Genomic DNA, 115,343 nt, shown 5'->3' with positions numbered 1-115,343 from the left:
GCGGACCCAATAGATCAAGATACATCTGATAGCCGACGATATCGGTTGCGCGGCCAATCAGGGCACTGGCCTCAGGACTGCGCCAGCCAACCTGACCCGGTCCAATACCAACAATCGAAAGTCTGCCCTGCGCCTTGCCGACAACATCAGGGATGATGTCGTCTTGTGACAGGGCAACGGCACAGGTCGCGCGTTTGGTTTTATGCTTGGGGACGATCAGTTTGCCATTTGGGCCGACAGTCGCAAGGGCGGCACCCTCGGCAACGCCATGGCATCCGGTTTCGGCAAAGACCACATCGGACGGCGTGACAAGACGATCTGCCTCGGCCTCAAGCGTTTGGGCATCAAAGAACCGTGCCGGAACGCCAAGGCGACTTGCAAGTTCATGGACGCAGGCTTCGTCGGCCTTGAGATCGATTGAGGTCACACAGGCAATTGACTTGGGGCTAAGGCACTGTGCGGCAAGTGTTTCCGTCACAAGATCGTACAAATCATCGATTGGACAGCCGCGCTCGCAACCGACACCCAGTGCAAGTACGGGCGGGTGATAGGTGATGGTGGTTTCGGCGTTGTTGCTGATCGCGTCCTCATTGGCACCTTCACGGGCGGTTGCCGTGATCAGAATGGTGCCGTCATCGTCCTGTGCAATCGCGCTGTTGGTCAGCCAGGCGGCTGATCCTGCTTCAATCTCAAATCGGGCGGATGCACCGGCCAAAAGGGCCGCAGTTGCGGGTTTGACGGTTTCGGGTGTGCCGAGTTTCCATCCCGCCGGCGGTTCATCAAGCGCAAGACCCAGCATCGCATCACCCGGTGTGGTGATGGCAGCTATCCCGCCAAGCCGTTCGGCCAAATCACGGGCCAGTCGATTGCCACCATGATGACCACCCAAAAGCGGGATAAAGGTCGATCCGGCCTCATCAACAGCAAGCACTGCTGCATCCTGCCATTTTCCGGCCAGAAGCGGGGCAAGTGCGCGGATCAGGATGCCCGATGCACAGACACCAATGATGACATGGTCCGATGAAAAAGTTTGTTGCAGATGCGCAATGGTATCATCAAAGGCGACATCAACATCATGGGTCGATACCCGGGTGCGTAGGCCATGAACGCTTGCCCCTTCCAGGCTTGCTGCGATCTTGCGCGCGGTCAGAAGGGAACGCTGTGTCAGGCAAATCACCGCAATCGGGGCGATCGGATTGGTCGGCAATGCCGGACTGTTTGAACTGTTCTGGGCGGTCATCGCCATGCGTCTCCGCGACGGTGGATCAGGATCATGGAAAAATACGGTGCTTTGGCATCGGCCGGAAGATCGGCCAGCGGCACCATCTTTTGCGTTTCAAGGGTCGCGCGTTCGATATAGCGCGCCCGATCAGTCAGGCCGAGTTCATTGATAACGCCACGGACTTTGGCAAAGTGACGGCCAAGCTTGATGATGGCGGCAGCATCGGTATTGGCAAGCTGTTCGCGCAGCCGATCAGCATCCAGCGGGCCGGGAATGACCTGAAGAACGTCATTTTTGGCGGCCAACGGGGCGCCAAGCTGTGCGGCGCAGGCCATCATGGAACTCACACCGGGCACGGTTTTCACCGGGTGGCCTGCGTCGGCTAGGCGGCCAAACAGATACATGAAGCTGCCATAAAAGAACGGGTCGCCTTCGCACAGCACAGCAACGCTTTTGCCCATCGCCAAATACTTGCCGATTTCAATCGCCGCAGCGTCATAGATCGGATCGGCGGGCTTTCCCATTTCAATCCGGATGGCAATCTCTATGCGGCCTTCGGGGATGTGGGGATCAACAATCTGACGGGCAAGGCTGACACCATCCTCAAGGGCGGGATAGGCAATGACATCCGCCTTTTGCAGGATGTTATAGGCCTTTAGCGTGATCAGATCGGGCTCGCCCGGTCCAATGCCAAGACCATAAGCCGTTCCGGCAACCGGAAGGCTTTCTGCGGATGGAAATTCCGCACTGCTCATGCTTTTACTCCGAGGTAATGGGTGACAGGGGCAAGGTTGCTCCAGCCTTTAAAGCTGCCGCGCGGGACCAGTCGGGAAATCGACAGGCGCGACAGGGTGCCACCTTTGTTATTATAGAAACGTAATAATTTTTCTTCGCCTTCAAGTGTCACCGTATTGGCGACCAGCCGACCATGCAGGGGCAGCATTTCCCAGCATTGTTCAAGCAAGCCATCATTGGTGATGCCGCCGCCGATAAAGATCGCATCGGGCTTGGGCAAACGATCCGCAAAGGCAAGGGCTTCTTCGATGGATTTTGGCTCGATCACAAGGGTCGGAACCCCAAGACGTATGGCATTTTTCTTGATCATTGCGCAGCGTTCAGCGTCGCGTTCAATCGCAACGGCATGACCCCCCATGCGCATCCATTCGATTGAAACCGAACCACATCCAGCGCCGATATCCCACAAAACGCCGCCGTTAAACGGGGCAAGGGATGATATGGTCTGCGCCCGGATTTCCGATTTCGTGATCATGCCGTCATGGATGAAGGCATCATCGGGAAGACCAGGGCCCTTGGGCAATGGTTTGGCGTTTGGCCCGGCTTCGAGATCAATCATGATCAGATTAAGCGGATCAATCGGTTTGATGTCCGGCATCGAAGTCGCCGTGGCTTGCCATGTCTGGGCAGTTTGAGTGGTGATGCGTTCTTCAGAACCGCCAAGGCGTTCGCAGACCGACATGCGGCTTTGATCAAATCCGGCCTCACACAACATTACCGCGACCAGTGCCGGAGTTGTGCCATCGGCACTTAGCGCAATCAGCTTGCCATGCGGGCGCAGATGGGCACGTAAAGTTTCCGGGGCGCGACCATGCAGGGTAATCACATCGCATTCCGCCAATGGCCATCCCAAACGTGATGCGGCCAGCGAAATGCTTGAAGGGGACGGGATTGCATATATCGGTTCGGGTCCGAAATATTTAATCAGCGTGTTGCCAACGCCAAAATACATTGGATCCCCGCTGGCCAGAACCACCGGGTTTTGTTCAAGGCAATCTTCGATCAACGGCAGGTTGGCTTCAAATGGTGTGATCCATTTGTTCTGGGTCGCGGTGTTTGAACCCGGCAACATGGCAATATGACGCAATCCGCCAAAAATAATGCGGGCATTCTCAAGGATTTGGCGGGCGATTGACGACAGGCCGTCATAGCCGTCCTCGCCAATGCCAATCACGGTTATGCGACCCTTAAGCGGGGCTTGTTCATTCATGACGGATCCCCTGCCTTGCGATCACGCGTGCCATCGGGTGTCGTGGCATCATCACGGGCAAGGCGTGCCAGTGCATTCACGGTCGCTGCCGTCACCGCACTGCCGCCAAATCGTCCCCGCAGCGTGATGAACGGAACATCCCCGGCATGCGTGATCAGGGCTTCCTTGCTTTCGCGTGCACCAACAAACCCGACCGGCATGCCGATGATGGCGGCTGGTTTGGCCAATCGGCCTGTCTGGATGGCTTCAAGCAGATGGAAAAGAGCCGTCGGCGCATTGCCAATGGCAATTATTGCACCTTCGATATGATCTGCCCATGCTTCAACCGCAGCAGCCGAACGGGTTGTTGTCATTTGGCTGGCAAGCCCGTGGGTATCGCTATCATTTAAAGTGCACAAAACCGGGTTTTCGGCCGGAAGTAAACGGGAAATAATGCCGTGACGGACCATTTCTGCATCACACAGGATTGGTTTTCCAGCCCGCAAAGCCACCGTGGCAGCAGCAATGACATCACCACCAAATGCGATCTGATCGGCCATTTCCACCATGCCACAGGCATGAATGATGCGTATGGCAATGGGCCGCTGATCTTCTGAAAAGCGGGCAAGGTCGGCCTCGGCTTCGATGGTGGCAAAGCTTTGGGCATAGATTTCCTGCGGATCACGCAGATAGTCAAACATTGCCGCGCCTTTCAGAGGGTCGGGATCGACCGGTTATGAACCGGTCGGCTTTTTTGCATCATCATGAGAATGGGCATGGCCGTGATCGTGGCTGTGCCCGTGGTCATGACTGTGTCCATGATCGTGATGATGACCGTGGCTATGTCCGTGGCTGTGCCCATGACTATGGCCGTCCGTCCCGATGCCCATCACATGATGATGATGGCCAACCTGCGGGGTGGCAACATCGCCTTCATAGCCAATGATCTGTTCGCGATATTTACACAGCTGACAGTTCATATTGTTGTCGCCGGTATCAATTTCGGCCAGACGTTCAGCAAAGCTTGCAAGCACCATCGGGTGATCCTTGAGATAGGCTGCCTTGATGAATTCGACATCGCCAAATTCAGCGGCGACTTCATCCGTATGGGTGTAAATCCGGTCGATCAAAATCCCAGCGAACAGGAAGTACGGGAACACGACAACCCGTTTGTATCCCAGTTTCATTGCTTCGCGCAGGCCCGCATTAACCCGCGGATGGGTAACCCCGGAATAGCTGATTTCGGTGCGTCCGAAACCAAGGCCTTCCTGAAGCATGCGCGCGACCTTATAGACATTTGAATTGGCGTCCGGGTCGTTCGTGCCACGTCCGACAACCATCAAAAGTGTGTCTTCACGCGCAACGCTGTCATTAACGGTGGCAAGGGCTTCTTCAATGCGGTCTTTGGCGGCACTCAGCAATTTTGGATCAATTGCCAGATCGCGGCCGAATTTAACGTCGATATCGGGATTTTCATGCGCGAAATTGTTCACTTCGCTTGGCAGGTCGTTTTTGACGTGACCGGCGGCAAACAGCATACCCGGAAGGGCATAAATCTTTTTATGGCCTTTGGCTTTGAGCTTTTCAAAACCGTCACGCAGGATCGGGTGGGCAAATTCGAGGAAGCCGCTTTCGACATCGTAGTCGGCAAGGTGGGTCTGTTTCATCGTTTCAACCATGGCGTTGAACTGTGAAACCGCGCGTTCGTCGCGCGAACCATGACCGCAAATCATTACTGCGCCTTTGGGGGACATAAAAGGCTGCTCCTTTGTCTCTCTCTGATGGTGTTCATCGCGACGCGCGTTTTGCGCAATCGCGGTACCCGATGCCACCCCCGTTTTCACCGATTGGCCTGCGGAATGCAAGCGGCAGGTAACAGAAGATGTATGGCAAGTCGCATCGGCGGCGAAAATACTACTTATTGTGGTTAGGAAGACCTTCGATATCGAATATGTTGTGGTTGGCTTTATATCATTTGGGTTTCATCTGACATGTTCTACGCATGGAAAGTCATTGTGGATGGTTTGGCTTTGCCCGATCAGCATGAGTATGACAAAAATAAAATTCGTATGAAATTGTTGTAACAAAGCCATTTCAAAATGGCAATTCCTGTTGCCGATATAGGGGCTTAACATTGCACGCTACGCATTCTGATTGACGGTGTCGTCCTCACGCCGCAAATTGTGGCCATGGAACCAAGCTTCACAGATTTTCTGATCCCTGCATCCGGATTCTCCGGACCACTTTTCACAATACTGGTGCTGGCACTGGTGTTGGATGGGCTATTTGGCGACTTTCCCTGGCTTTTCTCGCGCATTTCCCATCCGGTGGTCTGGATCGGAAACCTGATTATCTGGTTCGAAAAGCGCTTGAATAAGTCTGATCGCGGACACGCTGATCTGATCTTGCGCGGAACGCTGACCAGTTTGGCGGTGATTTGTGCCGCCGGTGTGGTGGGTGGCGTTGTTCAATTTATATCTCTACTCGGTGACGTGTTCTGGCTGTTTGAAGTCCTTCTGGTCGCAATCCTGATTGCACAAAAGGGACTGTATCAACATGTCAAAGCGGTTTCGGTTGCGCTGAAGAAAGAAGGCCTTATCGGCGGGCGCAAAGCGGTTTCCATGATCGTGGGGCGGGACCCCGATACGCTCGATGAAGCCGGGGTCAGCCGGGCGGCGATTGAAAGCTGTGCCGAGAATTTTTCCGATGGCGTGGTCGCCCCGCTGTTTTGGTATGTCGTTGCCGGTCCGGTTGGTATTTGCGTCTATAAGGCGATCAACACCCTTGATTCCATGATTGGTCATCGCAATGCGCGCTATTTGTATTTCGGGCGTTTTGCCGCGCGACTGGATGACGTCGTCAACTTCATCCCCGCCCGGATAGCGGGTGCTTTGATTTGTCTCGCAGCGATAATCGGGTCCAAAACCAAAGGCAAAGCGGCATGGCAAATAATGCTAAGCGATGCCAAAAAGCACAAATCCCCCAATGCCGGATGGCAGGAAGCGGCCTTTGCCGGGGCGTTGGATCTGTCACTTGCCGGTCCACGGCAATATGGCGATGAAATCGTCGATGATCCCTATATCGGTGTCGGGCGGCGTGATGCGGGTGCTGCTGACATTGATCGGGCCTTGTCGCTTTATACGACCGCCTGCCTGATTAATGCGGCCTGGCCGATTGTGCTTAAGCTTCTTTGGGTTGGGTTATGAGCACGGGATATCTGATTGCTCAGATGGCCAAGGGACCGGAGTTTCTCGACTACGTCCTTCAGAACCGATTTAATGCTGTAATTCTTGACCGGTTTTCGCAGCTTGGCTTTGATGATTGGTGGCTGACAGCGGGATGCTTGGCCCAATCGGTCTGGAACGTTAAGGCTGGCAAAGCCCCACATACTGATATCGCGGATTACGACGTTTTTTATTTCGATCCCGACACAACCTGGCAGTCTGAGGATCACGTGATCCGTCAGGGTCTTGAATTATATGCTGATTTGCTGGTCAATACTGAAATTCGCAATCAGGCACGTGTGCCGATCTGGTATCCGAAAAAATATGGTTTTGATTATGGTCTGGTTTCTTCGGCAAGTGACGGCATTGATCGGTTTGCCTATCAAACCACCGCAATCGGACTGCGCAAAGAGCGGAATGGCGACTATCGGATCTATGCCCCGTTTGGGCTTGATCTTGTCCTGCAGGGACAGGTCGTTCCCAATGATGTTTTGCCCATCCGGGGTGTCTATGAGGCCAAAGTCGCGCGTTGGCAGAAAATATGGCCGGATCTAAAGATCACGCCATGGCCGGACGCGGAGAACAACCTGCATTCCGTCCAAACGGGTGTCAGGCCTTAGTTCTTGTCTTTGTTCATCCGCGCGATGGTTGATGTGGTTGAAAAGCCATCTTCAAGATTGGCCAGAACCACTTTGCCGCCATATCCATGGACGATATCGGCACCAACCACCTTATCAATGGTGTAATCCGCGCCCTTTACCAGAATATCGGGTTTGATGGCCTCGATCAATTTGACCGGGGTATCTTCGCCAAAAATCACCACGCCGCTGACGGTTTCAAGCGATCCAAGCACGGCGGCCCGGGCGGCCTCGGACTGGATCGGGCGGCTTTCACCTTTAAGCCGTTTGACCGATGCATCGGAATTCAACCCGACAATCAGGCGGTCGCAATTTGCGTGTGCCTGCTTTAGCAGGCTGAGATGGCCGGGATGTAAAAGATCAAAGCAGCCATTGGTAAAGCCGACTTTATATCCTTTACGGCGCCAGCGTTCAGCGCGGTCCACCATGCGATCAAGCGGCATCAGTTTGGCTTCGCCAATCATCAAATCATGATGATGCAAGGCAGAAACCAGTTCATCGGGATAGACAATTGCGGTGCCGATTTTGCCAACAACAATGCCTGCGGCAACATTGGCAATCCGTGCTGCATCGGCCAGACTTGATCCGGCGGCAACTGCGGATGCAAGGCAGGCGACAACCGTGTCGCCAGCACCTGAAACGTCAAACACTTCGCGTGCTTCGGTCGGCAGGTGAATTGCCTCGCCATCCTTGGTGACCAGGGTCATGCCATCCTGGCTACGCGTCAGCAGGACATTATCGATTCCGCATTCGGTAATGATTTTTGTCGCGGCGGCAACGGCGTCTTCATCACTGTTAACCGCAATACCGGTTGCGGCCTGTGCTTCAGCGCGGTTGGGGGTGACAACGGTTGCCCCACGATAAATGCTGTAATCGCTGCCCTTTGGGTCAACAATTACCGGTTTACCGGCACTGCGGGCGGCATTAATAGCGGCAGCGACCACATCGGCATGCAAAACACCTTTGCCATAGTCCGAGAGAATGATTGCTGCGACATCCGATGCCAGTTGCCCGGCAAGGGCTGAAAGATTGCTGATTGTCTCAGGTGCGATATCTGCCGTGGTTTCATTGTCAGATCGCAACAATTGCTGTCCGCTTGCAATATAGCGGGTTTTGATTGTGGTCTGCCGGTTACGTTCGGTCTGGATATAGGGTTCAACACCCTTGTCATTGGCAACATATTCCATGACCTCACGCCCGGAAATATCATCGCCGACCAAGGATAGAAACTGGACAGACGCCCCAAGTGCTGTGGCATTGCGCGCCACATTGCCCGCACCGCCAAGCATTGCGCTTTCGCGTTCAACCCGAATGACCGGGATCGGTGCTTCGGGCGAGATGCGGGTAACAGAACCATAGACAAACCGGTCAAGCATCACATCGCCAATGCAGAGAACCTTGGCATTGGTAAGTTCTTCAACCTGTCGGGCCAAATGGCTGAGATCAATCATGGTATCTTGTCTTTGTTCTGTCGTTTACTTTGGTGGGTATCGGGACCGGTCGCTTACTTCTTGGTCAGACCAAGGGTATGTTCAAGCGCACCAACCAGCATCTGACCAAGCTGGATGTGCATTTCCTGAATGCGTGCGGTGGTGTTGCTTGGCACGATCATGATTGGATCACACAAATCAACCATATCGCCACCGGTTTTTCCGGTCCAACCGGTCGCAATCAAGCCCATCTCACGCGCCTTGGCCAAACCAAGATTGACGTTCTTGCTGTTGCCTGACGTCGAAATGCCAATCGCGACATCATCCGGGTTGCCCAGTGCTTCGATCTGGCGCGAAAACAAGTGGTCAAACCCGAAATCATTGCCAATTGCGGTTAAGGCCGAACTATCTGTGGTCAGGGCGATTGCCGGAAGGGCGCGACGGTCATTGATATAGCGCACCGTGAATTCGGTTGCGATATGCTGGGCGTCTGCTGCCGACCCGCCATTGCCAAACAACAGCAATTTATTGCCGTCATTCAAGGCATCGGTACAGATTTCAACCAGCTCGACAAATGCCTCGCGGGTGGCTTCACGGGTCTTGTTGACCAGATCAAGATGCTCGTCAAACTCGGCATCGAAAAAGGCATTGATATCCATAGCGTATCTAGTCCTGAAATGTCGTGTTAGCCGTGTTTCGCAATCAAATCGCGGAAATAATCGATGGTCGAACCTAGGCCGGTTTCAAAGGCGATAGAGACGACACCTTTGAACAGAATGCGCTTGCGTCGCAACATATCGTTCTTAACCCTATCGATCAGATGTAAAATCGGGCTGAAACTAGCAGCTTGGATGGCGGAAAGCTACGACTTATCTTTTTGTGGGATGTGTGAAAATGTCCAATTTTCGCGTTTGGTTTCAATAGCCATGAATGCTAAATACATAACCTGTTAATCGACAGGCTCTATGCTGGGACTGACAGGCTATCGGCTCCGTTTCTGGCAAAACAAAAATCTGGTCATTGCATTTATGTCTGATAACGCACTTCCATCACCTGAAGCCTTCCTCGTCGACTATGTGCGACGCCTAGAGCGGCGCAAGGACGGCGTTGGTGCGATTCATGTGCATTTTTCAAAATTGCTGGCGTTTAACCGCCGTGATCATCATATCCGCACGGCCATTGCCGCTTTTGAAGAAATCGTGCCGGAAGTCACCGGGCGTATCTTTACTCTGTCAAATCAGGATCTTATTTTCATTTTCGACGCTGCGGAAATGGATGAGGTCAATGCCGTCATTTTCCGTCTGAAATTCCTGTTTAACGATGATCCGTTAATCGGAGAAAACAAGGATGAAAGTGGCGCACCTGCCAATTTCACCGATTATTTCGATGTTGGTCAGCAATACAAAGATTTCCTGCACCTGACCCAGATGCTGGTGCGTTCAAACGCCAATCGCCCGCGTGTGGTAAGCAAGGCAGCCGAACGTCATAACGATCATCCCGAATATGGTGATGACCGGCAGCCTCTGACGCCAAAAATTCTGGGCCGCATTGATGAATCGCTTCGGCGTGCAGATTTGTCCAACCTGATGCGCAGACAGGCGATTTGTGCCGTGGTGGGTGATGCCAACCCAACGCCGGTTTTCCACGAATTATTTATATCGATCAAAGATTTGCAGGAAACGCTGCTGCCTGATGTCAATGTGCTTTCAAATCGCTGGCTGTTTCAGCATCTGACCGAAATTCTTGATCGCCGGATGTTGTCGCTTTTGACCCGGAGCAATGATGCATCGGTCACCGGATCGGTCAGTATCAATTTGAATGTATCGACCTTGCTGTCACCGGATTTCCTGACATTCGATAGTAATGTTAAGGCAGGCCAACGCGGCACCATCGTGCTTGAACTGCAAAAGATCGATATTTTTGCGGACCTTGGGGCCTTTTTCTTTGCCCGTGATTTCTGTCGTGACCGTGGTTATCGCATCTGCATTGACGGGATAAGTCATCTGTCTCTGCCCTATATCAACCGCAATAAAATCGGCGTTGATATGATCAAGATGATCTGGGATGTCGAGATGGAAAACATGGATGAAGAACACCGCGAAGCCATGCGTGCCGCCGTTGCCGAATCAGGCGATACCCGCGTGATCCTGTGCCGTTGTGATGACGAACGGGCGATCAAGTTTGGTCACTCGGTCAATATCACCATGTTCCAGGGCCGCCATGTCGAACATCTGATGAACGAGCGGACAAAAAAATAGCGCCAACTTAATTGGCACTATTTTCCATGGCGGTTAAAACAAGCGTGTGTTCCAGCCGTTTTATTCCTTGCCGTCGATCCCGGCTTTTTCAAAGGTTGCCATGCTGTTGTGGCATTCCGCAGCCGCCCGCAAAAGTGGAATGGCAAGAGCCGCACCTGATCCTTCGCCAAGGCGCATACCAAAATTGATCAGGGCTTCTTTGCCAAGTTTTTCAAGCAGACGTCCATGACCGGGTTCAGCGGAAACATGCCCGACCAGGCAATGATCAAGCGCATCGGGGCGCATGGCGGCCAGAACTGCTGCCGCCGCACAGGAAACATAGCCATCCAATAAGACAGGCACGCGGGCAAAGCGCGCGGCAATGATTGCACCGGCCATGGCGGCAATTTCGCGTCCACCAACACAGCGCAGAATATCAAGCCCGTCATGCATCTGGTTTTTATGCAAAATGATGGCATCGCCAACAACGCGGGTTTTAAGGATTAAGGTGGCGTCATCAATCCCGGTCCCGCGACCGGTCCAGTCCGCAGCATTTCCACCATAAAGCGCATGGGAAATGGCCGCAGCTGCCGTGGTGTTGCCAATGCCCATTTCGCCGGGCACAAACAGATCAAGACCCTTTTCAATTGCACTCATGCCAAAGGCCATGGCTTCGGCACAGCCTTCGTCATCCATGGCCGGTTCCTGACTGAAATCATTGGTCGGGATTTCAAGGGCGACTTCCATGACACGCAGTTCGGCATCGACCGATTTGCAAATCTGGTTGATGGCAGCACCACCATTGATGAAATTTTCGACCATCTGATGGTTCACGCTGGCCGGGAAAGCCGACACACCCTGTGCGACAACACCGTGACTGCCGGCAAAGACGGTGACGCGCGGGCGTGTCATATTCGGGCGTGAACTTCCCTGCCATCCGGCAAGCCACAAGCTGAAATCTTCCAGACGGCCAAGAGACCCGGACGGTTTGGTCAGGGTCGGTTCGCGTTTACGCACAGCGGCCTGCGCTTCGTCATCAACGGCGGGCAGGTCGGCCAGAAGGGTGCGAATTTCTTCAAGGCTCTGGGGCGGGTGCTTGGGATTGAACATGCTGGTCTCCGGCTGCGGCAAATCGATGAATGCCTGTTCCGCTTGGCTTATAGGGTGGTTAAGATTAGGTTCTAAAACCAATTGCTTGGTGCGTTTCACCTTCGGGCATTGACCTGATCATGAGGCGAATGTTGTCAGGCAATCGGGTGATGAAAGTATGACGGACCAAGAAATCAGCCTCAAACTAGGCGCATGCGCAACAGATTGCCAGTTCGAAAATCGGAATTTGATGGTGCCCGAAGATCATAATCAAAACGAAACAAATATGCAAAGTCAAGATGAACAGCGCGATGCGTCAAAGGGTTCCGCTAGTTCAACTGCAACGACCTATGCCAGCACGTCGGTAATGTCGGATTTTTGGCGTGCGATGGCGCTGCTGAGCCGGGTACCCGTTTTCGACATTGACGATTTTCGCCCGGTCATGATTGCGCGGTCGGTTTGGTGTTGGCCGCTGGTGGGCTTGTTTTTGGCAGGACTGGCCCTTGTGCCAGCCATGCTGGTCAATTATTTGACCGAAAATACCATGATCTTTGCCATCGTTGCAGTGGCATCGATGGTGCTTCTGACCGGGGCGATGCATGAAGACGGGATGGCCGATTGCGCCGATGGTTTTGGCGGTGGGGTCGAACGATCGCGTAAGCTTGACATCATGCGCGACAGTCAGATCGGGACATACGGGGTTGTTGCCTTGATCCTGTGTCTCAGTTTACGTCTGACCTTGCTGTATACTGCGGCAAATATCGGTCTGGCGGCGACTTTTTTGCTTTGTACGGCGGTTATGTCACGCGCGGCAATGCCGATTGTCATGCGCGTTTTGCCACCTGCTCGCGACAATGGGTTGGGCAAGGGGGCGGGTCAACCGGGCCTGCTGCCAATGGTCATCGGATTTGTCATTGCGATCGCAATCGTTGGGGTGTTGGCAGGGATTACAGCCACTTGGGCGGTTTTGTTGGGAACTGCAATCGCCATTTTCATCGTTGCCTTGGTTGCCAGATGGCAGATTGGCGGGCAAACGGGGGACGTACTTGGTGCGACCCAACTCAGTGCTGAACTGTTTGCCGGGATTGGATTTATCGCGGTGATGGGTGGGATCTGATGCTATGATGATCGCGCATTCAAAATTACCCTGTTGGGTGTCGGCGGCGGATCATTTCCGAGGATGGCATGATTAAACCTGAAACAACGCGTTGGTGGCTGGTGCGCCATGCACCGGTTCAGAATCCCAAACGTCTGGTTTATGGCCGAAGTGACATGCCAGTTGATTTGTCCGATGAAAAGGCCCTGCGGGCAGTTGCGCGTCATCTGCCCCGTGATGCCGTCTGGGTGACAAGCCATTTGTCGCGCACCCTTGATACAGCGTTGAAGCTTCAGGAACTCATCGACGAAGACGTCATCCCAACCCGCGAAAGCGGCTTTGCCGAACAGCATTTTGGCGCGTGGGAACTGCAACACTGGAATGATCTTCCCAAAGGTGAAACCACACAATTCTGGACGGACTTTGCCCGTCAACAACCACCAAATGGCGAAAGCTTTTCAGATGTGGTTGACCGTGTCGGTCCGCTTTTTTCCCGTTTGAACCGATATTGGGTCGGGCGCGATATTGTCGCGGTTATTCACGGCGGCACGGTGCGGGCGATTATGGCCAATGCGCTTGGTCTGTCGCTTGAAGCGGCCCTGTCATTTCACATTGATACGTTGGGTTTGACCAAGCTTGAATATATCACAGGCGTTGAGGAACCGGGTTGGCGGGTGACTGCCGTTAATCAACGCTATTAATCGTCATCACAATCGCCAACACGACAACGGCACCAACCGCGCACGGATTGATGCCGTTAGGATCAGATGAGATCGCCTTATCTGCACTTACGCAGTTTGCAGTTCCGGTTTCGCCGCGAGATCCGGCAAGGCATCTTCTGCCAGATATCGGTCAAGCATATCTGGCGTAATGTCATGTTTTTCACAGATCGCGGCGACATCCTGAAGATAGGCTTCATAATAAGGCATTGGTCGGCTGCGCGACTTATTGCGCAGTTTGGCGACATTCGGGAAGTCTTCGGCCAGCGGCGTGTTTTCAATCGCCTGAATGACATTGTCGTCAATGATCGCAGCCGTCATCCCGCGATAGGTCTTGCCACAAGCCGAAAGCATCTTGCTTGCCGTCGGGACAGAGATGCCGGGCTGTGCCAGCAATTCGTTCAATTCTTCTGCGCCGAAGTCTGAAATCGACATCAAGGTGATTAATGTCGGTAAGTCGCGGACAAGCAGCGACAAGGCATTGACGCGGATGCCGCGTGCATGGGACCAGATAATGGTCGCAATCACACCCTTTGAAGCATCCAGAGCAAAGATATCGCGAACATCGCGACGGGCCAGTGTGATGTCACTATCCGTTGCGTATTCTTCCAGAAAGTTCTGAAAAGACCGGTTGTCTGAATTCAGACGGTCCAGCAGCCCAAGCCACATCTCCTTGCGTGATGATGTGATCCAATTTGGTGTGTTCAGCTTTCGGATTTTCGGTAAGTGCGCATTAATTGCCATTGGATTTTGCAAAATTCCAGTTAACCCCAAGAGTTTCGTGTCGCAGCGTTCTGCAACCAACCGGGTGTGTTTGTTTTATTCCCGGCGACCATCGCTGACGGGCGGTTTTTCCGCTTTCCTATTCCAGCGTGATAATATGATGTTCTCTTAAACAAGGGCTGCCCTCAAGCAGGCAATTCTTACAAATACTGACCATCCGGCTAGGGTCCCTTATCTGATGGAGAATGCCCTTTGGCTTAAAGGGCAAACCTGCTAGGTTCGGCACGCCATTCGGTGATGGGAAATCGGTGCAAAGCCGATGCTGCCCCCGCAACTGTATCGGGTCGGGCGATCCAGGTGTCTGCATTGCACGACACCAGCCACCGGGAAACCGGGAAGGCGGATCGCTTTCATGCCCGCAGCCAGGAAACCAGCCGAAGGTGTCACTTCTTGATCGGGGTGGCGACGCAATCGGGCCTCGGTGGGAGGCCATGGCGAGGAACTTATGGAATGAGCCAAGCAGAACAGCCTACCGGGATACATTTGATCCTTGGGGGCGCTCGATCCGGCAAAAGCAGGTTTGCCGAAAACATCATCAATCAGGCAGGTGGCGGGATCTATATCGCGACCGGGCGTGCGTGGGATGATGAAATGGCCAACCGCATTGACCTTCACAAACAATCACGCGGCGATCTTTGGCACACAATTGAAGAACCGACCGATCTTTGCGCAGCTCTTCGCACCTGTAATGTGCAAGAAGGCAAGCCGGTATTGGTTGATTGTCTGACCTTGTGGCTGACCAACCTGATGCTTGAAGACCGCGATATCGATGCAGAAATCACAATGCTTTGTGATCTTGTGCCGGTACTGGACATTCCGGTTCTTCTGGTGTCCAACGAGGTCGGTTTTGGAATTGTGCCGGAAAATGCAATGGCGCGTGCCTTTCGCGATCATGCCGGACGACTGCATCAGCGCATTGCCGAACTGGGAAACAGGGTGACCTTGGTGGTCGCGGGCATACCGATGCAGGTCAAATAGCAACATAAATAATTGAAATTTAAGGATTTTAAAGATGGCACAAGTGGGAAAAATCCCGGCAACCGTCATTACCGGTTTTCTGGGTGCGGGTAAGACAACAATGATCCGCAATATGTTGGAAAATGCCAATGGCAAACGTATTGCCCTGATCATTAACGAATTTGGTGATCTTGGTGTTGATCGCGGGATCATTAATGGCTGCGGCATTGAAGGCTGTGCCGAAGACGACGTGGTGGAACTGGCCAATGGCTGCATTTGCTGCACGGTCGCAGATGACTTCCTGCCGACCATTCGCAGTCTAATCGACCGTGAAACGCCGCCCGACCACATCGTTATTGAAACCTCTGGACTGGCCCTGCCGAAACCGTTGGTGAAGGCGTTTAACTGGCCGGAAGTCCGGTCGCGCGTGACGGTAGATGGTGTGGTTGCGGTTCTTGATGGGGCTGCTTTGCGCGACGGGTTGTTTGCTCATGATCATCAAGCGGTACAGGCCCAGCGCGAAGCTGATGACAATCTTGATCATGAAAGCCCGCTTGAAGAACTGTTTGAAGAACAGCTTCATTGCGCCGACATCGTCATTTTGAACAAGACCGATCTTTTGACGGACGAAGAACGGATCAAGGTCGAAGCCGACATCCGTGCCGAGTTGAAAAAGCCGTCTGTCAAAATCATCGCGACCGAGCATTCGCGCGTCGAAAACGCCATTTTGCTGGGGCTTGGTGCCGCTGCAGAAGACGATCTTGATAGCCGCCCGTCCCATCATGACGATGGGCACGAACATGATCATGATGATTTCGACAGCTTTGTTGTCTCGCTTGATGCTATTGGCGATCCGGCTGCTTTGGAAAAACGTCTGGTGGATGTTGTGCGTCAATTTGACGTTCTGCGGATCAAAGGGTTCCTGGATGTACCGGGCAAACCGATGCGCCAGGTGGTTCAGGGTGTTGGCGAACGGTTCCAGCGGTATTTTGACCGTCCATGGTCGGATGGTGAAACCCGCCGGTCCGAACTGGTGGTGATTGGCCTGCATGGTTTGGACCGTGCTGCGATTGAAGCCGCAATTAAAGCGGCCTGATTGCGGGCAAAGCTCCCAAAGGGCAGAATTTCAGATACCGGATGGCATTGATCATCCGGTATCTGCGCATTTTACGACTTAAAGAAGACGGAAAACCCGATGCATTTACTGGCAGCCCAACCCGGACTGGTGACAGATGGCAGTGAGGCCGTTGACCTTGGGCAGCAACCCGGCGACGTCGTGATCTTATCTGCTGCCGAGTCCGAGCTTGCCTGTCTGGCCAAGGCGCAAGCGCGCCTGTGTGATGCATTCGGGGATGAAGTACCGTCTTTACGGTTGGCAAGTCTTCTGCAACTTGGCCACAATATGTCGGTCGATCTATACGTCGATGACGTGCTGAACGATGCCAAATTCATTATTGTCCGCATTCTTGGCGGGCGCGGATATTGGGAATATGGCATCGAACAACTGGTTGCCTTGGCCCGATCCAAAGACATCCCGTTGGTCTTGTTGCCGGGGGATGATCAACCCGATGCAGAACTTCTGTCGCTTTCGACGGTCAAGGGCCGCGAATATCAGAGTATCTGGCGCTATCTGATTGAAGGCGGCCCGCAAAATTCCGAGAATTTACTTCGTCTTATATACGAAAAGTTAAATTTAAAGGTGAGTTGGAACTGGGCGCCAGCCGCACCTTTGGTCAAGGCGGGGGGATACTGGCCGGGAAAATCACAGACCAGCTTGGATGATGTGCGTACAAATTGGGTTGAAAATCAACCGGTTATCCCGATTATCTTTTATCGTTCCTTGGTGCAGGCGGCCAATCTCGACGTGATTGATGCGCTGGTTGAAGAACTTTGTGTCAATAACTTGAATCCACTGCCAATTTTTGTCGCAAGCCTTAAGGACCCGCTGGCAGCAGCACTGGTCAGTGACTGGCTTGCTGAAACCAAGGCAGATTTGATCCTCAACACTACAGGATTTGCATTGGCCGTTCCGGGTTCGGAACGAAAATCTGGCCCGTTTGATGTTGGTGATGCGCTGGTCTTTCAGGTCGTACTGTCGGGCGGCAGCGAAGGCGCATGGCGTGATGGTGTGAATGGCCTTGCCGCACGCGATATAGCGATGAATGTAGCCCTGCCCGAAGTGGACGGGCGTATCTTGTCACGGGCGGTGTCGTTTAAGGGATCGGCGGGCAAGGATGATCTGACCCAGATTGATCTGGTAAAATATATCCCTGTCCGGGATCGCGTGGCTTTTACCGCCAAATTGGCCGCCAATTGGGTGCGTCTGTGCAAAACCGATGCCGCCACGCGCAAGGTGGCAATGGTCATGGCGAATTATCCCAACAAGGATGCACGACTGGGCAACGGGGTCGGGCTTGATACCCCGGCCGGGATGATTGAAACCCTGCGTGCCATGCAGGATGATGGCTATCGGATTGAAAATCTGCCAGATGATGGCGATGCGCTGATTGCTGCGGTCAAGGCCGGACCGACCAATGATTTCAAATCACTCTCGGATCGTGAAATCCGGGTGACTTTGCCATTGGCGGCATATCAGGCGGCATTTGATGCCCTGCCGAAATCGATCCGCGATCAGGTGATGGATGCTTGGGGCGATCCGAAAACCGATCCATTTTACCTAAGTGATTCAGAAAGTTTCGCGCTGTCGATCTTGCCAATGGGCAATGTGGTGGTCGGATTGCAGCCGGCACGTGGCTATAATATTGATCCGCTTGAAAGCTATCACTCGCCTGACTTGGTGCCGCCGCATAACTATTTCGCGTTTTATATCTGGCTACGTCATGAATTTGGTGTCGATGCGATCATTCATTTTGGCAAACACGGCAATATGGAATGGCTACCGGGCAAATCATTGGCCCTGTCCGAAGACTGTTTCCCCGAAGCCGTTTTCGGCCCGACCCCGCATTTCTACCCGTTCATCGTCAATGATCCGGGCGAAGGCACACAGGCCAAGCGCCGCGCGCAGGCCGTGATCCTTGACCATCTAACCCCGCCCCTAACGCGTGCTGAAAGCTATGGCCCGCTCAAGGATCTCGAAGCACTAGTTGACGAATATTACGAAGCCGCTGCAGTTGATCCACGGCGTCTGGTCATCTTAAAGCGCGATATTCTCGAACTTGCCATTCGCATTGGCCTTGATCGTGATTGCGGGATTGAAGCGGGCGAAGACGAAGAAAGCGCACTTGCCAAGCTTGATAACTATCTGTGTGAACTCAAAGAACTTCAGATCCGCGATGGGCTGCATATTTTTGGCAAGGCACCCGAAGGTGGTCTTTTGACCGATCTTTTGGTCGCACTTTCCCGCCTGCCACGCGGGGCGGATCATGGGCCCAAGGCATCGCTTCATCGCGCAATCGCCAAGGATATTCTCGGCAATACCGGGTTTGACCCGCTTGATTGTGCCTTTGCCGAATTTTGGCCGGGTCTAAAGCCCGCAATCCTTGACCATTATGATGTCGGGCCATGGCGGACTACGGGCGATACGGTGGAACGGATTGAATTACTCGCCAGCGACCTTGTCCGCGGGGATGTGAAGCCTGACCCGGCATGGACATCTGTTTGCGACGTTATTTCTGATATCGAAACGAATATTCGGCCGGCTGTGACCAACTGTGGCACGGCCGAGATTGATGGTATGCTGCGCGGTCTGGCCGGTAAGTTCGTAGAACCCGGCCCATCCGGGGCACCGACCCGTGGCCGCCCCGATGTTTTGCCAACCGGGCGTAATTTCTATTCGGTTGATACCCGTACCATCCCGACCCCGGCGGCCTGGCAATTGGGCTGGAAATCGGCGGAATTGCTGCTTGAACGCCATGTGCAGGATCAGGGTGAATGGCCCAGTGCCCTTGGACTTTCGGTTTGGGGCACAAGCAATATGCGCACCGGCGGTGATGACATTGCACAGGCGCTGGCCCTTATGGGGGTGCGCCCGACATGGGATAGTGCATCACGTCGGGTGACCGGGTTTGAAATTATGCCGGCATCGGTTCTGGGCCGCCCGCGTGTGGATGTGACCTTGCGCATATCGGGGTTCTTCCGCGATGCATTTCCCGGTTTGATTGATCTGTTTGACAGTGCCGTGCGGGCGGTGGCCAATCAGACGGATGAGCCTTCTGACATCAACCCGATTGCCAAACGCGTCGCGGACGAGGCCGAAAAGCTGCGTGGGCAGGGTGTCAGCGCAGAAGAAGCCGACCGACAGGCAGGTTTCCGCGTTTTTGGCTCCAAACCCGGGGCCTATGGCGCCGGGCTACAGGCCATGATTGATGAAAAACTGTGGGAAGACGAAGACGATCTTGCCGATGCCTATCTTGCATGGGGAAGCTACGCCTATGGCAATGGGGCAGAAGGCACGGCTGCTCGTGGGTTGTTTGAAACCCGGTTGTCGAAGGTCGATGCGATTGTCCATAATCAGGATAACCGAGAACATGATCTGCTTGATTCCGATGATTACTATCAGTTCGAAGGCGGAATGACGTCTGCTGTGCGCAGTCTGTCGGGCAAGCAGCCAACCGTGTATCACAGCGACCATTCACGCCCCGAAAGCCCGAAAATCAGAACACTGGAAGAAGAAATCGCCCGTGTGGTCCGGGCCCGGGTTGTGAACCCGAAATGGATCAAGGGTGTGATGCGCCATGGTTATAAGGGCGCATTTGAAATCGCTGCGACGGTGGATTACCTGTTTGCCTTTGCCGCAACGGCGCGCTGTGTGGCGGATCATCATTTTGATCTGGTTTATGATGCCTATCTTGATGATGCCGAGGTCCGCGATTTCATCGAACAGCATAATCCCGATGCGCTGCGTGATATTCAGGACCGCCTGCGCGAAGCCATTGAACGCGGATTATGGCAGCCACGCCGCAACAGCGTAGCAACGAACCTGATCGATCAGGCATAAGCCGCCCGGGTAACACACCGGATTCACAAGAAGTTTACTGTCGGAACAATAGTAGGAGTTGAAACGTTACGTTTTCGCACCATATCTCAATTAACCAACTGTTAATAAGTTGTGAGGGACGGGGCACCCCTTTCGGACACCTGCCGGGAAGCAGGTTGATCCAGATGATAGGAGGCCGCGATGGAAAACAAGACCAACGTTCGTTTGCCTGACTATTTGCAAACGCCTTTGCCTGCCCACAAAGGGCACGCAGACGCAATTGACTTCCTGATTTCTGACTGCGACATGCCAGACTGGCTGCGGGCTGATTTGCACGGACAGGGCCGTTATCGTCCTGCACGTGGGGCCATCCGCGCGGTTCTGGATCTGCGTGAACGCTTCAACGGTGTGCATCGCCCGGTCAGCTTTGATGAATTTAGCGACGGCATGACGGAACTTGCCCGTCATCTTCCCGGTCCCGACCAAACCAAAATCGAGATCGAGGCAAAGGTACGGATTTACTGGCGTTACCTTCAAGGGGTCGAATGTCAGGTCTGGCGCACGGCCATTTCTGTCGCCCATATTGCCCTTGATCATTTCCCGGTGGTTCGCGAATTCAAATCCCTGATCGAAAATGTTGTGATCAGTCGCGATTGGCTTGAACGCCGCCTTGAAGTGATTGAACGCAGCTTCCAGACCCCGGTAAATTCCCGAAACGAAGCCGTGCGCACTGCCTTGATGCGGTTGCGCAGGATGTCTCCGGGTGATCGGTTGCAACTGTTTAACAAGGCCCGGATGCGCCGACCGGAATTGCGCAACATCGATATGCGCGAACCCGATAAATGGGCCGATCTGGTGACCGGGGATCTTGGTCTGTCGCCGCATCAGGGTGCGATCTGGTAAGGTGTCAGGACAAGATTATTGCCAACCCGTTTCCATGGGTGGGGAGAAACCGCCAAAGGGCGGGGAAAAGTGCGGTCCATGGGGCTGCACTTTTCTTTTGTGGTTGCCCGGTTCGACGGGACTGGAAACCGTAAAACAGTCTTGATCCCAAGGGTGATTTCGCCGCATTGTGGGGGCGAAATTCAAAGGGATAAAACCATGACCGATAAAAGCCAGCCAGACGTCGATATCAATGCGCGCCATGACGAGAAAATGAAGAAAATCAAGGCTGCGCGCGACAAGATGATGGCCCAGAAAATCGATAAAAAAGGCCTGATCATTGTCCATACCGGCAAGGGTAAGGGCAAATCATCGTCGGCCTTTGGCATGGCCATGCGCTGTGTTGGTCATGACATGAAGGTTGGTGTGGTGCAGTTCATCAAGGGCGGCTGGGAAACCGGCGAAGCCAAATTGCTGAAAAAATTCCCTGATCTTTGTGAATTCCATGCCATGGGTGCGGGCTTTACCTGGGAAACCCAGAACCGTGCGCAGGATATCTCCCTTGCCCGGGATGCCTGGAACAAGGCATTGGAAATGATGCGTGATCCTAGTTTCTCGATGGTGATCCTGGACGAGATCAATATCGTTTTGCGCTATGACTTCCTGCCACTTGATGATGTGCTTGAAGCCTTGTCTGAAAAGCTTCCTGATCAGCATGTGGTTCTTACGGGTCGTAATGCGCCCGATACCTTGATCGAGGCGGCCGATCTGGTCACGGAAATGACCATGATCAAACACCCGTTCCGCGAACAGGGGATCAAGGCGCAAATCGGTGTCGAATTCTGATCCGGCCTCTCGTGGAAAGTGCGGCGGGGATCGCTGTTAACCTGAAAGTTTCGATGTAGAAATGAACACGCAATCTGTGCCTGCCCTGATGCTGCAAGGTACCGGCTCGGATGTCGGGAAATCCTTGCTGGTGGCCGGATTGTGCCGTGCATTTTCCCGCCGGGGTCTCCGGGTGCGCCCGTTTAAGCCACAAAATATGTCCAACAACGCCGCCGTCACCGATGATGGTGGTGAAATTGGCCGCGCACAGGCGCTTCAGGCGCGTGCTGCGGGGGTGCAAACGACGGTGCATATGAACCCGGTTTTGCTGAAACCGCAAAGCGACATTGGCGCACAGGTCGTCGTGCAGGGCAAAGTTCTGACCAGTGCCAAGGCGCGCGATTATTACCGGCTGAAACGTGATCTTTTGCCAAAGGTGATTGATAGCTTCGAGATCATGGCACGTGATGCCGATCTTGTTCTGGTCGAAGGGGCAGGATCACCGGCCGAGGTCAATCTGCGCGCCGCCGACATCGCCAATATGGGCTTTGCCGAAGCCGCCAAAGTCCCGGTCATTCTGGTTGGTGATATTGATCGTGGCGGAGTGATTGCCTCGATCGTCGGGACATATGCGCTTCTATCCGATGCAGATCGGCACTGGCTCAAAGGCTATGTGATCAACAAGTTTCGCGGTGATGTATCACTTTTTGAACCGGCAACTGACATCATCGCAGATCAGTGCGGATTAAAGAGTTACGGTATCGCAACATATTGGCATGGTGCGCATAAGCTCCCGGCCGAAGACGGCGTTGCGCTTGAAAATACCGGGAAATATCAACGTGATGCGGATCTTGATGTTGATGGGCGTGCGCCCCTTCGCATTGCGGTTCCGCATTTACCGCGCATTGCCAATTTCGATGATCTTGATCCCTTGGCGGCGGAAGACGATGTCGAACTTTTGATTATTAAACCCGGTCAGGTGATCCCGGCGGGCTGTGATCTGGTGCTGTTGCCCGGATCGAAATCAACCCTAGCCGATTTGCGGTTTTTGAAAGACCAAGGCTGGGATATTGACATTCTTGCCCATCATCGGCGTGGCGGGCATGTGATCGGCATTTGTGGTGGCTATCAGATGCTGGGCAAGATGGTGCATGACCCGGATGGCATCGAAGGTGCTCCGGGCAGTGAAGCCGGTCTTGGTTTGCTTGATGTTGAAACGGTCATGGCCGGGGACAAGACACTGCGTAAGACCGGTGGCGCCACCTGTGGTCCGCCAAACGGCGATACTGGCCCGATTGCTGCGGATATTGCGGTGTCAGGCTATGAAATCCATATGGGGCAGACAGACGGCCCGGATCGGGCGCGGAGCTGGCTGGCCCTTGATGGTATTTCAGGCGGCAGTTCAGATAACCGAACAGATGGCTCGGGCGTGAACAATGATGGCGCAATCAGCGCCGATGGTCGGGTTTTGGGCTGCTATCTGCATGGCTTGTTTGGCAGTGACGATTTCCGCCACGCCTTTTTGGCAATGATCAGTGCAAGGGAAGTCAATCGGGGCACGCATTTCGAAGCCGGAATCGACGCAGCCCTTGATGAATTGGCCGATCATCTGGAATCCTGTCTGGACCTTGACGGTATGCTTGAACTGGCCAAAACTCGCGGGATGTAATCGGTCTTTTGGATTTCCGACACACGTTCGGGTCAAAACAGTGAAAATCGTGCGTTTGGCGGTAAGAAGGTCTTTACTTCAAACCGGCTGCGTGGTTTTACAGATTTTGCAATTCCGGGTCTGAAACGACCCGTAATGAAGTGCCGTTTTCCGCGTATTTGTTTTACGATTTTCCCCGCAAACATTGCGGGTCTTTGCGAAACGTTCATCCTTGGTCGGGTATCCTCACGTCTATGCGTCAGTTACATCATTTTTGGCTCTCACCGTTTTCGCGCAAAGTGCGCCTGGTTCTGGCCGAAAAAAAGCTCGATTTTGAATTAAAGGCCGAACCTGTTTGGGAACGGCGTGATGAATTCCTGCTGATTAATCCAGCGGGTGAAGTTCCGGTTCTTGAAGAAGAAGACGGCACGGTTCTGTGTGATTCAGCCGTGATTTGCGAATATCTGGACGAAGTCTATCAGGATGCGCCCAAGCTTTTTGGGGATAACCCGAAAGAACGCGCGGAAATCCGCCGTCTTGTCGCATGGTTTGATGGCAAGTTTAACCGCGAGGCCACCGACCATTTGTTGGGTGAAAAGCTTCTGAAACGGTTCTTTGCAACCGGCACCCCTGATACCAAGGTGCTGCGCGCCGGTCGAAGCAATGCCGCCTATCATCTTGATTATATCGGTTGGCTGTTTGAACGCCGGAACTGGTTGGCAGGCGATCACTTGACCATGGCCGATCTGGCCGCCGCCGCACAGGTATCCGTGATCGACTATATGGGCGATATCAACTGGTCGAAACATCCACGCGCCAAAGACTGGTATATGCGGATTAAAAGCCGACCGGCGATGCGCGATATTCTCGCCGATCGACAGGCCAGCTTCCCGCCATCGAGCCATTATGCAGAACTTGATTTTGAATGATGCATTCATCCAGTTTTGATGAATTCTATCCCGAAGGCGGGCTGAATACCGCAAGTTACGATCTGCGGGCCGATCTTGACCGCAAGATTTTCGAAGACCCCATTCCGTTTTATACCAGATTGGCCGAAAACCTGGCTTCTGATGGCGGTTGTGTGCTTGAACTGGGCTGCGGTACGGGCCGGATCAGCAATGCGATTGCCGATCTGGGCATCCCGGTCGAAGGACTGGATTTGTCCAATGCGATGTTGGATCAAGCGCGGGCAAAGTACCCTGATCTGACATGGCATCAGGGCAATATGTGTGACTTTGATCTGGGGCGGCAATTTGATCTCGTGATCATTCCGTTTCGCGGGTTGCAGGAAGTCACCGATGCCAACGATCAACGTCGTTGCCTTGAACGGGCCTATGCCCATTTAAAACCCGGCGGGATGATTGCCCTTGATCTGATGGATCCTGATTTGCGCTATTGCCTGCCAGAAGGCGATCTTGAAAGTGTCGAATTACCGCTTTTCCCGATGCCGGAAGGTGTTGGACGGCCCGGAAGCCGTTTGCGGATTACCGCAATGGAACGCATCAATAACCCCCTGACTCAGCGGTTTGACGAACATTGGCGGTTCGAAGAAATTGATCCGGACGGTACGGTCATCCGGGTTGAGGATGGCTGGCACCAATTGCGCTGGGTACATCGCAGTGAAATGCGGTTGATGCTGGAAGTTTCCGGGTTTGTTTCGATATCGGAATTTTCTGATTTTCAGGGAAATCCGCCGAAATACGCCACCAATCAGGTCTGGATGGCAAAACGGCCGGATTAGGGTTCTGATCCCATGCCCGGCCGCGAAACCTGTCTTGGATATGTGGATTGATCAGTTTCCTGCGAACTTTGCCGCCTGTGTCAAAGTATCCTGACGTTCTTCTGTCGGAAGTGGGACCAGCCCGTTCTCGGCCAGCAAGCCATCTTCGCCAATCACCGCATCTGAAACATAGGTTGTGACAAAATCACCAAGCGATTGAACAAGTTGCTGATGGGCGTCTTTGACGTAAAGATACAGCGCACGGGATCCCGGATAACTGCCATCAAGGATGGTTTTATAATCGGGTTCAACACCGTTGATCGTAATGCCCTGAAGCTTGTCCCGGTTCCGTTCCAGATTGTTAAAGCCCATCACCCCGTAGGAGGTCGGGTCTTTTTCCAATTTGTTGATCACAAGGCGATCATTTTCACCGGCTTCGATATAGGCACCATCTTCGCGGATGGTACGGCACAAAAGACGGAAGCTGTCAGGATCTGATGATTCAAGATTGGCGATATCGGAAAATGTCGCACAGCCTTTATCAAGCAAAAGCTGCCCCATCAGATCACGCGTACCGGATGTTGGAGGCGGGCCATAAACACGGATTTTAAGATCCGGCAGGGTCGGATCAACATCCGACCATTTTTCATTCGGGTTGGGCACACTGGCACCTTTGACCGGAATGGTCCGCGCCATCGCCAGATAAAGCTGACGCGCACTAAGCTCCATGGTCGGCGCATTGCGCGATCCCAAAAGGACAATGCCGTCATAGCCAATTTTGATTTCGCTGATGTCATGCACCGAATTGGCAGCACAAATCGCGGTTTCCGATCCGGTGATGGGACGCGATGCATCTACGATGTCGGGAAATTGTTCCCCGATACCACCACAAAACAGTTTGAACCCGCCACCTGATCCGGTGCTTTCGACAACCGGTGCCGGTGCATTGGTCGATTTGGCGAAATGTTCCGCGACCTTGGTGGTCAGCGGAAAGATGGTCGATGATCCGACAATCCGGATTTGATCACGTGCCTGTGCGACAGGTGCGGCTGAAACAAGCGCAATCGATGCGGCTATGGCAGTCAAGGCAAGCGTGCGACGCATTTCGTCCCCCAAAAGCTTTCCGGTTATGATCCGGCAGATTATTCGACCGGTTCATATACAAGCAAACTGGTCACAGCGAACCCTAGTTCGATTCAGTGTGAACATCCATGTTCTCTATATTCGCTTTTGCCGCATCAGCAACAGGGGTTCCGTTTGAATTTTCTATGACAATTAACCAATCACGACGTGCCAGATCGTTTTTTCCGGCAATTCGATAAAGCTTTCCGCGCTCAAACAGGGCCTGAACATTGTTTGGTTCAAGGTGAAGCGCGTTTTCAATGTCGCTCATCGCCAGATCATAACTTTCTAGCATCCGCCAGGCTGATGCACGGTAGATCAGGACGTCTGGCTGATCCGGCGCAAGATCAAGCGCCTTGTTAAGATCATCAATGGCTTCCCAATATTCCCCGGCAAGGCCAAGCGCCATAGCCCGGTCGACCCATAATTGCGGATTGTTTGGCACCAGTTCCAGCGCACGGCTTTGATCGCGCCAGGCAAATTCAAGATTATTGGCCATCATCCAGGCCTGTCCGGCCTGAGCCAACATTCCGGCAACAACACCGGGTGCCGCTGCACTGTCTTTGGCAAGGGCATCCAGTCTGGTTGCGGCTTCTTCGTATTTGCCAAGCGATATCAGGGCCACCGCAACGCAATGACGGGCCGGTTCGCCACCACCCATATCGCGCCAGGCAATCGCACTTTCAAACCCGTCTTCGGGTTTAAGTTGGGCAAGTTTGATACAGTCTTGATATTGCTGACGTTCTTCTAGCGTGATGCCGCCATTGCTGTCGGACTGGGCATAGACATCCGGTGCGGCCCAAATGCTGACAAACCCAGCCAGAAAAAGCGTCGAGGTTGCACGCGAAAATGTCGAAAGGCCGCAAAGTCGTGACATGGTTCAAAAAAGCTCCGTTTTTGGCAAAACCGGGTGTAAACAGCATAGGGATGTGGCTTGCCAATCGCCATGCCGAAATGCTCCAAATGCTAAAAAACAATATGAAAACGGCAAGATAATGATTGTCTGGCCCACTGGGTGTTGCACCCGGATGACGTTTTCGCGATCACGTGATTGCCGCGTGTGGGTCAAAAGGTTTTGTCTGGATCGGGCGGGACCGTTACTGTGCGCGAAATAGCAATGTAATTGCCAATGAATACGACCAGATACAGGTGCCTTGATGACCAATAAGCTGTTTTGTTTCGGGATGGGATTTTCTGCGCGCCTTGTTGCCGATCAATTGCGCGACGAGGGCTGGCAGATTGCCGGAACCACCCGATCTGCTGATAAGGCCAATCAGCTTAAATCAGACGGGATCGAACCTTTCATCTTTGCCGACGATCAGCCGATTGCCGATATTAAATCCGCCCTTCAGGACGTGACCCATGTTCTGATTTCGGCCCCGCCCGGCGGGCAAGGCGATCCTGTGATCCATCATCATGGCGGCGATTTGGCCGGATTGGCCGAAGGAACATGGGTCGGTTATCTCTCGACCACAGGTGTTTACGGCGATTATCAGGGCGCGACGGTTACCGAAGAAGATGATTTGCAGCCAAGTGGCAAGCGTGGACGTCGTCGGGTTGCGGCCGAAAAGGCATGGTTTGATCTTGGCCATCGGCATGGATTATGTGTGCAAAGCTTTCGGCTGGCGGGAATTTACGGGCCGGGCCGCAATGCGATTGAAACCGTGCGGTCTGGCCGTGCACGCCGCATCGTTAAACCCGGTCAGGTCTTTTCGCGCATTCATGTGCAAGACATCGCCCAGACGGTTCTGGCATCGATCAAACAGCCCAATTGCGGGGCAGCCTATAACGTTTGTGATGATGATGCCGCCCCGCCACAGGATGTCATTGCCCATGCCTGTGGATTGCTTGGCATTGATCCCCCGCCCGAGCAGGATTTTGCCGATGCAAAGCTAAGCCCGATGGCCGCAAGCTTTTACGAAGATAACAAGCGTGTTGATAATGCGCGGATCAAACAGGAATTGGGTGTCAAGTTGCGCTACCCGGATTATCGGGCCGGTTTGATGGCGCTTTATGATGAAATACTGGCCAAATTAGCAGCCAAAGAAGAGATTGTTTAACAAAAGCGCATTGTTGACGCCGGTTGCGCGTCGTATATAACCCAAGTGCCTGCGGACAATCATATCGTCTTGGGTTTGGGCACAATATGATTGTCCACAGGATAACATTCGGATCGGGTCGGTCTCCGCAACCGGCCTTGAAGGCATCTAACGCCGATATGGCGCGCGGAAATTTCCAGCGCACCGTATCACCGGCAAGGAGAGAGCAAGCATGGATCGTCATATCGTTACCGTCTTTGGCGGCACCGGATTTGTTGGACGTCATATCGTCAAGCGTCTGCTTGAACGTGATTTTATCGTCCGCGTTCCGACCCGAAGCTTTGAGCGCGTCAAAAAACTCAAACCGATGGGCTATCTGGGTCAGGTGGTTCCGGTCTATTGCGATGTGCGCGATGAAGAATCGATCAAGGATGCGATTGGCGACTCCGAAGTCGTGATCAATCTGCTCGGTGTTCTTTATGAACGCGGCAGCAACACTTTCGTCAATGTCCATGTCAAAGCTGCCAAACGCATCGCCGAAGAAGCCAAGGCATGTGGCGTTAAGACGTTGTTGCATATGTCGGCATTGGGTGTGGATAAAAACCCGTCTTCAAATTATGCCACCTCAAAGCTGGCCGGTGAAAATGCAGTTCGCGAAGCATTTGCCGATGCCGTGATCTTCCGTCCGTCAGTGGTCTTTGGTCAGAATGACAACTTCCTGAATAAGTTCGCCACCTTGGCGCGGTTCTCGCCGGTGCTGCCGGTCATTGGCGCGCCGGGCCTGCCAAAAGTCGATCTCGGCGAAGGCAAGGTCGATATTCTTGGCGACGGTGGTCCGAAATTCCAGCCGGTCTATGTCGGCGATGTTGCAGATGCCTTCGTAGCTGCGATTAGCAACACCAAATCACCGGGTAAAACCTACGAGCTGGGTGGACCGGAAACATATTCCTTTATGGGTCTTCTGCGCGACATGCTGCGCATCACCCGTCAAAGTGCGATTCTGGTGCCGGTTCCGTTTTGGTTGGCATCGATCAAGGCGTTCTTCCTGCAATTCTTGCCGGTCCCGCCCTTGACCCCGGATCAGGTGCGTTTGTTGAAAACCGACAATGTCGTTTCCGAAGGATCGAACGGCTTTGCCGAGCTGGGCATTACACCCAACAGCCTCGAAGCCGTTGCCCCAGCTTATTTGAAACGCTTCTGCCCGCCGCGTAAATCGGGTGAATTCCGTCGTTTCGTCTAAGACAACGACATTTACACTCACGGATAAAATTTCAAAACCCCGCCAGTCATTCGGCGGGGTTTTTTGATGTGCGAAGAACGAAGTTGGCAGAATTGATACGGACTATGGCTGCGCAAGAAAGGTTCGAATATGTTCAAGGATCAAAGCGCGGCTGGGCGCTTGTGTGACCGGCTCACCGCCGGGGCGTTCGATCATGATGACCGGGATGCCAAGGTTTCTGGCCGCTTCGATTTTGGCAAACGTCGCATCCCCGCCGCTGTTCTTGCAGACAATCACATCAATCTCGCAGCGTTCTAAAAGCTCGGTCTCACCCTCGACGCTGAACGGCCCGCGGGCAAACAGCCATTCTCCATGGGTAAGATCAAACGGATCGCGCGGGGCATCGACGGTGCGAACCAAAAGCCAAGTCTTTTCAAGATTATCAAAGGCATGAAGGTTTTTCGCCCCGCTTGCGATCAACGCACGTGTGCCGTGTTTGGGGAGAATGCTGGCTGCTTCTTCAATCGATTTTACGCTGATCCAGTTGTCGCGTTCGGTCTTTTCCCAGCTTGGGCGATGATACTGAATGCAGGGCATCGCGACCGCGTGACAGGCTTGGGCAATGTTGCCCGAAATCTGCGTTGCATAGGGATGTGTCGCATCAATCACCAGATCAATCTGTTCGGTTTTGAAATGCGAAATGATGCCTTCTGGGCTACCAAAACCACCGATGCGGACGGGAACGCCATCGGGGATGCTTGGAGCACTGGTACGACCGGCAAGAGACAGTTGCAGGCGGATATCGCGGCCAAATTCATGCATCAGGTCTTCGATAATTCGGTTCGCATCCCCTGTACCGCCAAAAATAAGAATATGTTTCGGACGTGTGGCCGGCTGGGAAAGCGACATGGGCAAATTACCTTGTTTTTTGTCGACCTGTTTGGGTCTGTTGGTTCGTTATGGACTGCTGCGGGCAGTGTATCAGAAGTTCATCAGATCGGTGAGACCGGCTTGAACTGGTCAAAGTCGCCAAATCCATGGCGGGCAATGATCAAGCCATCCCGATCCGTGATCACGACTTCAATCGCATTGGCACCGTCAAGGGTCGCGCGGGCGGACTCACAGGCCTGACGGGCGATGGTGTCTGCTATGTTAACGTTCGCGGCCTGACAAAGTTCCAAAACCTGTTTGGCCGTGTTGGCAGTGCGCGTCTGATCCTGAAGGTTTTCATCCCCGCCTGACAGGGCAATTGTTTCAGCCAGCTTGTCAAAATCAACCTGTGACCGGCTGCTATGAAGGTCAAGATGACCTTGGGCAAGCTTGACCAGTTTGGCGAACCCGCCGGAAATGCTGACAAATTCAACCGGGTTCTTGCGCAGATATTTCAACATCCCGCCCACAAAATCACCCATATCAAGGATCGCTTCATCGGGCAGGCCATAAAATGTCCGAATGGCGGCCTCGGACGTTTTTCCCGTCGCACCGGCGACATGGTTTCGGCCGGTGGCGCGGGCAACATCAATGCCGCGATGAATGGAATGGATCCACGCCGAACAGCTAAACGGGATGACAATCCCCGTGGTGCCCAGAACCGAAAGTCCACCGACAATGCCAAGCCGCGGGTTCCACGTTCTGGTGGCAATTTCCTGCCCGCCGGGAATGGAAATTTCTATCTCGACATCTGGGGCAACACCAAACTTTTTCGCAAGTTCAGTAATCTGCCCGACCATCATTTCGCGGGGTTTGGGATTAATGGCCGCCTCACCCGGTGGCAATGGCAGGCCGGGTTTGGTAATGGTCCCGACCCCGTCGCCAGCATGAAATGTAATACCGTTGCCCGGTTTGGCGCGGCGGATGGTGGCAATGATTTCCGCACCATGGGTGACATCGGGATCATCACCGGCATCCTTGATCACACTGGCCCGTGCCCAACCTTCGCCCGTCTCGGCCTTTACCAGCGAAAAGGACGGTGTTTCCCCCCGTGGCAGGGTGATGGTAACCGGATCAGGAAAATCGCCAGACAAGATCGCCTGCCACGCAGCACGGGTCGCAGCGGTGGCACAGGCCCCCGTTGTCCATCCCTTGCGCAGCGGTCCGTCTGGTTTTCTTGCCATCGGTCGATTTTTTCCTGTCAATCTCGCGGCGGGTCCCGCTATTGAAGGCAGGCATATACCTTGCAGCGGGATGTCTAATTAAACATCATTATTGATGTTGTTTATTAATTAATACGATAAATTTCCGGTAATATGTTGAACGTATCGTTTGATTGCTGTTTAACATATCCTCTTGATGCGGTCCTGCACAGATGGACCGAAATTGATAGAACAGAAGTATTTTACGATGACGAAACTTGGTCTTGATTTTCCGGTATTTGAGCCGGGTTGGGTATGGCTTGTCGGTGCAGGTCCGGGCGATCCCGGTTTGCTGACGCTCCATGCAGTCAATGCCATGCAACAGGCCGATGTCGTTGTTTTTGATGCACTGGTCGATGAACGGATTTTGAACCTTTTGCGTCCCGATGCACAGCGTGTCTATGCCGGGAAACGCGGTGGACGTCCGTCTGCCAAACAAACCGATATCTCGCTTCAGCTTGTCGATCTTGCCAAGCAAGGCCTGCGGGTTTTGCGTCTTAAGGGCGGTGATCCGTTTGTCTTTGGCCGCGGCGGCGAAGAAGGCATGACCCTTGTCGATCATAATGTACCCTTCCGCGTTGTGCCGGGGATTACCGCCGGGATTGCCGGGGCGGCTTATGCCGGTATTCCGACCACACACCGTGATTGCAATGCGTCGGTGACGTTCGTGACCGGCCATGGATCAAGTGGCGAAGTGCCCGATAACATCAACTGGGCGGCACTGGCCAAAGGTGCACCGGTTCTGGTGATGTATATGGCGATGAAACATCTGCGCCGGATTTCAGCAGAACTGATGGCAAATGGCCGTGCGGGCGATGAACCGCTTGCGGTGATCAGTCAGGCAACCACGCCACAGCAGGGTATTTTGATCACGACGCTTGAAAAAGCGGCCGATGACGTTGAACGCACCGGTGTTGAACCGCCTGCGGTGTGCATTTTGGGCAAGGTGGTTGGACTGCGTGAAAAATTAAACTGGTTGTCGCCGCAAGATGACGTCAAATCAGTGCGCAATGTCCCGTTTGAACAGGTCCTTGACCTGATTTCGACCCCGTCTGATCCGCTGAAAGATTAGGGCCAGAACCTAACCACAGTTCATCTTGCGAAATTTACCAGCAATCGATTGATTTATATCGTTGTCGCCCTGCGATGTGCTTGTCACAATCGTCCGCATTGAAGTAAGCGGACGGGTGATGGACGAACAACAGATATTGATCCGCATCCTTGAAAGCGGCTGGGCACGATGTGCTGAAATCCTGCGCGATGATGGCGGGGTACTTTTGACTGCGCTGATTGCCGGTTTGGTCGGCAGTGTTACCCATTGTGTCGGCATGTGCGGGCCGTTCGTGATCAGCCAGGTCACCAGCCGGATGGAACAGCTTCCCCTTGAAAAAATGAACGAGTTTCGCCGCCTGACCGGGGCGGCATTGTTGCCCTATCAGTTCGGGCGGCTAACGACATATTGCCTGCTGGGTGCCATGGCCGGGTATTTTGCCGACGGGATCACGGCGCTGACGCAAATCTGGTGGATTGGTCCTGTGCTTTTAAGCCTGGCCGGGGTGTTTTTCCTTGTTTTTGGAATCATGGGATTGATGCCCCATCTTGGCGGACTGTTGCCGTCATCAAACGAAACGCGGTGGTGGAACCGCGTGTTCGGGGATTATATGCGCCCGCTATTTACCGCCCCGTTTGGCTGGCGGGGGTTTCTGCTTGGGATCATGTTGGGCTTTATTCCTTGTGGCCTGGTATATGGCGCACTCATCATGGCGGCGGCTTCGGGGGCGGCCTTAAGCGGGGCGGCCGTGATGGGCGTCTTTGGGCTTGGAACCGTGCCGATGCTGTTTGTCACCGGATTTGTCGGGCAATATGCCGCACAGCGGTTCCGCACCTTTATGGTGCCGGTGGGACGCGGGCTTATGATTGTAAACGGCTTGATCCTGTTTGTGTTGGCGGCCAAAACCATTGCATGAAACGCAAATCTTGCGGCGAACCAATGACTGGAAACCTGTTGTGATTTCATGGATTTATCCATTGGTGTGAGCATTCACACAACCACTGCCCTTGCATGATTGTAATGGGCATTTATAGTGCCGACACGGTTTGTAACGAAAAAAATGGCCCGGATCGGGCGACGAAAACGAGGTAGGGCGCGTGAGCAAAAAGACGCTTTTGGCAATTCTCGCAATTGCATTGGTTCTGGGCATTGGTTTGACCTACCGCCTGATGATGATGGGTACTGAAACCCAGTCGTCGGGTGCGGCGTCCATCGGCGGTCCGTTCGAACTTGTGAACCAGAACGGCGAAACCGTGACCCAGGCCGATTTCAACGGCAAATATATGATGACGTATTTCGGCTATACGTTCTGCCCGGATGTCTGCCCGACCGAATTGCAGGTCATGGGCGATGCGCTTGATCTCATGCCAGACGACATTGCCGATGAAATTACACCGGTATTTTTCACCGTCGATCCGGAACGTGACACGGTTGAGGCGATGAAGGCATATGTGCCGCATTTCCATGACCGGATGGTGGGCCTGACCGGAACGGTTGCGCAAACCTCAGCCGCGGCAAAGGCCTATCGGGTTTACTATGCCAAATCGATCCCGGAAGGGGAGCCCGATAACACGGATTCTTACCTGATGGATCATTCATCTTTCGTGTATCTGATGGATCGCAACGGTCAGTTCATTCGTCATTTCAATTATGGCACCACCCCGGAAGACATGGCCAAGGGCGTTGCAGAAGCGGTGAAAAAGAACGGTTAATCTGGGTTGTTTGCGCTAACATGATGCAAACCAGAATGCCGGGCATCGGAGACCTTGCCAGATGCAATCCACCCGACCGACCCCACCGGGCATCATTATTGCTGCCCCGTCGTCAAACAGTGGCAAGACCGTCATAACCTTGGCGTTGCTGCGGGCTTTGACGCGCAAGGGCCATGCAATTGCGGCGGCAAAAACCGGCCCGGATTACATTGATCCGGCCTTTCAGTCCGCCGCCTGTCGCGGGAGCTGTATCAACCTTGACCCCTGGGCGATGAGCCCGGCACAGATCAGATCGCTTTCAACAAATCATGGCGCGGATAAATCCTTCCTGATGTGTGAAGGGGTGATGGGCCTGTTTGACGGTGCGGCAAATGGCACCGGATCGACCGCCGATCTTGCCGCCATGACCGGATGGCCAGTGGTTCTGGTCGTTGATGTAAAGGGGCAATCGGCATCTGCTGCCGCCCTGATTTCCGGCTTTGCGTCGTTCCGCGAAGACATCAATATCGCCGGTGTTATCCTGAACCGGGTTGGAAGCGCGCGGCACACACAAATGATTATGGATGCCTGTGCGACGCATCTGCCCGATATCCCGATCATTGGTGCCGTGCGCCGGAATGATGCGCTGTTGTTGCCCGAACGGCATCTTGGTTTGGTTCAAGCCGGGGAGCATCCCGAACTTGAAACATTCTTGGATCACGCAGCAGATATCATTGCCGAGGATATCGACCTTGATGCCTTTGTCGGCCTGACCAAGGCGCAAAATGCACCGATGCCTGCACCGGCTGCGAGTACTGTCGCATCTCATGATATTGCCCCGTTGGGGCGCCATATTGCCATCGCCCGTGATGCGGCCTTTGCCTTTAGCTATGCCCATCTTCTTGAAGGCTGGCGGCGCGCAGGGGCGGAAATATCGTTCTTTTCACCCTTGGCAGATGAAACCCCGAATTCTGACTGTGATGCGATTTATCTGCCCGGGGGATATCCTGAATTGCATGCGGCTAAATTGGCCGCGGCGGGGGCCTTCAAAGCGTCCCTTCGCACAGCCGCAGAAAACGGCGTTGTGATTTATGGCGAGTGCGGGGGCTTTATGACCCTTGGCACGCATCTGACCGATGCCGATGGTTCATGCCATGAAATGCTCGGTCTTTTGCCACTGGCCACCAGTTTTGCGACGCGTAAGCTACATCTGGGATATCGCGAAGCCACACTTGCCATTGAAACGCCATTCGGTCCGGCGGGAACTGTTTTACGCGGTCATGAATTCCATTACGCCACGACCCTGACCCAAACCGGATCGTCATTTTGTCAAATGCGCAACGCGACGGGGGATGATCTTGGTCCGGCCGGGCTGGTACAAGGCCGGGTGTTTGGATCGTTCTTTCACATGGTGGCACAAGGCTGATTTGCCGGTTTGGCCGTGGGATTGCTTTGAGATTGCTATGAGATTGCTATGGGATTGGCTTGATGGGTAAAGTCCGATTACACTATACCCATCAAGATTGACCGCCCGCATGAGAGAGAGAATGACAAAGAACGATACCGTCGCACGTTCGTCGGAACGATTTTGGGAAACCAAGAAGCTTGCCGAAATGTCGCGAGATGAATGGGAATCCCTGTGTGATGGCTGCGGCAAATGCTGTTTGCACAAGCTGCAGGACGAATATGACGACTATGTCTATTTCACCTCTGTCGCGTGCCTGTTGCTTGATTGCGAAACATGCCGGTGCAAGGACTATCACAACCGCACCAAACACGTTCCCGACTGTGTTCAGCTTTCCATGGACAATGTTGATGCCCTGTCATGGATGCCCTCGACCTGTGCGTATCGATTGATATCAGAAGGCAAGGGTCTTTTTGATTGGCATCCGCTTGTGACCGGTGATCCGGAATCCGTTTTTGCCGCCGGTCAGTCGGTGCGTGGCAAGGCAATCCCCGAAGAAGAAGCCCACCCTGATCTCAGCCGCTATATCGTTAAATGGCCTGCATGACCTTGCGGTTTAAATGAACCGTAGTCTGTAAGATAACCAAAAAGACGTCGTCGGGACTCGGGACGCTTGCTGCGCCGAAGCGATGAAGGTTGCTTCGAATCTGAAAATTTTTAAGCCTTGATTCGGATTTGTGCAGGTCTGAGGCGATAAACTTTTCACACAAGAAGACCACGCCGGGTATTTCAAAATATTCGGGTTAACTGCCTGTCGGCGTTTTGAAAAGGCCGCATCGAAGTATGAATTGTACTTACGGTTGCAGATGGTCGGCATATCAGCACACATAAACAAGTCATTGAACCATCCTAATGTATATGCATATATCCTGTGATCAATTGTTCTGACAATGGATTATTGATCGTTTTTGATCGAGTTGCCGCGTTCGTACGTATGAGGCTGTTGGAACTCAAACGATAGTGAAAGTAACTTGTTTTCAGGAATGAATATTTCATAGGATTTAATTTAATATAATAAAAACAAAACTTTATTGTGTTTTTAGACAGTCTGCGTGTCTGTCAGCAAGGTGTTCTGGGTTCATGAGTTTGCGTGTCGATCAACGATGCACTCCCCCGAAAATAGCTGCTTTCAGACAACAGGAATTCAACCTTGCGACGGGTTAGTACGCAGGGTTTTGAAGATTTTACTTCCTATACAAAGGTGGTGAATTTTTTCGTTCGCTCTTCTGGAAAGCAGAGCGACAAGGGCTCAGGATTGAGCGGATCGGAAGGATGTTAGAAGTGGGTTTGGGTCTTTTTAAAAATGGTAAACGCGCGCAGGCCGAAGAACAGGTTGCAGCTGCGTTAAGCCGGTCGATGGCACGCATCGAGTTTGATGCGCAGGGTAGTATTCTGTGGGCGAACGAAAACTTTCAGAAGGTTATGGGATACGAACTTTCAGAAGTTGTCGGCAAACATCACGCGATGTTTGTCCCGCAAGAAATCGTCAATACAGCTGACTATCAGGCATTTTGGAAGAAACTGGGCACGGGCGAATTCATCAGCGGCGCGTTTCCGCGCAAACGTAAAGATGGTCGGCTTTTGTGGCTTGAATCGACCTATAATCCGGTTTTTGATGGCAACGGAAAACTGATCAAGGTCGTCAAATTCGCCAGTGACATTACCGAGCGCCGCAATGAACGCGCGCTGCTGCAAAGTGTGTTTGAAGCAATCAGTGCTTCACAGGCCGTGATCGAGTTCGACCTTGAAGGGCATATTTTGAATGCCAACGAGAACTTCCTGTCAGTCATGGGCTATGGACTGGATGAAATCAAAGGCAAGCACCATTCGATGTTTGTCGAAGGCGATTATGGCAAGTCGGTCGAATACCGCACATTCTGGCAGAACCTTAATCAGGCCAAATTCCAGGCCGGTCAGTTCAAACGCGTTGGTAAGGGCGGCAAGGAAATCTGGATCGAAGCGACCTATAACCCGGTTCTTGATGCGGTCGGAAATCCGATCAAGGTGATCAAATTTGCCACGGATATCACCGAACAGACCAAGCTTCTTTTGAACCTGAAACAAATGATCGACGGCAACTTTGCCGAGATCGAAGGCAATATTGCCGAACTGAACGAACGTACAGTCCACAGTGTTGACGTATCGGCAGGCACGATGGAATTGACCCGGTCTGTTGCCGCCAGTGCCGAACAGATGGCAGCATCGATTTCGGAAATTTCGCGCAGCATGACCCAGTCGCAATCTGAAACCGAACGGGCCTTTGATCAGACCGAAACGGCCAACGAAATGACCCAGCGCATGACCGGTGTGGTTGATGAAATGGGTAATATCGTTGAAGTCATCCGCAATATTGCAGGTCAGATCAATCTGCTGGCGCTGAATGCCACGATCGAAAGTGCGCGTGCGGGTGAAGCGGGCAAAGGTTTTGCCGTTGTCGCAAACGAGGTCAAAAATCTTGCCAATCAGGCAGCCCGTGCGACCGAAGATATCTCGCAGGAAATCACCGGTATTCAGTCGATTTCTTCAGAAGTCGCAGGCGCATTGCAGCTTATTCGCGGATCGGTCGAAACCGTTCGCAATGATGTCACCAATATCTCATCCGCCGTCGCACAACAAAACGCGGTGACCGATGATGTCAGTGCCAATATGCGCAATATGGCCCAAACCGTCGAAGATTTGTCCCATGATCTCGAAGCAATTCGTGCAACCAGCGATGTGGTTGCGTCATCGGTTCGCAAAACCCGCGAAGCCGCCGAAGTTCTTGCGCGATAATCGCAAAACAGTTTTAAAAACAACATGATACAAAGGGCGGAGCCAATGGGTTCCGCCCTTTCAACGTGCATGACAGTTTGAAGATGTTGTCATTGGTGAATTCGGAACCGCTTGCGTTATGTGAAACGAATCCGCAAGAATATCTGCCTCATTTAATATACTTGGCGATCAAAACGGTAAACGGGGCGGGACCATGACAAGCGATTACATGCGCATTGATGTTTTGGGGGTGGGCGAAGCATTCGACCCAAACCTTGAAAACTCATCCGTTGTGGTGACAGCAGATGGTTATCGTTTGCTGATTGATTGCGGTGCGACGGTTGCCGGTCAGTTGATGGGAAAGTTTCCCGACCCGGATGCGATTGATGCGATCTATTTCACCCATATGCATCCCGATCATATCTTTGGCCTTGTGCCGGTGATGTTGAACTGGCGCGATGATGGCCGCTCAAAACCCTTGCAAATCCTGTGCAGCCCGCAATTGCGGACCCATCTTGAAAAATTGATGGAGCTTGGCTTTACCGGCTTGGGATCGGCATGGCCGTTCGAGATTTCCTGGCATTCAATTGCCGAGACCGAAACGATTGGTCCGTTTGACTGCAAATTCGCCCGCTCGGACCACAGTGTTCAGAACCATGCGATCTTGCTGCGTTTCGCCAATAAGGGATTTGCCTATTCCGGCGATGGCAACGTCACGGCTGATACCGCGGCCCTGTTTACCGGTGCGGATCTTGTGTTTCAGGAAACCTATCTTCCCAAACATGATCCGCAACATGCCGCCCATTGTGATTTGGAAACCGTGATGCAATTGGCATCCGATATGCCCGGTGCGCGTTTCTGGCTCTATCACATTAAACGCGACGCCCGGGCAGAAATGGCCAAGATCATTCAGTCCAATCAACAAGTGCGCATGGCTGTACCGGGCGAAGTGATCGAAATTCGCTAGCAGGTATAAGGTTTCTAGCGTCGGATCGCCGGGGTGTCGGGAAGAAAGGCTGTGTTAGCCAGTGAAATACGGGCGCAGATGCGCAAGTACGGCATAAGGGGCGGTTAAATGCGGCAAATGACCGCTGCTGTCGATGATATGCAGATCACTGTTTTGAAGTTTTTCATGCAGATACTGCCCCACTTTGACGGGGACGGCAGGATCCCTTTTGGGCTGGATCAGAACGCATGGGGTGTAAATTTCCGGCAAAAGGGCCCGAAAATCGGACTGAAAGATAAATTTTGCCGTTTGCAGGGCGACCTTTTGCGGCATCTGAAGCAGTCCGGCGGTGAATTCCAGGACAAATGCCGGGGAAGATTCGCCGACAATCATTGGTGCAAAGCCATTGGCCCATGCTTCGAAATTGTTCTCCATTGCGGTGAACAATCCGTCAAGGTCGGCTTGAAGAAATCCGCCACCATAATCGCCATCGTCAAGATAGCGCGGCGATGCGGCAATCATGAAAATGCGCTCAAACAGTTCAGGACGTTGTGATGCGGCAATCAATGCGACCATCCCGCTGACCGAATGGCAGAGAATCTGGCAACGGCCAATCCCCTGTTCATCAAGTAAATTCAGAAGGTCGTCGGCATAGGCCGTAATCGAAGTATGGCGATGCGGTTCGAAATTCCGGCCGCCATCGGGTCCGGCCCCTGCCAGATCGTAAACACCCACATCGTAATGTTTGAGAAGGTCGGGTAACAGCAACCGCCAACTGCGGTGATCCGTCCCAAATCCGTGTGACAGGATCAGCAAGGGTGCATTCTTTTTGCCAGATGCGTTCGGAATCAGGCGCCAGTTATGGCGCAGAGAAATGGAACCGCTCTGGAAAGATGGCGTTTGCACAAATGATACCGGTCCAAAAGGAAAATGGTGCCCGGATGACCGGGCACACGATCATGATCGGTTGTAGACGCCTTAATGGACGGCGCGGGGTTCCATGTCGTGCTGACGAATTGCCGCATTGGCAACAGCATGACTTTCAAACGACGCGATATGGGTGCCATCCGCGGTAAAGACGCCAAAGACCAGTTCGTCTTTGTCTTCGTCGGTGTTGGGAACCTGCCGGATATAGGCAAAGTCATGGATGCCCAACATGGCGAAATCAACATTCGACAACAGGCCGGTATCCTTTGCGTCACGCTGGGTGACTTTTGTTTCGTAGTTGGCTGTGCGGTCTGTCATTTGAACCACTCCTTAGGTTAGGCCTTGCCGTTTTTGTCATCGGCATTGCTGTCTTCATCTTCAACCTTCATATCGATGGTACGTGATGAAACAGCTTTCTGTTTATTGGAGCCAATTGCGATTTCACGCACAACCGGTTCTGGCAAAGGTCTGTTCAAATCAACGTGCAGCAGGCCGTTATCCAGATGCGCGCCAACAACTTCAATGCCCTCGGCAAGGACGAAAGAACGTTGGAACTGCCGGGACGCAATGCCCCGGTGGATATAGACACGCTCGCTGTCGTCATCGGTATGCTTACCACGAATGATCAGCTGGTTGTCTTCTGTGGTTACAGACAAATCTTCTTCTGCAAATCCTGCAACTGCGACCGTAATGCGCAATTTGTTTTCGCTGATTTGCTCGATGTTATAGGGCGGATACCCTTCGGCTTTGGTCTTTGACACTTGATCAAGAACACGTTCAATCTGATCAAAACCCAAAAGCAACGGGCTGTTAAACATAGAAATCCTAGACATTTGCAGCACCTCCTCCGTCAGAGCGAGTGTGATAACTATTCAGACCCCGCGCAGAATGCGCATTTGGGCATCCATTTTGTCCGGCCCGCAAAATCTGGCACCGAACAGTCACATATAATGGAATAAATGTGTTTTTTGCTACGATAGTCAAGAGTTCCCTGTGTGTTTGCGCCTGTGATGTTGCTTTGATGCTGCTGTGAAAAACGTATTCACAGGCAGACAACAAGGTCGTTTGGCGCGATTGAAACGAGTCACCGCTTGGTCTGTGTAAGATCGGGCATGGCATCCAATGCATAATACGCAACCGACTGATCCTTCCCGCGCAGGGCAACTTCATGAAGAACCGCATTTTCCGGTAAGGGAATCGGGCCGTGATCAAACAGTGTTTTCGAAATCACCAAGGGCACGCCATGCCCCTTGGTCTGGGCTTCAAGTCGGGCTGCTGTGTTGATCGTATCACCAATCGCACTGATGTTTTCACGTCCGGGCGGGCCCATTTCCCCGACAATGGCCTTGCCCATATGCATGCCGATGCCAATCCGCAGCTTATGGGGCAGTTCGGATTTCAGATGTTCGTTTAATCCTTCGATCCGGCGGAGCATCTCTGCCGCCCCTTCGAATGCCTGCAAGATGGTGTTTTCGGTATCTTCGCTGTCATGCCCGTAAAGTGCCATCAGGCCATCGCCGGTAAATTGCGCGTAATAGCCTCCGGTCGCACGCAGGGCTTCGGTCATCTCGGCAAAAAACTGATTAAGGATGAACAAGACGTCATAGGGCATCTTAAGTTCGCCAAGCCGGGTCGAATCGCGCAGATCAATAAAGATCGACACGACTTGGCGCTCGCTCCCCGATAGGCCACCGGGGCGCCTGCCATCACGTGCGGTTGCGTTTGGCGGCATCAATGGCGCAATCGCAAGATCATTTTGCGGTCTGATCTGACATGCCAGACGCATGCCACGCGGGGCCTGAATGCTTTTAAGTGCAGCCGCTTCGATCTCGCCGGGGGCGGCAAGTTGATCGGTGCCCGACCCGCAATGCAAACGACAGGTCGTGCAACGACCATGCCCGCCACAGACCGACGCCATGGGTATGCCTGCATCACGAAGCGCCTCAAGGACGGTGGCCCCGGGTGGCACACGCACAAACCGCCCGTTGGGCAGGCTTAACATCGGCCCACGCTTGGCGCGATCAATGGTCTGGCGAATCTGCCGGACACCAAACGGTGCCAGTGCCAACGCAATGGTAAAGATCGAGGCTGGGATCAAGGCATTTTCATAAAAATCGATTGCCGCCTGATTAACATCGGCGGCTTCAAGAACGCCAAAGACATATTTGCGTCCGCCTTCTTCAGCACGGCGGATAATTTCTGCGGCGGCAGCACCATATCCCGCCAATGACATGGTCGGGATCAGGATGGCAAATGTGCCAAGGATGCCGCGCCATTTGGGATAGAACGGTTTGACCCGTAACCAGAAATGAATGCCGATACAGCCATGAGTCCAGACAACGATGACGGTGACCGCCTGCAAAACCCCCTGAAACGGCACGAAAACGGCAAGATCAAGCAAGACCCGCTCATAGGGGGCGCCAACGTCAAAGCCGATATCGATGATCCGGGTTGCGATGATGTGGCGAAACAGCAGGAACGGAATGCAAAGGCCCAAAATCATTTGCGCCCATTCGGATTTGCGAAGGCGCAAGGATCGGCGGGTTGTCAGACGCCCGGTTGCCAAAATGAAATGGACAACAAGTGATGAAAGCAAAAGGATTTCAAGCGGCGGAAACTGCCAGATCTCGGTGGAAAATTTATCAATGGTTTCCATGAATTCCGGCGACACGATCCCGGCTGCATGATTAAGCAGATGGGTCAGGACATAGGCAAACATGGTTAGTCCTGAATACAGACGTAAATTCTGGATCATCTTGCAGGGTGCTCGTCGCTGTTGTCGCTGGTCGTGTCCATGGCAAAATCGACATTTGCGTCGATCATGATTTTGTTGGCCGGACGTGGTCCTGTTTGAACAGGATTATACAATACCCATGATTGATAAATGGTTTTAGTTAATTTGTTTCGAATGGGCCTGACGCTGAATGTTGCAGGCACGAAAAAAGCCATCGGCTGGTGCTGATGGCTTTGATTTAACGCGGTTGCGGGTCTGGCGTCATCAGGCGGCGTTTTTAACCCGCTTTTGGGTCAGGAATTTGACAATCGATGTCGCAAAATCCGTGCTCGATATCGGATTTTCAAGCGAGTCCAGTGCGGCCTTGTGGATATCTTCCGGGATCAGGTCATAACGGGCTTCCAGCAATGCCTGCTCATAAGGGCGCATGAATTCCGGGTGCGGCTGGATGGATGCGGCATTCGCACCATATTGCAAACCGGCATAGGGGCAGAAATCCGAACTTGCCCAGACCGTTGCACCTTCCGGAAGTTCAACAACCTGATCTTGATGGAATGCATTGATGCGAATGGTTGGCGCACTGTTGGCCAGCCAGTCACTGTTGCTTGCATTGACATCATATTGATGAACGCCAACACCCCATCCTTTGTCGGATTTAACGACTTTGCCGCCAAGGGCGGTGGCAAGGATCTGGTGGCCAAAGCACACCCCGAAAACCGGCAATTCCGCCGATACGGCATCGCGCAGGAAGTGCTGCAGACGGATCATCCACGGGGCGTTTTCATAAACGCCATGTTTGGAACCGGTAATAACCCAGCCATCTGCATCGCGAATGGATTCCGGAAACGCCGCTTCGTCAAGAACCGTCCAGGTTTCAAATTCCAGACTTGGATCAACATTGCCAAGCAGCGTTTCAAACATGCCTGGATAGCTTTGGAATTCATCGCGGAGTTCTTCCGGGGCAAGCCCGGTTTCAAGGATGCCGATCTTCATGGAGAAACCTTCTAAGACTTCAAATGGCGCTGTTGCTCAGGTATGGGATTTTAGCGCTAAAAACAAGCCCGGTGCTGCGAGAATTGCCGTAATTTTTAACCGGATATGCGAAATCTCCCGGCTTTTTAGCGCGGGCGGTTGCGTGGTTTGCATCAGAAGCCATCACAAAGCTATGTGTAATGACACCCATACTATAACGGCTTGGTCGGGCCTAAGCATTCAGACGCATCATCTTTGCCGCGGCCATCCCGGCAAGCATGGCAATGACGAAAATGATGGTATCAAGCTGCCCAAAGGCCAGCGCACTTATGGCCGGTCCGGGGCAATAGCCAACCAAACCCCAGCCCGTGCCAAACAACACGCCACCGATCATAAGTTTTTTACTGATCGCGCGGTTGGTCGGAAGGCTCATTTCACCGCCACATACCGCCTCCGTCCGGGATTTTGCAAACCAGAAAATCGGCATGGCGACAATCAGACCACCCCCCATGACAAAGGCAAGGCTTGGGTCCCACCCGCCATCGGAAATCGCCCAGATATCCAGAAAACCAAGTACCTTTTGCGGATCGATCATGCCCGAAATGTAAAGCCCCGCGCCAAACAGCGTGCCGCAGATCAAGGATACAAGAATACGCATCATGCTGCTCCGATCAAATGACGGGTGACAAGAACGGTCAGGAAACCGGCCATCATGAAGCTCAGCGTCGCGACCAATGATCGCAACGAAAAGCGCGATAACCCGCAAATGCCATGACCACTGGTGCAGCCGCTGCCCAATGTCGTACCAAACCCGACAAGAAGCCCGCCCGCAATGATCACCGGCATCGGGCTTGTCACCATACTTTGCGCTTCTATTGATGTACCAAATATCAGTGCAAGCGGGCCAAGGATCAGTCCGGCAATAAAGGCCGCGCGCTCAAGCGGGGCGGAGCCACCTTTGCTTGGTGACAGAAGCCCGCCGACAATGCCGCTGATCCCGGCAATGCGCCCGTTCAGCAAAAAATAAAGTCCCGCCGCCAAACCAATAAGACCACCGCCAAGCAAGGCGGAAAGGGGGGTAAAGTTTTCCATCTGACTTTCCATGATAGAGGAATTAATATTAAAATATTCGCATTTATCAATATAATCAATGGAAATCGCGATCATTGGCGGTTTTGCTTGTTTGAACGTGGGGAGGTTTTGCAATTCGGACCGGGAATGATGGCTAGGACTCGCAGAGATGTGTGTGCTGCGCGGAGCAAGCACTATGGCTCTGCTTCGCTTCCGCACATCTGGTGACCCTTGTGACCGCATTAGGTATTTGATCCCATCATCACGACCAAAATCGCCCTTCTATCGATCATTTATGCGAATAATTCGCAAAACAATTTGCATATGGTTTTTGTCAATGCTACCCCAAGCAAGCCTAATCAAAAGTGTGGTTTAGGGGGAATTTGAACCATGAAGATTATCTGGCAAGAAATTGCCCGGCGCAGCATGCCCATCTTGGTGGCATGTGGTGTCACTGCGATGGGTGCGCAGGCACTGGCAGCAGACGGTGTTGTCAGCTTCACCGATCAGTCGGACCGTGAAATCACGCTCGACAAACCAGCCGAGCGTGTTGCGACCATCCCAATTCCGGCAGCATCGATGTTTGTTTCGCTTGATGGCGGAACGGATCGTTTGGCTGCGATGCATAAATTGTCAAAATCGGCCTTGCTTGAAGGCGTGCTCGGGGACTTCTTCCCGCAGTCAAAATATGTACCGAGCGACATCGTCGGCGAAGGCTTTATGCCCAACATCGAAAGCCTTCTGTCGGTGAACCCTGATCTGGTGTTCCAGTGGGCTCATCGTGGCGATGACATTATTACCCCGATCAGCAATGCCGGTCTGAAAGTTGCGACATTCCGGTATGGGACCGAAGATTTGGCGCGCGGCTGGATTCGCATCATGGGCAGTGTCATTGGCAACCCGGAAAAGGCAGAGCGCCTGATTGCCTGGCGCGATGACGTGATGGCAAAAATCAAGGCCAAAACCGATACGATTGCCGATGCGGACAAACCCCGCACGCTGTATTTCCTGCGGTTCAATTCCGAACTCAAAGTATCGGGCAAGGGCGCTTATAACAGCTTCTATATCGATCTTGCCGGTGGCCAAAATCCGGCAATCGATGGTCCGACCTGGACGGTTGTTGGCCCGGAACAGATTTTGGAATGGAACCCGGAAGTCATCCTACTGAATGGCTTTGAAACCGATCTTGACCCGCAGGATGTCTATGACAATCCGTTGCTGGTTGATGTTGCTGCGGTGAAAAACAAACGCGTCTATCGCGTGCCGCTGGGGGGCTATCGCTGGGATCCGCCCAATCAGGAAAGCCCGTTGATGTGGATGTGGTTATCCCAAATTCTGCATCCCGATCTGTTTGACTGGGATCTGCGCGCCGAAATCAAATCGGCTTACGCTTGGATTTATGGTCAGGTTCCGACGGATCAGCAGATGGATGGCATTTTGCGTGTTTCGCAGAATGGCGATGCGGCCAATTACACCCCGTTTGTCAACTAACGGGGAACACAGATGACCAGCACAGTCGCAACAGCGCAAAACCGGTTTAACGGCCAACCCGCCCTTTGGGGGGCCTTGGTGGCGGGTACGTTTCTTTTGGCATTGGGATCACTGACAATCGGGCGCTACGACGTCCCGCTTGAAAAAGTGATCGCCATTCTGGCGCATCATGTCTTACCGATTGATGCCGAATGGAAAGATGTCGAACAGCGCGTGGTTGAACTGATCCGGATACCGCGCATGTTGCAGGCTGTGCTGGTCGGTGCTTCCTTGGCACTAAGCGGTGCGGCTCTCCAGGGGGCGTTTCGCAATCCGTTGATTGGACCCCAGATCGTCGGGGTTTCATCCGGGGCCGCCCTTGGCGGCGCGACGGCCATTTTCCTGTCGCTTGGCACGGTTGCGGTTGTCGGTAGCGCATTTGTCACCGGTGTCTTGGCCATGGTCTGTGTGTATATGATTGCACGCACCGAAGGCCGCGCACCGATCCTGATGCTGGTGCTGTCCGGGGTGATTGTCAGTGCGTTTTGCACATCCATGACATCGATGGTGACGTTCTTTGCCAATCCCGAAGACAGCCTTCCGGCGATTGTCTATTGGTTGATGGGCAGTTTCGCAACCGCCAGCTATGACAAGGTTGCGATATTATTGACCGCCCTTCTGGTTGCCGGTGTGCCGCTTTTGGCCCTTCGTTTTCGCATCAACGTCTTGTCACTGGGCGACGAAGAAGCCGAGGCCTTGGGCATCAAGGTCGAACGCACCCGCTGGATTGCGTTGCTGGCGATTGCAGCCCTTGTTGCTGCATCGGTGTCGGTCAGCGGGATTGTCGGTTGGGTCGGGCTGGTTGTGCCGCATTTTGCCCGCATGCTGTTTGGCCCGGATCATCGGCTTGTGCTGCCGGCCTCCATGATCATGGGGGCGGCTTATATGATGGTGATTGATAATATCGCCCGCACCATGACGGCATCCGAAATCCCGCTGGGTGTTTTAACCGCGATTGTTGGCGCGCCGGTCTTTGGCTGGTTATTGCGTCGAACCCGTGCACGGGGGTGGTAAGCCATGATCCGTGTTGAAAAACTGGGTTTCAAACATCGCCTGCGCACCAACTGGATTTTCCGCGATCATAGTCTGACCGTGAATGCGGGCGAAGTGGTTGCGGTTATCGGCCCGAACGGTCGGGGCAAAACCACCCTGATCAAAACCATTCTGGGTTTGTACAAATCGGTTGAAGGCAGCGTTTCCTTTGACGGATCTGTCGGCTATGTGCCGCAAAATACCGAGGCATCCTTTCCCTATTCCGTGCGCGACATGGTGGTGATGGGGCGTGCGCGGCATGTCAAAACCTTTGGATCGCCCGGACGCGATGATTATCACAAGGCCGATGCGGCGCTTGAACGGTTGGGTGTCGGTCGATTTGCCGACCGCCCGGTGACCGAACTTTCCGGCGGGGAGCGTCAACTTGTCCTGATCGCCCGGGCCTTGGTGTCTGAATGTCAGATCATGGTGCTTGATGAACCGGCATCGGCCCTTGATTTCCGTAATCAGCAAACCATCCTGACCGTGCTGCGCGATTTGGCCCAAAAGGACGGCATGACCATTTTGTTCACCACCCATATGCCGCAACATGCCCAAGTCATTGCCGATCAGGTCTTGCTGATGCGCGATGTTGATCACTATGATTTTGGCCCGACCAAAACGGTTCTCAGCGAAGAAAATCTCAGCACGCTTTACGGGATTGATATCCGTTCGATTGGTTTTGACCATCAAGGCCAAAACCAGCAGGCCGTCGTGCCGGTATTTGTATAAGGACCGGGATCATGCCAGCAGATCAAGACATTTACGTTGCCTGCATCGGCCCTGATAAAATGGCCCCGTCACTGGACAATCGGGCAAGGTTTGCGCCCGTGGTGTTTGAACGGGTTGATCAATACGATCTGCCCGATCAGGACCTGTCACGCTTTGCGGTATTGTCGGTGTCAATCCATGCCGATCAACGATTCTTGTTGTCGCAAAAAGATGCAATTGCCCGTTATCTTGATCAGGGCGGCATTGTTTTGTGGAGCGGCCCGATGGCTTATCCGGTGATTGACGGTGTCGGCGAATTCACCCCGCGGCCAAAGCGTAATCTGGCCGGATTGACGGTAACCCGGCTGGCGGATCATCCGCTTTTTGACGGCATTTCCGGTCAGGACCTGACCTTCCGCAAAGGTGTGGCGGGTTTTTGGGGGCGTGGGCATAACCCGGCACCCAAAGATGCGTTGTTGCTCAATGGGCTGGATACTGACCCGGAAAATGCCCCGGTTGACTGGATATGGAACCGCCCCGATGGCGGGATTGTCATAAGCCATGCGGGCAACGATTTCCTGACCTTTGCGCAATCTGGCATCGGCACCGCAGCCGATCAGTTGGCACCGAACTTTGCCAAATGGCTGACAAACCATGTGATGACGCTGCAGGAAGAACGGGTATGACGATGGCAAAAAAGCGGCCCAAACTGATCGCCCTTGATGGCGGAACCGGCTATCACAAGGTGACCTTTGATGACCCGGAAATTGCCCGACATATTGATGAGTTGATCTATATCCGTGACTTTTCCGACGATGATCTGGTGGGGGCTGCGGGGTTGATCATTCCGTGCCGAACCCCGCCCGAAGTCATCATTCCCCATGCTGAACGCATTCTGGCGTTTCTGAACCGCGGCGGTTTGGTGGTGGCCATGGGCGATACAGGACAGGAACACTGGCTGCCCGGCGTGTCGCTTGAACCGGTCGAAACCAATTTCTGGTGGTGGCTGGAACCCGGTGCTGACTTGGGGTTGGAGATCGCCGCTCCTGACCATGATCTGTTTGCCAATCTTGGCAAAGATGATGTCAGCTGGCATTTGCATGGTCTGTTTGATGTGCCCAAAGGCGCACGGTCGCTGATTGATTATCGTGACGGTCGGTCTGTGCTGTATGAAGACACCCGAAACTATAAGGGGCGGCTGGTCGTGACATCGCTTGATCCGATGTATCATCACGGCGCCTATTTCATGCCAGCGACAACGCGGTTTTTACGCGGTTTTATCCCGTGGGTACGTCGATCCCTTGATCAGCAGATATAGTTTTCGTTCTATAAACCAGCAGCTTAACAGCAACTGCTTGAAATAACGTGATTTTATCTATCTTGCCAAACGCCGAAAACCAGTAGATATAGCACTGTCTTTGGCTGTGGTTCTGGTGTTTTCACCAAAACCCTTTTCGGATTTCAAAACATAGATGAGTAAAGACCGCCTGTCGGCAAGTCGGCGACTTGATGTTGCATTGGCCCTCGTGTCGCAGGCCGATTATGTCGCTGCTGCCGACGTTGCGCGTGCGGCCATCGCTGCCGACCCGGATTGGGACGAAGCCCACTTCACGCTTGGCGATATCTATGAACGGGCAAACGAAACCGAAAACGCGATTGAAGCCTTTCGCCAATATCTGATTCTCGATCCGCTCGATCGTATGGGGGGCGAAGTCCGCCTGACCCTTTTGGGGGCGGCCGCCATGCGCGATCGCTTGCCGCCCGATTATGTCCGTGCCTTGTTTGACGATTATGCCCCGCGCTTTGAAATCAGCCTGCGGGACCGTCTGGCCTATCGCGGCCCGGAATTGTTGCTAGAAGCCGTGCGGACCTATCTGAACGCGATGGCTGAACCGGTGGAAGTCCTTGATCTGGGCTGTGGCACCGGGCTTGTCGGTGAAGTGTTCGGTGGAAATTTTGCTGCCATTGATGGCATAGATCTGTCCCCGCGCATGATCAACCGCGCACGGGCCAAGGGGATTTATCGCACCTTGGTCGCGGGCGACATTACCGACATGCCAGATGATCTTGGCACGCAATACAGCCTGGTCGTTGCTGCTGACGTTTTAAACTATCTCGGCGATCTGGCCCCGGCATTGCGTGCGGCACAGGCCCGCATGAAGCCCGGCGGCTTGATGGTCTTTAGCTTGGAGCACGGCGATGTGTTCCCCTACGACCTCGGCCCCGGCCAACGTTTCCGCCACCACGAACAGGCCATCGATGAATGGCTGCGTGAATGCGGTTTTGACGTTCTTTCCGATGCGCTTGGTGTTTTGCGTCAGGAAAAGGGCGTCCCGGTCGAAGGCCGGATCATGGTGGTCCGTGCGACCAGCGAACTGGCCCTGCTTGGCAATGATCTGATCGTTCCGACCGACCCGGATCAGGCATCGGGACAAACGGTTCACTAAGCCTGACCCATTGGCAACGGAGTGTGCCAACGGGGTCAATCAATCCTCAATCGGGATTTTCCCGACTCTTACGCAAAATTGGGCCCGACGGCCTATGCCTTTGGCATGTCGCCACGGATGATATAGGCCAGTGCCGCAACCACCTGCTCGGGCTCGCGTGCGACACCATGGGCGGCACCGTCAACTTCTTTCAGCGCATGATCATGCTCGGTCGGATGCAGGGTAATATACGGGATGCCAAGTGCGGCTGCTTGCCCTGCATCAAAGGCAGCATTCCATTGCTTGTATTTCTCGCCAAACCGGATGACCGCAAGATCGGAACCGGCCAGCAAGGTCTTGGTGCGCATGGCGTTAAGCTGCGCCCCTTTGCGGTCATGCCAGAATTTGTTTTCTTCCGCGCCAAAAACGGCGACGCCGCAATCATCTGAGTCTTCATGCATCGTGATCGGGGCGACCAGCTCCACCGGAAGGTTCGCGGCCTTAACACCGGCAGCGATCCGTTCGCGCCAGTCGCTGTGAATTTCACCCGACAAATAGACCGTCCAAACCTTGCTCATAGTGTTCTCCCTGTATGATCATTGTGCCGGGCTGATCTGCCCGGTTGCGTCTTGATGTGGCAGGTTACTGCATCATCGCTGTTGGGTCCAACCAAGCCCGGACCGGTTTGGTTCAAATTTTCTCAATCTAATTTTCTGAGGCAGTCATTGGAAATCTGCAATCTGGTGTCAACGGGCATCTTAAAACGGCTGCCATTTACGGCGGTAAACCGATGCCGACATGCCGACATTCTTGCGAAAGGCAGACCGGAAACTTGAGGGTTCGGTATAGCCAACTTCTCCTGCAATTTCGTCAATGGCAAGGTTGGTGGTTTCAAGCATCTGTTTGGCTTCTTCGACCCGCAAGGTTTGTACATATTCGGCGGGTGAATGGCCCGTTGCGCGGCGGAAACGCCGCAGGAAACCACGTGCTGACATTCCGCTTCGTTCAACCAGCCCAGATACCGGGAATGTCTTCATATAATGCTGCGAAAGCCATGCTTGGGCATCGGCAATGATTTTGTCCTCATACTGTCGCCCGGCAGCAAGGGATGCGTAATTCAACTGCCCGTCATTATGGGTATTGAGCAACCAGACCTTTGCAATGCGGCGCGCGGTATCGGCATCGACCAGCCGGGCAATCAGATAAAGCACCAGATCGACCCAAGACGATGACCCGCCCGCAGTAACCACGTTATGGCCTTCACCCGTTGGGCATAAAATGCGTTCCCTGCGAACAGTGATTTTTGGGAACTGTGTTGCAAGTAAATCGGCAACGCCCCAGTGGGTGGTCGCTTCCCTGCCATCAAGAACACCCCCTGTCGCGAGTAACATCGTGCCTGAACACACCGACGTGGTCATGACGCCCTTGGCATGCGCATCGCCAATCCATTTGGAAAGTGCGATCAAATCGTCCGGCAACGGACCGCCAAAGTCGATGTGAATATCGGGAACAATGATCAGATCGGGCAACTTGCCAGCATCAAGTGCGGCGTCCGGCGTGACCTTGCGTCCATTAATGTCGAGATAAGGTGCGCCGGTCATCGTGCACAGAAGCGGTTGAAACTTGTTTGGTTCTGATGGTGGTGCACCGTGCAGCATTTCCCAGTCGCGCCCGACAGATGACAGGATATCAAGGATCGAAAATATCGCCGCGGTGCCAGCAGATGGACTGCCAATAATCACCGTTCTAATAGAATTTTTCATAAAAATACTCAATATTGCGTCCGATAATCACCGATTTGTTCTTTTTCAATTCTACCGGAGCATGTTTTTCAGGTCTATACCCCCTCGTGAAACCGACGCAGAAAATTGCGTCGCATCAGGTTGAGGAAAGCAAAATGACCGTTCAGGAAAAGATACAAAAATTTGATGACCAAAAGGCCGAAGCCTTCGCCAACCGCTACGTTGGCGCATTGTCAGAAGCTGCGATGATTTTGATGTCATCAATGGGCCATCGGACCCGCCTTTTTGATGTGCTGGCAAACAATCCCGGCGTGACGTCGCAAGAGCTTGCTGATCTTACCAGTTGCCGGGAACGCTATGTGCGCGAATGGCTTGGCGTCATGGTAACGTCGCGTGTGGTTGACTATGACCCGCGCGGGAAATGTTATTCGCTCCCGGCTGAACATGCAGCCTTTTTGACCCGCGCCGCATCCCCCAACAATATGGCGGTCACCAGCCAGTTTATCGGCGTTGCCGCCTCGGTCGAGGATGAAATGCTGGTCAGGTTTGAATCGGGCGAAGGGCTTCACTACGATCATTTCAATCGTTTCCATGAAGTTATGGCCGAAGATAGCAGTCAGCTGGTCGTGGCTAATCTGGAAAATGGTATTCTACCGGTTGTGCCTGGTTTGCGCGAAAAGCTAGTACTCGGTATCAATGTGGCGGATGTTGCCTGTGGTGCAGGTCGCGCCATGATGAAATTGGCTGAAACCTTCCCCAATAGCACCTTTACCGGGTTTGATCTGTGTGCGGGGGCCTTTGCCCCAACCATGGCTGAAGCAAAGGAAAAGGGGCTCGATAATCTCTTTTTCGTTGCGCAGGATCTTGGAACTGTCGAGAGCATCGGTTCATTTGAACTGATTACGGCATTTGATGCGGTTCATGATCAGAAAGCCCCACTAGCCTTTCTTGAAATGATCAAAGCATCGCTTTCTGCAGATGGTGTTTACCTGATGCAGGATATCGGTGGTTCGCGCGATCTGGAAAACAACATCGAAAACCCCTTCGCACCCCTGCTGTTTACGATTTCCAGCATGCATTGCACGCCGATTTCAATCGGTCAGGGAGGGCCGGGGCTAGGTGCGATGTGGGGCGTTGAAACAGCTCAGGAATATCTGGCCAAGTCAGGTTTCGAAACCGTTGAAACCCATCGGCTCGAACATGATCCAATCAATGCCTATTTCGTTGCACGGGCCTGAATCGGAGACGTGAAAAGTCTGTTTTAACAGCACTTTTTGCGCTTCGTACGGTGTCTGCGGTGTGTCTCTTTTCCCCAAACCTCCTACCCCACGGGGCAACCGCAGCACCGGATTTTATGCCAGACGCACGATAAGTATCCTTCAAAAGGACCAACGTTATGAAATCCGCAATGCAGGACGACGTCCTGATTATTGGTGCGGGCTTGTCCGGTCTTGCCTGTGCCAAGGCATTGGCCAAGCGCGGAATTTCCGCCCGCATTTTCGAATCAAACCAACGTGTGGCAGAACCCTGGCGGGCACGCCACCCTGCTCTTCGGCTGAACATCCATCGCCATTTCGCCAAGCTGCCGGATCTTAATCCGCCAAAATCCGATGGCGTGTTTCTCAGGCGGGACACCGTTGTCAGATATCTTGAGGACTATGCAGCATCAATTGATGTGCCGATCGAATATGGAACGTCTGTAACCGCAATAAAGCGCAATCCAAACGGATGGCAGGTTCAATGTGCTGAGAAGACATACATAGCCAAGAATGTCGTTGTTGCCACCGGACGGGATCGTGTGCCGTTTATCCCCCAATGGCCGGGAATGGAAAGTTTTGAAGGTGAACTGATCCACGCCTGCGATCTGGGTGATGTGGCACGTTTTGATGGCATGCGTGTGCTAGTGGTGGGTGCGGGAAATTCGGGCGCGGATGTTTTGAACCATCTTGCCCGGCACAATCCGGCAGACGTTCTGGTTTCTGTGCGCCATGGCCCAGCAATCTTGCCTGCCCGTGTGTTTGGCTTTCCCCTTCACCGTCTGGCGCGCCTTTTCGCCATGCTGCCAGCGGCATTACTTGATCCGGCGTTTCGTCTGACTCAGCGGCTGTTTCTGGGAAATCTTGATGCACTTGGCCTGCCATCGCACCCGGATGGGGGCGGCACACGGCTTATTAAAGATGGGGTGGCATTCGCAATTGATGACGGATTTGTCGCAGCGCTGAAATCGGGATGGTTCAAAGCAATCCCCAATGTCCGATCATTCTGGGAGGGGCGTGCCTTTCTTGAGAACGGCCAATATATCCGCCCGGATGTCATGATTGTAGCGACGGGCTATCGAACCGGACTTTCCAGAATTTTGGCCCATTTGGGATGTGTTACCCCAGATGGGCAGCCCCATTACCCGTCGGGTGAGGCGGATCTTCACAATCCGGGGCTGTGGTTTACCGGTTTTCGCCCGATTTTCACCGGCTATTTCGACGCGGCAGCAAAAACCGGCGAGAGCATCGCGCGATCAATCCATCAGGAACTGTTTCGCAGATGCCAAAACGCAAAACTAAGCCCGGATGATATGCCTGCGAAAGGCATGGACAAGGCTGCGGAATAATCGGGTAAATTTCGGCGTGGGGTGATGTGGGGGAACAGATTGGTGCGCGTTTGTTTCAGAACAGCTGTGTCGAGCAACATTGCGGGGCTTAATTATACATCTCCGAAACGACAAAACCCGTCGCCAAAGGCAACGGGTTTTGAATGGTGGAGCCGATCAGGATCGAACTGACGACCTCTACAATGCCATAAAACAGAAAGCCCAGCAAAACAGCGGGTTTAAGGCAAAAACTGGCGGAAAGCCCGTTCCAATAAAATCAACAACTTATGGACCGTCCGAAATCGTTTTGTGTGCATGTTCACGAAACGGGATGTCGTTATGTTCTGCGTGGAGGGTTTTGCCATGACCTCCAAGCGGATGAATTTTGAAGGTGGCCGGATTTCGATTGAACGGGTTGCCGGTGCGATCACTGAATACGTTCTGTCGATCCACCTGACACAACAGGAACTGGCAGAATTGCTTGGCGCAGTTGTCAATGTTCGGTCACTTACGACGCAGGCGCAACGGGCACAAAAACGGATAACTCAAAAAGAAGAAAAAGCCCGGAAAGAAGCAACAGACCGGCAAATCTCTGAGTCTCTTGAGCTTGGACGCGCCCTTGTTCGTGATCATGATCGGCATCATGCGCGTGGAATGCCTTACGGCGAAATCCTCAGACAGCTAGTTCGTGATTATGGCGTGTCACAGCAACGTGCTGTTTCACTGATCACTTTTGCCAGAAAGCAGGATCGGCAGGGGCGTGATAGCCAAATTATCAGTCTTTCCAAGGCAGGAACCAGTAAGGCGGAAATTGCCCGCAAGGTTGGTTGTTCCAAGTCGACTGTAACGAACGTAATTGCTGTTCATGAGCGCCGCCAGTTGCAGCTTGGAGGTGCCAAATGATCCGCGCCAATGCTGCTTATTCGCTCCATCAGGTGACCGGAGCCGGGTCAAGAGGCTTCTCGGGAGACCGCGCTTTAGCGCGGCGGAAGCCTCTTGACGCGGTTGCGGTTGCCATAGCGTCCCGCATGGGTGGCAGGAAAGAACACGAAGCGCAGCGCAGTGTTCCTTCTCCTGCAACCCTGCCCGTTGGCGAAACGCGGGGGTTTGGGGGCAAGGCCCCCATCGGTTCAGTAGTCGCTTTCTGGTGCACCGATTGCGTAATCGGCTTGTGGGGGGCTCGTTCGGCCACGTGCCCCAGTATCGGGCAAACGCAACGGAACGGTAAATTGAACACGGTTGGCAGCGGTTGCAGTTGTTTCCGAGCTGGTGCTTCCATCAGCTTTCAAGAAGGACACGACTTTAATACCAGCGCCTTTTGTCGTGTTGCTAGTGTCGGCTGCGTTAACGGCCACGTCGAAGCTAACAGGCATGATCAGATCATAGCGATTTTGAGCTTCGTTGAACTCCCCAATGAAGAAGTGGTCGTGATTTTGGTCAGGAGTTTTAGAGATCGGAGGGTTAGCGTTTGCGCCAGTACTGCTTCGCTCGGCAGAAAACTCGGCAACCGCATCAACTATTTCCGTAAGTGTCTCTTTCACGAAATCTTTCAACGTAAGCATTTGGGTGCCTTTGCCATTCGGCTGCAACACAGCCAGTTGATACTCGCGCAAAGTGTATCGGTTACGAACAGCCGCGCCCAGAGAAATGTCAGGGGGGCGGTTTTTGTATCACGCCCCCCTCTGGTGACAGGGGAACTAAAATGAAGCTGATTTACGCAGGTTTTGACGGGCTTGACGTGACGTTCAAGGGTTGCATCCCGCTCAGTGCGGTTGAGGTGCTTGAGGGCGGTAAAGAGGCCGCACAGGAGCTTAAGCAACGGCAGTATGTCGAGATAGGCGACTTCAAGGGGCATGTCGGCCCGACTGGTCTTCGCGATGGCGGGTATTCCTTTATCGTGGATACGGGCGACCTCGGCTTTACATGGTTCATGTCCAAGTCGCAGCGTAAGGAAAACTGGGGTATCCGCGTTTCCTGCAAAAGCGCGACGTTGGCCGCATTCGGTTTCGAACAGGCCGTTGCCCGGATGTATGACGAACTGGATGCGATTGGCGCAACGGTTTTGGAGGAATCGATTTCCCGTGTCGATTTTGCGATGGATTGGCGGGTATCCGGTGATTTCCGTATCGATCCAGATCGCTTTTCAATGCACGGCACAACGACGCTGGGCCAAAGCGGCGATGAATGGAACCAAGCATGGCGCGGGCAGCGTTGCACGGGCTTTACCATTGGGAAAATGCCGGGACGCCAGATTTGCATCTATGACAAGCGCCTTGAGGTGGTGAAGAAGCAAAAGGGCCACTGGTGGTCGATTTGGGACATTGATCGTGATGAGCTTGATGAGGCCGGTGATCAGATTTGGCGTCTCGAAATCCGGGCGGGCAAAAAGCATCTAAAGGAACATTGGGGCATTACGCGCTGGCCCGATTTGCGCAAGGCACTGGGCGATATCTTCAAGGATGCCTTGGTGCAGGTCCGTTACAAATCCCGTGCATGGGAAAAGAACGAAAACGTCTCCCGGATTGATGATGATGAATTCTGGTGTGCTGCAAAAGACTGCATTACCCGCGATTTGTCCGATTGGTCGAGCAACGCCACACCGGGCGTTATCAAGCAGGTCATGGAAGATCAGCAACGCCAGACAATCACAGCCCAGCTTGTCGGCCTGTCGGCAAATCTGGCGGTTCTGTCTGGCATGGATCACGACAAGATCGCTGTCGATCTGCCCGCCCAGATTGCGACCTTGATCACCGATCATGTGCGGGGGCCAAAGGCCAAAGATTTCAGACAAAAAATGCGAAAGGTCACGCGACGATACGAAATCATCGACCGCGATGGTGTTGTGCGTGGTGGCCCTTCCGATACGCGATATGGGCGATGCCCGAACAAGGTTCCCGAAGTGGTTTCGGGAGTTCCCGCCAGTGCATAGGCACTCGGGATCAAACTGCCGGGGAATGTCCCCGGGAAACTCCCATGCCATACGTATACGTTACGTAGGGAATGGGAAATGAGAAAGGAAACCAGAATGGTTAAACAAGTTCGTGACCTGCCGGAAAATGATGCCATCGCAACGATGGGTGTAAAGCTACGTAATGCGCGTGATGAACTCGGTATTTCCCGTGCCAAAGTACAGGATGAAACCGGCATTCCAGCCAAGACGCTTGAGCATTACGAAGCAGGAGCATCGGAGCCGACGCTTACCCGTTTGAAGGCGCTTTGTGATTTGTACAAATTGCCTTTCGGTGAAATGGCGGGAACAGAGGAAGGCCCCAAAAAGATTGCCGTGGAAACTCCCAAGGAAGGGGAAACTGTTCCCGAGGAAGTTCCCGGGGGAATGGTCGTGGTCGAGGCGATGCTTGATGAGTTGACCGCGTTTCGGGCTGTCGGGTTCGATGGTGCCCAGCGTCGTGCAATGGCTCTGGTTGATGAATTGACCACGGCAATGAAGCGCCTTGAAAGCGATGAGTTGGAAGCGTTGGCCGAAGCGCGGGGCCTGTTTGAAGGTGATCGTCCTACCGCAGACGGCATTTTCGGCCTGTTTGTTGAGGATATCGACGAAGCGCAGCGTTTCTGTGGTCTGGTTGAGGAGCGCATTGTTGATACAGCAATTCTCGGTGCTGACCTCTATACCATCGACCGTGAGGCATTGGTCACAGTTGCAGACGATATCAAAGACGAATTCGATATCGAAGAACCGCGTTTTCTCGGCTGGTCTGACTGCTGGGGCGACTATGCCGAGTTTGTGCCCTTGATCCGCGACCCGCTTCGCAAGTTGGCCCTAATGGGAAAGGGAATGGATTTGGCCAATCTGGACCAGTTTCCACGTCGCGAACTGGAAGCCGCGGCTTAATCGACAGCGGCGCGGGTTGATCAATGCCCGCGCCATTTACCCAAAGACAGGAGCCAGAAAACCATGAATGCACCTATGAGCAAAACCGCGATCAAGAAACAGGAACACCGCCAGAAAACTGCTTTCGGTGTGGCTGGAATGATGTTTTGTGACGTTATCGACCATGATCAGATTGTTGTGGCCAGGGCAATCTTGCGAGCCGCGCAGGAGCTTGCGGAATATGCGGATATCGACCCGATAGACTTTCTGACCGATGCGATAACGGCCCGTGCAGTGGACTATGCAAAGCGAGGTTTTATCAATGCTGATCACGTGGAAGCCGCGACAATGCCTCTAAACTTTTTTGCTGATCAATACCTTTCTGCGCAATCAGTTTCTTGAGTGTGAAGGGGCACTGTGCTGTTCTTCCTGTCATCTTAATTGATGGTTTGAGCAAAAAATACTAAATGGTCTTGACGAACCATCAAATAGGGGTAAATATAATTGTACTTATTTGAGGGTTGTTATGACGAATTTGGAAAATGAAACCGGATATGATGGCGGCTTTATCTTGTCTTTGGGTGAACTGATCCGGCGCACGCGCGAAAAGCGCGGTATGTCGAGAACAGGGTTAGCCAAGATGACCGGGATCAGCCCAAATTCCATGGTCAAATATGAGATGGCGGGACAGCCACAGGGGAAATATCCCTCGTTGTTGAATGCAGCAAAAATCTCAATGGCACTCTCAATTGATCCTCGCTGGATGTTCGAGATGTTGTTTCGTGCCGGTGAGATTAAAGCCGATAGTGATTTTGCATCACTGACGTTCAATAGTTTTGTTTGGCATTTCAAGGATATGGAGATGGAAGGAAAGATTGCACATGTCACGTCTAACGGTGCGTTAGCAGATCACTACTTTGAACAGATGTTTGAAAAGTTGGAAAACTTGGAAAAGGAAGTCGCGAAACTCACGCAAGAACTTGAAAAGAAAAACGGCCCGGATAGGTGATCCGAGCCGCTTCTAACTTGAGAACCATTCGAGCTGTTGACGCAGCTTGAACCAATCCGAAAGGAAAAGCTCATGAATGATTTGAACACTGATGATCCTACCGTCTCCAGAGTGACAGCGCAAGCACTTGATAGGCTGTTGACCTTGCATGAGGTCGCAGACCGTCTTGGTGTTTGCTACGAAACGGCACGGCAATTGGTAAATCGGGGCGAGATGACATGCATTCGCCGCCCCGGTTGCACCATCCGTGTGCCTGCATCGTCACTGTCCGAATATCTGGAGCGTTACACATGCCCCGCAAGGAAGAACCACCCCGCCTCGTCAAGCTCACAAACCGTGAAAACTGGTACATTCGCTTTCGGGGCGAAGCAAAGTCTACGGGCACAACAGATCGCACGGAAGCTGAGCAATGTTTGATAGAGGTTATCAACAAGCTCGAAGCTCCAGCCAGCAATGCAACCGTGTCGGAGCTGCTAGAAAAGCGGTTGGCGGATATTCAGGCCAAGGGACGCGCACGGGCAGAAAATACGCCTTACTATCACAAGCCCCTGCACGAACACTTCGGGAAACTGTTGCCGGAGCAGATCACATCCAGTCGCGTTTATGCCTATTGGAAGAAAAGGGAACACCGTCCCGGCGGTTTACGGGCGGAGCTCATCGAGCTCCGCACCACCTTGAGCCACGCCTTGAGAAAAGGCTGGATCGAATCGGTGCCGGAAATCGATATGCCCCGCAAGTCTTCACCCCGCGAGAAATGGCTAAAGCAGGAGGAAGCCTATCGGTTGCTGGAGGCCGCAGGGCCGCAGCATTTGAAGGTTTTCATACTGGTTGCGATGTCAACCGCTGCCCGGAAATCAGCTATCCTGCAGCTCACATGGGATCGGGTAAATCTGGAGCGTCCGCATATCGACTTTCAGGACCCGGACAGGGAAATTACCGGGAAGCGGCGGGCGGTTGTGCCGATCAGTCCTACTACGGCAAAGATGCTTCTGGAAGTAAAGCGATCTGCCCAGACGCCCTATGTGGTCGAGTACAATGGAAGGCCATTGAAGGATATCAAGAAATCCTTCCGGCAAGCCTGCGAGAATGCGGGGCTCGATCCGGTATCACCGCACGTTCTGAAACACTCGGTAATTTCGTGGCTGGCAATGGCCGGACATTCAATCGATCAGATTTCGGATATGACTGCGACAACACGGGAAACCGTGTCGCGGGTGTATCGGAAATGGTCGCCGAATTATCTGTCTTCGCTGGCCGAAACACTGGCTCCGAGTGCGGATATCGTGAGCATGTTCACGAAACAGGTAAATTGAGCATACCCGGAAACAACAAAACCCGTCGCAGAAAGCAACGGGTTTTGAATGGTGGAGCCGATCAGGATCGAACTGACGACCTCTACAATGCCATTGTAGCGCTCTCCCAACTGAGCTACGGCCCCACTTTGTCCGCGTCGCAGTGATACCGAAGTAAACCCTGCGGCGCGGCGCATATTTAGAAGGTTCACCAAATCTTGGCAAGACCTAATTTCTAAAAAATCTTAGGTGTCGTCGTCGTCGGATTCGACATGCTCATAGACTTCACCAAGATCATCGTCGTCTTCGCCAAGATCAGAAGCATCTTCAAGAATGTCTTCACCGATATCCGTGTCGACATCATCGTCAAGATCGTTGACGTCATCGATGTCTTCATCTGCTTCCGGTGCTGGTTTGGCAACCGCGGATTTTTTAACCTTTGTGACGCCATCTGGTGTGGCGCATTTCGGGCAAACAACCGGGGTCCGGTTCAAATCATAGTATTTTGTATCACAGGCGAGGCAGTGACGTTTCTTACCGCGTGCTGACATTACGGCAAACCCTCTTAATTACCGTTATCATCCAAGACAAAGACTGTTCGTCGCAACGTGCTGCAAAGCAGCGCATAAGCAAGTTTTCTGAAAGGCCCAATTGCCATCTTGTTGCGGCCTTGTCAAAAGGAAATTGATCGTTTTTCCCTCTGACGTGCCGAAGAGGTAAATGTGCCCCATAAATGTCGATATGCCTAAGCCAAAAATCGGGTTCGATACTGGTGCGTGACAATCGCTTGTGCTAGAGCTTTCCACCGGCGATTAATTGCCTCGTGAGCGCCTGAAAGGACGGCTGCACCGCGATGGTTTTCAAATCCGCTTCTGATCAAGATAAACAGTTACTGACAGGGATGGCTCAATGAGTTCTTCGCAGACCAAACGTCCGCTTGCCGCGTCCAGATCAGGACCACTTTCGGGCGATATCCGGGTTCCGGGTGACAAATCAATTTCCCATCGTTCCCTGATGTTTGGTGGCCTGGCCATTGGCACAACCAAAGTAACCGGCCTGCTCGAAGGCGAAGACGTTCTGGCAACTGCGGACGCCATGCGCAAGCTTGGTGCAACCGTGACCCGCGAAGACGATGGCACATGGTATGTGACCGGCGTTGGTGTGGGGGCTTTGCGCGAACCCGATAGTGTCATTGATATGGGTAATGCGGGTACCGGCATTCGTTTGATGGCCGGTATCGTTGCCACCCATCCGATTACGACGTTCTTTACCGGCGATGCATCGCTGTGCAAACGCCCGATGGGCCGTGTTGCCGATCCGCTGGCGGAATTCGGGGCGAAATTCATCACCCGTGACCGGGGCCGTCCGCCGATGGCTGTGATTGGCACCGACGAAGCCAAACCGGTGACCTACACCCTGCCGATGGCCTCCGCTCAGGTGAAATCGGCTGTGATGCTGGCCGGTCTGAACACCACCGGCACAACCACGGTGATTGAACCAAAACCATCGCGCGATCATACCGAACGCATGTTGCGTCACTTTGGGGTCGCTGTGGATGTGAAGATCAATGACGATGGCGGCCGCACGGTCAGTCTGACCGGACCTGCGGAAATGACCGCAGCCGACATTGTGGTGCCGACCGATCCAAGTTCGGCGGCCTTCCCGTTGGTCGCAGCTCTGATCAATCGGGACTCAAACATGACCATCCGCGATGTTTGCCTGAACCCGCTGCGCACCGGCTTGATCACCACCCTGATTGAAATGGGCGGGGACATCACGATTACCAATGAACGCGAAGAAGCCGGTGAAACCATTGGCGATCTCATTGTCACGGGCAAAAACCGCCTCAAGGGCATTGTGGTGCCAGCCGACCGCGCACCGTCCATGATTGATGAATACCCGGTTCTGGCGGTGGCAGCGGCCTATGCGGATGGCGAAACCCGTATGTGCGATCTTGAAGAACTGCGGGTCAAGGAATCCGATCGTCTGGCTGCGGTGGCGGCCGGCCTTGCCGCCAATGGTGTTATTCACCGGATCGAAGGCGATGATTTGATTGTAACCGGCGGTGTCGTTCCGGGCGGCGGGATGGTTGAAACCCATCTGGATCACCGGATCGCAATGTCGTTCCTGATCCTTGGTCTGGGTGCTGAAAAACCCGTCGCGGTCGATGATGCCAACCCGATTGCGACAAGCTTCCCGAACTTTGAAAAATTGATGGGCGATATGGGCGCTGTTTTTGCGCTACATTCGTGATTCGTCCGACCCAATATATAAAGCAATACACAGCCGATATATAAACAGGGAGCGAAGCAAATGATCATCGCCATTGATGGGCCGGCAGCGTCCGGCAAGGGGACTTTGGCGCGTCGAGTCGCAGACGCAATGGGGTATGCCTACCTTGATACCGGCCTTTTATATCGTGCCACGGGTGCGAAAGTTTTGGCCCAAAGTGCCGATCCCGCCGACGAAGCAGTTGCAGTAAAGGCGGCTGAAAATCTTGGTGCCGATGACTTGTCGGGCGAAGAGCTTCGCAGCGAAGAAGTCGGCACTGCTGCCTCAAAAGTTGCAGCGATTCCAAAGGTTCGCGCCGTATTGCTTGATTTTCAGCGCAACCTTGCAAGCAACCCTCCGGGGGGCAAGCGCGGGGCTGTTCTCGATGGTCGTGATATTGGAACGGTCGTTTGTCCCGAAGCTCCGATCAAGTTTTATTTGACTGCAAGTGTAGAAGAACGTGCAAACCGTCGGTTCAAACAGTTGCAGGAAAAAAATCCCGCTGCTATATACGAGCGCGTTCTCAAAGAGCTTGAAGAACGGGATGCCCGAGACAGTGCCCGCGATGTCGCACCGCTCATGATGGCAAAAGACGCAATCCACATAGATACGGACCGTCTGAATGCCAATGCAGTGTTCGATGCCGTTATGGCGCATATCCATACTCATATGAGTGCGGATGACTGATCAAAGGGCGTTTTAACCGTCAGGCGAAGAACGATCCCGAGGTGCCGGTCTTACGACCTGTCCCTAAGGTGAACGACTTGTGCGTTCACCTTTTCGCGTATGGAAGGTTCGCCTTTTATATGTGTCCGGGTTTGGATTGCGCCTGACACGATCGCCGCGATTTTGCGGCTAAGACCACCGGATACAACCGGTTGGCCAGAATATTAGTGACGATACTCGAAAGGAAGTCTGGTTTATGACCACCGCTGAACAAGCACTATTCTCGACCGGCGAAGATTTTGCCGCTCTGTTGGCTGAAACCCTTGGTTCTGAAGACGAAGGTTTTGTTGGCCGCGTAATGACCGGTTCGGTCGTTAAGAAAACTGACGACGATGCAATCGTTGATGTCGGCCTCAAATCCGAAGGCCGCGTACCCCTTAAAGAATTTGGCGCAGGCGAAGTAAACATTGGCGATACCGTTGATGTTTATGTCGACCGCTATGAAAACAAAGACGGCTTGATCGTTCTGTCGCGTGAAAAAGCGCGTCGCGAAGAAGCTTGGGTTGAACTTGAAAAACAGTTCTCCGAAGGCAAACGCGTTGACGGTACCATCTTTGGTCGTGTTAAAGGCGGCTTTACCGTTGACCTGTCGGGCGCCGTGGCATTCTTGCCGGGCAGCCAGGTTGACATCCGTCCGGTACGTGACGTTACCCCGCTGATGAACAACCCGCAGCCGTTCCAGATCCTGAAAATGGATCGTTCGCGCGGTAACATCGTGGTTTCGCGTCGTGCAGTTCTCGAAGAGACCCGTGCAGAACAGCGTGCTGAGCTGATCCAGAACCTTCAGGAAGGTCAGATCCTTGACGGCGTTGTCAAAAACATCACCGATTACGGCGCATTCGTCGATCTTGGTGGCGTTGATGGCCTGTTGCACGTTACCGACATTGCTTGGAAACGTATCAACCATCCGTCCGAAGCTCTGCAGATCGGCCAGACTGTTAAAGTCCAGGTTATCCGTTTCAACAGCGAAACCCAGCGTATCTCGCTTGGCATGAAGCAGCTTGAAGCAGATCCGTGGGAAGGTGTCGAAGCCAAATACCCGGTCGGTTCGAAATTCGAAGGTCGTGTCACCAACATCACCGATTACGGCGCATTCGTCGAACTCGAAGCTGGTGTCGAAGGCCTGGTCCACGTTTCCGAAATGTCCTGGACCAAGAAAAACATCCACCCGGGCAAAATCGTTTCGACCTCGCAGGAAGTCGAAGTCATGGTGCTCGACGTCGATGCACAGAAACGCCGCATCTCGCTTGGTCTCAAGCAGTGCACCTCGAACCCATGGGATGCCTTCGTTGCAGCTCATCCGGTTGAGTCCGAGATCGAAGGCGAAGTCAAGAACATCACCGAATTCGGTCTGTTCATTGGCCTTCTGGGCGGTATCGACGGTATGGCTCACCTCTCGGACCTGTCATGGGACCGCGCTGGTGAAGAAGTCATCAAAGAATACAAAAAAGGCGACATCGTCAAAGCCAAGGTTCTTGACGTTGACGTTGAAAAAGAACGCATCTCGCTCGGCATCAAACAGCTTTCGGGTGATCCGTTCAAAGAAGCCGTTACCGGTATCAAACGTGGCGAAGCAGTCACCTGTGAGATCACCGAAGTCAATGATGGCGGCATCGAAGTTTCTGTTGGCGACACCGAGCTGAAAGGCTTCATCCGTAAAGTTGAACTGGCGCGTGAGCGTTCAGAACAGCGTCCGGAACGCTTTGCAGTTGGTGAAAAAATCGACGCACGTGTTACTGCGATCGATGCCAAAACCCGCAAAGTCAGCCTCTCGGTCAAAGCTCTTGAAGTTGCTGACGAGAAAAAAGCTATGGCGGATTACGGTTCGGCAGACAGCGGTGCATCGCTCGGCGACATTCTCGGCGAAGCTCTGCGCAAGAAACAGGAAACCGGCGAATAAGCCAGTTTTCCACGAAGACCGATCTGTTCGCAGATCAAAAAGACGGGTCGCGCAATTTGCGCGGCCCGTTTTCTTTTGTCTGATGGGTAATGTCTCTGTGGCGCTCAATCTGACAGGCGGCGTCGCGACACTGCCACCGCCATGGCCAGTGATTGCGCGGTGGTGCAAGGTTGGTCATCGTTACCCAACCAGTTACCATGCCACCCACAGGCACTGTGATGGGCACAGCGCCAGTCATCTCTCTGCCAAGCCCCTTATCGCCAAGATTGATCCCTTACACCCCATGGGCAATACATCCGTGAAGCCGTCCGAGGTGGACCAATAGAGTCTCTGGATGGGCCTTTGGCATCGGCGTTTCTCGCCGGGCGGGGTTGGCTATGTCGTGGAATTCACAGTTAAAAATTTTATACCGTCCGTGATTCGGGGTGCGAATCGGTGGTGTGGTGCGATTTATCGTTAAAATTCGCGAAAATTTTGATTTTAAACGCTTTTTCTTCTTGCCTTCTGTGCCCAGAAAAACCATTTGAAAAGACAGGTTTAGGGGTAAGCTCCTTTCTAAGTATCTGATTGAACAATTATAACCGGGACACCATTGATGGCGCTTGATGCCGATATCCTGCTTGATCGACGTCGATTAAAGAAATCCGTCTTTCGCTGGCGTGTGCTCGCCGTGATTGCTGTTGTTGCCGTGATTGTCATTGGCTTGGCGAGAACCGGCGTTCAGGACAGTGTTCTTGGTGTGAGCGGTCCCAAAATTGTCGAGATCAATATCGAAGGTGTGATCACCGAAGATCCCTATCTTCTCGATGCGCTTGATGCGATTGAAAAGGACAGCGACGTTGTCGGCGTGATTGTCCATATCAACAGCCCGGGCGGCACCATGGTCGGTGGCGAAACGCTGTATGAGGCATTGATGCGGATCGGCGAAACCCGACCCATCGTTGCCGAAATGGGCACCGTTGCTGCATCCGGCGGATATATGACCGCGATTGCTGCAGACCATATCATTGCGCGTCGCGGCACGATCACGGGGTCTATCGGCGTCATTTTCCAGTCGATGAATTTTTCCGGAACGTTGGAAAAGCTTGGCGTAGAGCCGCTTACGGTTAAAAGCGGCCCGCTTAAAGCGGCACCAAATCCGTTCGAACCGGTTGATGACGCTGCAAAATCGGCCATGCAAGGCCTGATTTCAGACATGTTTGATGTGTTTGTTGGCATGGTTGCAGAACGCCGGGAAATGCCGGTTGCGACGGTGGAAACCCTGGCCGATGGTCGGGTCTATACCGGACAGCAGGCTCTGGCCAATGGCTTGATTGATGAATTAGGAGGCCGTCGTGAAGCCTTACGCTGGCTTGAAGATGAAGCTGGTGTCACGCCGGAAGCGGAAGTCGTGCCGCTTGAAATCGAATACCCGGAAGACGATTTGATGAGCGCACTTCTTGAGGGGAACCTTGGAAAAATGCTGTCATCTGAGGGGCTTAAACTTGACGGTTTGCTGGTGGTCTGGCAACCTGAGTGAGAGTTACCCTCTGGTATAATCGAATCCGCGGTTGAGTGAGACTGTCAGCACCAACAGGATGGGGCCTGGAAATGACGAAATCTGAATTGATTGCCCGGCTCGCTGAAATGAATCCGCATCTTTATCAGCGAGACGTCGAACGTATTGTGGCAACGATCTTTGACGAAATCACCGACGCGCTTGCCCGCGGAGACCGGGTCGAGCTTCGCGGATTCGGTGCATTTTCCGTCAAGCAGCGAGATGCCCGTGTTGGCCGCAACCCGCGTACAGGTGACGCGGTCCCGGTCGGTGAGAAAAAGGTTCCCTATTTCAAAACCGGCAAGCAGCTCCGCGAACGTTTGAACTAATTCCCGCGTGATGGACAGATAACCAGCGACAGGGCTTTGGCCGTGTTGTTGTGTCAGGTCACCCATGGTGCAGAAATCTGTGCCGCTGGTGGCATGGCTTTTATCTGACTCTTGCCCCATACTGTCGCTCTGAATATCAAACGTGACCTGTTGCCTGATTTTGCTGCGGTGGATTTCCAACGCAGCTGATCTGGCACAAGGAGCTAAGAATGCGCTTCCTTTACTGGATTATCTCAATACCGCTTGCGGTTCTAATCGCTGTATTTGCCGTGTCGAACCGAACCGCGGTGACGCTTTCATTATGGCCATTGCCCTATGAGGTTGATCTGCCGCTGTTCCTGCCGATCATGGTTGCTTTATTGATCGGGCTCGGTGTTGGTTTTGCCTATGAATGGCTGGTCCATGGCAAACATCGCCGTGCCGTGCGCCGCATGGATAGCGAACTTAAACGCATCAAAACCGACGACGAAACGCCAAAAACCGATCAAAAGGCACTTGGCCACAGCTAACGCATATCAAGGGCTCCTTTCAGGGGCCCTTTTGCTGTTTGGGGCCGGAATGTCGGGCGCGCAGCGCAATATTGTCGGCATAAGCGGCTATTTGGCGTTGGCCTTTGGGGATAAATCGGCTAATCCATGTCCGGTCCGCGCAGGAACATGTGGGCCATGACCCCAATGCCAGCCCGCCGGAGGACATCATGACCCAGACACTTTCCCCCAAAGACCGCATCTTTTGTGCGATCGATACCACGGATCTTGATCACGCGATCGATCTGGCATCGCGCCTGTCTGGTGTGATTGGCGGGGCAAAGCTTGGCAAGGAGTTCTTTGCGGCCCACGGACCACAAGGTGTCCGGGCGGTTGCCAAAACCGGCATGCCGATCTTTTTGGATGTCAAATATCACGATATTCCCAATACCGTTGCCGGGGCCATTCGTGCGGTGACGCCGCTGGGGCTTAAACTCGTCAATGTCCATGCCGCTGGCGGGATCGAGATGATGAAACGTGCCGGTGAAGCCGCCCGCGAAGCGGCGGATAAGGCCGGGGTCGCAACCCCGTGGGTGATTGCGGTAACCATCCTGACCAGCATGGATCAGGGCGATCTTGACGATGTCGGCCTTAAAGGTCCGATTGAAGACCGGGTTGTCAAACTGGCCGAACTGACCAAAAAAGCGGGCCTTGATGGTGTTGTCTGTTCGGCACAGGAAATCACCCCGGTGCGCAAGGCACTTGGCCCGGACTTCAAACTGATCACGCCGGGTATTCGCCCGGCCTGGGCATCAAGTGATGATCAAAAACGCATCGTCACCCCGGCAGACGCCGTCACCATGGGCAGTGACATTCTGGTGATTGGCCGCCCGATCACCAAGGCCGATGACCCGATCGTTGCCGCAAAACGGATCGTTGCCGAGCTCGCCTGATCAAAGGCAATGACCGCGAACTGCATCTCACTGTGACAAGGCCCGATCATCATCGGGCCTTTTTAGTGTCTGGTTAGGTGTTCGGAGCCGTGATCAGCAGACATGCTGCCATGCGGAAATCGCGGTGGTGAGGACGGTATTTTTATCTCAGAATTGAATCGTTTCAAATCTTCGGGCATTATGCTTTTCTCGCAGTGCACAATTTTGACCTGCCCCTGACGGCCGCTTATCTGGATATTCCGACATGACCACTGTTGCCACCCGCCCGGGATTGCTCGGGAACTTTCCGATTCTGGCTTTGGCGCTTGCATCCTTTGGCATCGGTACAACCGAATTTGTCATTATGGGGCTTCTGCCCGATGTCGCACGTGATCTTGGGGTCAGCATTCCGGATGCCGGTTTGCTGGTGACGGGCTATGCGCTTGGCGTGACATTTGGCGCACCTTTTCTGGCCATTGCGACGGCACGGATGGACCGCAGGCGCGCATTGTTGTTGCTGATTGCGATCTTCATCCTTGGCAACTTCCTGTGCGCGATTGCCCCGGATTACTGGTTATTGATGGCGGCCCGTGTGGTCACGGCCTTTTGCCATGGCGCGTTTTTTGGTCTGGGTGCGGTTGTCGCATCCAACCTTGTCCCGCCCCATAAACGGGTTCAGGCAATTGCCTTGATGTTTTCCGGCCTCACTCTTGCCAATGTGCTCGGCGTGCCGTTTGGCACGGCCCTTGGGCAGGAACTTGGCTGGCGTTCGACCTTCTGGGCGGTTGTCGGCATTGGTGTTGTCGCGGCCATCACGCTTTATCTCGCCCTTCCGCGCAAGATCGCCGCATCAACCGGAAGCCTGTGGCGGGAGGCAAAATCACTCGGCAAGGTTCAGGTTCTGTTTGCCATGCTGATTTCTGTTCTGGCATCCGCCAGCATGTTCAGCGTCTTTACCTATATCACCCCGATGTTGACCGACATTACCGGCATCACCCCGCGACAGGTGACCTATGTCTTGTTGTTGTTCGGGGTTGGTTTGACCTTGGGCAACTATATCGGTGGACGTTTGGGCGATTGGCGTTTGATGCCGGCCATCATCATTTCTTTTGTCATGTTGATCGTGATCCTTGCCCTGTTTACCGAAACAGTGACCGCCCTTGTTCCGGCCGTGATTACCGTGATGCTGTGGGGTGTTGTTGCCTTTGCACTGGTTTCCCCGCTTCAGATGCGGGTCGTGAACGAGGCATCAGAAGCACCCAATCTGGCATCAACCCTTAATCAGGGGGCGTTCAATCTGGGCAATGCCGGTGGGGCGTGGTTTGGCGGTCTTGCGATCACGCACGGTGTTTCCTATCAGCATATCCCCTGGCTTGGTGCCGGGATTGCCGTGCTCGCGCTTTTGTTCACGGTCTGGAGCCATTTGCTCGATCGCGGCGATGAGGTTTTGGCGCAAGGCGGTGCCAGCGCCTGATTGGCCGAAATTCAAAGTCCTGAAAAACAAAACCCGTCAGCTTTACGCATGACGGGTTTTTCTTTGTCTCAATTGCGGCGGGTCTAACCGATCCAGTGCCGCATCTGATCCCAGCTTTGGCTCAGGATCGGGCCATATTGATCAATGATCAGCTTGATCGAAATCCCGATAGAGGTCACTACCAAAAGCGGGCGGACCAAGCGTGCGCCAACCTTCATCACCAGATGCGATCCGATCTGCGCCCCGACCAGGGCACCAACCGCCATCACCGCCCCGACGACCCAGACAACCTCGCCACCGGCAATAAACATTACAAGGGATGCAAAGTTTGACGTGAAGTTCAAAACTTTGGTGTGGGCGGTGGCCTTGGTCATGTTGAACCCAAGCAAGGCGACAAAGGCGATGGAAAAGAACGATCCCGTCCCCGGACCAAAGAACCCGTCATAAAAGCCGATGCCAAACCCTGCGGTAAAGGCAAAGGCACCCTTGCTGATCATTTGATGCGCATCGATATCGCCAACCTTGGGCGAAAACAGGAAATAAAGCGCAATCAGGATCAAAAGACCCGGCAGGATCGTCATCAGGATGCTGGCATCCAACATCTGAACCAGAACCGTGCCAAGTGCCGATCCGGCAAATGTCAGAACAATCGCCAGAACCATATCGCGCGGATCGACATGACCTTTGCGAATGAAATTCAGCGATGCGGTAAAGCTGCCAAAACTGCCCTGCAATTTATTGGTGGCCAGGGCCTGTGCCGGGGTAACCCCTGCCCAAAGCAGGGCCGGGATCGTGATCAATCCACCACCACCGGCAATCGCATCAACACATGCTGCAACGGCCGCAACGGCAAACAGGATCGCAAGAAGATCAAAACCAAATTCCATGGGGCGACTTTCAGAAAATCACGAAACCGCAAAGGTGGGCGCAAAGCCGGTTTCAAACATTATTGGCAGGCGGATCGGGTGGGCCGTGCCTGCAGGTTAAAGGGCGCGGCAATCATATGGTTTTGTCACGCGCCGTCCAGTCGAAGATGACGATGCGATAAACCTCATGTTACCGTGTCAAACGGGTGGCGTGATTCTGGGGGGAATTGATGAAGAATATACTGGCGGCGGTCGGCTTGATTTTATGGGCAATCCCCGGCGTGATTGCGCATGAAATCAAAACCTGCAAATGCGATGAAGACTGCTATACCGACGAAATATCGCATTTGGTTTGCGAACGCGATAAAGCCCGTTTCTCGGCAAATGGTCTGCCCGATCCATCCCATCCGGTGATGACCGGCATCACCGCAAGCAACCAGCAATTCCCCGCTGCCCATGATTTCGATTTTGAAATAATCCTTAATCCCCGTTTGGCATCAAATCCGACGCCGACCCAGGCCGGTCCGGTCGGGGTTGCCGTAAATGGCGTTCCGATTTTTGATCCGTCAACACAGGGGCCCGCCAATCAGCAAACCGGCAAACGACCCAGCGCGTTTGAAGCAGGCGAACTTGACGCCTGTGGCGGCCATGCCGGGCGGGGGGATGATTACCACTATCATATCGCACCGAAATGCCTGATCGATGATCTCGGCAATCAATGGGTCGATATTGATAAGAAGCCCGTTGGCTATGCCATGGACGGTTTCCCGATTCTCGCCCTTGGCTGGTTTGATGCCGCGAACTCGGTTGAACAGCTTCTGGATGCCTGCCGCGGCATGAAAGACGATCACGGATCGTATTTCTATAATGTCGAAACCAAACCAAACTGGAATGTATTGAACTGCCTGTCGGGGACGCCGCGTGGCTTTGCCAAGGACCGTTGGACCGCGCGGAAGGATCGTACGGGTATGGATATTGTCGGCCTTCCGATTCCCTTTGAAATCCAGACGACCCGCACACAACAATTTGGCGGCGATATTTGCCATGTCATGACCGGCACTTTGCGCGGTGAACAAGTGCTGCAGACCAATGGCACAGCAAGGCGGATTGGTGCAGAAAACGGGGCGCTGTTTCATTGCAATCAGGCCTGTTATGGCCTGTTCTTTGAGGCAGACCGCAAATCAAACATTCGCGGACGGGCGATCTATTACGATTACATCACCGATGGCTGCCCTGCCGGGTTTGATGTTGCGGGGATGTCGACCTTTTCCCCCTATGAAGGTCCGGCGCAATCGCGCAAAGGTCCGGCATCCACCGGCAAAGGCGGGCCCGGTGGCGGGCAGGGCCCAGGGCCGGACGGTGGACAAGGTCCGGGACCGGGGAATGGCCCGCCCCCCGGACCAAATGGTCCCCCGCCACGCAATTGAAATTGATCCTTATTTTGCGCATCAATCTGGTCTAGAACTTGGAACGATTTATTTAACAAGAGTAGCCAGATATGCCCGAATTGCCAGAGGTCGAAACAGTTACCCGTGGTCTGACCCCCGTAATGGAAGGCCATATTGTCGACCATGTGGTGCAGCGTCGCCCGAATTTGCGGTTTCCGTTTCCCGAAGGATTCGTTGATCGCATGGCGGGGCGCAAAATCAACCAACTGACGCGCCGGGCGAAATACATTCTGGGCTACCTTGATGACGGGCAGGTTTTGCTGATCCATCTGGGCATGTCCGGGCGCATGACCATTCATAATGATCCGTCTGTTGATGTGCCCGCCCCCTTGAAACATGACCATGTTGATTTCGTCATGCAGGGCGGTGCGGTGGTGCGGTTTAATGATCCGCGGCGTTTTGGCGTGATCACCCTGATTGCGAGCGATGAAGTTGCCAGCCACAAAATGCTGGCCGGGATCGGGCCGGAGCCGCTTGGCAACGGTTTCAATGCGGCGGTGCTGGCAGAAGGTTTGGCCAAACGCGCAAGCCCGATCAAAACCGTGCTGCTGGATCAGAAACTGGTCGCCGGTCTTGGCAACATATATGTATGCGAAGCATTGTTCCGGTCAAACATCGCCCCGACTCGTCTGGCAAAGGATTTAAAACCCGGCGAGATTGATCGTTTGTACCGCGAAATTCGCCTTGTTCTTGAAGATGCCATCGCGGCAGGTGGATCAAGCCTGAAGGATCATCGTCAGACCAATGGCGAGCTTGGCTATTTTCAGCATAATTTCCGCGTTTATGGCCGTGAAGGCGAAATCTGCAGTGCTGACAGCTGTGACAGCACGATTGAACGCATCGTGCAGGCAGGACGGTCGACATTCTTCTGCCCGACCTGTCAGAAATAAGACCGGCTCCGGGTGCCACACGGTTGGGTCGCATCCGGTTGGATGTGGCGCGCCGAATCGATGCTTAATCCACGATGAGGCATCCCAATCCACACGGTTGGTTGCGGCCTGTCCATAAAATCGGTAAAACAGTATCAAAATATGGTTTCAAGCAAATTGGCCGGGAAATGACCGGGCCAATGGCGAAAAAGGATCTCAAGGCATGTCATACGAAAACATCATCGCCGAGAAAAAAGGCAATGTCGGGCTTATCACGCTAAACCGTCCCAAGGCGCTTAATGCGCTGTGTGATGCACTGATCAAGGATGTCGGTGCGGTCCTTGATGATTTCGAATCCGATGAAGATATCCGCGCGATTGTCATTACCGGATCGGAACGGGCCTTTGCCGCTGGCGCCGATATCAAGGAAATGGCCGATTACGACTATATGGATGTCTATAAGGGCGACTTCATCACCAAAGGCTGGACCCGTGTGGCAAGCTGCCGCAAGCCAACCATTGCCGCGGTTGCCGGATTCGCATTGGGCGGTGGCTGTGAAATGGCAATGATGTGCGACATCATGATTGCCGCCGATACCGCAAAGTTCGGTCAGCCGGAAATCACCATCGGAACCATCCCGGGTGCCGGCGGTACGCAGCGCCTGACCCGTGCGGTTGGCAAGGCAAAAGCCATGGAAATGTGCCTGACCGGGCGGATGATGGATGCCGAAGAAGCCGAACGCGCCGGATTGGTTGCGCGAATCGTCCCGGCCGACTCGCTGATGGAAGAAGCCATGAAACTGGCTGAAAAGATCGCGTCCTTCTCTGGTCCGGTATCGATGAAGGTAAAAGAATCGGTCAATAAGGCCTATGAAATGACCCTGACCGAAGGCCTGATGTTCGAACGCCGCGAGTTTCATTCGACCTTTGCACTCGAAGACCGCGCCGAGGGCATGAAAGCCTTTGCTGAAAAGAGAAAAGCCGATTTCAAGCACCGCTGATTGCGCGGTGATCAGGATAAGTTGCCCCCTGATTCCGGTGCCGCATATCTGTGTTGCAGGGAAAATGAGTCCCTAGCCGCCGGAAATGGAGGATTTAAGCGGTATCGGGGGTTGACGAGGGTTTCGCTCGGCGCTATAAGCCGCGCTCCGAATTACGTAACATTTGTTTGAAGAGACAGGTTCGCAATGGCTCACCATAAATCGGCCAAGAAGCGCATTCGCCGCAACGCCGCACGTGCAGAAGTAAACGGCGCACGCATCGGCAGCATTCGTACCTTCGTTAAGAAGGTCGAGGCAGCGCTGACTGTTGGCGATAAAGATGCTGCTCTGGCTGCGATGAAAATCGCTGAGCCGGAAATGGCGCGTGGCGCACAGCTCGGCGTTCTGCATAAGAACACCGTTGCTCGCAAAGTTTCGCGTCTTACCGCTCGTATCAAGTCGCTCTAATTTATCCCTTACGGGATGGCGAGTCGAAGGCCGCACCTTTGGTGCGGCCTTTTCGCTGCCCGGATTCCGGAGAATCACCTTTTGTTCCTTGATTCCGCAGGTGCAAGAAACCGCAGAAAACAAGGACCGTTTTGGTGCCGTAATCCTTTTAACGTTCTGTTAAAGATCGCCTTGCCTGATGCGGGTCGCATCAGTACAGTGTTTGGTCTTCGCTAGGTCGCGCAAAGCGATCAGTGACGAAGAACCAAAAAAACAAAAGGCGCGAGTACGCTTCCAAGATTTTGCGGAAGACCAGCGTGTTGATTGCGAATGTGATCAACGCGGGACAGTACTATTTTGTCTTTTGCAGTCTTGTTGGTGTGGAAATTGGGATAGTGGGGAAAGGTTCTAACAGTGCAGCACGCCGTAAGGGGAACGCAATCGGCACTCGGGCAATCCAGTGGGGGAATGTCGGGTGACCAGCAGGCAGCACTTGATGATCATGTGGTAGCAATCTGGCAAATCGTACGTGAAAAGCTGCGCGCCGAATTTGGCGCGACGGCATATCGTTATTGGCTTGAACCTGTTGCCTTGATCGGTGTCGAAGCCGGTGTGGCCCGTCTGGGCGCGCCAACACGCGCCATGCGTGATTGGGTAACGCAGCACTATCTCGACCGTATTCAGGCGTTCTGGCACGCCGAAGATGCCAATGTGCATTTCGTCGAAATCAACATTGTTTCCGTTTCCAACAGCAATACCCCGGTCAGCAGCCAGGATGACACCGCATCTCCGGCACGTGGGAATGGCGGATCGGCCGCGACCCGGACCAAATCTGCACCACATACCCATCAGAATACTCATCAGAATACCCATCAGACGTCCGGGCACGCCCCGGCCCCGTCACAAGGAACGGGCCGCAACGCCATTGCCAGCATGTCTGATGATGGTATCTCGGCGGCCCTTGATCCGCGCTACACGTTTGATAATTTCGTCATCGGCAAGCCGAACGAATTTGCTTATGCCGCGGCCCGCCGTCTGGCCGAAGCCGAATCGGTGCCGTTCAACCCGCTGTTCCTCTATGGCGGTGTTGGCCTTGGTAAAACCCACCTGATGCATTCGATTGCCTGGCATATCCGCCGGACGCAGCCGCACCGCACGGTGATTTACCTGTCGGCTGAAAAATTCATGTACCGCTTCATTCGTGCATTGCGCGACAAGAACACGGTCGATTTCAAAGACCAGTTCCGCTCGGTCGATGTGTTGATGGTCGATGATGTCCAGTTCATTTCGGGCAAGGATTCGACCCAGGAAGAATTCTTCCACACCTTCAACGCACTGGTCGATCAGGGCCGTCAGATCATTGTATCGGCGGACAAGTCGCCATCCGATCTTGAAGACATCGAAGAACGTCTGCGGTCGCGTTTGGGATCCGGCCTTGTTGCCGACATCCACGCAACGACCTATGAACTGCGTCTTGGCATTCTTGAATCCAAGGCCGAACGTCAGCGGGTTGAACTGCCGCAACGTGTCATGGAATTCCTTGCCCATAAAATCACGGCCAATGTCCGTGAGCTTGAAGGGGCGCTGAACCGCGTGATTGCGCATTCGCAGCTGGTCGGTCGCGAGATCAGCCTTGAGATGGTTCAGGACATCTTGCATGACGTTCTGCGCGCATCAGAACGTCGGGTGTCGATCGAGGAAATCCAGAAACGCGTGGCCGAGCATTTCAATATCAAGGTCTCGGACATGCATTCTGCCCGTCGGGCACGTGCGGTTGCCCGTCCGCGTCAGGTGGCAATGTATCTGTCCAAACAGCTGACCACCCATTCCCTGCCGGAAATCGGTCGGAAATACGGGGGGCGTGACCATACGACAGTCATGCATGCTGTGCGCAAGATCGAAGAACTCCACAGCACGGATCCGTCGCTTTCCGAAGATATCGATCTTCTGCGCCGGATGCTCGAAAGCTGATCAGGTTTTGCCAAGCCCCGGTGTGAAAGCACCGGGACTCCGGTGGTTTGTCGGGCTGGATTTGAGATCGGAAACCGGGCGGATTCTCCCCTGATTTACATAAACAAAACTGCGAGTTACGCAGTATTTGGCGCTTTGCGCGTTTGGGGCGCATTTCGCCCGGGCGACTCGTTTTATTTGCTTGGGTTTAGGCCGTAAAAATCCTTCGATTTCACGACATGCATGTTATAATGCCTCATCCGCGCCCGTAAGGGTGGGGTTCAGGTGAGAAAACTGATTAAAAATCAATTTGTTAAACGACTACTGACAGACGGATAGGACGGGTATGAAGCTGACCATCGAACGCGCGGCTCTGTTGAAATCGCTGACCCATGTTCAAAGCGTTGTCGAACGACGCAATACCATTCCGATTCTCTCCAATATTTTGCTGCGGGCGGAAAACGATCAGCTGTCGCTGACTGCAACGGATATGGATCTCGAAGTGGTTGAAACAACAACCGCCGAAGTCGCCGAAGCAGGTGCAACCACCACCCCGGCACATACCCTGTATGAGATCGTCCGCAAGCTGCCGGAAGGCTCGCAGGTGCAGATCGCCCTTGAACCGGGGGCAGGTCGCCTGACGCTTGCTGCGGGCCGGTCGAAATTCAACCTTGCGGTTCTGCCGGTGGATGATTTCCCGGTCATGTCGGGTGGTGATCTTCCGGTAAGCTTTGGTCTTGCTGCTGCGGAATTGCGCGGCCTGATTGATCGCGCTGAATTTGCGATCTCGACCGAAGAAACCCGGTACTACCTTAACGGCATTTATTTCCACGCAACCGACGCCGAAGGTACGAAAATCCTGCGCGCTGTCGCGACAGACGGTCACCGTCTGGCCCGCGTCGAAGCCCCGCTGCCAGATGGTGCGGAAAACATGCCGGGCGTGATCGTTCCGCGCAAAACCATCGGCGAGCTGCGCAAACTGATTGATGAAACCGGCGAAGCGGTTGATATCGCGCTGTCAGATACCAAAATCCGCTTTGGTTTTGGCAAGGCAATCCTGACATCCAAACTGATCGATGGCACCTTCCCGGATTACGAACGGGTTATCCCGTCAGGCAATGACAAGACCCTTGATATCGAATGCAAGGGCTTTGCCGATGCGGTGGATCGTGTTTCTGCGATCTCGATTGAAAAATCCCGCGCGGTGAAAGTTGTTCTGTCGGGCACGACCCTGACCCTTTCGGCATCGAGCCCGGAACACGGGACCGCGTCCGAAGAACTTGAAATCAATTATGATGCCGAAGATATCGAAATTGGCTTTAACTCGCGCTACCTGCTCGACATTGCCAAGCAGGTCAAGGGCGATACGCTCAATCTTCTGATGTCTGATGGATCGTCACCGACCATTCTGCGCGATACTGACGACCTTTCGGCATTGTACGTTCTGATGCCGATGCGTGTTTGACGGTAAGCACGATACGCTGTGGCTGTTCTTGCCAAAAACCTCATGCCAAAAGACGGTGCGTCGATGACAAGCCGTCTTGCAGTTTCCCGTATCCAGCTCAGTGAATTTCGCTGTTACGAAAGCTTGCGGCTGTCGTTAAACAGCGCGCCGGTCGTCCTGACCGGGCCAAACGGGGCAGGGAAAACCAACCTGCTCGAAGCGGTATCGCTTTTGGCGCCCGGTGGGGGGCTTCGCCGGGCAAAGCTTGGTGAAATTGCCCGAAACTTTCCGCCACGTGCGGATGGTATGACGCGCCCCTGGGCGGTGTCGGCGGATGTTGAAACACCTGAGGGGGCGTTTCAACTTGGCTCCGGGCTTGATCCTGCTGCCCTTGAACAGGGGCGTGAACGCCGTGCTGTTCGCATCGACGGGCAGGCACAGCGCGGGCAGGCCGCTTTGGGGCGGGTGTGTGCCGCTGTGTGGTTAACACCGCAAATGGACCGCCTGTTTCTCGACGGGCCATCGGCACGCAGACGTTTTCTGGATCGTCTGGTCTATGGCCTTGATCCGGACCACAGCAGCCGGGTTGCGGCCTATGAACACAGCCTGCGCAGTCGGGTAAAGCTGCTGAAAGAAGGCAAGGGCGACGATAAATGGCTGGCCTCGATCGAAGATTCGATGGTCCGCCACGGCATTGCTGTTGCCGTCGCACGGGCTGAACTTCTTGCCCGCCTCAGCCGGGCCGGGACCATGGCGATCGGGCCGTTTCCCGCAGCACGTCTGGCACTGGCGGGGGATCTTGAAAGCTGGCTGGAAACCTGTCCGGCGGTCGAGGTCGAAGACAAAATGCGGGCTGCATTGCGCGACGGACGGTCACGCGATGCGACCTATGGCGGGGCGGTGGTCGGCCCGCAACGCAGTGATTTGCTGGTGTGGCATGATGCAAAGGGCCAATCAGCCGATCAATGTTCCACCGGGGAACAAAAGGCGTTGTTGCTGTCGATTATTATGGCCAATACCCGCTTGCAGACAAAGGCACGCGGGGCTGGCCCGCTGCTGTTACTTGACGAGGTGGTTGCGCATCTGGATGCAGAACGCCGCAAACACCTGTTTGACGAAATCGTGGCGCTTGGCGTCCAAGCCTGGATGACAGGTACGGACCGGGCGCTGTTTGAAGGTTTGGACGGTCGTGCGCAATTTTTCCGCGTGGAAGATGCCACACTGACCCTAGAAACCACTCCGTGAATGCCGAGGTTGTGACGCTATGACCAACGAAACAGAAACTCCGAACACAGAAGAAATCGTGCAGGAGTACGGTGCAGAATCGATCAAGGTTCTCAAAGGCCTTGAAGCGGTCCGTAAACGCCCGGGCATGTATATCGGTGATACCGATGACGGAACCGGTTTGCACCACATGATCTACGAAGTCGTCGATAACGCGATTGACGAAGCATTGGCAGGTCACTGCGATACCGTCTGGGTTCAGCTCAATGGTGACGGGTCGGCAACCATCCGTGATAACGGCCGTGGCATCCCGACCGACATGCACAAGGAAGAAGGCGTTTCCGCGGCCGAGGTCATCATGACCCAGCTCCATGCCGGCGGTAAGTTTGACCAGAATTCCTATAAGGTTTCCGGTGGTTTGCACGGGGTGGGTGTTTCGGTTGTGAACGCGCTCTCGACCCTTTTGAAATTGCGCGTTTGGCGCAATGGCAAAGAACATTATATGGAATTTTCCGGTGGGGACGCGACCAAGCCGCTTGAAGTCGTTGGCGATGCGCCACTGACGGCAGATGGCAAACCGCTGAGCGGGACCGAAGTCACCTTTTATCCCGATGGTGGCATCTTCACCATGACCGAGTTTGATCTGCCAACCCTTGAACATCGTTTGCGCGAACTGGCCTTTTTGAACTCTGGCGTGATCCTGACTTTGCGCGATGAACGCCATAGTGAACCGGTCGAATCCATCCTGCATTACGAAGGCGGTATCCGCGCCTTTGTCGAATATCTTGACCGCAACAAAATCCGTCAGATTGAAGAAGCCATTGTCATTGAAGGCGAAAAAGACGGCATCACCGTTGAAGTCGCCCTGCAGTGGAATGACAGCTATCACGAACAGACTCTTTGTTTTACCAACAACATCCCGCAGCGTGACGGCGGGGCGCATATGGCCGGTTTCCGTGCCGCATTGACCCGTCAGATCAATTCCTATGCCCAGTCCAGCGGCATTGCGAAAAAGGAAAAGGTTGCACTTTCCGGCGATGATGCCCGTGAAGGTCTGTCTTGTGTGATTTCGGTCAAGGTTCCGGACCCGAAATTCTCGTCCCAGACCAAAGACAAACTTGTTTCATCCGAAGTCCGCCCGGTTGTTGAAAACATCGTCAATGACAAGCTGGCACAGTGGCTTGAAGAACATCCGCAGGATGCCCGCAAGGTTGTCGGCAAAGTGGTCGAAGCCGCATCAGCGCGTGAAGCGGCCCGTAAGGCCCGTGAATTGACCCGCCGCAAAGGTGTGCTTGATATCTCGTCCCTGCCGGGGAAACTGGCTGACTGTCAGGAACGCGATGCGTCCAAAGCCGAACTGTTCATCGTGGAGGGTGATTCCGCAGGTGGATCGGCAAAACAGGGGCGTGAACGTGGCTTCCAGGCGATTTTGCCGCTGCGCGGTAAAATCCTTAACGTTGAACGCGCGCGTTTCGACAAGATGCTTTCAAGTCAGGAAATCGGCACCCTGATCACGGCGATGGGCACCGGGATTGGCCGCGATGACTTCAACATCGAAAAAGCCCGCTACCACAAAATCATCATCATGACCGATGCTGACGTCGATGGTGCGCATATCCGGACCCTGCTTTTGACCTTCTTCTATCGTCAGATGCCCGAACTGATCGAACGCGGCTATCTCTATATCGCACAGCCACCGCTTTATCGTGCGAAACGCGGCAACTCGGTCCAGTATCTCAAAGACGACCGCGAGATGGAACAATACCTGACCGCGCAGGGGACCGAGGACGCTGTCCTGACCCTTGGCGGCGGGCAGCAGGTTGCCGGTCCCGATCTGGTGCGTATTGTCGAACTTGCACGTAAGGCCAAAGGTTTCTTGGAACCGCTTTCCATCAAACTGCCGATCTCGGTGCTGGAGCAAGCAACCCTGGCTGGTGCACTTAACCCGGCTTTGCTCGATGATGACACCAAACGCCTCGAAGCCGCCCAGACGCTTGCCAAACATCTTGATACGCTCGAAGAAGATTACGATCGCGGCTGGCAGGGTGAAGCCCCGTTGGACGAAATCGTTCTGTGGCGCATGCTGCGCGGTGTTGAACAGCGCCACGTGATTGATGGCAATATCCTGCGCTCGGCCGAGGCACGCGCCATCGCCAACATCCTTGGCGAGCTGCGTGAACTCTTTGAAAATGGTGCGGAATTCGTTGCCAAGGACAAAAGCTGGAAAATCAACGGCCCGGTCGATCTGGTCAATGCGGTCATGGAATTTGGCCGCCGCGGCATCTCGGTCCAGCGCTATAAAGGTCTGGGTGAAATGAACCCGGATCAGCTGTGGGAAACCACGCTCGATCCGAATGTTCGATCGCTTCTGCAGGTCCGCGTTAACCATGCCGATGAAGCCGAAGAAGTCTTCTCGACCCTGATGGGTGACGTGGTTGAACCGCGTCGCGACTTCATTCAGTCCAACGCGCTGAAGGTTGCCAATCTTGATGTCTGATCATTCACAACTTGTGAATTGATCCATGAAACTAAGAACGGGCCTGCGTCACGCGGGCCCGTTTTTGTGTGTCTATTGTGATGTGTCTGGCTTACCCAACCACATTAAATTCCGGGTCATAGGGATAGCCGGTGATGACCAGAATGTCATTTTGGCGGTATCCCCCGCACCGGGTTTGTCCTCTGCGATGGTCAACATCGGTTCCATGCGGATCACCACGCCCGGTGTCTCGCAAATCGATCATTCTTTCCTGAAGTACGTCGTGCAAAAGGCATAACTGATTAAGTATTGACAGTGGTCTACGCCTTGATTATACGCTTAATCATATCAATTAAGCGCTTAATCAACGTAAGCTGGAGAATGCTGGTGACCACAAGGCAAAGTCGCATCAAACGCGTTACCCAAAGCGACGTTGCCGCAATGGCGGGCGTATCAACTGCGGTTGTGTCTGCTGTTACGTCATCAAAGCCCGGGAAAACCATCCGCGTTGGCAAGGATGCCGAAAAGCGTGTTCGCGCCGCGATGGAAACCTTGGGATATGCCCCGAACGTTGTTGCGCAATCATTGGCAGGCGGAAAGCGCAACATTATTGGTGTTTTCACCTATGAAGCCATTTTTCCGTCTGACAGCGAGAACTTCTTCTATCCATTCTTGCTTGGCATCGAACGCGGTGCCATGACGCTTGGGCAGGATTTGCTGCTTTTCACCTCAAGCTCGCTTGAACAAGGGCCGCGCAGCATCTTCCCCAATGGCGCAAACCGGATGGGGGTTGCCGATGGGGCGATCTTGCTGGGGGAAGAACCTGATAAAAGAGAACTCAAACAGCTTTATGACACCGGTTTTCCCTTTGTCACCATTGGCCGACGCGATCCCGAAGACGCGGATGTCAATTGGGTTGCCGCCGATTACGTAACCGCTGTTGCTGATGTGGTTAAACGCTGCACCGAACTTGGCCATCGCAAACTGAAATTTGTTGGTGCCACGAATGTTCGCGAACAAAATGCAGACCGTGAAACCGGCTTCTTGCAACAACAGGAAAGCGGTTTGGAACTGTCAGTCGAACGTCTTGCAGCAGAAGAAATTGACGCAAACTGGCTTACCCGGTGCCTTAACGATGGCAATACCGTCGTTTTGACCGAAACGTTCAAGCACGCTGTTGCTCTGGAACGTCAGGTCCTTGCCCGGCACGGCACTGTGCCTGAAACCATTTCCATCGTTGCCCTTGCGGCACCGCTGAGCAGGTCGGCCGATGTTGAACGCTGGACACGCATCTCTGTCCCACGTGAAGAAATGGGCGAACTTGCCGTCCGTAATCTGATTGCACAAATCAGCAGCCCAGATAACGCCGCCATCAAAGCCACGCTTCCGTGTGGTCTCGTCCCAGGTAGTACGCTTAAAAACAACTAATTCCAATGATAATCGGGAGGAAATAGGATATGTCTGACTTGATGATTAAGCGCTTAATTTACTCGGCAGCGATGTGTGGGTCGCTGTTTGCGGCAACAACCGCCAGCGCACAGGAATTGCGTTTCACCGTATGGACCGGCAGCGACGCGCATCTCAATATGCTCAACGAAATTGCCGATGGTTTTATCGAAACACATCCGGATGTTTCTGTGCGGTTTGATACGATCCCGTTTGGCGATTACGTTCAGAAAATCACGTTGCAGATGGCCGGTGGGAACGCACCGGATCTGGGGTGGTTGCTTGAAAATTCGGCCCCTGCCTTTGTCGAAGCGGGCGCACTTGCCGACGTGTCTGAAACGCTCAAATCGACCCCGGATTACGACTATGGCGATTTCTCGCAACCTGCCATGGGGCTTTGGGAAAAAGGCGACGCTACTTATGGCATCCCGTTCTCGACATCCCCGTTCTTGGTTTATTTCAACAAATCACTCTATGACGCAGCAGGCCTTGAAACACCGGATCAGCGGGTAAAAGACGGCACATGGACCTGGGATCAGCTTAAAGCCGATGCAAAGTCTCTGCGCGATGCCAATTCAGGCGTTTGGGGTTTTGAAACCTTTGATGGTCAGGGCTATGGCAGCCGGGTCTGGCATACGCTTGTTCCGATCATTCGGGCATATGGCGGCACCGCCTGGGAAGGCGATAGTTGCCGACTTGATAGCCCGCTTGCCGTTGACGGCGTAAAACTGTTCCATGACATGGTTTATGCCGACGGTTCTGTGGTGCCACCCGGTGAACAGGGTGATTTCTTTTCGGGGAAAGCGGCCCTTACCGTTACCCAGATTTCGCGGGTATCCAAACTGGCCGAAGCAACCTTTGACTGGGGGATTGCCCCGCTGCCATCCGGCCCTGCTGGTGACGCAGCAACCGTTGGCCAAGCTGCCGTCGTTGCGTTTGCACAAGGGAAAAACAAGGAAATTGCCGCTGAATTCCTTGCCCATATGACGAACAAGGAGAACGTTGCGAAAATGGCGGCCTTCTTCCCGCCTGCCCGCAAATCGGTTCTTGAGGCAAAAGAGTTTCTGTCAAGCAACCCTGCTGTCGCACCTGAAAAAATGGCGTTTGTTGCAGACGGCATTGAAAACGGATCGGTCCTGCCAAGCCATCAACGCTTCCCGCAAATCGAAGCAGAAGCCCGTCCAAACTTTGACGCACTTTGGTCAGCGGATGCAGATGTCGACGCAATCATGAAGAAGCTTTGCAGCAGCATTCAGCCTCTTCTTTAACAGCCGCACCATCTCGCTAGACTGCTATCGCCACCGGAGAATCGGTGGCGATAGCAAACTGCACCCAAAATTTCCCTGCAAAGGAAGCGAACATGTCCGCTGTCCGCAAGAGGCCATCGCTCTCGTTAAAGGCACGAGAAGCAATATCCGGGTGGCTCTTCGTTAGCCCGATCCTGACGGGGTTTCTGATCTTTTTTGTCGGTCCTTTGATCGCTGTTTTCTATTACAGCACGACCGAGTGGAACCTGCTGAGCCAGCAATCACGCTTTGTCGGCATGGAAAACTATGTCGATGCCCTGACCCGGAACGAGACATTCTGGGATGTTTTGGTCAATTCATTGGTGTTTGCCGCCGGTCTGGTGCCGCTGAATATGGCGCTCGCTCTTGGTCTGGCAATCGCATTGTCAAAATCAAAACCAGGGGCCGTCTTTTTCCGCACCGTTTTCTTTGCCCCTGTCATTACCTCTGCGGTTGCATGGGCGATCATCTGGACATTTCTTCTGCAACACGAAAGTGGGGCGGTTAATCAGGGACTGTCGATCTTTGGCATTGACGGGCCAAACTGGCTGCATGAGCCCGACTGGGCCATGGCCTCGGTCATTGTCACCCGGGTTTTCAAAACCGTCGGGCTGAACATGATCCTTTATATCGCCGCCCTTCAATCCATCCCGCGCGATTACGAAGAAGCCGCAAGGCTCGAAGGTGCAAACAGCTGGGATGTTTTCCGCCGCGTAACCTGGCCTCTTTTGGCGCCAACCACCTTGGTCATCATGGTGATCACTGTTGTCGGGTCGCTGAAAGTCTTTGATCACATCTATCTGATGACCGGCGGCGGGCCACAGAACGGAACGATGGTTCTTGCATTTTACATCTACGAGCAGGGCTTCAAGTTCTTCAATACCGGCTATGCCGCAGCACTTGCGGTTGTCCTGTTCGTTCTGATTTTGGCTCTCACAGTCTTGCAAATGTTTCTGAAGGCGGTCCGCAAATGAACTATCGAACGCAACAGAAAATCACGCGCATATGCTGGATCCTTGGATTATGTGCCCTTGCCATTCCATTTGTTTTTCCATTTCTGTGGATGCTTTCGGGTGCGCTTAAGGGGCAGGCTGATGTGTTTGCGTCATCATCTCTGATCCCGGCCAAAATACACTGGTCGAATTTCGTCGAGATTTTTGAATATCAGCCCTTCGCCAGACAGTATTTCAATTCGCTTTATATCGCGATTGTCGTCACAGGCCTGACACTGTTCATCTCTTCCTTGGCCGGATATGCGTTGGCACGTCTTCGTTTTGGCGGCAGTGCGCTGGTGCTGCTGATGCTGATTTCGGCTCTGATGATGCCAGAAGAAGTCACCATCATTCCCAATTTCTTCCTGATGAAGGAACTCGGGCTGATGAACACGCACATGCCGCTTATCTTGCTGCCACTTTTCGGGTCTCAGGGTGTGATGGCAGCGTTCCTAATGCGGCAGTTCTTCCTGGCACTGCCCAAGGAACTTGAAGAAGCCGGGCGAATGGATGGGCTTTCACGGTTTGGCGTCTATTTCAAGATCGCCCTGCCGCTGTCCAGACCGGCTTTGTCGGCCGTCGGGATTATCACCTTCCTGTTTTCGTGGAACCTGTTTCTCGAACCACTTGTTTTCGTCAATGACATCGAGCTGTTCACCCTGCCGTTGGCTCTTGCCAATTTCACCGACAGCTACGGGCTGCCGCTGTGGCATTTACAGCTCGCCGCGACCGCGCTCGCCGTCATTCCCATGCTTATTGTCTACATTTTGGCCCAGCGTCAGATCGTTGAAAGTTTCGCCATGTCTGGCGTGAAAGGATAAAAAAATGAAAGAACTTGGTTCTGATCTTGTCATCATCGGAGGTGGCCTTGGCGGGGTCGCAGCAGCATTGTCTGCGCTTAAACTCGGTCGGTCCGTAATCCTGACCGAAGAGTTCAAATGGCTCGGCGGGCAGCTCACAACCCAGGCAGTCCCGCCAGATGAAAACCCGTGGATCGAAAGCGACGGCTCCACCGCAAGTTACCGGGAACTGCGTGCGCATATTCGCGATTACTATCGTCGCAATTACCCGCTTACCGAATCAGCAAAGGCCGATGAGAACCTTAATCCCGGCAGCGGCAATGTATCACCAATCTGTGCCGAACCCCGCGCCGGGGTTGCCGCGATTGATGCGATGCTGGCCCCGTGGTTTGCCACCGGCCGTTTGACGGTTTTGACGAACACAAAACCAATCGCGGTGGAAACCGACGGCGACAGCTTTGCCTCGGTCACGGTCAATTCTGCGGAATATGGCGAAATGGTTCTGACCGGCTCATACTTCGTCGATGCGACAGAACTGGGCGATCTTCTCGAACTTGGCAATGTCGAACATGTCATTGGTGCGGAAAGTCGGGCACAGACGGGGGAGCCCGCAGCGCTTGATGGCGAAGCAGATCCGAATGATCAACAGGCGGTAAGCTGGTGCTTCGCCATGAGCTATCATCCCGATGAAGATCACACGATCGAGCGGCCTGAGAATTACGATTACTGGCGCAATTACAAGCTCGACTTCTGGCCGGACAATCAGCTTTCCTTCATCGGTCCGAACCCGGTCACACTTGAACCCGATAACCGTCCGCTTTTTGTCGGCGACAGTGATCAGGAATTTGCTGCTGATAACTGGCACTATCGTCGGATCTTCTATCGCCGCAACCATGTCGGGAACGGTTATCCGTCCGATGTCTGCCTCGTGAACTGGCCGCAAATCGATTACTGCGACGGACCAATTGTGGGTGTTTCTGCGCAAGAAGCCCAAAAGCATCTTGAAGGCGCCCGCCAATTGTCCTTGTCCATGCTCTATTGGATGCAGACAGAAGCACCACGTCATGATGGCGGGTATGGCTATCGCGGATTGAAACCCGCAGGCAATGTCATGGGAACGCTCGATGGGCTGACGATCGCGCCCTATATCCGCGAAAGTCGCCGCATCAAGGCGCTTTTCACCATCACGGAAAACCATGTCGGTATTGATGCCCGCGAAGGCTTGGTCGGGGCGGAACAGTTCCATGATTCAGTCGGTGTTGGCAGCTATCGCATTGATTTGCATCCCTCAACCGCACCGCGCAATTATGTCGATATCGCAAACTGGCCGTTCCAGATCCCGCTTGGAAGCCTGATTCCAAAGCGTGTTAAAAACCTTTTGCCGGCATGTAAAAACATCGGCACCACCCACATCACCAACGGGTGTTACCGACTGCACCCGGTCGAATGGAATATCGGCGAAAGTGTTGGTGCCCTTGCCGCCTATTGTCTTGATCACGACATCAGCCCGCGGGCTGTCCGAGAAACCGCAGACAAGCTCGAAGGTTTCCAGCATCTGCTTTCGAGCCGCTTTGACGTCCCGCTGTCTTGGCCAAAGCATATCCGCGAAACACCAAGGCTCGAACTTTTCGGGCGTGTGGGGTAAACTATGGCGAAACTCGAACTGAAAGATGTCAGGAAATCCTATGGCCCGGTTGAGGTCATCAAGGGCATTGACCTGACCATCGAGGATGGGGAGTTCTGCGTCTTTGTCGGACCTTCAGGCTGTGGCAAGTCGACCTTGCTGCGCATGATCGCCGGTCTTGAAGATATTTCAGACGGAACATTCGAGATTGATGGCACCCGGATGAACGATATCGCCCCCGCCAAACGCGGTATCGCCATGGTGTTTCAGTCCTATGCCCTGTATCCGCACCTTTCGGTGCGCGACAACATCGCCTTTGGCCTGAAAGTGCGCAAAACACCGGCGGCCGAAATTGACACCCTCGTCAATGACGCAATCGCCATGCTGCAGCTTGATACGTTGGCAGACCGATACCCGCGTGAGCTTTCTGGCGGACAACGACAACGCGTGGCCATTGGCCGCGCGATTGTCGGTCAGCCTGAAACATTCCTGTTTGATGAACCGCTATCCAACCTTGATGCGGAACTTCGGGTGCATATGCGCACCCAGATTTCCGAATTGCATGACCGGTTAGAGCGGACAATGATCTATGTCACCCACGATCAGGTCGAAGCCATGACCCTTGCCGACAAGATCGTGCTGCTACGCGGTGGGAAAATCGAACAGGTTGGCTCCCCACGTGATTTGTATGAACGGCCGCAAAACCTGTTTGCCGCTCAGTTCATCGGTGCGCCAAAGATGAACATTTTCGATCTGGAAAATGAATTCGCTTCACTCCGAAACAGCCTGAAACTGCCTTTAAGCGCACACCATTGCGGGATCCGGCCCGACAGCTTCGAAATCGTTCCGGATGGTAAAGGCATCCTTACCGCAACGGTCAAATTGGTCGAATATCTGGGGAATTCCTGCCTCGTTCACGCCCATGTCGAGGGCCGGGACCCTATTATCATCGAACAACCGGTTAACACAGCCGCCAAAACCGGGCAGCGGATTTCACTAAACGCAAGCCCAGGTCTGGTCCATGCTTTCGGACCGGACGGAAATCGCATTGAATAGCCGATCAAGCACGGCACTTGTGTGAAGGCTTTCATCCAGATTTGGGCATACGTGACGCACCGCATAAAACGAAAACGGGCCTGCATCACGCGGGCCCGTTTTCGTGTGTCTATTGTCCTGTGTGGCTTACCCGACCACATTAAATTCCGGGCCATACGGGTATCCGGTGATGTTTTCATTGCCATCTTCGGTGATGACCAGAATGTCATGTTCGCGGTACCCCCCGGCACCGGGTTTGCCATCCGCGATGGTCAGCATCGGTTCCATGCTGATCACCATGCCCGGTTCAAGAACCGTGTCGATATCTTCACGCAGCTCAAGCCCTGCTTCGCGCCCGTAATAGTGCGACAGAACGCCAAAGCTGTGGCCATAGCCGAATGTGCGGTATTGCAGCAAATCGCGCTCGGCAAAGAAATCATTTATCTTGTGCGTGATCCCGGCACAGGACGCACCGGGTCCGAGCAGCGACATGCCATATTCATGGGCTGCCACATTGGCGTTCCAGATTTGAAGGCTGGCATCATCAACGGTGCCGACAAAAAGCGTGCGTTCAAGGGCCGTGTAATAGCCCGATATCATCGGAAAAGTGTTGAGCGACAGGATATCGCCGCGCTGTAATGTGCGCGCGGTGACCGGGTTATGCGCCCCGTCGGTATTGATCCCTGACTGGAACCACACCCAGGTATCGCGGTATTCCGCATCGGGGAACCGCTTGGCGATTTCACGTTCCATTGCATCGCGCCCGGCCATGGCAACATCAATTTCGCGCACCCCTTCTTTGATGGCGTCTTTAATCGCATAGCCACCAATATCGGCAACCTCCGCACCGGCACGGATCAGCGCAATTTCCGCCGGTGATTTATGCATCCGCTGGCGCATGGTTGCAGGCGCTATATCTTCGCTGCGCGCCGGTGTCAGGAATTCATCAAACAGCGCCTTTTGCGCCAACGTGATGTGATCGCCTTCAAAGCCGATCACCTTGCCCGGCCCGGTCACCGATAAAATCGCCCGCCAGTAATTGTTTCGCTGCCAGTCGGTATAGGTAATGTTGTCGCCATGACAACGGCGCCAAGGCTGTGCCGCGTCAATGCCTGCACTGATCGTCACACTTTGCGATTTTGTGACCACAAGCGCATAGGGGCGACCAAAGGCGCAATAGAGAAAGCCGGAATAATAGGCAATATTGTGCATTGATGTGAAAATACAGGCTTCAACGCCAAGCTTATCCATCGTGCTGCACAATCTTGCAAGACGCGCGTCATACTCCGCATCTGCGAACGGCAGGTTGCGGTGTCCTTGGTGAAAACGGTAAAAATCCGGGCGATCCATACGCAAAATCCCTCTTTTGGGCGTTGCCGCAAGGGGTGGGTGACCTCCCCCTGTCTTGGTAACGACAAAGCAAGATCCCGGCGTTCAGGATATGAATGATGATGAAGATCGGGCGCGCATTTGCACTGGCGACGCCATCGCCAACCCGTTTTCCCATCTTTGGCGAGATGGGCCGATTTGACAAGAAAATTCTAATGGGATCAGTCAGCTCTTGGTTTGCCGGGCTCTCGCCAAATTGGTTTGCCGAAATTATGCTGTAAAACCCCGCGTTAAAGTATTTTCTTAACGGCTTGGCGGTTTACTGTTGGGGAACACCATATAAAACACGATAAAACACGGGCAATTAACGGATATCTGGCGTGGCAGACGAAGACGAAGAGCAAAGCGGCGGACAATCAGCTGCCCAGTCAGCAATGCGGCGCATTGCCGACAAAGAACTGCGATCCATTCGCCGGCGCATTCGCAGGCGACGGTCGCTTCTGATCGGCTTTGGCCTGGCTATTGTCGCACTTGCCGTCTTTGGCATCAGCTATTCGATCCAGTCCAATCTTGATCTCAGCCGCAACATGATCCGAAGCCCGGAAGTCCGCATTCTGGGCTATGACGGGGCCCTGCTTGAAACGATTGGCGGGCGCTATAGTCAGGATGTGTCGCTGACGACCTTGCCCGAACGGGTGCAAAACGTATTTGTTGCCGCCGCCGATCCCGGTTTCTATGATCATATGGGGGTATCGGGGGCCGATTTCGCCCGCATCTTTAGCAACAGTGCCGGATCCGGTTCGACGATCACGATGAAGGTCGCGCGCAGCTTCTTTAAAAACAAGGCCAATGGCCCCGGCCGCCATTTGCAGGAATTCCTTGTCGCCCTGTGGCTGGAATGGAGCTTTAACAAGAAAACCATTCTGCGAAGCTACCTTGAACGGTCTTACTTGGGGCGCGGGATTTTCGGCATCACGGCAGCAGCCCGCATCTGGTATGGCGGCCCGTATGAACGCATGACCCTGCATCAAACCGCCGTTCTTGCCGCCGCGATCAGCGATCCTGAAAAGTTCGATCCGCTCTATTACCCAAGCGAAACCGCGGCTGAAGCAAACGAAATTCTTGCCAGACTGGGGCGCTATAAATTCATCGAAGCAGACCGTGTTTCCGCCCTGACCCTGGTCAGTCCGAAACTTGATGTGCAATATGAAGAAAACGTGCTCTCGGGCTATGTTGTCGACATGGTGCTCGAAGAAGTGGCCGACATCGTCGGTTATAGCAGCCGCGACATTGATGTCGTCACAAGCATTGATCTCAAAGTCCAGAACCTGGCCCAGGAAGTCGTCCGCGAAGTTGCCGATTTGCGCCTGAAACCGCGCGGTGCGGATGAAGTCGGCCTGATTTCAATCAGCCCCGAAGGCCGCATTCGCGCCCTGATCGGCGGCACGGATTATTCCCCGTTCCAGCGCAACCGCGTCACCGATGTCCGCCATCCGGCAGGGCGCATGATGAAAATCGCCACATACTATTATGCGCTGAATGAAAACAGCGACCCGGCCCAATGGGTGCGCGATAACCGCATGGCGGTTGGCGGATGGCGCCCGATCAACCCGGATCGCGAATATAAAGGGCAAATTTCCCTGCGCGAAGGGTTTGTCCGTGATGTAAATACCGTACCGACCAATCTGGCCGATCATTTCGGGCTGCTCAATGTCCGGCAATATGCCCGCGATATCGGGATCACAAGCCCGCTTTCGACCGATATCCGAACCGTGGTCGGCCTTGATCCGGTGACCGTAAGCGATATCGCCGCCATCCATGCCCTGCCGCAAAATTCCGGCAAGCCGGTTCAGATGACCCTGATCAACAAGGTTTCCTTTAGCGATGATAATGACGCAGAACCGATTTATCAGCGTGTGGATGCGACACAGCTCAAACGCCTGACCGACGAAGCCATTCAGGCATCTTATGTGCTTTATGCCAGTGTGACCGACCCGCAAGTTCGCCTTGATCGGCCGTTTGCCGGATATGGCACCGTGGCCGGTGGCGGAACCGATGCATGGTATGTCGGGTTCTCGTCCGATTTGATTACCGCTGTTTGGGCAGGAAATGATAAACGCCAACGCATGGACGTGCGCGGTGACGTAGAACTTGCGTCTTTGTGGCGGTTATTTATGCTGGATGCCCATGACGGATTACCGATCCGTTCGATGGTGCGTGCATCATCTCAACGGCGTCGCGATGGCGATGGTGTAACAGACCTGTGGAAACAGGGTTTGAACGAAAAAAATTGAAAAAATAGTGACTAAACGGGGAGACGGGGGACTCCCTCCTCGGTTGGGACACACATATATAAAGTACGCCAGATAAGGCGGCCCACCTGTTGCCTTGGCAAAGCCCGTTGCGGTTTTGTCAAACCGACAGGTGTGCATACCCTATGTCTGGACCAGACCGATAGGTGCATCTGTGGCCCAAAGAGAATTCAAAAGACGGACAAGCGTTCGCAAAGGTTCAACCGAAACCCGGAAAAAGAAAAAACGCGTCAGCAGTTCGGGCAAAGGCAAGGGCGGTCTTTTTGCGCGTCTGGGCGATATGATTCCGGGGCCGGAAGCGATTGCCAAATTCATCGTATTGGGCAGCATCTGGGTCACGGTTCTGGGCGGGGGCGTTATTGCCTATTATGGCTATGGCCTGCCCGATAAAGTCAGTTTTGACGTTGCCAGTGAACGCAAACCGTCAATCCGGGTCATCAGTATTGATGGCGCAACGCTTGCCTCCTATGGCAACCGCTATGGCAACCCGGTCGAGGTTCGCAACCTGCCCGAATATGTCGGACAGGCTTTTGTCTCGATCGAAGACCGTCGCTATTACGATCATTTCGGCATTGATGTCGTCGGGATCATGCGCGCGAGCTGGGCCAATCTGACCTCTGGCCGGATTGTCGAAGGTGGCAGCACCATCACCCAGCAGCTTGCCAAAAACCTGTTCCTGTCACCTGAACGCAGCTTCGGCCGCAAGATCGAAGAAATCCTTCTGGCGATCTGGCTTGAATTCAAATTCGACAAACAGCAGATATTATCGCTCTATCTCAACCGGATTTATTTCGGATCGGGCCTGTATGGCATTGATGCCGCCGCGCGTCATTATTTCGGCACCGACCCGCGCCGCTTGAACCTCTATGACGCCGCCGTTCTGGCCGGCCTGCCAAAGGCACCAAGCCGCTATAACCCGATGGTCGATCCGGTCATCTCGGCCGAACGGGCCAATCTTGTGATCGATGCGATGGTCTCCACCGGCGCACTGACCAAGGCACGCGGTGATCGTGCCAAGCAGTTCCGTGTGCGCACGGCGCGCAAGGCCCAGACAGGCCCCGGTGTGCGATATTTCTCGGACTGGGTTCTGGATCGTGTGCGCGATTATGTCGGCTATGTTGATCAGGACCTTCTGGTGCATACGACCCTTGATTCCCGTCTGCAGGAAATGGCCGAATTCAGCCTTGAACGTACATTGGAAAGCAACGGGGCGAAGGCAAAAAAAATCTCGCAAGCAGCCATGTTGGCCATGACGCCGGACGGGGCAGTACGTGCGATGGTTGGCGGACGGGATTATTTTGAAAGTCAGTATAACCGCGTGACACAGGCGCGGCGTCAACCCGGATCGGTGTTTAAACTGTTTGTCTATCTGGCCGGTCTGGATAAGGGACTGGGGTCCAATGACTGGATGCGCGACGTTGCCATTTCGATCAACGGGTGGGAGCCGCGTAACTTTGACCGCCAAAACCACGGCACCATGTCGATCCGCGATGCGGTGGCAACATCGAACAATTCCATTGCCGTTCAGATGGCAATGGAAGTCGGTCTGGACAAGGTGATCCAGAAGGCCCGCGATATGGGGGTTTCATCCACGCTCAAGGCCGAACCAAGTCTGGCCCTTGGTACCAGCGAAGTGTCGATGCTTGAACTGACCGGGGCTTACGCGATTGTCGCCAATGGCGGCTTTGCCGTCTTCCCGCATGCGGTCAGCAAGATTGTCGGGCGTGGCGGTGAAATCCTCTATGAACGCACCGATGATTTCCCCGGCCGCTTGATGAACCCGCTTCATGCCGGTGAAATGAACAATATGCTGGCCTCGGTTATTGCCAAGGGCACTGGACGCAACGCGATTATTGACCGTCCGTCTGCCGGTAAAACCGGAACCACATCCGATTACCGCGATGCCTGGTTCATCGGCTATACCGCCGAACTGGTTGCCGGTGTCTGGATGGGCAATGACGATGGCAGCCCGATGGATGAAGTCACCGGCGGGCAGCTTCCTGCAACGCTCTGGCATGATTTCATGCTCCATGCCCATCAAAACCTGCCGGTGCGCTCCTTGGGCAAAGCCGCGCTGGCCCGCTCGAAAAAAGTCGGCGAGGATGATAGCTGGCGCGACTTTACGGCGGGTTATAGTTCAGGCAATACCAAGCAGTAACCTGCATGGCGAACCACGCACCTCTGTAACACACAACAGGCATCCAATCGGGTGCCTGTTGTTTTATGGTCAATCTGTACAAACACAAAAAAGACCGGCATCGTTGCAAGTTAGGATTGTGGTCACGGCAGATATTCGTACGGGTGAGCGTCGTTTACTGGAATATGTTCTCGGGCCGATAGTTGCGGTATCGGGATGAGAGTTTAAGGGAAAGGTGATTGGTTTGTTCGGACGTTTGTTTGCTGCGCTGTTATTGATCTTCATTACTTTGCCGGGGGAGGCTCAATCTGAGGAGCGCTATGTGAATATTGAAGGAGAAGAAATGAAGTTGGGTGACTTATTTGATCATCCTGACGAGTTTGGCGGATTTTACGGGGTTTATGGAGGAGGTGTTTCCTATTTTATTCTTGGTTTAATAAATGGATTGGTCTTGGGCGAAGGAGAGGTTTCTCTAGATGATAATGGTGGGAAATATGTTATATGGTTTTCCAAAAGTGAAGTAGATTATAAAAATCTAATATCGTCTCTAGGCGGAAATGAAGATTTTAATCGTGGCAATATTGATGCTTTTGTGAGTTCAAATAGATCTTGCGCAATTGTCGGTCTTTCTGATTGGGATGGGATGGTTATAAATTTTTCGATGGTTGTTACAGACGGTAGTTATTATAATTATTACAAATGCTTGGTTATTTACTTTAAAAAATATTCTGATTTATTTGGATAAATCTGGTGGGGATGGTTTTGTTTCACCATTTCTAAAAAGGGGACAGATTTATTTTTTAGGGACAAGTAAAAAGGGGTACTAAAAAGGGGACAGATTTATTTTTGGGCGGTATACTCCCCTTTTTAAGGTTCATCCAAATGCCCCGCACCGGTCGGATCATCCTCCCCAACTTTCCCCATCACGTTGTCCAGCGTGGCCATAACCGGCAGGCGGTGTTCGCATCGGATGGTGATTTTCAACAATATCGTGATGATTTACGCACGGTGAGCAAGGCGCTTGATGTCAAGGTTTACGCATTCTGTCTGATGACCAATCACGTTCATTTGCTGCTCGACCCCGGTAACGAGGCCGCCAATCTGGCAAAGCTTATGAAGACGCTTGCCGGGCGGATGACCCGCTATCGCAATAAGCTCGAAGGTCGATCAGGCACCCTTTGGGAGGGGCGCTTCAAGTCAAGCCCGGTGCAGCTTGATGGCTACTTTCTTGAATGTTGCCGCTATATCGACCTTAATCCCGTGCGGGCTGGCATGGTATCCCATGCTGCGGATTATGCTTGGTCAAGCTATCGCTATCGTACTGCTGATAACGCAGACCAATGGCTCGCACCCTTGGCAGGGACAGAGCAATGGGGCGAGGGATCGGCTTTTCAGAAGCGCTATGCCAGCTTCGTCAATGAAGGTATTTCCGAGGAACGTTACGACCAGATCCATACTGCGATCCAACGTAACCAGTTAACCGGAAACCCGAAATTTGTTGATGAAGTTGCCGGGATTATCGGCAGACGCCTGGAGCAAAGAGGACCGGGACGACCGCGCAAAAGCAGTGAAGCTTTTGAGGATAAAAAATAAATCTGTCCCCTTTTTGTTCTGTACCGCGATCTTAGCGCACTGTTGAAAGCTCTCGTTGTAAAATGAATGATACCGAACGCGAAGCCGTCATACTCAATAGCGCATGGGAAATGATTGACGGTATGGTCAATTGGGCCATGTTCGAAAAAACCGATAGGACTGAATTGTCCAATCTATGGTTTCCGACCGGCCAACATCTGCAGTTGTTTCTTATTTTACTAGCTGACTTCCTCTCCCTGCCGCGTGCGTTTAAAGGGAAGCCTGTGCCACTTGGCCTCAGAGACCCGCCGAGCAACACCACCCCTGCCAATCTGACATTCTTGTTTCATTTGCGATATGTCTGCGCCAATCCGATCTTGGGTAAGGATACATCCGGGTTAAATTCCGCCGTTGAGGCTTTCGCAAACTGGCTTGAGTGCGAGTTTGTGGCAGAGGCTGTTAATCTTCATGACATAGATGCAGTCCTTGACCTCAAAGTATCACGCATTCAGTACATAAAAATGTGCGGTGATATAGCCAAACACAATCTTGCCCGTCTGGAAGCCAATGTATCAAAATTGCGTCGCCTCCTAGCAACAGCAGGGCATGACGTGGACGAGTCAGCCGCTTATCTCGCGATACCTACATTCTTCGAGTGGTTCGAAAACATTTTCATATACCACTCGAGCCAAATCGCAGAATTTTTGAATAACATTAGATGGGAGATTTACTGGTATCTACAACCAGAGTTCCGAAGATCCTATCACCGCAAAGAAGGTTGGACCGAAAGTCATCCATGGTACGCTTACCATGTTCCAGAATTGATTAAGCAACCCGTGGCCTACGCAATGTATTGGGATGCCATGAACCGAGCACGATCAACGCCGTTTGTGCAAAGGTTTAGCATCTCCGATTCAATGAAAATACGCTACTGAACCTTCCTTAGCATCAATTCATCGCCACTACTTCGATATCGTGATCCATTTGCGGAAAATGGCGACAGATTCATTTTTCCTTCTTTCCGCTAAGACCACAAAAAAAGACCGGCATCGTTTTCACGCGCCGGTCCAAGTTTGGTTTGCTTGCGGCTGCACCCTGTGGGGGGAGTGGATGCAGCCAGGGAGTTCTCACCTGTCGGGCGCTTGAGGTTCAGGGACTTTCGGTGTGGAAAGCTCCTAAAATTTCGCGGCCAGATGGCGCTGAGGGTGACGCAGCGCCGCGGTGAGATATCAGGCAGCTATTGCCTGATCTGTGAGCGCCTCAAGGAAGTCCAGACATTCCTCGATTTGCGAAATTTCAATGAATTCATTGGGCTTGTGGGCCTGTTTGATGCTGCCCGGACCACAAATGATTGACGGGATATTGCCCTGTTTTTCAAACACCCCGCCTTCCGAGCCATAAGAAACCTTGCCCGAAATATCGGGGATGATGTTGCGCACATACTCAAATCCGTCTGCATCCGTGCAATCGCCCATCCCCGGATAGGAAAAGATTTTCTCAAAGCTAAATCCGGTGTCATCTGCCTTTGCCTTCATCTCGGCATCAAGCGTTTCCATGATCGTGGCTTGAAGATCGGCAATGACTTTTTCGGCGTCATGATCGGGCAGGTGGCGGATTTCAAAGGTGAATTCACAATAATCCGGGGTAACGTTGGTGGCCGTTCCGCCGCCAATGGTGGTGGTCAGCATGGTGCTGTGCGGCACGGTGAAATCATCGTCAAACGGGCCGTTTTCTTCAAAATCACGCGCCTGCTGCGCAATCAGATTGATCGCACGGCTGGCATATTCAATGGCATTGACGTGATTGGGCGCAAACGAGCTGTGCCCGGCCGTTCCGGTCACGCCAACCCGCATGGAATATTTGCCCTTCTGGCCATTAATGACCTTCATGTCGGTCGGCTCCCCGATCACCGCCAGTCGCGGCGGGGTGTCCATCGCGGCCAAATGATCAACCATCGACCCAACCCCGATGCAGCCAACTTCCTCGTCATAAGACAGGCAAAGATGGAACGGGATCGCAAGATCGCGTTTGACCAGATCGGGGATCATCGCAAGCGCGCAGGCTGAAAAGCCCTTCATATCCGCCGATCCACGGCCAAACAATTTGCCGTCGCGTTCGGTCAACTCGAACGCCGGGCTGATCCATGTGGTTTCAAGCGCCGGCACAACATCGGTATGACCCGAAAGTGCGATGCCCGGAACCCCTTTGGGGCCAATGGTCGCCAAAAGGTTGGCCTTTTGACCGGTTTCGTCATGAAACAGCGTGGATTCAATGCCATATTGCGCCAGATAGTCGCGGACAAAATGGATCAGACCGAGATTCGAGTTTTTGCTTGTGGTGTCGAACGCAACCAGCTTGCCAAGAAGATCAATGGCATTGTGAAGACGCGACATGTTTGGTTTGGACATTTCTATTTCTCGGTTCAGGATGCGGACGCAGCGCGGGTATCACGCTTTTCGCGCCATTTCTTCCATTCGCGGCGAATGGTCAGAATGACGAACAGAACGGTCAGGGCAAAGAAGCCCCATGAAATCCATGACTGGAAGAAGACGCCAAGATCACCGCGCGAAATCGCCAGCGAACGACGCATATTGTCTTCAAACATCGGGCCAAGGATAAAGGCAATCAGGAAGGGTGCAGCCGGGATGTTGAGCAACATCATGGCAAAACCAACCACACCCATCACCAGAAGGACGGTAACGTCAAACGGGCTGGCCCCGATGGAATAGATGCCATAGACGCACAGGATCAAAATGCACGGTAAAAGCAAGGTTTGGGGAATGCGCGAGATTTTGGTAAACGCCCCTGCCGTTGCTTTCCCGGCAATAAACAGGAAGACGGAACTAAACAGGATCCCGACAAACAGCGCATAAACCTCGCCAAGGTTATTCTGGAATAAAAGCGGACCGGGGGTCAGGCCATGGATCATAAACGCACCGAGCATCACACCGGTAATCACATCACCCGGAACGCCAAGAGCCAAAAGCGGGATCATGGTCGCACCGCAGGCCCCGTTATTGGCCGATTCTGACGCAGCAACACCTTCAAGCTCGCCTTCGCCAAACTTATCGCCGTTTTTCGATGTCCGGCGGGCTTCGCTATAAGAAAAGAACGCAGCGGTCGACGGGCCAATGCCCGGAATGGCGCCAAGAACCACCCCGATCAACGACCCGCGACAGATCGATTTAAGCGACCCGCGGAATTCCGAAAGTGTCAGGCGGTTATCGCCAAGTTTCATCGCTTCGGTGTTTTCTTCTGACCGGAACACGATCATTTTGATCAGTTCAGGCAGGGCAAACAGGCCAATCAACACCGGCACCATACCAAGACCCGATTTCATGTCCTCGGACAGGGCAAAACGGTACGACCCATAGATATCTTCGCCAACCGTTGCCAGCAAAAGACCAAGACAGGCCGAAATGATGCCCAAAACCAGCGATCGGCCGGAAATACTGGCCACAATGGTCAAGGAAAACGCCATCAGCATAAAGAATTCCGGCGGACCAATCCGAAGCGCAAACATCGCCAACGGCATGGCAAGGAAGAACAGCGAAATGTTGGAAATAAAGTCGCCGATACAGCTTGAAACCAGCGCCATATTTAACGCCTTACCGCCTTTGCCCTGCCGGGCCAGCGGATAGCCATCAAGAACCGTACAGGCCGCCGATGCAGTGCCCGGCGTTTTGATCAGGATCGCCGAAATCGATCCGCCATAGGTCGATCCCTTATACAGGGCAACCAACAAAAGGATGCTGGTGACCGGCGGCAGATAAAACGTAAACGGCAAGGCCAGTGTCACGGCCATCGTCCCGGTCATGCCCGGGATCGCACCAATAATCACACCGCCCCAGATCCCGGCAAACATCGCCAGAAAATTCGGAAGCGTTGCCACAGACTGGAAGGCGAAAAGCAATTCATTCCACATAACGATGGGGCTTTCGATTAGGTCAGGGTTACGAGGTCAGAAAGGCTGTCGGAAAACAGCATGCCTTCGGGGAAGGGCGTATGAGTGACTTCGGTAAACAGCAGATACAGCAAAACCGGGAAAATGATCGAAAGGGCAATCATCGAGAACTTGCGTTCGAAATTGCCGGTCATGATGAATAAAACACCCAGCAAAACAACGGTTGCCGGGACAAACCCGATCACCGGCGCGCCATAGACAAAGGCGGCAAACAAAACCAGCAAACCGACAAAGCGCGCTATTTGAACCTTATGTCGGTTCAAACTGCCGCCAAACCCGGTGAGTTGATGGCGGCTGGCGTCGCGCATTTTGGGAAAGGCCAGGACAAGGGCCAAAATACCCATGACAAACCCGATGACGGCAACAACACGCGGCCACATATCAGGCGGCGGGGCAAATCCGGGGATGAAAGACGGAACCTTCACATAGATCGGGATCAGAACAAACAGGACGATGGCAAAGAACGCCGTTGCGACCAGTCCGGCATAAAAATCGCGATTTTGGTTCATGGTTCCGTCTCGCATTAAAATCTTCAATTAAAGAACGTTTGAACAATTCCCGGGATAGCGAACACATCCGCACCTTCTTGCCCGTCACCGTCATTCCCGCGAAGGCGGGAATCTGTCGAGGTCGCAACAAAGATGGAGTCCGGGTCAGCACCTTGCGCAGCCCGGAATGACGATGTTGGTCAATTCCGGGCTTTGCCTGCCATTCGGGACGTCTGCAAACGCCTTACTGGATATAGCCGAACTTCTGGGCCATGCCGTTGTAAAGTTCGAACTGGCTTTTGACGTAAGCGGACGGATCTTCATCACCGATGACCGAGATCGAACCGCGTTTTTTCGCCAGATCAAGCCACTGTTCGTTGGTCGAAACATTGCCAAGAACATCGGTCCATTTTGCCACGACGTCTTCCGGAAGACCTTTCGGTGCGTACAGACCGCTCCAGCCGCCAACCTGACCAGCCTGAGCATAACCAAGTTCTTTGGCGGTCGGGACGTCCGGAAGCGCTTCCATGCGTTTTGGCGAATAGACCATCAACGGGCGCATTTTACCGGCTTCGATGTGGGGCATCAAAGAACCGGCGGCAATCGCCAGAAAATCAACGTGACCGCCAAGAAGGGCAGCGGCCAAAGCAGAGCCGCCTTTATATGGCACGAGGGTGGATGCGGTCAGCGGATCAAGATCAAGATCGGACAGAAGTGCCTGAACCGAGAAGCCGTCAATCGCGGTGGGGCCGGATGCGGCATAGGTGGTTGCACCGTCGCTGTCTTTAATCTTTGCGATCAAATCATCGATGGTTTTGACGTCCGAATTTGCATTCACGGCCAGAATCATCGGGGTGGATTCAAGAATGCCAAGGAAGGTGTAATCGTCCCAGCCAACCGGGCTGTCTGCATAAACAGCCGGATACAGCGCCATGCCAACGCGCGACAGCAAAAGGGTATAGCCATCCGGCTTCTGTTCGGTCACGAAACGCGCACCGTTCATGCCGCCATTGCCGGTCTTGTTAACAACCACGATTGGCTGACCGTCGGTATAGTTACGCGCGGTTTCAGCAAGTGCGCGACCTGCCAGATCCGATGCACCACCGGCACCATACGGCACAACAAGGGTGATTGCTTTTTCAGGATAGGCATCTGCCTGGGCGGTCGAAATCATGGTGGTTGTCGCTAGGATGGCGGCAGCTAGGCCGGCTGCTTTTTTGAGCTGACGAAACATTTTCATGTCTCCCTGTTTGGTGGTGGCACGATTGCCGGAGCTCTGACTTTTCTTTTTGTGCCTTAATCCATAGACAAACTATAACCCGTGACGCAAAAAATTAATTCCAGTATAACTAATTTACATACTGAACAGCCTTGAGCTGATATAAGATGCTCCGAGCTGACGCTTAAGCAGGCTGAGCTGCTAGGACAACAGCCCTGAGCATGCAGGCTGATCAACCCCAAGAAAATCGACCCACCATCGGAGCCGCCACATGAATGTCCGTGAACTTGAAAGCTTCAATGCTTTTATGACCTATGGGTCAGTTACCAAGGCGGCACAGGCGATGAATGTCAGTCAGCCGATGGTCAGTCGGTTGCTCAATAACTTTGAAAAATCGGTCGGGTTTGCCCTGTTCATTCGCAAACGCAATCAGCTGACCGCCACCACCGAGGCCCAGCAATTTCACGGAACGGTCTTGCGCTCGCTCAACGCCTTTCGCGAAGTCGAAACCCAGGCCCGGGCAATTGCCAATGATCAGTTGGGCGCGATCCGGATTGCTGCCCAGCCGATCTATGTTGATACCTATCTGTTGGACGTGGTCGCAAAGTTCAAACGTGCCCACCCCAATGTGTCGGTCAGTGTCACCGATACCGGGCTTGAAGGCATGCTCGATATGCTCTCGACCCGTGAATGTGATCTTGGCATTGGCATCACTCTTGATCTGCAAGACCCCAATGTCGTGATCACGCCGCTGGCGCAATCACGTGCGGTTTGTCTGATGCCGGTTGATCATCGGCTGGCCGGGTTCGAAACAATTGATATCGACCTTTTGCGCGGCGAAGACTTTGTCGAGCTTTCCATCGGATCGCCCTTGCGCACCAAGATCGACTATATTTTCCAGATTGCCGGTTGGCCGCGCAAGATCGCAGTGGAAGGCCGCACCATCAGAACCATCTCGCGGCTGGTGGAGCGCAATGTCGGCATCGCGGTCAGCGATCCGTTCGCTGCCCTGCTGGTTGACAAAGACAAAGTCGTCGCCCGCACCCTGACCCCGGCCATTGAATGGGATGTTGCCCTGTTCACCGCATCACGTGAACTCAGTGCGGTGGAAAAAAGCTTCCTGGCATTCTTGCGCGCCGAACTGCCCAATTTGCGTGCGAGTGGATGTATTGTATGAGGATTTATCTGACGGTTTCGAAGGCGCTTCTGTGGGAGCGGATCATTCTTCAAAAATGGAGCAGGTCATTATTCACTAATTTTGAATAATGGGCGTGATTATTCATTAACGCTTGTCAAAGGCCAGCTTGGCGGCAAGGCCCAGAAACACGCAGCCGGTAAAGATTTGAAAGCCGCGTGCGATCTTGGCCGACCTTGATAAAACAGCCCCCAGTTTCCCGGCAAATCCGCCGACCAGACAATTAATAATCGTCCCGCCGATATTTAAAATCAGCCCGAAAATCAAAAACTGCCCCAACACCGAACCGCGCGCCGGATCAACAAATTGCGGGATGAAAGCCAGCACAAAGACAATGATTTTCGGGTTCAAAAGGTTCACCACAATCCCGTCACGCCAGGCGCTAAAGGCGCTGGAACGCTGGGTTTTTGCCGGTTCTAGCGTCTGGGTTCCGGCGCGAAACGCACCGATCGCCAGCCACACCAGATAGGCAATCCCCGCCCAGCGCAGGACCTCCAACGCAACCGGATGGGCCGCCACCAGTGCGGCCAGACCAAGACCGGCCAGAAGGGTATGGATCATTGCCCCGGTGGCAATCCCGAAACTCGCGGCATTGCCTGCTTTCGGGCCGGATTTAATCCCCTGTCCCAGACAAAACAGCATGTCATTGCCCGGCGTCATATTCAGGGCCAGGGCGGTGGGAATAAAAATCGCCAGCGTTTCAATCGGGATCAACATCAATGGGTCTCTAACACTTGAGTTTTCTAGCTTCCTTCACCGTAACGGTGCAGGGCAGAGCCGTTTCTTTTAAGCCAGTGTTGCTGTTTTTTCGATGGACCATACAACTCTTCAACCACGGCCCAGAACCGGGCAGAATGGTTAAGTTCCTGTAGATGAGCGACCTCGTGGGCAACCACATAATCAAGCACATCTTCAGGCGCCAAAACGAGTCGCCAGCTAAAGGACAGATTGCCATTTGATGAACAACTGCCCCAGCGCGTGCGGGTGTCTTTCAGCGAGATGCGATTGACTTTTTTGCCAAGTTTTTCGGCATATTCATGGGCGCGCGGGGCGATTTCAAGCTTGGCCTGTTTCTTGAGAAAATCGGTCACACGGCGATTGGTATATTCGGGCAAACCTGACACCCAGATGATCCCGGATTCGGCCCAGACACCGCGCTTTGCCTCGGGCACAGCACGGATGGCGTGGTCGTGACCCATAAAGGGAATCCACGCACCGGGGACAAATTGCACCCGGTCTGGCAGTCGTTGAATATGGGCGGTAACCCAGTCGCCATGTTGAAAAAGCATCGAGATCGCGGTTTTGCGCGATACCCCGTTGGGGACGACAATTTCCACCCCGTCAAACGCCGGATCGATGCGCAATTTGAGTCGCGACGCGCGCGCACTGGGCCGCAATCGCACCGGCAACGGTCCGATTTTGGGCATATCGATTTCGGTTTCTTCGGCGTTTATGAGCATTCGGAGTGGTTTTTTCCAAAAGCGATGCGAAATTTTACGGGTTTTTGTGCCTTTTTGGCATCCAGCCCAATCTTGGGCCTTGCCCCGTGATAGTGTTTTCCTATACTCCGCGCTCAAGGTCTAGGGGCGAATTGCGACATGATGTTTGCAGACCCCGACGGGACGCTGGCCGATGTGCGCCGCGCCCTGCATTACATCGGAAGAAGAAAGGCGTCACTCCAATGAGCGATCAGGTCAAAAAGGTAGTCCTTGCCTATTCAGGTGGGCTTGATACTTCCATCATCCTGAAATGGCTGCGCGAACAGTATAACTGCGAAGTCGTGACTTTCACCGCCGATCTCGGCCAGGGCGAAGAGCTTGAGCCAGCCCGTAAAAAGGCAGAGATGTTTGGCGTCAAACAGATTTTCATCGAAGATCTGCGCGAAGAATTCGTACGCGATTACGTCTTCCCGATGTTCCGTGCCAATGCCCTGTATGAAGGTGTCTATCTGCTTGGTACGTCAATCGCCCGTCCGCTGATCGCCAAACGTCAGATCGAGATCGCCAAAGAAGTTGGTGCCGATGCGGTTTCGCACGGCGCAACCGGCAAAGGTAACGATCAGGTCCGTTTCGAGCTTGGCTATTACGGCCTGAAGCCGGACGTCAAAGTGATTGCCCCATGGCGTGAATGGGAACTGAATTCCCGTACCGCTTTGCTGGACTTCGCCCGGAAACACCAGATTCCGATTTCGGCCGACAAAGCCGGTGGCGATGAGCCGCCCTATTCGACCGATGCCAACCTTCTGCATATTTCTTATGAAGGTAAGGCGCTGGAAGATCCGTGGACGAAGCCGAACGAAAATATGTTCATGCGCACGGTTTCGCCACAGAACGCACCGGATGCCATCACCACGATTGAAATCGAGTTTGAAAAAGGTGACCCGGTTGCAGTCAACGGCGAACGGATGAGCCCGGCCACGTTGCTGACAGCTCTTAACGACGTTGCAGGCAAAAACGGGATTGGTCGTCTTGATCTGGTTGAAAACCGCTATGTCGGCATGAAGTCGCGCGGCGTTTATGAAACCCCGGGCGGCACGATCCTGATGACCGCGCACCGCGCAATGGAAAGCATCACGCTGGACCGTAACGCCGGTCACCTTAAAGACGAACTGATGCCGCGTTATGCCGAGATGATCTATAACGGGTATTGGTGGTCACCAGAACGTCAGGCATTGCAGCGCCTGATCGATGACACCCAGCGTTCCGTGAACGGCACCGTTCGCCTTGATCTGTATAAAGGCAACGTCACCGTCACCGGTCGTAAGTCGCCGAATTCGATCTATTCCGAAGAACACGTCACGTTTGAAGCCGACACGGTTTATGACCAGCATGATGCAGAAGGCTTTATCAAGCTTAATGCGCTGCGTCTGCGTCTTGGCTATGGCAATGACGACCTGAAATAATCACGCATTGTTTGTGTGACGTGACGAGGGGCATCAATGCCCCTCGTTTTCGTTTGAAAGCCGGGATATAAAGCACCCTATGCAGCGTTATAAATGCACCGTTGAATATGATGGCCGTCCCTATCACGGCTGGCAATATCAGGACGAAGTGATTTCGGTTCAGAAGGTTTTTGAAACCGCGATCGAAAAATTCGTCGGTGAATTTGTGCGCGTCTATGTCTCGGGCCGGACGGATGCCGGGGTGCATGCGCTGGGTCAGGTCGTTCATTTTGATCTGCCGAAATACTACCCGGCCGAGGCCGTGATGAATGCGATCAACCATCACCTTAAACCGGCCCCGGTTGCGGTTAAAATCTGTGATGAAGTATCAGAAGACTTCCATGCCCGTTTCTCATCGAAGAAACGCTATTACATGTATCGCATCATTAATCGCCGCGCCCCGCTGACATTCGAAGCAGGCCTTGCGTGGGGCATCTATAAGCCGCTTGATATCGATGCCATGAACGAAGCCGCCCGGCATCTGATCGGCACGTTTGATTTCACCAGTTTCCGGGCCAGCGAATGTCAGGCCAACAGCCCGATCAAGACGCTGGAAAAGCTTGAAGTCACGCGCAGCCACGAAAACCCGCTTGAAATCCGTGTCCACACCGAAAGCCGATCCTTCCTGCATCATCAGGTCCGCAATATGGTCGGAACACTGGTTCTGGTTGGTAAGGGCAGCTGGAAACCGATTGATGTGAAACACGCGCTTGAGGCCTGTAACCGCGCCGCAGGTGGGCCGACCGCCCCGGCAGACGGGTTGTATTTTGTTAAAGTCGATTACTGATTTTTCGATCCTCGATAAATAATCCCTGAACAATCCCCATATCAAAATTGATCAATGCTGTGCCCTGACAGGTGCATGGTTTTGGCGTGTCTGACCGGGGAGCATGTTCGATTGGTGTTCATTGAGCCGCAAAACGCTCGGTTAAAACCTATGCAAACGTATGGTGTTAATCCCTATACAAAAGGATTAATCCTGTTATTTTATATTTTATAAGGATGCTAAATCCTGGCGCCAAGACCTTACGAAATGTGCCTTGAAATCCATGGTTGTTACCTGAATTCCTGGTTCGGGTCGCAATGGCGAATAGGGAGTGATCATGTCTAAGAGTCTGATTTTAAAAGTAGCCTTGGCTGCTGTCGCCATCCTTATCGGGGGTGTCATATTGCTTGGCGTGTTGATCATGCAGCGTGTTGATCAGCAAGTTGCCAGCGATAGTCTTGCGTCGCAGAAGCTTAATCTGCGTGTCGCAGCATTGTTGCTGCAGGATGCCAATCCTGACTTCACCATGACGATTACAAAAGACGGTGAAACATCAAAGCTGGTGATGCCGGAAATCCCGGATTTGTCATCGCACGCCCTGATTGACCGGATCGGAACCGCGACGGGCCAGACGGCCACGGTATTCGCCTATGTTCCGGCCGAAAAAGATTTCATCCGTGTTTCGACCAATATTATCAAACCCGATGGCAACCGCGCGGTTGGCACGATGCTTGGCAAAGGCAGTGCGGCATATGCGCCGATCATGTCGGGCAATACATTCCGCGGCGAGGCCTTAATTCTTGGCACCGAATATGTCACCCAATACAGCCCGATCATGACACCGGCTGGTGATGTTCTTGGTATCCTTTATGTCGGGATCAAAAAGGCAGAAGTCGCAGCCGTTGCAGGCGAGATCGAAGCTCGTATTGCGATTGTCGGCGTGATCGTTGCGATTGTATCGGCCCTTCTTCTGTTCTTGTTGCTGCGTTGGCAGCTTGGACCGCTGGCGGTTCTCAGCCATACGATTTCGCGGTTTGTGGATCGCGACTTTAGCGAGGAAGTTTCCTTTACCGAACGCAAGGACGAGATCGGCCTGATCGCAAGTGGTCTGGTGCGGTGGCGGGAAACGGCGGCAAAGATCGACGAAGCCGAAGAGGCACGTGTTGCTGCGGAAAAGCGTTCCGAACAGGAAGGCATTGCCCAGCGTAACCGTCTTGCCCAAGACCTTGAACAAACCGTCGGGCAAATCGTTTCATCGGTCCGGGCGGCAACGGGTGGCATGTTAAAATCCACCGAGCAAATGCGTCATTCTGCAAATCATTCGGTTCATCAAAGCCAGAAGGTATCAGAGGCGGCCAATGATTCGGCGCGCAATGTTCAGACGGTTGCGGCAGCGACTGAAGAACTGTCTGCATCCATTAGCGAAATCGGCGGTCAGGTTCGTGAATCGACCTCTATTGCCGAAGCAGCCGTGGACGAGGCATCGCGGGCCAATGAAATGGTCGGCGGGCTTGCCGAGGCGGCAGAACGTATCGGTCAGGTTGTCAGCCTGATTAACGATATCGCATCGCAGACCAACCTTTTGGCCCTGAATGCAACGATTGAAGCGGCCCGTGCCGGTGAAGCAGGCAAAGGCTTTGCCGTTGTGGCACAGGAAGTTAAAAATCTTGCCAATCAGACAGCCAAAGCGACCGAGGAAATTGCCCAGCAGATCGGCGCTATTCAGGGTGAAACCAAGGTGACGGTTGAAGCCATTGAAAAGGTCACTCAGACAATTTCGTCAATCAGCGAGATTGCCAACGGTATTGCCTCTGCGGTGTCTGAGCAAAACTCGGCTGTGAACGAGATCGCCAATAGCGCAACCAGTGCATCAACCGGATCAAGCGAAGTGGTCGCCAATATGGATGAAATCCATAAGGCGGCCAGCAGCAGCGGTGCTGCTGCGGGTGAGCTTGATGAGACTGTTGGTGCGATGGCCAAACAGATCGATACCCTGCAAGGAACTGTTTCAGAGTTCCTGACCAAATTGCGTGCAGGTTAATGCGTTCTTTCGGGTGAGCTTCGGCTCACCCGAATATCCAGTGCCATAAGAACGGAATGGTGATGGCGGTGGCCATGGTATTCAGCCCCATGGCCAAACCGGAAAAGGCCCCGGCGGTTTCATTGACCTGAAACGCACGGGCAGTCCCGATCCCGTGTGATCCGACGCCCATGGCAAATCCCCGCGCACGCCAGTCTTTCAAACCCGCCATATTCATTACCATCGGGCCCAATGTCGCACCGACAATGCCGGTTGCAATCACGCAAACAGCGGTGAGGGCCGGAACCCCGCCGATTTCATCGGCTATGCCCATGGCAACCGGAGTGGTGACCGATTTGGGTGCCAAAGATGCCAGCGTTTCCGGGCTTGCCCCCAAGGCCCATGCCAGAAGAACCGTGCTGGCACTGGCGACCAATGATCCGAACAGAACGCCAAAGACAATGACGGGCATCGCACGTTTCAGGGTTTCCATCTGACGAAACAGCGGCACGGCCAAGGCAACAGTTGCCGGGCCCAACAGGAAGTGCACGAATTGTGCGCCTTCGAAATAGGTGGCATAGGGCGTGTCGGTGATGTGAAGAAGAAACGCGATCAGGGCGATGGCAATCACCACCGGATTGCAGATCGGGTTGCGGTTGCTTTTCTGATATAGCCAGAACCCGATGGCATAGGCGACAAGGGTGATGGTCAGCCCGGTCAGCGGTTTGGCCGACAGATAAACCCAAAGCTGTGTGATGTCGGTTTCCATTACGAGGCATCCTTTGCATTGGTCGTAGCGGACGCATCGGTTGGTTTGGGCAGCAGTTTTGACATCAACATGGCTGTTAGAACAATCGCAAGCAAGGTCGATACGATCAGGGCTGCGGCAATCGGCAGCCAGTCGCCCTTAAGGCGGTCAATCTGGGTGACAACGCCGACACCGGCAGGCACAAACAGCAATGAAAAATGGATCAGAAGGTTATCTGCCGCATCGGTCAGGACCTTGGGCGGCTTGCGGCTGATCAACAGGCCAAAGAACAACAGCACCAGCCCGATCACCGGGCCGGGAACGGGCATGTCGAACAATTCCGATATGACTTCGCCAAATAACTGGCAAACGAGGATCAGGGCGAATGCGGCAATCATGGGTGGCCTCCCGATATGTGGTCTTGTTTTGCGTTTCTATCGCATAGACATAATGGCATCGGGAGCGTTCTACTTTAACTAATTACGAAAAACGCCCATGCCGAACGGGCACAGGCGTTTAGAATTCGGGTGTATCCAGTGCGGCGCATGAAGCACCATGGACTCCCGCCTTCGCGGGAGTGACGGTGCTGTTTGGGGGCAGGAAATTCTGTTTCGTCATTCCCGCGAAGGCGGGAATCTACTTAGGTATCAATATCTTGTCGGGGATGGTGCGTGGCCGCGTGACGTCAGAGGATATCCAGCACGTTCTCCGGCGGTCGGCCCAAAGCGGCCTTATGACCATTCACGACAATCGGGCGTTCAATTGCGCGCGGATGGGCGCAAAGGGCTTCGATCAGATCAGTGCCGCGCAAATCAGCAATGCCTTCTTCCCTGGCTTCTTTCTTGCGCAGGATGTCTTCGGGTTTCATGCCGAGCATATCAAGAATGCCTGAAAGCTCCTGCGGGGTGGGTGGCGTATCAAGATAGGCAATCACATCAGGCGTAATGCCCTGTTCTTCGATCAGCGCCAAGGTCTGGCGGGATTTCGAGCAACGTGGATTGTGATAGATGCGGACCATCATGTGTCGGGTCTCCGTATCGGGAAAGGAATGCCAGGGTCTGAACCCAATTGATAACGGGCATTGGCCGATCAATCAAATGCCGTCGATCATGGACAAAAGATCGCCGAGTTCGTCAAGGTCGCTATTGATGATCCGGGTGGCGGTGTCATAGCCAAATCCCTGGCGCGCAAGGGCGGCCATGTCCTTGTCGCGTTTTTCTTCGCGGATATCAGGACGGCGCCATGGGCCAAGGCGGCGGCGTCTGGCATAGGCGGCGGCCGCGGCAATATTGGGATCGGTGCTGCGGACTTCTTCATAAGCGGCCTGATCGGCTTCGGCCTTTAGGTCCGTGATGGCCTGATCAATTTGATGGGCAGCAATACCGCGTGCGGATAAATCAGCGGCAATGACCCGGATGGCCTTGCCTTTGCGCAGCAGTGATCGCGCGCGGCCCTTGGCATAGGCATCATCATTTATGAAACCGGCTTTCTCGCAGGCCGATAGAACCGAATTCATCCATTGCATGGCTTCGTCGGGATCGGTTCCATATTCGGCCGCCGAAATACGGATTTTGCCGCGCATCAGTTTTTCAAGCCGGGCACGCGAGGCGGTAAACCGTTCGAGATACCAGGTGGCATAATTCATCAGATAGTCGCGGGTGACTTTGCGCGGTCGTTTGGGATCGCGTTGCGTGTTCTTTGAATTTTTGGCCCCGGAACTGGCAAAACGGGCGTTGCCGCCAAGCTTTTTTTCAGGCTCTAACGCCACTGTTTCCGGGCCTTGACGCTGTTTATCGTTCATATCAGCCGTCATGAATGAATACGCACCCTTGCAACAAGTACCCCACTCTCCCTATTTTACGCGCAAATGTCTGCATTTTTCCGAAGGAAATTTCATGAACGAATTAGCCCCACGTCAACTGGGTGCGGTGAACTGGCTTGGCCTTTGGACACTTTATGCCAAAGAAGTCCGCCGGTTCCTGAATGTGCATCTGCAAACTGTTGCGGCACCCGTTGTCACCAGCTTGCTGTTTCTTGCCGTCTTCCTGCTGGCCCTTGGCCGTGCGGTTGAAACGGTAAACGGTATTGCGTTTTCCACCTTTCTGGCACCCGGTCTGATCATGATGACCATGGTGCAAAACGCCTTTGCCAATTCGTCAAGTTCGATCACGATTGCAAAGGTACAGGGCAATATTGTCGATGTTTTGATGCCGCCGCTTTCAGCGGGTGAACTGGTTGCCGGATTTGCCTTTGGCGCGGTGACGCGCGGTGTGGTTGTCGGTGTTGTCACGGCGATTTTCATGGCGTTCTTTGTCGAAGTCCACATCCACAACATCTGGGCGATCCTGTATTTCGGGATTTCGGCATCCTTGATGCTTGCCCTTGTCGGGATTGCGGGCGGCGTTTGGGCCGAGAAGTTCGATCATATCGCAGTTGTGACCAACTTTGTCGTCACCCCGTTATCGTTCCTGTCGGGCACGTTTTACAGTGCAGAAAGCCTGCCGGCAGCCGGTCAGATTCTGGTGCATTTCAACCCGTTCTTCTACATGATTGACGGGTTCCGGTATGGCTTCACCGGGATTTCCGATGGCACGATCATGACCGGTGTTATTGTGTTGGCGGCGGTGAATGGCGCGCTTTGGCTGCTGTGCTATCGCATGATCAAAAGCGGTTATAAGCTTAAGGCGTAGCCCCGCCAGACCGTACCATCCGGTTCGAGAACACATTAAAAGGACGGCATTCCAAAGCGGATGCTGTCCTTTGTTGTTTTGGCGGTGCAATAAAATCCGGGCTCTAAGTGCTTTTTGCGACGTTGACAGGGATGTAGAATCTCTTGATACTCCCCGGCTTCCCGGTATTCTGCCGGAGCTGACCAAGTGGTCAAGAACCAAGTTTTTACCCTAGTTCAAGGAATGAAAAAGTGATTACTCCCGTCATGCCGACCTATGCGCGGGCCGATTTGGCCTTTGAGAAAGGTGATGGACCTTATCTCTATGCGCAGGGCGGCCGACGATTCCTTGATTTCGGGTCGGGTATTGCGGTCAACACGCTTGGCCATGCGCACCCGCATCTTGTTAAAATGCTGACCGAGCAGGTCGGCAAGCTTTGGCATACCTCGAACCTGTATCGGATTCCCGGTCAGGAAAAGCTGGCCGAACGGCTTGTTGCCAACAGTTTTGCCGATACGGTGTTTTTCTGTAATTCGGGGGCCGAGGCCAACGAAGCAGGCATCAAGATGCTCCGGCGGTATCAGCATGTGTCGGGCACGCCGGAAAAGAACCGCATTCTGGTTGCGACCAATGCGTTTCATGGCCGCACACTTGGCACGCTGACCGCAGGCTATAGCGATAAATACCGCGAAGGTTTCGGTCCGATGCCCGAAGGGTTCGACCGGGTGGCCTTTGGCAATCTGAACGAATTGCGCAACGCGATCACGCCAAATACCGGCGGTATCCTGATCGAGCCTATTCAGGGCGAAGGCGGCATTTGCCGTCCACCAGAAGGGTATCTTGAAGGGGTGCGCAAGGCGGCCGACGAGTTCGGCATGCTGGTGATGTTTGACGAAGTTCAAACCGGCATTGGCCGAACCGGTAAACTGTTTGCCTATGAATGGTCGGACATGGTGCCCGATATTGTTTCGTCTGCCAAAGGGCTTGGCGGCGGGTTCCCGGTTGGGGCGTTGCTGGCCAATGAAAAGGCGGCGCAGGCGCTTCCGGCAGGGATGCATGGCACGACGTTTGGCGGCAATCCGCTTGCGATGGCCGCAGCCAATGCGGTGCTGGATGAAATTCTGAAACCCGGTTTCATGGATCATGTCCTGGACATGAGCCAGTTGATCCGCGACGGGCTTGATGCCATTGCCCGGAAACATCCGGGCTTTATCGAAGAAGTACGCGGCATGGGCCTTTTATTGGGTATGAAAACCGTGCCGACCAATGTTGATGTTGTTGCCAAACTGCGTGAGTTGAACCTTTTGACGGTTCCGGCAGGCGACAATGTGGTGCGCCTTTTGCCGCCGCTGAACATCACGAAATCCCATGTCGACGAGGCGCTGGCAGCAATTGACGCGTGCGCGGCAGCCCTGACGAAATAAGGGCGCAGGAAGGAAGACGAACTTATGACTGATATTCGCCATTTTCTGGATCTCGACAAATTATCGTCGGGAACGTTGCAAGACATTATCGCCCTTGGCGATTCCGAAAAAGCAGGCAAGGCCCCGTTTGGGGACAAGCCGCTTGCAGGCAAGACGCTTGCGCTGATTTTTGAAAAACCATCGACCCGTACGCGCGTTTCCTTTGAAGTGGGCATGCGCCAGCTTGGCGGCGATGTTGTTATTCTTGATTCCGATAGCACCCAGCTTGGCCGTGGTGAGACCATTGCCGATACCGCACGGGTTTTGTCGCGTTTTGTTGATGCCATCATGATCCGCACCACCGATGAATCCAAACTTCTGGAACTGGCAAAA

General features: G+C 53.6%; 108 protein-coding genes, 1 tRNA gene, 1 pseudogene and 1 riboswitch (2 of these 111 only partly in view). Of the genes and pseudogenes, 72 read left to right on the top strand and 38 right to left on the bottom strand.

Annotated features, from left to right (window positions below; all coding sequences use genetic code 11):
- The 5 genes in view from cobJ to RIC05_RS04535 are tightly spaced (at most 33 nt apart) and all read right to left on the bottom strand, a layout consistent with a single transcriptional unit that may run on beyond the window.
- Positions 1-1,240, bottom strand: partial view of a precorrin-3B C(17)-methyltransferase gene (gene cobJ / locus RIC05_RS04555; RefSeq protein WP_350045165.1) — the 5' portion only. 695 nt of this gene lie to the left of the window's left edge; 1,240 of the gene's 1,935 nt are visible here — the first part of the coding sequence; its start codon is at positions 1,238-1,240; its stop codon lies beyond the left edge, outside the window.
- Positions 1,237-1,977 (bottom strand): precorrin-2 C(20)-methyltransferase, encoded by a 741-nt coding sequence (gene cobI / locus RIC05_RS04550; RefSeq protein ID WP_350045166.1) that lies wholly within the window; start codon positions 1,975-1,977, stop codon positions 1,237-1,239. The genes cobJ and cobI overlap by 4 nt, the downstream gene beginning before the upstream one ends.
- Positions 1,974-3,227, bottom strand: coding sequence for a precorrin-6y C5,15-methyltransferase (decarboxylating) subunit CbiE (gene cbiE / locus RIC05_RS04545; protein WP_350045167.1), 1,254 nt, complete (start codon positions 3,225-3,227; stop codon positions 1,974-1,976). Before cbiE ends, cobI begins: the two co-directional genes overlap by 4 nt.
- Positions 3,224-3,907 carry a precorrin-8X methylmutase gene (locus RIC05_RS04540; protein WP_350045168.1) on the bottom strand — a complete coding sequence of 228 codons (684 nt, stop codon included), beginning with the start codon at positions 3,905-3,907 and terminating at the stop codon, positions 3,224-3,226. The genes cbiE and RIC05_RS04540 overlap by 4 nt, the downstream gene beginning before the upstream one ends.
- 33 nt (positions 3,908-3,940) lie before the next feature.
- Positions 3,941-4,960 (bottom strand): sirohydrochlorin chelatase, encoded by a 1,020-nt coding sequence (locus RIC05_RS04535; protein ID WP_350045169.1) that lies wholly within the window; start codon positions 4,958-4,960, stop codon positions 3,941-3,943.
- 435 nt (positions 4,961-5,395) lie between these two features.
- Here RIC05_RS04535 and cbiB point away from each other — a divergent pair, with 435 nt between their 5' ends.
- Together cbiB and RIC05_RS04525 are read left to right on the top strand one after the other, a co-directional pair.
- Positions 5,396-6,412 (top strand): adenosylcobinamide-phosphate synthase CbiB, encoded by a 1,017-nt coding sequence (cbiB, locus tag RIC05_RS04530; protein WP_350045170.1) that lies wholly within the window; start codon positions 5,396-5,398, stop codon positions 6,410-6,412.
- Positions 6,409-7,050 (top strand): nucleotidyltransferase family protein, encoded by a 642-nt coding sequence (locus RIC05_RS04525; protein ID WP_350045171.1) that lies wholly within the window; start codon positions 6,409-6,411, stop codon positions 7,048-7,050. Before cbiB ends, RIC05_RS04525 begins: the two co-directional genes overlap by 4 nt.
- Here the strand turns inward: RIC05_RS04525 and rfaE1 are convergent.
- The gene (rfaE1, locus tag RIC05_RS04520) at positions 7,047-8,519 is read right to left on the bottom strand and encodes a D-glycero-beta-D-manno-heptose-7-phosphate kinase (protein WP_350045172.1); all 1,473 of its coding nucleotides are present in this window, start codon (positions 8,517-8,519) and stop codon (positions 7,047-7,049) included. The genes RIC05_RS04525 and rfaE1 overlap by 4 nt on opposite strands.
- A gap of 53 nt (positions 8,520-8,572) precedes the next feature.
- On the bottom strand, positions 8,573-9,157 hold the full coding sequence (locus tag RIC05_RS04515; protein ID WP_350040539.1) for a D-sedoheptulose 7-phosphate isomerase: 585 nt from the start codon (positions 9,155-9,157) through the stop codon (positions 8,573-8,575).
- Between the two features lie 306 nt (positions 9,158-9,463).
- Between RIC05_RS04515 and RIC05_RS04510 the strand changes: the two genes are divergently transcribed.
- Positions 9,464-10,756: a hypothetical protein gene (locus RIC05_RS04510; RefSeq protein ID WP_350045173.1), complete on the top strand. Its 1,293-nt coding sequence runs from the start codon at positions 9,464-9,466 to the stop codon at positions 10,754-10,756.
- Between the two features lie 60 nt (positions 10,757-10,816).
- On the opposite strand, the gene cobT is transcribed toward RIC05_RS04510, so the two are convergent.
- Complete coding sequence (gene cobT / locus RIC05_RS04505) at positions 10,817-11,845, bottom strand: nicotinate-nucleotide--dimethylbenzimidazole phosphoribosyltransferase (RefSeq protein WP_350045174.1); 1,029 nt, start codon at positions 11,843-11,845, stop codon at positions 10,817-10,819.
- 265 nt (positions 11,846-12,110) lie between these two features.
- Here cobT and cobS point away from each other — a divergent pair, with 265 nt between their 5' ends.
- Both cobS and RIC05_RS04495 read left to right on the top strand, forming a co-directional pair.
- On the top strand, positions 12,111-12,941 hold the full coding sequence (gene cobS / locus RIC05_RS04500; RefSeq protein WP_350045175.1) for an adenosylcobinamide-GDP ribazoletransferase: 831 nt from the start codon (positions 12,111-12,113) through the stop codon (positions 12,939-12,941).
- A 68-nt stretch (positions 12,942-13,009) separates the two neighbouring features.
- Complete coding sequence (locus RIC05_RS04495) at positions 13,010-13,621, top strand: histidine phosphatase family protein (protein WP_350045176.1); 612 nt, start codon at positions 13,010-13,012, stop codon at positions 13,619-13,621.
- 87 nt (positions 13,622-13,708) lie between these two features.
- On the opposite strand, the gene RIC05_RS04490 is transcribed toward RIC05_RS04495, so the two are convergent.
- Entirely contained in the window at positions 13,709-14,383 is a 675-nt protein-coding gene (locus RIC05_RS04490) for a hypothetical protein (RefSeq protein ID WP_350045177.1), read from the bottom strand.
- Positions 14,384-14,625: 242 nt separating this feature from the next.
- Positions 14,626-14,815, top strand: a riboswitch (cobalamin riboswitch).
- A gap of 57 nt (positions 14,816-14,872) precedes the next feature.
- On the opposite strand from RIC05_RS04490, the gene cobU reads away from it, so the two are divergent.
- From cobU to RIC05_RS04450, 8 genes are all read left to right on the top strand, one after another.
- Positions 14,873-15,400 carry a bifunctional adenosylcobinamide kinase/adenosylcobinamide-phosphate guanylyltransferase gene (cobU, locus tag RIC05_RS04485; RefSeq protein WP_350045178.1) on the top strand — a complete coding sequence of 176 codons (528 nt, stop codon included), beginning with the start codon at positions 14,873-14,875 and terminating at the stop codon, positions 15,398-15,400.
- Positions 15,401-15,434: 34 nt separating this feature from the next.
- A complete protein-coding gene (gene cobW / locus RIC05_RS04480; protein WP_350045179.1) occupies positions 15,435-16,475 on the top strand; it encodes a cobalamin biosynthesis protein CobW in 1,041 nt (346 codons plus the stop codon).
- Between the two features lie 99 nt (positions 16,476-16,574).
- Entirely contained in the window at positions 16,575-20,336 is a 3,762-nt protein-coding gene (cobN, locus tag RIC05_RS04475; RefSeq protein ID WP_350045180.1) for a cobaltochelatase subunit CobN, read from the top strand.
- A gap of 180 nt (positions 20,337-20,516) precedes the next feature.
- Complete coding sequence (locus tag RIC05_RS04470; RefSeq protein WP_350045181.1) at positions 20,517-21,218, top strand: hypothetical protein; 702 nt, start codon at positions 20,517-20,519, stop codon at positions 21,216-21,218.
- Positions 21,219-21,416: 198 nt separating this feature from the next.
- Positions 21,417-22,043, top strand: coding sequence for a cob(I)yrinic acid a,c-diamide adenosyltransferase (gene cobO / locus RIC05_RS04465; protein WP_350045182.1), 627 nt, complete (start codon positions 21,417-21,419; stop codon positions 22,041-22,043).
- 61 nt (positions 22,044-22,104) lie between these two features.
- Entirely contained in the window at positions 22,105-23,691 is a 1,587-nt protein-coding gene (locus RIC05_RS04460; protein ID WP_350045183.1) for a cobyric acid synthase, read from the top strand.
- Between the two features lie 233 nt (positions 23,692-23,924).
- On the top strand, positions 23,925-24,599 hold the full coding sequence (locus RIC05_RS04455; protein ID WP_350040551.1) for a glutathione S-transferase family protein: 675 nt from the start codon (positions 23,925-23,927) through the stop codon (positions 24,597-24,599).
- The gene (locus RIC05_RS04450) at positions 24,596-25,411 is read left to right on the top strand and encodes a class I SAM-dependent methyltransferase (RefSeq protein WP_350045184.1); all 816 of its coding nucleotides are present in this window, start codon (positions 24,596-24,598) and stop codon (positions 25,409-25,411) included. Before RIC05_RS04455 ends, RIC05_RS04450 begins: the two co-directional genes overlap by 4 nt.
- Before the next feature lie 51 nt (positions 25,412-25,462).
- On the opposite strand, the gene RIC05_RS04445 is transcribed toward RIC05_RS04450, so the two are convergent.
- Complete coding sequence (locus RIC05_RS04445) at positions 25,463-26,494, bottom strand: substrate-binding domain-containing protein (RefSeq protein WP_350045185.1); 1,032 nt, start codon at positions 26,492-26,494, stop codon at positions 25,463-25,465.
- Positions 26,495-26,576: 82 nt separating this feature from the next.
- Positions 26,577-27,389, bottom strand: a complete 813-nt coding sequence (locus tag RIC05_RS04440) for a tetratricopeptide repeat protein (protein ID WP_350040554.1) — start codon at positions 27,387-27,389, stop codon at positions 26,577-26,579.
- A gap of 280 nt (positions 27,390-27,669) precedes the next feature.
- Here RIC05_RS04440 and RIC05_RS04435 point away from each other — a divergent pair, with 280 nt between their 5' ends.
- Positions 27,670-28,572: an SDR family oxidoreductase gene (locus RIC05_RS04435; RefSeq protein ID WP_350045186.1), complete on the top strand. Its 903-nt coding sequence runs from the start codon at positions 27,670-27,672 to the stop codon at positions 28,570-28,572.
- A gap of 211 nt (positions 28,573-28,783) precedes the next feature.
- Positions 28,784-29,791 carry a complex I NDUFA9 subunit family protein gene (locus RIC05_RS04430; RefSeq protein ID WP_350045187.1) on the top strand — a complete coding sequence of 336 codons (1,008 nt, stop codon included), beginning with the start codon at positions 28,784-28,786 and terminating at the stop codon, positions 29,789-29,791.
- Between the two features lie 102 nt (positions 29,792-29,893).
- Here RIC05_RS04430 and RIC05_RS04425 read toward each other — a convergent pair whose 3' ends face one another.
- Both RIC05_RS04425 and RIC05_RS04420 read right to left on the bottom strand, forming a co-directional pair.
- Complete coding sequence (locus RIC05_RS04425; protein ID WP_350045188.1) at positions 29,894-30,679, bottom strand: cobalt-precorrin-6A reductase; 786 nt, start codon at positions 30,677-30,679, stop codon at positions 29,894-29,896.
- 83 nt (positions 30,680-30,762) lie between these two features.
- Positions 30,763-31,884, bottom strand: coding sequence for a cobalt-precorrin-5B (C(1))-methyltransferase (locus RIC05_RS04420; RefSeq protein WP_350045189.1), 1,122 nt, complete (start codon positions 31,882-31,884; stop codon positions 30,763-30,765).
- 226 nt (positions 31,885-32,110) lie between these two features.
- On the opposite strand from RIC05_RS04420, the gene cobA reads away from it, so the two are divergent.
- From cobA to RIC05_RS04385, 7 genes are all read left to right on the top strand, one after another.
- The gene (cobA, locus tag RIC05_RS04415; RefSeq protein WP_350042030.1) at positions 32,111-32,974 is read left to right on the top strand and encodes a uroporphyrinogen-III C-methyltransferase; all 864 of its coding nucleotides are present in this window, start codon (positions 32,111-32,113) and stop codon (positions 32,972-32,974) included.
- 118 nt (positions 32,975-33,092) lie between these two features.
- The gene (locus RIC05_RS04410; RefSeq protein WP_350045190.1) at positions 33,093-33,869 is read left to right on the top strand and encodes a sulfite exporter TauE/SafE family protein; all 777 of its coding nucleotides are present in this window, start codon (positions 33,093-33,095) and stop codon (positions 33,867-33,869) included.
- Between the two features lie 181 nt (positions 33,870-34,050).
- Positions 34,051-34,665, top strand: coding sequence for an SCO family protein (locus RIC05_RS04405; protein WP_350045191.1), 615 nt, complete (start codon positions 34,051-34,053; stop codon positions 34,663-34,665).
- A 61-nt stretch (positions 34,666-34,726) separates the two neighbouring features.
- A complete protein-coding gene (locus tag RIC05_RS04400) occupies positions 34,727-36,070 on the top strand; it encodes a cobyrinic acid a,c-diamide synthase CobB (protein ID WP_350045192.1) in 1,344 nt (447 codons plus the stop codon).
- Between the two features lie 121 nt (positions 36,071-36,191).
- Positions 36,192-36,656, top strand: coding sequence for a YcgN family cysteine cluster protein (locus tag RIC05_RS04395; protein WP_350045193.1), 465 nt, complete (start codon positions 36,192-36,194; stop codon positions 36,654-36,656).
- Positions 36,657-37,390: 734 nt separating this feature from the next.
- Positions 37,391-38,881, top strand: a complete 1,491-nt coding sequence (locus tag RIC05_RS04390) for a methyl-accepting chemotaxis protein (protein WP_350059740.1) — start codon at positions 37,391-37,393, stop codon at positions 38,879-38,881.
- A gap of 193 nt (positions 38,882-39,074) precedes the next feature.
- Positions 39,075-39,827, top strand: coding sequence for an MBL fold metallo-hydrolase (locus RIC05_RS04385; RefSeq protein WP_350042024.1), 753 nt, complete (start codon positions 39,075-39,077; stop codon positions 39,825-39,827).
- 54 nt (positions 39,828-39,881) lie between these two features.
- Here RIC05_RS04385 and RIC05_RS04380 read toward each other — a convergent pair whose 3' ends face one another.
- The 7 genes from RIC05_RS04380 to RIC05_RS04350 all read right to left on the bottom strand — a co-directional run bounded on the left by RIC05_RS04380 (position 39,882) and on the right by RIC05_RS04350 (position 45,531).
- Positions 39,882-40,712 carry an alpha/beta fold hydrolase gene (locus RIC05_RS04380; protein ID WP_350045195.1) on the bottom strand — a complete coding sequence of 277 codons (831 nt, stop codon included), beginning with the start codon at positions 40,710-40,712 and terminating at the stop codon, positions 39,882-39,884.
- A gap of 72 nt (positions 40,713-40,784) precedes the next feature.
- On the bottom strand, positions 40,785-41,051 hold the full coding sequence (locus tag RIC05_RS04375) for a DUF1150 family protein (RefSeq protein WP_350042022.1): 267 nt from the start codon (positions 41,049-41,051) through the stop codon (positions 40,785-40,787).
- Positions 41,052-41,068: 17 nt separating this feature from the next.
- A complete protein-coding gene (locus RIC05_RS04370; protein WP_350042021.1) occupies positions 41,069-41,566 on the bottom strand; it encodes an Hsp20 family protein in 498 nt (165 codons plus the stop codon).
- A gap of 251 nt (positions 41,567-41,817) precedes the next feature.
- Positions 41,818-43,488: an adenylate/guanylate cyclase domain-containing protein gene (locus RIC05_RS04365; protein ID WP_350045196.1), complete on the bottom strand. Its 1,671-nt coding sequence runs from the start codon at positions 43,486-43,488 to the stop codon at positions 41,818-41,820.
- A gap of 243 nt (positions 43,489-43,731) precedes the next feature.
- On the bottom strand, positions 43,732-44,460 hold the full coding sequence (locus tag RIC05_RS04360; protein ID WP_350045197.1) for a glutamine amidotransferase-related protein: 729 nt from the start codon (positions 44,458-44,460) through the stop codon (positions 43,732-43,734).
- A gap of 211 nt (positions 44,461-44,671) precedes the next feature.
- The gene (locus tag RIC05_RS04355) at positions 44,672-45,097 is read right to left on the bottom strand and encodes a DUF6691 family protein (RefSeq protein WP_350045198.1); all 426 of its coding nucleotides are present in this window, start codon (positions 45,095-45,097) and stop codon (positions 44,672-44,674) included.
- Positions 45,097-45,531, bottom strand: a complete 435-nt coding sequence (locus tag RIC05_RS04350; RefSeq protein ID WP_350042017.1) for a YeeE/YedE family protein — start codon at positions 45,529-45,531, stop codon at positions 45,097-45,099. The genes RIC05_RS04355 and RIC05_RS04350 overlap by 1 nt, the downstream gene beginning before the upstream one ends.
- A 369-nt stretch (positions 45,532-45,900) precedes the next feature.
- Between RIC05_RS04350 and RIC05_RS04345 the strand changes: the two genes are divergently transcribed.
- From RIC05_RS04345 to RIC05_RS04320, 6 genes are all read left to right on the top strand, one after another.
- Positions 45,901-47,001, top strand: coding sequence for an ABC transporter substrate-binding protein (locus RIC05_RS04345; RefSeq protein WP_350045199.1), 1,101 nt, complete (start codon positions 45,901-45,903; stop codon positions 46,999-47,001).
- A 12-nt stretch (positions 47,002-47,013) separates the two neighbouring features.
- Complete coding sequence (locus RIC05_RS04340) at positions 47,014-48,054, top strand: FecCD family ABC transporter permease (RefSeq protein WP_350045200.1); 1,041 nt, start codon at positions 47,014-47,016, stop codon at positions 48,052-48,054.
- Positions 48,055-48,057: 3 nt separating this feature from the next.
- Entirely contained in the window at positions 48,058-48,804 is a 747-nt protein-coding gene (locus RIC05_RS04335; RefSeq protein WP_350042014.1) for an ABC transporter ATP-binding protein, read from the top strand.
- An 11-nt stretch (positions 48,805-48,815) separates the two neighbouring features.
- Positions 48,816-49,469, top strand: coding sequence for a hypothetical protein (locus RIC05_RS04330; protein ID WP_350045201.1), 654 nt, complete (start codon positions 48,816-48,818; stop codon positions 49,467-49,469).
- A complete protein-coding gene (locus RIC05_RS04325) occupies positions 49,466-50,101 on the top strand; it encodes a hypothetical protein (RefSeq protein WP_350045202.1) in 636 nt (211 codons plus the stop codon). The genes RIC05_RS04330 and RIC05_RS04325 overlap by 4 nt, the downstream gene beginning before the upstream one ends.
- A 154-nt stretch (positions 50,102-50,255) precedes the next feature.
- A complete protein-coding gene (locus tag RIC05_RS04320) occupies positions 50,256-51,230 on the top strand; it encodes a methyltransferase domain-containing protein (protein WP_350042011.1) in 975 nt (324 codons plus the stop codon).
- Between the two features lie 92 nt (positions 51,231-51,322).
- Here the strand turns inward: RIC05_RS04320 and RIC05_RS04315 are convergent, their stop codons facing one another.
- Together RIC05_RS04315 and RIC05_RS04310 are read right to left on the bottom strand one after the other, a co-directional pair.
- Positions 51,323-51,787 carry a YtoQ family protein gene (locus RIC05_RS04315; protein WP_350045203.1) on the bottom strand — a complete coding sequence of 155 codons (465 nt, stop codon included), beginning with the start codon at positions 51,785-51,787 and terminating at the stop codon, positions 51,323-51,325.
- Positions 51,788-51,967: 180 nt separating this feature from the next.
- Positions 51,968-52,972, bottom strand: coding sequence for a GlxA family transcriptional regulator (locus tag RIC05_RS04310; RefSeq protein WP_350045204.1), 1,005 nt, complete (start codon positions 52,970-52,972; stop codon positions 51,968-51,970).
- Between the two features lie 134 nt (positions 52,973-53,106).
- On the opposite strand from RIC05_RS04310, the gene RIC05_RS04305 reads away from it, so the two are divergent.
- From RIC05_RS04305 to RIC05_RS04295, 3 genes are all read left to right on the top strand, one after another.
- Positions 53,107-54,189: a class I SAM-dependent methyltransferase gene (locus RIC05_RS04305; protein WP_350045205.1), complete on the top strand. Its 1,083-nt coding sequence runs from the start codon at positions 53,107-53,109 to the stop codon at positions 54,187-54,189.
- A 158-nt stretch (positions 54,190-54,347) separates the two neighbouring features.
- Positions 54,348-55,556: a flavin-containing monooxygenase gene (locus tag RIC05_RS04300; RefSeq protein ID WP_350045206.1), complete on the top strand. Its 1,209-nt coding sequence runs from the start codon at positions 54,348-54,350 to the stop codon at positions 55,554-55,556.
- Between the two features lie 342 nt (positions 55,557-55,898).
- Positions 55,899-56,438 (top strand): hypothetical protein, encoded by a 540-nt coding sequence (locus RIC05_RS04295; protein ID WP_350045207.1) that lies wholly within the window; start codon positions 55,899-55,901, stop codon positions 56,436-56,438.
- A gap of 227 nt (positions 56,439-56,665) precedes the next feature.
- Here the strand turns inward: RIC05_RS04295 and RIC05_RS04290 are convergent, their stop codons facing one another.
- The gene (locus tag RIC05_RS04290; protein WP_350045208.1) at positions 56,666-57,148 is read right to left on the bottom strand and encodes a hypothetical protein; all 483 of its coding nucleotides are present in this window, start codon (positions 57,146-57,148) and stop codon (positions 56,666-56,668) included.
- Positions 57,149-57,237: 89 nt separating this feature from the next.
- Here RIC05_RS04290 and RIC05_RS04285 point away from each other — a divergent pair, with 89 nt between their 5' ends.
- From RIC05_RS04285 to RIC05_RS04260, 6 genes and pseudogenes are all read left to right on the top strand, one after another.
- On the top strand, positions 57,238-58,464 hold the full coding sequence (locus RIC05_RS04285; protein ID WP_350045209.1) for a hypothetical protein: 1,227 nt from the start codon (positions 57,238-57,240) through the stop codon (positions 58,462-58,464).
- 96 nt (positions 58,465-58,560) lie between these two features.
- Positions 58,561-59,385, top strand: coding sequence for a helix-turn-helix domain-containing protein (locus tag RIC05_RS04280; RefSeq protein ID WP_350045210.1), 825 nt, complete (start codon positions 58,561-58,563; stop codon positions 59,383-59,385).
- Positions 59,386-59,448: 63 nt separating this feature from the next.
- Positions 59,449-59,766: a hypothetical protein gene (locus RIC05_RS04275; protein ID WP_350045211.1), complete on the top strand. Its 318-nt coding sequence runs from the start codon at positions 59,449-59,451 to the stop codon at positions 59,764-59,766.
- Between the two features lie 124 nt (positions 59,767-59,890).
- On the top strand, positions 59,891-60,373 hold the full coding sequence (locus tag RIC05_RS04270) for a helix-turn-helix transcriptional regulator (protein WP_350045212.1): 483 nt from the start codon (positions 59,891-59,893) through the stop codon (positions 60,371-60,373).
- A gap of 72 nt (positions 60,374-60,445) precedes the next feature.
- A pseudogene (locus RIC05_RS04265) lies at positions 60,446-60,646 on the top strand (helix-turn-helix domain-containing protein); the annotation flags it as partial.
- Between the two features lie 17 nt (positions 60,647-60,663).
- Positions 60,664-61,686, top strand: a complete 1,023-nt coding sequence (locus RIC05_RS04260; RefSeq protein WP_350045213.1) for a tyrosine-type recombinase/integrase — start codon at positions 60,664-60,666, stop codon at positions 61,684-61,686.
- Positions 61,687-61,735: 49 nt separating this feature from the next.
- On the opposite strand, the gene RIC05_RS04255 is transcribed toward RIC05_RS04260, so the two are convergent.
- Both RIC05_RS04255 and RIC05_RS04250 read right to left on the bottom strand, forming a co-directional pair.
- A tRNA-Ala gene (locus RIC05_RS04255) sits at positions 61,736-61,811 on the bottom strand.
- A 99-nt stretch (positions 61,812-61,910) separates the two neighbouring features.
- On the bottom strand, positions 61,911-62,216 hold the full coding sequence (locus tag RIC05_RS04250; protein ID WP_350042009.1) for an FYDLN acid domain-containing protein: 306 nt from the start codon (positions 62,214-62,216) through the stop codon (positions 61,911-61,913).
- A 358-nt stretch (positions 62,217-62,574) separates the two neighbouring features.
- Between RIC05_RS04250 and aroA the strand changes: the two genes are divergently transcribed.
- The 8 genes from aroA to RIC05_RS04210 all read left to right on the top strand — a co-directional run bounded on the left by aroA (position 62,575) and on the right by RIC05_RS04210 (position 71,301).
- Entirely contained in the window at positions 62,575-63,918 is a 1,344-nt protein-coding gene (gene aroA, locus RIC05_RS04245; protein ID WP_350045214.1) for a 3-phosphoshikimate 1-carboxyvinyltransferase, read from the top strand.
- A 60-nt stretch (positions 63,919-63,978) separates the two neighbouring features.
- Positions 63,979-64,623 carry a (d)CMP kinase gene (gene cmk, locus RIC05_RS04240; RefSeq protein WP_350042006.1) on the top strand — a complete coding sequence of 215 codons (645 nt, stop codon included), beginning with the start codon at positions 63,979-63,981 and terminating at the stop codon, positions 64,621-64,623.
- 235 nt (positions 64,624-64,858) lie between these two features.
- Positions 64,859-66,562: a 30S ribosomal protein S1 gene (rpsA, locus tag RIC05_RS04235; RefSeq protein ID WP_350042005.1), complete on the top strand. Its 1,704-nt coding sequence runs from the start codon at positions 64,859-64,861 to the stop codon at positions 66,560-66,562.
- Between the two features lie 595 nt (positions 66,563-67,157).
- Complete coding sequence (gene sppA, locus RIC05_RS04230) at positions 67,158-68,081, top strand: signal peptide peptidase SppA (protein ID WP_350045215.1); 924 nt, start codon at positions 67,158-67,160, stop codon at positions 68,079-68,081.
- A 71-nt stretch (positions 68,082-68,152) separates the two neighbouring features.
- Positions 68,153-68,428: an integration host factor subunit beta gene (gene ihfB / locus RIC05_RS04225; protein WP_044830114.1), complete on the top strand. Its 276-nt coding sequence runs from the start codon at positions 68,153-68,155 to the stop codon at positions 68,426-68,428.
- Positions 68,429-68,637: 209 nt separating this feature from the next.
- A complete protein-coding gene (locus RIC05_RS04220) occupies positions 68,638-68,937 on the top strand; it encodes a LapA family protein (RefSeq protein WP_350042003.1) in 300 nt (99 codons plus the stop codon).
- 188 nt (positions 68,938-69,125) lie between these two features.
- Positions 69,126-69,848 carry an orotidine-5'-phosphate decarboxylase gene (gene pyrF, locus RIC05_RS04215; RefSeq protein ID WP_350045216.1) on the top strand — a complete coding sequence of 241 codons (723 nt, stop codon included), beginning with the start codon at positions 69,126-69,128 and terminating at the stop codon, positions 69,846-69,848.
- A 244-nt stretch (positions 69,849-70,092) separates the two neighbouring features.
- Positions 70,093-71,301, top strand: a complete 1,209-nt coding sequence (locus RIC05_RS04210) for an MFS transporter (RefSeq protein ID WP_350045217.1) — start codon at positions 70,093-70,095, stop codon at positions 71,299-71,301.
- A gap of 83 nt (positions 71,302-71,384) precedes the next feature.
- Here the strand turns inward: RIC05_RS04210 and RIC05_RS04205 are convergent, their stop codons facing one another.
- Positions 71,385-72,188 (bottom strand): TSUP family transporter, encoded by an 804-nt coding sequence (locus RIC05_RS04205; RefSeq protein WP_350045218.1) that lies wholly within the window; start codon positions 72,186-72,188, stop codon positions 71,385-71,387.
- A 209-nt stretch (positions 72,189-72,397) separates the two neighbouring features.
- On the opposite strand from RIC05_RS04205, the gene RIC05_RS04200 reads away from it, so the two are divergent.
- The 8 genes from RIC05_RS04200 (at position 72,398) to gyrB (ending at position 83,025) form a co-directional block, all read left to right on the top strand.
- The gene (locus RIC05_RS04200) at positions 72,398-73,594 is read left to right on the top strand and encodes a YHYH protein (protein ID WP_350045219.1); all 1,197 of its coding nucleotides are present in this window, start codon (positions 72,398-72,400) and stop codon (positions 73,592-73,594) included.
- Between the two features lie 71 nt (positions 73,595-73,665).
- Positions 73,666-74,505 (top strand): bifunctional DNA-formamidopyrimidine glycosylase/DNA-(apurinic or apyrimidinic site) lyase, encoded by an 840-nt coding sequence (mutM, locus tag RIC05_RS04195; protein WP_350045220.1) that lies wholly within the window; start codon positions 73,666-73,668, stop codon positions 74,503-74,505.
- Positions 74,506-74,707: 202 nt separating this feature from the next.
- Positions 74,708-75,484, top strand: coding sequence for an enoyl-CoA hydratase (locus RIC05_RS04190; RefSeq protein WP_350045221.1), 777 nt, complete (start codon positions 74,708-74,710; stop codon positions 75,482-75,484).
- A gap of 186 nt (positions 75,485-75,670) precedes the next feature.
- Positions 75,671-75,931 carry a 30S ribosomal protein S20 gene (rpsT, locus tag RIC05_RS04185; protein ID WP_350042136.1) on the top strand — a complete coding sequence of 87 codons (261 nt, stop codon included), beginning with the start codon at positions 75,671-75,673 and terminating at the stop codon, positions 75,929-75,931.
- Between the two features lie 393 nt (positions 75,932-76,324).
- Entirely contained in the window at positions 76,325-77,881 is a 1,557-nt protein-coding gene (gene dnaA, locus RIC05_RS04180) for a chromosomal replication initiator protein DnaA (protein WP_350059739.1), read from the top strand.
- A gap of 325 nt (positions 77,882-78,206) precedes the next feature.
- Positions 78,207-79,325: a DNA polymerase III subunit beta gene (dnaN, locus tag RIC05_RS04175; RefSeq protein ID WP_350042137.1), complete on the top strand. Its 1,119-nt coding sequence runs from the start codon at positions 78,207-78,209 to the stop codon at positions 79,323-79,325.
- 63 nt (positions 79,326-79,388) lie between these two features.
- Positions 79,389-80,549 (top strand): DNA replication/repair protein RecF, encoded by a 1,161-nt coding sequence (gene recF, locus RIC05_RS04170; RefSeq protein WP_350045223.1) that lies wholly within the window; start codon positions 79,389-79,391, stop codon positions 80,547-80,549.
- A 19-nt stretch (positions 80,550-80,568) separates the two neighbouring features.
- Positions 80,569-83,025: a DNA topoisomerase (ATP-hydrolyzing) subunit B gene (gene gyrB / locus RIC05_RS04165; protein ID WP_350042139.1), complete on the top strand. Its 2,457-nt coding sequence runs from the start codon at positions 80,569-80,571 to the stop codon at positions 83,023-83,025.
- 91 nt (positions 83,026-83,116) lie between these two features.
- On the opposite strand, the gene RIC05_RS04160 is transcribed toward gyrB, so the two are convergent.
- Positions 83,117-83,269, bottom strand: a complete 153-nt coding sequence (locus RIC05_RS04160) for a hypothetical protein (RefSeq protein WP_350045224.1) — start codon at positions 83,267-83,269, stop codon at positions 83,117-83,119.
- 122 nt (positions 83,270-83,391) lie between these two features.
- Between RIC05_RS04160 and RIC05_RS04155 the strand changes: the two genes are divergently transcribed.
- From RIC05_RS04155 to RIC05_RS04130, 6 genes are all read left to right on the top strand, one after another.
- The gene (locus tag RIC05_RS04155) at positions 83,392-84,432 is read left to right on the top strand and encodes a LacI family DNA-binding transcriptional regulator (protein WP_350045225.1); all 1,041 of its coding nucleotides are present in this window, start codon (positions 83,392-83,394) and stop codon (positions 84,430-84,432) included.
- Between the two features lie 41 nt (positions 84,433-84,473).
- On the top strand, positions 84,474-85,718 hold the full coding sequence (locus RIC05_RS04150; protein WP_350045226.1) for an ABC transporter substrate-binding protein: 1,245 nt from the start codon (positions 84,474-84,476) through the stop codon (positions 85,716-85,718).
- Positions 85,719-85,810: 92 nt separating this feature from the next.
- Positions 85,811-86,710 (top strand): carbohydrate ABC transporter permease, encoded by a 900-nt coding sequence (locus tag RIC05_RS04145; protein WP_350045227.1) that lies wholly within the window; start codon positions 85,811-85,813, stop codon positions 86,708-86,710.
- A complete protein-coding gene (locus RIC05_RS04140) occupies positions 86,707-87,549 on the top strand; it encodes a carbohydrate ABC transporter permease (protein ID WP_350045228.1) in 843 nt (280 codons plus the stop codon). Before RIC05_RS04145 ends, RIC05_RS04140 begins: the two co-directional genes overlap by 4 nt.
- Before the next feature lie 4 nt (positions 87,550-87,553).
- Positions 87,554-89,173: an FAD-dependent oxidoreductase gene (locus RIC05_RS04135; RefSeq protein WP_350045229.1), complete on the top strand. Its 1,620-nt coding sequence runs from the start codon at positions 87,554-87,556 to the stop codon at positions 89,171-89,173.
- A 3-nt stretch (positions 89,174-89,176) separates the two neighbouring features.
- Positions 89,177-90,208, top strand: coding sequence for an ABC transporter ATP-binding protein (locus RIC05_RS04130; RefSeq protein ID WP_350045230.1), 1,032 nt, complete (start codon positions 89,177-89,179; stop codon positions 90,206-90,208).
- A gap of 126 nt (positions 90,209-90,334) precedes the next feature.
- On the opposite strand, the gene RIC05_RS04125 is transcribed toward RIC05_RS04130, so the two are convergent.
- The gene (locus RIC05_RS04125; protein ID WP_350045231.1) at positions 90,335-91,537 is read right to left on the bottom strand and encodes an aminopeptidase P family protein; all 1,203 of its coding nucleotides are present in this window, start codon (positions 91,535-91,537) and stop codon (positions 90,335-90,337) included.
- 95 nt (positions 91,538-91,632) lie between these two features.
- Here RIC05_RS04125 and RIC05_RS04120 point away from each other — a divergent pair, with 95 nt between their 5' ends.
- From RIC05_RS04120 to RIC05_RS04095, 6 genes are all read left to right on the top strand, one after another.
- Complete coding sequence (locus tag RIC05_RS04120; RefSeq protein ID WP_350045232.1) at positions 91,633-91,797, top strand: hypothetical protein; 165 nt, start codon at positions 91,633-91,635, stop codon at positions 91,795-91,797.
- A 99-nt stretch (positions 91,798-91,896) separates the two neighbouring features.
- Complete coding sequence (locus tag RIC05_RS04115; RefSeq protein ID WP_350045233.1) at positions 91,897-93,810, top strand: transglycosylase domain-containing protein; 1,914 nt, start codon at positions 91,897-91,899, stop codon at positions 93,808-93,810.
- A gap of 172 nt (positions 93,811-93,982) precedes the next feature.
- A complete protein-coding gene (locus tag RIC05_RS04110) occupies positions 93,983-95,986 on the top strand; it encodes a transglycosylase domain-containing protein (RefSeq protein WP_350045234.1) in 2,004 nt (667 codons plus the stop codon).
- Between the two features lie 223 nt (positions 95,987-96,209).
- On the top strand, positions 96,210-96,710 hold the full coding sequence (locus tag RIC05_RS04105) for a hypothetical protein (RefSeq protein ID WP_350045235.1): 501 nt from the start codon (positions 96,210-96,212) through the stop codon (positions 96,708-96,710).
- Positions 96,711-96,847: 137 nt separating this feature from the next.
- Entirely contained in the window at positions 96,848-97,558 is a 711-nt protein-coding gene (locus tag RIC05_RS04100; protein ID WP_350045236.1) for a transposase, read from the top strand.
- A gap of 62 nt (positions 97,559-97,620) precedes the next feature.
- Positions 97,621-98,472 carry a hypothetical protein gene (locus RIC05_RS04095; RefSeq protein ID WP_350045237.1) on the top strand — a complete coding sequence of 284 codons (852 nt, stop codon included), beginning with the start codon at positions 97,621-97,623 and terminating at the stop codon, positions 98,470-98,472.
- 294 nt (positions 98,473-98,766) lie between these two features.
- Here the strand turns inward: RIC05_RS04095 and argE are convergent, their stop codons facing one another.
- From argE to RIC05_RS04075, 4 genes are all read right to left on the bottom strand, one after another.
- Positions 98,767-99,945 carry an acetylornithine deacetylase gene (gene argE / locus RIC05_RS04090; protein ID WP_350045238.1) on the bottom strand — a complete coding sequence of 393 codons (1,179 nt, stop codon included), beginning with the start codon at positions 99,943-99,945 and terminating at the stop codon, positions 98,767-98,769.
- Positions 99,946-99,959: 14 nt separating this feature from the next.
- The gene (locus tag RIC05_RS04085) at positions 99,960-101,462 is read right to left on the bottom strand and encodes a tripartite tricarboxylate transporter permease (protein ID WP_350045239.1); all 1,503 of its coding nucleotides are present in this window, start codon (positions 101,460-101,462) and stop codon (positions 99,960-99,962) included.
- A gap of 17 nt (positions 101,463-101,479) precedes the next feature.
- On the bottom strand, positions 101,480-102,010 hold the full coding sequence (locus RIC05_RS04080) for a tripartite tricarboxylate transporter TctB family protein (RefSeq protein WP_350045240.1): 531 nt from the start codon (positions 102,008-102,010) through the stop codon (positions 101,480-101,482).
- 223 nt (positions 102,011-102,233) lie between these two features.
- A complete protein-coding gene (locus tag RIC05_RS04075) occupies positions 102,234-103,223 on the bottom strand; it encodes a Bug family tripartite tricarboxylate transporter substrate binding protein (RefSeq protein WP_350045241.1) in 990 nt (329 codons plus the stop codon).
- Between the two features lie 256 nt (positions 103,224-103,479).
- On the opposite strand from RIC05_RS04075, the gene RIC05_RS04070 reads away from it, so the two are divergent.
- Positions 103,480-104,385, top strand: a complete 906-nt coding sequence (locus RIC05_RS04070) for a LysR family transcriptional regulator (RefSeq protein ID WP_350045242.1) — start codon at positions 103,480-103,482, stop codon at positions 104,383-104,385.
- 105 nt (positions 104,386-104,490) lie between these two features.
- Here RIC05_RS04070 and RIC05_RS04065 read toward each other — a convergent pair whose 3' ends face one another.
- Positions 104,491-105,120 carry a LysE family translocator gene (locus RIC05_RS04065; RefSeq protein WP_350045243.1) on the bottom strand — a complete coding sequence of 210 codons (630 nt, stop codon included), beginning with the start codon at positions 105,118-105,120 and terminating at the stop codon, positions 104,491-104,493.
- 26 nt (positions 105,121-105,146) lie between these two features.
- The gene (locus RIC05_RS04060) at positions 105,147-105,863 is read right to left on the bottom strand and encodes a M48 family metallopeptidase (RefSeq protein ID WP_350045244.1); all 717 of its coding nucleotides are present in this window, start codon (positions 105,861-105,863) and stop codon (positions 105,147-105,149) included.
- A gap of 221 nt (positions 105,864-106,084) precedes the next feature.
- Here RIC05_RS04060 and RIC05_RS04055 point away from each other — a divergent pair, with 221 nt between their 5' ends.
- The 3 genes from RIC05_RS04055 (at position 106,085) to RIC05_RS04045 (ending at position 110,151) form a co-directional block, all read left to right on the top strand.
- Positions 106,085-107,305, top strand: coding sequence for an argininosuccinate synthase (locus tag RIC05_RS04055; protein ID WP_350045245.1), 1,221 nt, complete (start codon positions 106,085-106,087; stop codon positions 107,303-107,305).
- A 79-nt stretch (positions 107,306-107,384) separates the two neighbouring features.
- Positions 107,385-108,131: a tRNA pseudouridine(38-40) synthase TruA gene (gene truA / locus RIC05_RS04050; protein ID WP_350045246.1), complete on the top strand. Its 747-nt coding sequence runs from the start codon at positions 107,385-107,387 to the stop codon at positions 108,129-108,131.
- 316 nt (positions 108,132-108,447) lie between these two features.
- Entirely contained in the window at positions 108,448-110,151 is a 1,704-nt protein-coding gene (locus tag RIC05_RS04045) for a methyl-accepting chemotaxis protein (RefSeq protein ID WP_350045247.1), read from the top strand.
- A gap of 25 nt (positions 110,152-110,176) precedes the next feature.
- Here the strand turns inward: RIC05_RS04045 and RIC05_RS04040 are convergent, their stop codons facing one another.
- From RIC05_RS04040 to RIC05_RS04025, 4 genes are all read right to left on the bottom strand, one after another.
- Complete coding sequence (locus tag RIC05_RS04040; protein WP_350045248.1) at positions 110,177-110,899, bottom strand: LrgB family protein; 723 nt, start codon at positions 110,897-110,899, stop codon at positions 110,177-110,179.
- Positions 110,899-111,276, bottom strand: a complete 378-nt coding sequence (locus tag RIC05_RS04035; RefSeq protein WP_350045249.1) for a CidA/LrgA family protein — start codon at positions 111,274-111,276, stop codon at positions 110,899-110,901. Before RIC05_RS04035 ends, RIC05_RS04040 begins: the two co-directional genes overlap by 1 nt.
- A gap of 287 nt (positions 111,277-111,563) precedes the next feature.
- On the bottom strand, positions 111,564-111,899 hold the full coding sequence (gene arsC, locus RIC05_RS04030) for an arsenate reductase (glutaredoxin) (RefSeq protein WP_350045250.1): 336 nt from the start codon (positions 111,897-111,899) through the stop codon (positions 111,564-111,566).
- A 72-nt stretch (positions 111,900-111,971) separates the two neighbouring features.
- Positions 111,972-112,679 (bottom strand): regulatory protein RecX, encoded by a 708-nt coding sequence (locus tag RIC05_RS04025; RefSeq protein WP_350045251.1) that lies wholly within the window; start codon positions 112,677-112,679, stop codon positions 111,972-111,974.
- Between the two features lie 94 nt (positions 112,680-112,773).
- Between RIC05_RS04025 and RIC05_RS04020 the strand changes: the two genes are divergently transcribed.
- The 3 genes from RIC05_RS04020 to argF all read left to right on the top strand — a co-directional run.
- A complete protein-coding gene (locus RIC05_RS04020; RefSeq protein WP_350045252.1) occupies positions 112,774-113,568 on the top strand; it encodes an ABC transporter permease in 795 nt (264 codons plus the stop codon).
- A gap of 245 nt (positions 113,569-113,813) precedes the next feature.
- A complete protein-coding gene (locus RIC05_RS04015) occupies positions 113,814-114,971 on the top strand; it encodes an aspartate aminotransferase family protein (RefSeq protein WP_350045337.1) in 1,158 nt (385 codons plus the stop codon).
- A gap of 24 nt (positions 114,972-114,995) precedes the next feature.
- Positions 114,996-115,343, top strand: partial view of an ornithine carbamoyltransferase gene (argF, locus tag RIC05_RS04010; protein WP_350045253.1) — the start only. Its footprint extends 570 nt past the window's final position; only the first 348 of its 918 coding nucleotides appear in the window; its start codon is at positions 114,996-114,998; the stop codon falls past the right edge of the window.

The sequence above is a fragment of the Thalassospira sp. genome, assembly GCF_040218635.1.
Taxonomy (GTDB): domain Bacteria; phylum Pseudomonadota; class Alphaproteobacteria; order Rhodospirillales; family Thalassospiraceae; genus Thalassospira.
Note: the sequence above shows the minus strand (reverse complement) of the source record. Positions and strands in the feature narration are given on the sequence as shown.

Excerpts from the sequence above, each read along its gene's own strand:
- RIC05_RS04525 (WP_350045171.1), top strand. The coding sequence starts at position 6,409 with ATGAGCACGGGATATCTGATTGCTCAGATGGCCAAGGGACCGGAGTTT.
- RIC05_RS04095 (WP_350045237.1), top strand. The coding sequence starts at position 97,621 with ATGAATGATACCGAACGCGAAGCCGTCATACTCAATAGCGCATGGGAA.
- RIC05_RS04250 (WP_350042009.1), bottom strand. The coding sequence starts at position 62,216 with ATGTCAGCACGCGGTAAGAAACGTCACTGCCTCGCCTGTGATACAAAA.
- RIC05_RS04305 (WP_350045205.1), top strand. The coding sequence starts at position 53,107 with ATGACCGTTCAGGAAAAGATACAAAAATTTGATGACCAAAAGGCCGAA.
- RIC05_RS04515 (WP_350040539.1), bottom strand. The coding sequence starts at position 9,157 with ATGGATATCAATGCCTTTTTCGATGCCGAGTTTGACGAGCATCTTGAT.
- RIC05_RS04135 (WP_350045229.1), top strand. The coding sequence starts at position 87,554 with ATGAAAGAACTTGGTTCTGATCTTGTCATCATCGGAGGTGGCCTTGGC.
- RIC05_RS04150 (WP_350045226.1), top strand. The coding sequence starts at position 84,474 with ATGATTAAGCGCTTAATTTACTCGGCAGCGATGTGTGGGTCGCTGTTT.
- RIC05_RS04425 (WP_350045188.1), bottom strand. The coding sequence starts at position 30,679 with ATGTCGCTTTCCCAGCCGGCCACACGTCCGAAACATATTCTTATTTTT.
- RIC05_RS04210 (WP_350045217.1), top strand. The coding sequence starts at position 70,093 with ATGACCACTGTTGCCACCCGCCCGGGATTGCTCGGGAACTTTCCGATT.
- RIC05_RS04335 (WP_350042014.1), top strand. The coding sequence starts at position 48,058 with ATGATCCGTGTTGAAAAACTGGGTTTCAAACATCGCCTGCGCACCAAC.
- cobU (WP_350045178.1), top strand. The coding sequence starts at position 14,873 with ATGAGCCAAGCAGAACAGCCTACCGGGATACATTTGATCCTTGGGGGC.
- cobW (WP_350045179.1), top strand. The coding sequence starts at position 15,435 with ATGGCACAAGTGGGAAAAATCCCGGCAACCGTCATTACCGGTTTTCTG.
- RIC05_RS04300 (WP_350045206.1), top strand. The coding sequence starts at position 54,348 with ATGAAATCCGCAATGCAGGACGACGTCCTGATTATTGGTGCGGGCTTG.
- RIC05_RS04385 (WP_350042024.1), top strand. The coding sequence starts at position 39,075 with ATGACAAGCGATTACATGCGCATTGATGTTTTGGGGGTGGGCGAAGCA.
- RIC05_RS04495 (WP_350045176.1), top strand. The coding sequence starts at position 13,010 with ATGATTAAACCTGAAACAACGCGTTGGTGGCTGGTGCGCCATGCACCG.
- RIC05_RS04140 (WP_350045228.1), top strand. The coding sequence starts at position 86,707 with ATGAACTATCGAACGCAACAGAAAATCACGCGCATATGCTGGATCCTT.
- RIC05_RS04350 (WP_350042017.1), bottom strand. The coding sequence starts at position 45,531 with ATGGAAAACTTTACCCCCCTTTCCGCCTTGCTTGGCGGTGGTCTTATT.
- rpsT (WP_350042136.1), top strand. The coding sequence starts at position 75,671 with ATGGCTCACCATAAATCGGCCAAGAAGCGCATTCGCCGCAACGCCGCA.
- RIC05_RS04200 (WP_350045219.1), top strand. The coding sequence starts at position 72,398 with ATGAAGAATATACTGGCGGCGGTCGGCTTGATTTTATGGGCAATCCCC.
- cobA (WP_350042030.1), top strand. The coding sequence starts at position 32,111 with ATGACGAAACTTGGTCTTGATTTTCCGGTATTTGAGCCGGGTTGGGTA.
- aroA (WP_350045214.1), top strand. The coding sequence starts at position 62,575 with ATGAGTTCTTCGCAGACCAAACGTCCGCTTGCCGCGTCCAGATCAGGA.
- RIC05_RS04070 (WP_350045242.1), top strand. The coding sequence starts at position 103,480 with ATGAATGTCCGTGAACTTGAAAGCTTCAATGCTTTTATGACCTATGGG.
- RIC05_RS04025 (WP_350045251.1), bottom strand. The coding sequence starts at position 112,679 with ATGAACGATAAACAGCGTCAAGGCCCGGAAACAGTGGCGTTAGAGCCT.
- RIC05_RS04460 (WP_350045183.1), top strand. The coding sequence starts at position 22,105 with ATGAACACGCAATCTGTGCCTGCCCTGATGCTGCAAGGTACCGGCTCG.
- mutM (WP_350045220.1), top strand. The coding sequence starts at position 73,666 with ATGCCCGAATTGCCAGAGGTCGAAACAGTTACCCGTGGTCTGACCCCC.
- RIC05_RS04430 (WP_350045187.1), top strand. The coding sequence starts at position 28,784 with ATGGATCGTCATATCGTTACCGTCTTTGGCGGCACCGGATTTGTTGGA.
- RIC05_RS04015 (WP_350045337.1), top strand. The coding sequence starts at position 113,814 with ATGCCGACCTATGCGCGGGCCGATTTGGCCTTTGAGAAAGGTGATGGA.
- ihfB (WP_044830114.1), top strand. The coding sequence starts at position 68,153 with ATGACGAAATCTGAATTGATTGCCCGGCTCGCTGAAATGAATCCGCAT.
- RIC05_RS04375 (WP_350042022.1), bottom strand. The coding sequence starts at position 41,051 with ATGACAGACCGCACAGCCAACTACGAAACAAAAGTCACCCAGCGTGAC.
- RIC05_RS04420 (WP_350045189.1), bottom strand. The coding sequence starts at position 31,884 with ATGGCAAGAAAACCAGACGGACCGCTGCGCAAGGGATGGACAACGGGG.
- cobN (WP_350045180.1), top strand. The coding sequence starts at position 16,575 with ATGCATTTACTGGCAGCCCAACCCGGACTGGTGACAGATGGCAGTGAG.
- cobO (WP_350045182.1), top strand. The coding sequence starts at position 21,417 with ATGACCGATAAAAGCCAGCCAGACGTCGATATCAATGCGCGCCATGAC.
- RIC05_RS04130 (WP_350045230.1), top strand. The coding sequence starts at position 89,177 with ATGGCGAAACTCGAACTGAAAGATGTCAGGAAATCCTATGGCCCGGTT.
- RIC05_RS04365 (WP_350045196.1), bottom strand. The coding sequence starts at position 43,488 with ATGATCCAGAATTTACGTCTGTATTCAGGACTAACCATGTTTGCCTAT.
- RIC05_RS04315 (WP_350045203.1), bottom strand. The coding sequence starts at position 51,787 with ATGAGCAAGGTTTGGACGGTCTATTTGTCGGGTGAAATTCACAGCGAC.
- RIC05_RS04260 (WP_350045213.1), top strand. The coding sequence starts at position 60,664 with ATGCCCCGCAAGGAAGAACCACCCCGCCTCGTCAAGCTCACAAACCGT.
- RIC05_RS04310 (WP_350045204.1), bottom strand. The coding sequence starts at position 52,972 with ATGAAAAATTCTATTAGAACGGTGATTATTGGCAGTCCATCTGCTGGC.
- cbiB (WP_350045170.1), top strand. The coding sequence starts at position 5,396 with ATGGAACCAAGCTTCACAGATTTTCTGATCCCTGCATCCGGATTCTCC.
- recF (WP_350045223.1), top strand. The coding sequence starts at position 79,389 with ATGACAAGCCGTCTTGCAGTTTCCCGTATCCAGCTCAGTGAATTTCGC.
- RIC05_RS04190 (WP_350045221.1), top strand. The coding sequence starts at position 74,708 with ATGTCATACGAAAACATCATCGCCGAGAAAAAAGGCAATGTCGGGCTT.
- RIC05_RS04270 (WP_350045212.1), top strand. The coding sequence starts at position 59,891 with ATGACGAATTTGGAAAATGAAACCGGATATGATGGCGGCTTTATCTTG.
- RIC05_RS04410 (WP_350045190.1), top strand. The coding sequence starts at position 33,093 with ATGGACGAACAACAGATATTGATCCGCATCCTTGAAAGCGGCTGGGCA.
- RIC05_RS04120 (WP_350045232.1), top strand. The coding sequence starts at position 91,633 with ATGATGATGAAGATCGGGCGCGCATTTGCACTGGCGACGCCATCGCCA.
- RIC05_RS04400 (WP_350045192.1), top strand. The coding sequence starts at position 34,727 with ATGCAATCCACCCGACCGACCCCACCGGGCATCATTATTGCTGCCCCG.
- rfaE1 (WP_350045172.1), bottom strand. The coding sequence starts at position 8,519 with ATGATTGATCTCAGCCATTTGGCCCGACAGGTTGAAGAACTTACCAAT.
- dnaN (WP_350042137.1), top strand. The coding sequence starts at position 78,207 with ATGAAGCTGACCATCGAACGCGCGGCTCTGTTGAAATCGCTGACCCAT.
- RIC05_RS04510 (WP_350045173.1), top strand. The coding sequence starts at position 9,464 with ATGCTGGGACTGACAGGCTATCGGCTCCGTTTCTGGCAAAACAAAAAT.
- RIC05_RS04355 (WP_350045198.1), bottom strand. The coding sequence starts at position 45,097 with ATGCGTATTCTTGTATCCTTGATCTGCGGCACGCTGTTTGGCGCGGGG.
- RIC05_RS04440 (WP_350040554.1), bottom strand. The coding sequence starts at position 27,389 with ATGTCACGACTTTGCGGCCTTTCGACATTTTCGCGTGCAACCTCGACG.
- RIC05_RS04470 (WP_350045181.1), top strand. The coding sequence starts at position 20,517 with ATGGAAAACAAGACCAACGTTCGTTTGCCTGACTATTTGCAAACGCCT.
- pyrF (WP_350045216.1), top strand. The coding sequence starts at position 69,126 with ATGACCCAGACACTTTCCCCCAAAGACCGCATCTTTTGTGCGATCGAT.
- truA (WP_350045246.1), top strand. The coding sequence starts at position 107,385 with ATGCAGCGTTATAAATGCACCGTTGAATATGATGGCCGTCCCTATCAC.
- RIC05_RS04330 (WP_350045201.1), top strand. The coding sequence starts at position 48,816 with ATGCCAGCAGATCAAGACATTTACGTTGCCTGCATCGGCCCTGATAAA.
- RIC05_RS04020 (WP_350045252.1), top strand. The coding sequence starts at position 112,774 with ATGAACGAATTAGCCCCACGTCAACTGGGTGCGGTGAACTGGCTTGGC.
- cobT (WP_350045174.1), bottom strand. The coding sequence starts at position 11,845 with ATGTTCAATCCCAAGCACCCGCCCCAGAGCCTTGAAGAAATTCGCACC.
- RIC05_RS04060 (WP_350045244.1), bottom strand. The coding sequence starts at position 105,863 with ATGCTCATAAACGCCGAAGAAACCGAAATCGATATGCCCAAAATCGGA.
- RIC05_RS04040 (WP_350045248.1), bottom strand. The coding sequence starts at position 110,899 with ATGGAAACCGACATCACACAGCTTTGGGTTTATCTGTCGGCCAAACCG.
- arsC (WP_350045250.1), bottom strand. The coding sequence starts at position 111,899 with ATGATGGTCCGCATCTATCACAATCCACGTTGCTCGAAATCCCGCCAG.
- RIC05_RS04450 (WP_350045184.1), top strand. The coding sequence starts at position 24,596 with ATGATGCATTCATCCAGTTTTGATGAATTCTATCCCGAAGGCGGGCTG.
- RIC05_RS04220 (WP_350042003.1), top strand. The coding sequence starts at position 68,638 with ATGCGCTTCCTTTACTGGATTATCTCAATACCGCTTGCGGTTCTAATC.
- RIC05_RS04065 (WP_350045243.1), bottom strand. The coding sequence starts at position 105,120 with ATGTTGATCCCGATTGAAACGCTGGCGATTTTTATTCCCACCGCCCTG.
- RIC05_RS04075 (WP_350045241.1), bottom strand. The coding sequence starts at position 103,223 with ATGTTTCGTCAGCTCAAAAAAGCAGCCGGCCTAGCTGCCGCCATCCTA.
- RIC05_RS04035 (WP_350045249.1), bottom strand. The coding sequence starts at position 111,276 with ATGATTGCCGCATTCGCCCTGATCCTCGTTTGCCAGTTATTTGGCGAA.
- gyrB (WP_350042139.1), top strand. The coding sequence starts at position 80,569 with ATGACCAACGAAACAGAAACTCCGAACACAGAAGAAATCGTGCAGGAG.
- cobI (WP_350045166.1), bottom strand. The coding sequence starts at position 1,977 with ATGAGCAGTGCGGAATTTCCATCCGCAGAAAGCCTTCCGGTTGCCGGA.
- RIC05_RS04160 (WP_350045224.1), bottom strand. The coding sequence starts at position 83,269 with ATGATCGATTTGCGAGACACCGGGCGTGGTGATCCGCATGGAACCGAT.
- RIC05_RS04100 (WP_350045236.1), top strand. The coding sequence starts at position 96,848 with ATGCCCCGCACCGGTCGGATCATCCTCCCCAACTTTCCCCATCACGTT.
- RIC05_RS04435 (WP_350045186.1), top strand. The coding sequence starts at position 27,670 with ATGACCAATAAGCTGTTTTGTTTCGGGATGGGATTTTCTGCGCGCCTT.
- RIC05_RS04080 (WP_350045240.1), bottom strand. The coding sequence starts at position 102,010 with ATGAACCAAAATCGCGATTTTTATGCCGGACTGGTCGCAACGGCGTTC.
- RIC05_RS04205 (WP_350045218.1), bottom strand. The coding sequence starts at position 72,188 with ATGGAATTTGGTTTTGATCTTCTTGCGATCCTGTTTGCCGTTGCGGCC.
- cobS (WP_350045175.1), top strand. The coding sequence starts at position 12,111 with ATGCAAAGTCAAGATGAACAGCGCGATGCGTCAAAGGGTTCCGCTAGT.
- cmk (WP_350042006.1), top strand. The coding sequence starts at position 63,979 with ATGATCATCGCCATTGATGGGCCGGCAGCGTCCGGCAAGGGGACTTTG.
- RIC05_RS04540 (WP_350045168.1), bottom strand. The coding sequence starts at position 3,907 with ATGTTTGACTATCTGCGTGATCCGCAGGAAATCTATGCCCAAAGCTTT.
- RIC05_RS04125 (WP_350045231.1), bottom strand. The coding sequence starts at position 91,537 with ATGGATCGCCCGGATTTTTACCGTTTTCACCAAGGACACCGCAACCTG.
- RIC05_RS04325 (WP_350045202.1), top strand. The coding sequence starts at position 49,466 with ATGACGATGGCAAAAAAGCGGCCCAAACTGATCGCCCTTGATGGCGGA.
- sppA (WP_350045215.1), top strand. The coding sequence starts at position 67,158 with ATGGCGCTTGATGCCGATATCCTGCTTGATCGACGTCGATTAAAGAAA.
- RIC05_RS04320 (WP_350042011.1), top strand. The coding sequence starts at position 50,256 with ATGAGTAAAGACCGCCTGTCGGCAAGTCGGCGACTTGATGTTGCATTG.
- argE (WP_350045238.1), bottom strand. The coding sequence starts at position 99,945 with ATGTCCAAACCAAACATGTCGCGTCTTCACAATGCCATTGATCTTCTT.
- RIC05_RS04340 (WP_350045200.1), top strand. The coding sequence starts at position 47,014 with ATGACCAGCACAGTCGCAACAGCGCAAAACCGGTTTAACGGCCAACCC.
- RIC05_RS04455 (WP_350040551.1), top strand. The coding sequence starts at position 23,925 with ATGCGTCAGTTACATCATTTTTGGCTCTCACCGTTTTCGCGCAAAGTG.
- RIC05_RS04145 (WP_350045227.1), top strand. The coding sequence starts at position 85,811 with ATGTCCGCTGTCCGCAAGAGGCCATCGCTCTCGTTAAAGGCACGAGAA.
- RIC05_RS04395 (WP_350045193.1), top strand. The coding sequence starts at position 36,192 with ATGACAAAGAACGATACCGTCGCACGTTCGTCGGAACGATTTTGGGAA.
- RIC05_RS04490 (WP_350045177.1), bottom strand. The coding sequence starts at position 14,383 with ATGGCAATTAATGCGCACTTACCGAAAATCCGAAAGCTGAACACACCA.
- RIC05_RS04055 (WP_350045245.1), top strand. The coding sequence starts at position 106,085 with ATGAGCGATCAGGTCAAAAAGGTAGTCCTTGCCTATTCAGGTGGGCTT.
- RIC05_RS04345 (WP_350045199.1), top strand. The coding sequence starts at position 45,901 with ATGAAGATTATCTGGCAAGAAATTGCCCGGCGCAGCATGCCCATCTTG.
- RIC05_RS04085 (WP_350045239.1), bottom strand. The coding sequence starts at position 101,462 with ATGTGGAATGAATTGCTTTTCGCCTTCCAGTCTGTGGCAACGCTTCCG.
- cbiE (WP_350045167.1), bottom strand. The coding sequence starts at position 3,227 with ATGAATGAACAAGCCCCGCTTAAGGGTCGCATAACCGTGATTGGCATT.
- RIC05_RS04445 (WP_350045185.1), bottom strand. The coding sequence starts at position 26,494 with ATGCGTCGCACGCTTGCCTTGACTGCCATAGCCGCATCGATTGCGCTT.
- RIC05_RS04275 (WP_350045211.1), top strand. The coding sequence starts at position 59,449 with ATGAATGCACCTATGAGCAAAACCGCGATCAAGAAACAGGAACACCGC.
- RIC05_RS04370 (WP_350042021.1), bottom strand. The coding sequence starts at position 41,566 with ATGTCTAGGATTTCTATGTTTAACAGCCCGTTGCTTTTGGGTTTTGAT.
- RIC05_RS04285 (WP_350045209.1), top strand. The coding sequence starts at position 57,238 with ATGAAGCTGATTTACGCAGGTTTTGACGGGCTTGACGTGACGTTCAAG.
- rpsA (WP_350042005.1), top strand. The coding sequence starts at position 64,859 with ATGACCACCGCTGAACAAGCACTATTCTCGACCGGCGAAGATTTTGCC.
- RIC05_RS04295 (WP_350045207.1), top strand. The coding sequence starts at position 55,899 with ATGACCTCCAAGCGGATGAATTTTGAAGGTGGCCGGATTTCGATTGAA.
- RIC05_RS04535 (WP_350045169.1), bottom strand. The coding sequence starts at position 4,960 with ATGTCCCCCAAAGGCGCAGTAATGATTTGCGGTCATGGTTCGCGCGAC.
- RIC05_RS04280 (WP_350045210.1), top strand. The coding sequence starts at position 58,561 with ATGGTTAAACAAGTTCGTGACCTGCCGGAAAATGATGCCATCGCAACG.
- RIC05_RS04045 (WP_350045247.1), top strand. The coding sequence starts at position 108,448 with ATGTCTAAGAGTCTGATTTTAAAAGTAGCCTTGGCTGCTGTCGCCATC.
- RIC05_RS04360 (WP_350045197.1), bottom strand. The coding sequence starts at position 44,460 with ATGAAGATCGGCATCCTTGAAACCGGGCTTGCCCCGGAAGAACTCCGC.